Annotated in this window: 102 protein-coding genes and 2 pseudogenes (2 of these 104 cut by a window edge); 79 read left to right on the forward strand and 25 right to left on the reverse strand. The window is 70.2% G+C overall.

Annotation, left to right across the window (positions count from 1 at the left end; translation table 11 throughout):
* Positions 1-25, forward strand: partial view of a protein kinase gene (locus tag ACIP79_RS23650; protein WP_401226463.1) — the end only. Its footprint begins 1,799 nt before the window's first position; only the last 25 of its 1,824 coding nucleotides appear in the window; its start codon lies beyond the left edge, outside the window; it ends in the stop codon at positions 23-25.
* Here ACIP79_RS23650 and ACIP79_RS23655 read toward each other — a convergent pair.
* Together ACIP79_RS23655 and ACIP79_RS23660 are read right to left on the reverse strand one after the other, a co-directional pair.
* A complete protein-coding gene (locus tag ACIP79_RS23655; RefSeq protein WP_401226464.1) occupies positions 18-635 on the reverse strand; it encodes a hypothetical protein in 618 nt (205 codons plus the stop codon). The genes ACIP79_RS23650 and ACIP79_RS23655 overlap by 8 nt on opposite strands.
* 78 nt (positions 636-713) lie before the next feature.
* Positions 714-5,273, reverse strand: a complete 4,560-nt coding sequence (locus ACIP79_RS23660) for an FtsK/SpoIIIE domain-containing protein (protein ID WP_401226465.1) — start codon at positions 5,271-5,273, stop codon at positions 714-716.
* A 276-nt stretch (positions 5,274-5,549) separates the two neighbouring features.
* Between ACIP79_RS23660 and ACIP79_RS23665 the strand changes: the two genes are divergently transcribed.
* The 6 genes from ACIP79_RS23665 to ACIP79_RS23690 all read left to right on the forward strand — a co-directional run bounded on the left by ACIP79_RS23665 (position 5,550) and on the right by ACIP79_RS23690 (position 9,411).
* Positions 5,550-5,858, forward strand: a complete 309-nt coding sequence (locus ACIP79_RS23665) for a WXG100 family type VII secretion target (RefSeq protein WP_383678526.1) — start codon at positions 5,550-5,552, stop codon at positions 5,856-5,858.
* Between the two features lie 129 nt (positions 5,859-5,987).
* Entirely contained in the window at positions 5,988-6,299 is a 312-nt protein-coding gene (locus ACIP79_RS23670) for a hypothetical protein (protein ID WP_401226467.1), read from the forward strand.
* Between the two features lie 2 nt (positions 6,300-6,301).
* The gene (locus tag ACIP79_RS23675) at positions 6,302-7,585 is read left to right on the forward strand and encodes a WXG100 family type VII secretion target (protein WP_401226468.1); all 1,284 of its coding nucleotides are present in this window, start codon (positions 6,302-6,304) and stop codon (positions 7,583-7,585) included.
* Positions 7,586-7,598: 13 nt separating this feature from the next.
* Entirely contained in the window at positions 7,599-8,171 is a 573-nt protein-coding gene (locus tag ACIP79_RS23680) for a hypothetical protein (protein WP_401226469.1), read from the forward strand.
* Positions 8,168-8,866 carry a hypothetical protein gene (locus tag ACIP79_RS23685; RefSeq protein WP_401226470.1) on the forward strand — a complete coding sequence of 233 codons (699 nt, stop codon included), beginning with the start codon at positions 8,168-8,170 and terminating at the stop codon, positions 8,864-8,866. The genes ACIP79_RS23680 and ACIP79_RS23685 overlap by 4 nt, the downstream gene beginning before the upstream one ends.
* Positions 8,863-9,411, forward strand: a complete 549-nt coding sequence (locus tag ACIP79_RS23690; protein WP_401226472.1) for a hypothetical protein — start codon at positions 8,863-8,865, stop codon at positions 9,409-9,411. Before ACIP79_RS23685 ends, ACIP79_RS23690 begins: the two co-directional genes overlap by 4 nt.
* 205 nt (positions 9,412-9,616) lie before the next feature.
* On the opposite strand, the gene ACIP79_RS23695 is transcribed toward ACIP79_RS23690, so the two are convergent.
* From ACIP79_RS23695 to ACIP79_RS23705, 3 genes are all read right to left on the reverse strand, one after another.
* Positions 9,617-10,207 carry a hypothetical protein gene (locus tag ACIP79_RS23695; RefSeq protein WP_401226473.1) on the reverse strand — a complete coding sequence of 197 codons (591 nt, stop codon included), beginning with the start codon at positions 10,205-10,207 and terminating at the stop codon, positions 9,617-9,619.
* A 92-nt stretch (positions 10,208-10,299) separates the two neighbouring features.
* Positions 10,300-11,355: a hypothetical protein gene (locus ACIP79_RS23700; protein WP_401226474.1), complete on the reverse strand. Its 1,056-nt coding sequence runs from the start codon at positions 11,353-11,355 to the stop codon at positions 10,300-10,302.
* Positions 11,343-11,999, reverse strand: a complete 657-nt coding sequence (locus ACIP79_RS23705) for a hypothetical protein (protein WP_401226475.1) — start codon at positions 11,997-11,999, stop codon at positions 11,343-11,345. The genes ACIP79_RS23700 and ACIP79_RS23705 overlap by 13 nt, the downstream gene beginning before the upstream one ends.
* Before the next feature lie 273 nt (positions 12,000-12,272).
* Between ACIP79_RS23705 and ACIP79_RS23710 the strand changes: the two genes are divergently transcribed.
* Entirely contained in the window at positions 12,273-12,608 is a 336-nt protein-coding gene (locus ACIP79_RS23710) for a hypothetical protein (protein ID WP_401226476.1), read from the forward strand.
* A 175-nt stretch (positions 12,609-12,783) separates the two neighbouring features.
* Here ACIP79_RS23710 and ACIP79_RS23715 read toward each other — a convergent pair whose 3' ends face one another.
* From ACIP79_RS23715 to ACIP79_RS23745, 7 genes are all read right to left on the reverse strand, one after another.
* Entirely contained in the window at positions 12,784-13,836 is a 1,053-nt protein-coding gene (locus tag ACIP79_RS23715; protein WP_401226477.1) for a hypothetical protein, read from the reverse strand.
* The gene (locus ACIP79_RS23720; protein WP_401226479.1) at positions 13,827-14,483 is read right to left on the reverse strand and encodes a hypothetical protein; all 657 of its coding nucleotides are present in this window, start codon (positions 14,481-14,483) and stop codon (positions 13,827-13,829) included. The genes ACIP79_RS23715 and ACIP79_RS23720 overlap by 10 nt, the downstream gene beginning before the upstream one ends.
* A 312-nt stretch (positions 14,484-14,795) precedes the next feature.
* Positions 14,796-15,410, reverse strand: a complete 615-nt coding sequence (locus ACIP79_RS23725) for a hypothetical protein (protein ID WP_401226480.1) — start codon at positions 15,408-15,410, stop codon at positions 14,796-14,798.
* The gene (locus ACIP79_RS23730; RefSeq protein ID WP_401226482.1) at positions 15,407-16,075 is read right to left on the reverse strand and encodes a hypothetical protein; all 669 of its coding nucleotides are present in this window, start codon (positions 16,073-16,075) and stop codon (positions 15,407-15,409) included. The genes ACIP79_RS23725 and ACIP79_RS23730 overlap by 4 nt, the downstream gene beginning before the upstream one ends.
* On the reverse strand, positions 16,065-16,487 hold the full coding sequence (locus ACIP79_RS23735) for a hypothetical protein (protein WP_401226484.1): 423 nt from the start codon (positions 16,485-16,487) through the stop codon (positions 16,065-16,067). The genes ACIP79_RS23730 and ACIP79_RS23735 overlap by 11 nt, the downstream gene beginning before the upstream one ends.
* 13 nt (positions 16,488-16,500) lie before the next feature.
* Positions 16,501-17,769, reverse strand: a complete 1,269-nt coding sequence (locus tag ACIP79_RS23740; protein ID WP_401226485.1) for a hypothetical protein — start codon at positions 17,767-17,769, stop codon at positions 16,501-16,503.
* A gap of 134 nt (positions 17,770-17,903) precedes the next feature.
* Positions 17,904-18,194, reverse strand: coding sequence for a hypothetical protein (locus tag ACIP79_RS23745; protein WP_401226487.1), 291 nt, complete (start codon positions 18,192-18,194; stop codon positions 17,904-17,906).
* Positions 18,195-18,783: 589 nt separating this feature from the next.
* Between ACIP79_RS23745 and ACIP79_RS23750 the strand changes: the two genes are divergently transcribed.
* The 11 genes from ACIP79_RS23750 (at position 18,784) to ACIP79_RS23800 (ending at position 28,386) form a co-directional block, all read left to right on the forward strand.
* Positions 18,784-19,431, forward strand: coding sequence for a hypothetical protein (locus ACIP79_RS23750; RefSeq protein ID WP_401226489.1), 648 nt, complete (start codon positions 18,784-18,786; stop codon positions 19,429-19,431).
* 183 nt (positions 19,432-19,614) lie between these two features.
* On the forward strand, positions 19,615-21,381 hold the full coding sequence (locus tag ACIP79_RS23755) for a RecQ family ATP-dependent DNA helicase (protein ID WP_401226725.1): 1,767 nt from the start codon (positions 19,615-19,617) through the stop codon (positions 21,379-21,381).
* A 444-nt stretch (positions 21,382-21,825) separates the two neighbouring features.
* Positions 21,826-22,533, forward strand: coding sequence for a hypothetical protein (locus ACIP79_RS23760; RefSeq protein WP_383678550.1), 708 nt, complete (start codon positions 21,826-21,828; stop codon positions 22,531-22,533).
* 19 nt (positions 22,534-22,552) lie between these two features.
* A complete protein-coding gene (locus ACIP79_RS23765; protein WP_383678552.1) occupies positions 22,553-23,416 on the forward strand; it encodes a hypothetical protein in 864 nt (287 codons plus the stop codon).
* Positions 23,413-24,726 carry a CpaF family protein gene (locus ACIP79_RS23770; RefSeq protein ID WP_383678554.1) on the forward strand — a complete coding sequence of 438 codons (1,314 nt, stop codon included), beginning with the start codon at positions 23,413-23,415 and terminating at the stop codon, positions 24,724-24,726. The genes ACIP79_RS23765 and ACIP79_RS23770 overlap by 4 nt, the downstream gene beginning before the upstream one ends.
* Positions 24,723-25,706 carry a type II secretion system F family protein gene (locus ACIP79_RS23775; protein WP_401226490.1) on the forward strand — a complete coding sequence of 328 codons (984 nt, stop codon included), beginning with the start codon at positions 24,723-24,725 and terminating at the stop codon, positions 25,704-25,706. The genes ACIP79_RS23770 and ACIP79_RS23775 overlap by 4 nt, the downstream gene beginning before the upstream one ends.
* Positions 25,703-26,632, forward strand: a complete 930-nt coding sequence (locus tag ACIP79_RS23780) for a type II secretion system F family protein (RefSeq protein WP_401226492.1) — start codon at positions 25,703-25,705, stop codon at positions 26,630-26,632. Before ACIP79_RS23775 ends, ACIP79_RS23780 begins: the two co-directional genes overlap by 4 nt.
* 47 nt (positions 26,633-26,679) lie before the next feature.
* Positions 26,680-26,931, forward strand: a complete 252-nt coding sequence (locus tag ACIP79_RS23785; protein ID WP_401226494.1) for a hypothetical protein — start codon at positions 26,680-26,682, stop codon at positions 26,929-26,931.
* Between the two features lie 170 nt (positions 26,932-27,101).
* Positions 27,102-27,482: a TadE family protein gene (locus ACIP79_RS23790; RefSeq protein ID WP_383678631.1), complete on the forward strand. Its 381-nt coding sequence runs from the start codon at positions 27,102-27,104 to the stop codon at positions 27,480-27,482.
* A complete protein-coding gene (locus tag ACIP79_RS23795; RefSeq protein ID WP_383678562.1) occupies positions 27,482-27,895 on the forward strand; it encodes a TadE/TadG family type IV pilus assembly protein in 414 nt (137 codons plus the stop codon). The genes ACIP79_RS23790 and ACIP79_RS23795 overlap by 1 nt, the downstream gene beginning before the upstream one ends.
* On the forward strand, positions 27,892-28,386 hold the full coding sequence (locus ACIP79_RS23800; RefSeq protein WP_401226496.1) for a pilus assembly protein TadG-related protein: 495 nt from the start codon (positions 27,892-27,894) through the stop codon (positions 28,384-28,386). The genes ACIP79_RS23795 and ACIP79_RS23800 overlap by 4 nt, the downstream gene beginning before the upstream one ends.
* 30 nt (positions 28,387-28,416) lie before the next feature.
* Here ACIP79_RS23800 and ACIP79_RS23805 read toward each other — a convergent pair whose 3' ends face one another.
* Complete coding sequence (locus ACIP79_RS23805) at positions 28,417-28,731, reverse strand: hypothetical protein (protein WP_383678566.1); 315 nt, start codon at positions 28,729-28,731, stop codon at positions 28,417-28,419.
* 301 nt (positions 28,732-29,032) lie between these two features.
* Between ACIP79_RS23805 and ACIP79_RS23810 the strand changes: the two genes are divergently transcribed.
* The 6 genes from ACIP79_RS23810 (at position 29,033) to ACIP79_RS23835 (ending at position 37,362) form a co-directional block, all read left to right on the forward strand.
* Positions 29,033-30,793 carry an aminotransferase class I/II-fold pyridoxal phosphate-dependent enzyme gene (locus tag ACIP79_RS23810; protein WP_401226498.1) on the forward strand — a complete coding sequence of 587 codons (1,761 nt, stop codon included), beginning with the start codon at positions 29,033-29,035 and terminating at the stop codon, positions 30,791-30,793.
* On the forward strand, positions 30,790-31,593 hold the full coding sequence (locus ACIP79_RS23815; protein ID WP_401226499.1) for a phosphatidate cytidylyltransferase: 804 nt from the start codon (positions 30,790-30,792) through the stop codon (positions 31,591-31,593). The genes ACIP79_RS23810 and ACIP79_RS23815 overlap by 4 nt, the downstream gene beginning before the upstream one ends.
* A 247-nt stretch (positions 31,594-31,840) precedes the next feature.
* Positions 31,841-34,867, forward strand: coding sequence for a BTAD domain-containing putative transcriptional regulator (locus tag ACIP79_RS23820; RefSeq protein ID WP_401226501.1), 3,027 nt, complete (start codon positions 31,841-31,843; stop codon positions 34,865-34,867).
* The gene (locus ACIP79_RS23825) at positions 34,864-35,637 is read left to right on the forward strand and encodes a prepilin peptidase (protein ID WP_401226503.1); all 774 of its coding nucleotides are present in this window, start codon (positions 34,864-34,866) and stop codon (positions 35,635-35,637) included. The genes ACIP79_RS23820 and ACIP79_RS23825 overlap by 4 nt, the downstream gene beginning before the upstream one ends.
* Positions 35,638-35,708: 71 nt before the next feature.
* The gene (gene mqnC / locus ACIP79_RS23830; protein ID WP_401226504.1) at positions 35,709-36,908 is read left to right on the forward strand and encodes a cyclic dehypoxanthinyl futalosine synthase; all 1,200 of its coding nucleotides are present in this window, start codon (positions 35,709-35,711) and stop codon (positions 36,906-36,908) included.
* Positions 36,909-36,915: 7 nt separating this feature from the next.
* Entirely contained in the window at positions 36,916-37,362 is a 447-nt protein-coding gene (locus ACIP79_RS23835; protein ID WP_401226505.1) for an imidazolonepropionase-like domain-containing protein, read from the forward strand.
* Between the two features lie 21 nt (positions 37,363-37,383).
* Here the strand turns inward: ACIP79_RS23835 and ACIP79_RS23840 are convergent, their stop codons facing one another.
* Positions 37,384-38,412 (reverse strand): chitinase, encoded by a 1,029-nt coding sequence (locus ACIP79_RS23840; RefSeq protein WP_401226507.1) that lies wholly within the window; start codon positions 38,410-38,412, stop codon positions 37,384-37,386.
* Positions 38,413-38,719: 307 nt separating this feature from the next.
* Here ACIP79_RS23840 and ACIP79_RS23845 point away from each other — a divergent pair, with 307 nt between their 5' ends.
* The 4 genes and pseudogenes from ACIP79_RS23845 to ACIP79_RS23860 all read left to right on the forward strand — a co-directional run bounded on the left by ACIP79_RS23845 (position 38,720) and on the right by ACIP79_RS23860 (position 43,722).
* Positions 38,720-39,100: a hypothetical protein gene (locus ACIP79_RS23845; RefSeq protein WP_401226508.1), complete on the forward strand. Its 381-nt coding sequence runs from the start codon at positions 38,720-38,722 to the stop codon at positions 39,098-39,100.
* Positions 39,101-39,164: 64 nt separating this feature from the next.
* A complete protein-coding gene (locus tag ACIP79_RS23850; protein ID WP_401226726.1) occupies positions 39,165-41,555 on the forward strand; it encodes a bifunctional polysaccharide deacetylase/glycosyltransferase family 2 protein in 2,391 nt (796 codons plus the stop codon).
* Positions 41,556-42,902, forward strand: a pseudogene (locus tag ACIP79_RS23855) (acyltransferase). It abuts the gene before it with no gap.
* Positions 42,903-43,029: 127 nt separating this feature from the next.
* Positions 43,030-43,722, forward strand: a complete 693-nt coding sequence (locus ACIP79_RS23860; protein ID WP_401226509.1) for a demethylmenaquinone methyltransferase — start codon at positions 43,030-43,032, stop codon at positions 43,720-43,722.
* An 82-nt stretch (positions 43,723-43,804) separates the two neighbouring features.
* On the opposite strand, the gene ACIP79_RS23865 is transcribed toward ACIP79_RS23860, so the two are convergent.
* Positions 43,805-44,143, reverse strand: a complete 339-nt coding sequence (locus ACIP79_RS23865) for a PASTA domain-containing protein (RefSeq protein WP_383678589.1) — start codon at positions 44,141-44,143, stop codon at positions 43,805-43,807.
* A 170-nt stretch (positions 44,144-44,313) separates the two neighbouring features.
* Complete coding sequence (locus ACIP79_RS23870) at positions 44,314-44,820, reverse strand: GNAT family N-acetyltransferase (protein ID WP_401226511.1); 507 nt, start codon at positions 44,818-44,820, stop codon at positions 44,314-44,316.
* Positions 44,821-44,918: 98 nt separating this feature from the next.
* Between ACIP79_RS23870 and ACIP79_RS23875 the strand changes: the two genes are divergently transcribed.
* Positions 44,919-46,214, forward strand: coding sequence for a geranylgeranyl reductase family protein (locus ACIP79_RS23875; protein ID WP_383678593.1), 1,296 nt, complete (start codon positions 44,919-44,921; stop codon positions 46,212-46,214).
* 771 nt (positions 46,215-46,985) lie between these two features.
* On the opposite strand, the gene def is transcribed toward ACIP79_RS23875, so the two are convergent.
* Complete coding sequence (def, locus tag ACIP79_RS23880; RefSeq protein WP_401226513.1) at positions 46,986-47,612, reverse strand: peptide deformylase; 627 nt, start codon at positions 47,610-47,612, stop codon at positions 46,986-46,988.
* A 151-nt stretch (positions 47,613-47,763) separates the two neighbouring features.
* Positions 47,764-48,612: a C40 family peptidase gene (locus ACIP79_RS23885; RefSeq protein ID WP_401226515.1), complete on the reverse strand. Its 849-nt coding sequence runs from the start codon at positions 48,610-48,612 to the stop codon at positions 47,764-47,766.
* A 713-nt stretch (positions 48,613-49,325) separates the two neighbouring features.
* Here ACIP79_RS23885 and ACIP79_RS23890 point away from each other — a divergent pair.
* The 16 genes and pseudogenes from ACIP79_RS23890 to ACIP79_RS23965 all read left to right on the forward strand — a co-directional run bounded on the left by ACIP79_RS23890 (position 49,326) and on the right by ACIP79_RS23965 (position 68,613).
* Positions 49,326-49,685, forward strand: a complete 360-nt coding sequence (locus tag ACIP79_RS23890; protein WP_007383963.1) for an NADH-quinone oxidoreductase subunit A — start codon at positions 49,326-49,328, stop codon at positions 49,683-49,685.
* Between the two features lie 14 nt (positions 49,686-49,699).
* Positions 49,700-50,254: an NADH-quinone oxidoreductase subunit B family protein gene (locus ACIP79_RS23895; RefSeq protein ID WP_016640165.1), complete on the forward strand. Its 555-nt coding sequence runs from the start codon at positions 49,700-49,702 to the stop codon at positions 50,252-50,254.
* Complete coding sequence (locus ACIP79_RS23900) at positions 50,251-50,988, forward strand: NADH-quinone oxidoreductase subunit C (RefSeq protein ID WP_383678601.1); 738 nt, start codon at positions 50,251-50,253, stop codon at positions 50,986-50,988. The genes ACIP79_RS23895 and ACIP79_RS23900 overlap by 4 nt, the downstream gene beginning before the upstream one ends.
* Positions 50,985-52,328: an NADH-quinone oxidoreductase subunit D gene (locus ACIP79_RS23905; RefSeq protein WP_383678603.1), complete on the forward strand. Its 1,344-nt coding sequence runs from the start codon at positions 50,985-50,987 to the stop codon at positions 52,326-52,328. The genes ACIP79_RS23900 and ACIP79_RS23905 overlap by 4 nt, the downstream gene beginning before the upstream one ends.
* On the forward strand, positions 52,325-53,191 hold the full coding sequence (gene nuoE, locus ACIP79_RS23910; protein WP_401226517.1) for an NADH-quinone oxidoreductase subunit NuoE: 867 nt from the start codon (positions 52,325-52,327) through the stop codon (positions 53,189-53,191). The genes ACIP79_RS23905 and nuoE overlap by 4 nt, the downstream gene beginning before the upstream one ends.
* Positions 53,188-54,540 (forward strand): NADH-quinone oxidoreductase subunit NuoF, encoded by a 1,353-nt coding sequence (nuoF, locus tag ACIP79_RS23915; protein ID WP_383678606.1) that lies wholly within the window; start codon positions 53,188-53,190, stop codon positions 54,538-54,540. The genes nuoE and nuoF overlap by 4 nt, the downstream gene beginning before the upstream one ends.
* Positions 54,537-57,041, forward strand: a complete 2,505-nt coding sequence (locus ACIP79_RS23920) for an NADH-quinone oxidoreductase subunit G (RefSeq protein WP_401226519.1) — start codon at positions 54,537-54,539, stop codon at positions 57,039-57,041. The genes nuoF and ACIP79_RS23920 overlap by 4 nt, the downstream gene beginning before the upstream one ends.
* Positions 57,038-58,411: an NADH-quinone oxidoreductase subunit NuoH gene (gene nuoH / locus ACIP79_RS23925; RefSeq protein ID WP_401226520.1), complete on the forward strand. Its 1,374-nt coding sequence runs from the start codon at positions 57,038-57,040 to the stop codon at positions 58,409-58,411. Before ACIP79_RS23920 ends, nuoH begins: the two co-directional genes overlap by 4 nt.
* On the forward strand, positions 58,404-59,015 hold the full coding sequence (gene nuoI / locus ACIP79_RS23930) for an NADH-quinone oxidoreductase subunit NuoI (RefSeq protein ID WP_401226521.1): 612 nt from the start codon (positions 58,404-58,406) through the stop codon (positions 59,013-59,015). The genes nuoH and nuoI overlap by 8 nt, the downstream gene beginning before the upstream one ends.
* Positions 59,012-59,830, forward strand: coding sequence for an NADH-quinone oxidoreductase subunit J (locus ACIP79_RS23935; RefSeq protein WP_401226522.1), 819 nt, complete (start codon positions 59,012-59,014; stop codon positions 59,828-59,830). The genes nuoI and ACIP79_RS23935 overlap by 4 nt, the downstream gene beginning before the upstream one ends.
* Positions 59,827-60,126, forward strand: coding sequence for an NADH-quinone oxidoreductase subunit NuoK (gene nuoK, locus ACIP79_RS23940; protein ID WP_006133113.1), 300 nt, complete (start codon positions 59,827-59,829; stop codon positions 60,124-60,126). The genes ACIP79_RS23935 and nuoK overlap by 4 nt, the downstream gene beginning before the upstream one ends.
* Positions 60,127-60,140: 14 nt before the next feature.
* The gene (gene nuoL / locus ACIP79_RS23945; protein ID WP_401226523.1) at positions 60,141-62,114 is read left to right on the forward strand and encodes an NADH-quinone oxidoreductase subunit L; all 1,974 of its coding nucleotides are present in this window, start codon (positions 60,141-60,143) and stop codon (positions 62,112-62,114) included.
* 5 nt (positions 62,115-62,119) lie between these two features.
* Positions 62,120-63,691 (forward strand): NADH-quinone oxidoreductase subunit M, encoded by a 1,572-nt coding sequence (locus ACIP79_RS23950; protein WP_401226524.1) that lies wholly within the window; start codon positions 62,120-62,122, stop codon positions 63,689-63,691.
* Complete coding sequence (gene nuoN / locus ACIP79_RS23955; protein ID WP_383678619.1) at positions 63,688-65,337, forward strand: NADH-quinone oxidoreductase subunit NuoN; 1,650 nt, start codon at positions 63,688-63,690, stop codon at positions 65,335-65,337. The genes ACIP79_RS23950 and nuoN overlap by 4 nt, the downstream gene beginning before the upstream one ends.
* 194 nt (positions 65,338-65,531) lie before the next feature.
* Positions 65,532-67,520 carry a DNA helicase RecQ gene (recQ, locus tag ACIP79_RS23960; protein WP_401226526.1) on the forward strand — a complete coding sequence of 663 codons (1,989 nt, stop codon included), beginning with the start codon at positions 65,532-65,534 and terminating at the stop codon, positions 67,518-67,520.
* Between the two features lie 396 nt (positions 67,521-67,916).
* Positions 67,917-68,613: pseudogene (locus ACIP79_RS23965) on the forward strand (response regulator).
* Between the two features lie 64 nt (positions 68,614-68,677).
* Here ACIP79_RS23965 and ACIP79_RS23970 read toward each other — a convergent pair.
* The gene (locus ACIP79_RS23970; protein WP_387185349.1) at positions 68,678-69,688 is read right to left on the reverse strand and encodes a Gfo/Idh/MocA family oxidoreductase; all 1,011 of its coding nucleotides are present in this window, start codon (positions 69,686-69,688) and stop codon (positions 68,678-68,680) included.
* A 128-nt stretch (positions 69,689-69,816) separates the two neighbouring features.
* Here ACIP79_RS23970 and ACIP79_RS23975 point away from each other — a divergent pair, with 128 nt between their 5' ends.
* From ACIP79_RS23975 to ACIP79_RS24035, 13 genes are all read left to right on the forward strand, one after another.
* Positions 69,817-70,554, forward strand: a complete 738-nt coding sequence (locus ACIP79_RS23975; RefSeq protein ID WP_383688786.1) for a GntR family transcriptional regulator — start codon at positions 69,817-69,819, stop codon at positions 70,552-70,554.
* A 152-nt stretch (positions 70,555-70,706) separates the two neighbouring features.
* Complete coding sequence (locus ACIP79_RS23980; protein WP_401226527.1) at positions 70,707-71,696, forward strand: sugar ABC transporter substrate-binding protein; 990 nt, start codon at positions 70,707-70,709, stop codon at positions 71,694-71,696.
* Positions 71,697-71,836: 140 nt separating this feature from the next.
* Positions 71,837-72,841 carry a sugar ABC transporter substrate-binding protein gene (locus ACIP79_RS23985; protein ID WP_401226529.1) on the forward strand — a complete coding sequence of 335 codons (1,005 nt, stop codon included), beginning with the start codon at positions 71,837-71,839 and terminating at the stop codon, positions 72,839-72,841.
* Positions 72,838-73,899: an ABC transporter permease gene (locus ACIP79_RS23990; RefSeq protein ID WP_401226531.1), complete on the forward strand. Its 1,062-nt coding sequence runs from the start codon at positions 72,838-72,840 to the stop codon at positions 73,897-73,899. Before ACIP79_RS23985 ends, ACIP79_RS23990 begins: the two co-directional genes overlap by 4 nt.
* Positions 73,896-74,717 carry an ATP-binding cassette domain-containing protein gene (locus ACIP79_RS23995; RefSeq protein WP_401226532.1) on the forward strand — a complete coding sequence of 274 codons (822 nt, stop codon included), beginning with the start codon at positions 73,896-73,898 and terminating at the stop codon, positions 74,715-74,717. The genes ACIP79_RS23990 and ACIP79_RS23995 overlap by 4 nt, the downstream gene beginning before the upstream one ends.
* Positions 74,718-74,831: 114 nt before the next feature.
* Entirely contained in the window at positions 74,832-75,977 is a 1,146-nt protein-coding gene (locus tag ACIP79_RS24000; protein ID WP_401226533.1) for an ROK family glucokinase, read from the forward strand.
* Positions 75,974-76,555 carry a sugar kinase gene (locus tag ACIP79_RS24005; protein ID WP_387185358.1) on the forward strand — a complete coding sequence of 194 codons (582 nt, stop codon included), beginning with the start codon at positions 75,974-75,976 and terminating at the stop codon, positions 76,553-76,555. The genes ACIP79_RS24000 and ACIP79_RS24005 overlap by 4 nt, the downstream gene beginning before the upstream one ends.
* A 105-nt stretch (positions 76,556-76,660) precedes the next feature.
* Positions 76,661-79,525 (forward strand): DEAD/DEAH box helicase, encoded by a 2,865-nt coding sequence (locus tag ACIP79_RS24010; RefSeq protein WP_401226535.1) that lies wholly within the window; start codon positions 76,661-76,663, stop codon positions 79,523-79,525.
* Between the two features lie 845 nt (positions 79,526-80,370).
* On the forward strand, positions 80,371-82,233 hold the full coding sequence (locus ACIP79_RS24015) for an SWIM zinc finger family protein (RefSeq protein ID WP_401226537.1): 1,863 nt from the start codon (positions 80,371-80,373) through the stop codon (positions 82,231-82,233).
* A gap of 500 nt (positions 82,234-82,733) precedes the next feature.
* Entirely contained in the window at positions 82,734-84,032 is a 1,299-nt protein-coding gene (locus ACIP79_RS24020) for a sulfite oxidase (RefSeq protein ID WP_401226539.1), read from the forward strand.
* Positions 84,033-84,135: 103 nt separating this feature from the next.
* Positions 84,136-84,387 (forward strand): DUF5133 domain-containing protein, encoded by a 252-nt coding sequence (locus ACIP79_RS24025; RefSeq protein ID WP_401226540.1) that lies wholly within the window; start codon positions 84,136-84,138, stop codon positions 84,385-84,387.
* 184 nt (positions 84,388-84,571) lie between these two features.
* Complete coding sequence (locus tag ACIP79_RS24030) at positions 84,572-85,903, forward strand: acetyl-CoA carboxylase biotin carboxylase subunit family protein (RefSeq protein ID WP_401226541.1); 1,332 nt, start codon at positions 84,572-84,574, stop codon at positions 85,901-85,903.
* A gap of 133 nt (positions 85,904-86,036) precedes the next feature.
* Complete coding sequence (locus ACIP79_RS24035) at positions 86,037-88,064, forward strand: CocE/NonD family hydrolase (RefSeq protein WP_401226542.1); 2,028 nt, start codon at positions 86,037-86,039, stop codon at positions 88,062-88,064.
* Between the two features lie 28 nt (positions 88,065-88,092).
* Here the strand turns inward: ACIP79_RS24035 and ACIP79_RS24040 are convergent, their stop codons facing one another.
* Positions 88,093-89,607, reverse strand: a complete 1,515-nt coding sequence (locus ACIP79_RS24040; RefSeq protein ID WP_401226543.1) for a glycosyltransferase family 39 protein — start codon at positions 89,605-89,607, stop codon at positions 88,093-88,095.
* Between the two features lie 127 nt (positions 89,608-89,734).
* Between ACIP79_RS24040 and ACIP79_RS24045 the strand changes: the two genes are divergently transcribed.
* Genes ACIP79_RS24045 through uvrA form a run of 3 tightly spaced genes read left to right on the forward strand, consistent with a single transcriptional unit; the run spans position 89,735 to position 94,449 of the window.
* On the forward strand, positions 89,735-90,415 hold the full coding sequence (locus ACIP79_RS24045) for a response regulator transcription factor (protein WP_401226544.1): 681 nt from the start codon (positions 89,735-89,737) through the stop codon (positions 90,413-90,415).
* Positions 90,402-91,913 carry a sensor histidine kinase gene (locus tag ACIP79_RS24050; protein WP_401226545.1) on the forward strand — a complete coding sequence of 504 codons (1,512 nt, stop codon included), beginning with the start codon at positions 90,402-90,404 and terminating at the stop codon, positions 91,911-91,913. Before ACIP79_RS24045 ends, ACIP79_RS24050 begins: the two co-directional genes overlap by 14 nt.
* 46 nt (positions 91,914-91,959) lie before the next feature.
* Positions 91,960-94,449 (forward strand): excinuclease ABC subunit UvrA, encoded by a 2,490-nt coding sequence (gene uvrA, locus ACIP79_RS24055; RefSeq protein ID WP_401226546.1) that lies wholly within the window; start codon positions 91,960-91,962, stop codon positions 94,447-94,449.
* 43 nt (positions 94,450-94,492) lie between these two features.
* Here uvrA and ACIP79_RS24060 read toward each other — a convergent pair whose 3' ends face one another.
* Complete coding sequence (locus ACIP79_RS24060; protein WP_401226547.1) at positions 94,493-94,954, reverse strand: ATP-binding protein; 462 nt, start codon at positions 94,952-94,954, stop codon at positions 94,493-94,495.
* Between the two features lie 199 nt (positions 94,955-95,153).
* On the opposite strand from ACIP79_RS24060, the gene ACIP79_RS24065 reads away from it, so the two are divergent.
* Entirely contained in the window at positions 95,154-95,366 is a 213-nt protein-coding gene (locus tag ACIP79_RS24065) for a hypothetical protein (protein WP_401226548.1), read from the forward strand.
* 6 nt (positions 95,367-95,372) lie between these two features.
* Here ACIP79_RS24065 and ACIP79_RS24070 read toward each other — a convergent pair whose 3' ends face one another.
* Together ACIP79_RS24070 and ACIP79_RS24075 are read right to left on the reverse strand one after the other, a co-directional pair.
* Entirely contained in the window at positions 95,373-95,813 is a 441-nt protein-coding gene (locus tag ACIP79_RS24070) for a hypothetical protein (protein WP_401226550.1), read from the reverse strand.
* Between the two features lie 235 nt (positions 95,814-96,048).
* A complete protein-coding gene (locus tag ACIP79_RS24075; protein WP_401226551.1) occupies positions 96,049-96,366 on the reverse strand; it encodes a hypothetical protein in 318 nt (105 codons plus the stop codon).
* A gap of 94 nt (positions 96,367-96,460) precedes the next feature.
* Here ACIP79_RS24075 and ACIP79_RS24080 point away from each other — a divergent pair, with 94 nt between their 5' ends.
* The 9 genes from ACIP79_RS24080 (at position 96,461) to ACIP79_RS24120 (ending at position 104,380) form a co-directional block, all read left to right on the forward strand.
* Entirely contained in the window at positions 96,461-97,327 is an 867-nt protein-coding gene (locus ACIP79_RS24080; protein ID WP_401226553.1) for a LysR family transcriptional regulator, read from the forward strand.
* 233 nt (positions 97,328-97,560) lie between these two features.
* A complete protein-coding gene (gene pcaC / locus ACIP79_RS24085; RefSeq protein ID WP_401226555.1) occupies positions 97,561-98,841 on the forward strand; it encodes a 4-carboxymuconolactone decarboxylase in 1,281 nt (426 codons plus the stop codon).
* Positions 98,842-98,932: 91 nt separating this feature from the next.
* Positions 98,933-99,568: an MBL fold metallo-hydrolase gene (locus tag ACIP79_RS24090; RefSeq protein ID WP_401226728.1), complete on the forward strand. Its 636-nt coding sequence runs from the start codon at positions 98,933-98,935 to the stop codon at positions 99,566-99,568.
* Between the two features lie 67 nt (positions 99,569-99,635).
* Positions 99,636-100,415, forward strand: a complete 780-nt coding sequence (locus ACIP79_RS24095) for an exodeoxyribonuclease III (RefSeq protein WP_401226557.1) — start codon at positions 99,636-99,638, stop codon at positions 100,413-100,415.
* A 198-nt stretch (positions 100,416-100,613) separates the two neighbouring features.
* Entirely contained in the window at positions 100,614-101,054 is a 441-nt protein-coding gene (locus tag ACIP79_RS24100) for a DUF6278 family protein (protein ID WP_401226558.1), read from the forward strand.
* Between the two features lie 108 nt (positions 101,055-101,162).
* Entirely contained in the window at positions 101,163-101,906 is a 744-nt protein-coding gene (locus ACIP79_RS24105) for an amino acid ABC transporter ATP-binding protein (RefSeq protein WP_401226560.1), read from the forward strand.
* A 17-nt stretch (positions 101,907-101,923) separates the two neighbouring features.
* Entirely contained in the window at positions 101,924-102,841 is a 918-nt protein-coding gene (locus ACIP79_RS24110) for a glutamate ABC transporter substrate-binding protein (protein ID WP_401226562.1), read from the forward strand.
* A 7-nt stretch (positions 102,842-102,848) separates the two neighbouring features.
* Positions 102,849-103,493 carry an amino acid ABC transporter permease gene (locus ACIP79_RS24115; RefSeq protein WP_401226563.1) on the forward strand — a complete coding sequence of 215 codons (645 nt, stop codon included), beginning with the start codon at positions 102,849-102,851 and terminating at the stop codon, positions 103,491-103,493.
* Positions 103,490-104,380 carry an amino acid ABC transporter permease gene (locus tag ACIP79_RS24120; protein WP_401226565.1) on the forward strand — a complete coding sequence of 297 codons (891 nt, stop codon included), beginning with the start codon at positions 103,490-103,492 and terminating at the stop codon, positions 104,378-104,380. The genes ACIP79_RS24115 and ACIP79_RS24120 overlap by 4 nt, the downstream gene beginning before the upstream one ends.
* A 180-nt stretch (positions 104,381-104,560) precedes the next feature.
* Here the strand turns inward: ACIP79_RS24120 and ACIP79_RS24125 are convergent, their stop codons facing one another.
* Complete coding sequence (locus tag ACIP79_RS24125) at positions 104,561-105,313, reverse strand: hypothetical protein (RefSeq protein WP_383689091.1); 753 nt, start codon at positions 105,311-105,313, stop codon at positions 104,561-104,563.
* 104 nt (positions 105,314-105,417) lie between these two features.
* Between ACIP79_RS24125 and ggt the strand changes: the two genes are divergently transcribed.
* Entirely contained in the window at positions 105,418-107,220 is a 1,803-nt protein-coding gene (ggt, locus tag ACIP79_RS24130) for a gamma-glutamyltransferase (RefSeq protein WP_401226567.1), read from the forward strand.
* A 125-nt stretch (positions 107,221-107,345) separates the two neighbouring features.
* Here the strand turns inward: ggt and map are convergent, their stop codons facing one another.
* A complete protein-coding gene (gene map / locus ACIP79_RS24135; protein ID WP_401226569.1) occupies positions 107,346-108,113 on the reverse strand; it encodes a type I methionyl aminopeptidase in 768 nt (255 codons plus the stop codon).
* A 32-nt stretch (positions 108,114-108,145) separates the two neighbouring features.
* On the opposite strand from map, the gene ACIP79_RS24140 reads away from it, so the two are divergent.
* The 6 genes from ACIP79_RS24140 to ACIP79_RS24165 all read left to right on the forward strand — a co-directional run.
* Positions 108,146-108,397 (forward strand): helix-turn-helix domain-containing protein, encoded by a 252-nt coding sequence (locus tag ACIP79_RS24140; RefSeq protein WP_383684155.1) that lies wholly within the window; start codon positions 108,146-108,148, stop codon positions 108,395-108,397.
* 174 nt (positions 108,398-108,571) lie between these two features.
* Entirely contained in the window at positions 108,572-110,506 is a 1,935-nt protein-coding gene (locus tag ACIP79_RS24145; protein ID WP_401226570.1) for a hypothetical protein, read from the forward strand.
* A 163-nt stretch (positions 110,507-110,669) separates the two neighbouring features.
* Positions 110,670-111,512 carry a nitrilase-related carbon-nitrogen hydrolase gene (locus ACIP79_RS24150; protein ID WP_401226571.1) on the forward strand — a complete coding sequence of 281 codons (843 nt, stop codon included), beginning with the start codon at positions 110,670-110,672 and terminating at the stop codon, positions 111,510-111,512.
* A complete protein-coding gene (locus ACIP79_RS24155; protein ID WP_401226573.1) occupies positions 111,509-112,795 on the forward strand; it encodes an aspartate aminotransferase family protein in 1,287 nt (428 codons plus the stop codon). The genes ACIP79_RS24150 and ACIP79_RS24155 overlap by 4 nt, the downstream gene beginning before the upstream one ends.
* A gap of 22 nt (positions 112,796-112,817) precedes the next feature.
* Positions 112,818-114,374, forward strand: a complete 1,557-nt coding sequence (locus ACIP79_RS24160) for a PucR family transcriptional regulator (RefSeq protein WP_401226575.1) — start codon at positions 112,818-112,820, stop codon at positions 114,372-114,374.
* Between the two features lie 148 nt (positions 114,375-114,522).
* Positions 114,523-115,343, forward strand: partial view of a nitrilase-related carbon-nitrogen hydrolase gene (locus tag ACIP79_RS24165; protein WP_399208732.1) — the 5' portion only. Its footprint extends 22 nt past the window's final position; only the first 821 of its 843 coding nucleotides appear in the window; the start codon lies at positions 114,523-114,525; its stop codon lies beyond the right edge, outside the window.

Below are 115,343 nucleotides of genomic sequence, written 5' to 3' on the forward strand. Positions count from 1 at the left end.
GGCTCGGATGCACAAGGTCAAGTAGCGATGGGGGACTTGGAGCCGGCGCCGCAGCGCCGCTTGTCATGGGCGGCGTAGGCCGCGAAGAGCAGCGCCGAGCCGACGACAGTCGCGGCCAGGCCCACGAGTGAGACGTAGGGGTAACGGCCGCTGATCCAGCAGTGCTCGGTGAAGGAGGAGCAACTGCCCCCACCGCGGCTCCGCTTGGGTCTCCAGGTCTGCATGGCGATCGACACGACGAGGATCGCCGACGCCGCCCCCGGCAGTGCGAGGGCGATCCACGACAGGGAACGGACCTTGTCCCGCCGCCAGTTCACCCGGGACAGCGGAACCCCGAAGAGCGGCAGCGAGACGGGGAGCAGCAGCCCCGCGGTGACCGCGAACCCGTAGCCGCCGCCCGGCCAGCCGGGAGCCACCTCGTGCCACAGGTCGCCGGCCCAGACGAGAGGGCCCAGGGCCAGGGCCAGGACGCAGCCGACGGCGACGAGCAGGACGAGACAGGCGAAACCGGCGGCCCGGACCCGTCTTCCGGCACGCCCCGGTCGAGCGGGCCTTGGCCTGCCGCCCCCGGAACCGCCGTACCCGGCGGCCGGCGCCGCCGCCCGGCGCCGCTTCGGCTTCGTCGATCCGCCCATTTCTCCCGCTCCCAACGTCCTGCCGTCCCAGCGTCCTGCCGTCCCGCCGCCCCATGTCCCGCCGTACGGCGGTGAGCGTCACATCGGTGTGGTGACCGTGACGGGCTCTCCGCTGCCCAGGTGCAGCATGCCCTTCCCCGGGGCGATGGGGCCCCCGACCATGCTCCGTGTCGTACGGATGCCGATCAGATCGCCCGCGGAGGAGTCCTGCGGGGAGAGCAGGATTCCGCGGCGGGCCTTCTTCGCGTCGACCTGCCAGCCGGAGAACCCGTCGCAGATCTCCTCCTCGTCACCGGCGATGACGAGGGCGACACCGTCCTCGACGCCGCTCTGCAGGATCTTCTTGAAGATGTCCTCCGCGTCGCAGTCGTCCAGCACCTCGGCGTCGTCGACCAGGACGGCGATGGGCTGCTCCGGCGAAGCCGAGGCGATGGCCTCCTCAAGGTCGTCGTCCTCGATGTCGCGGCCGGTGAAGACCTTCAGGACGCCTTCCTGGCCCTCCAGTTCGCGCAGCGGCGACTGGCGCGGCGCGGCGAGCACCAGGCGCACGCCCTGTCCGAGATAGGAGCGGGCGAAGTTCAACAGCATCGTGCTGCGGCCGGACTTGGCGGGGCCGCCGATCACGAAGGCGGGAGTCCCCTCGGCGAGATCGGGTCCGAAGGCGGTGAGTTCGTCGCCGCCGACGCCCACCAGCGCCCACAGCGGGGAGGCGCTCGTCTCCGTGTCACGCATCGCCCACGCGTCGGCGAAGGAGATCCGGCTCGGCAGGACGTCGACCTTGAAGGGCCGCCGGGAACGCGGGACGGCCGCGTCACGGGCGGCGGCCTCCTCGCCGATGGAGACCAGCGCGGCGGCCTGGCCCTGCCCGGTCGTGTCCTCGGAGAGCAGCGCGAACTGCGTCTCCGTGGCCGTCTCGTTCCGGAAGGCCCGGCCCGGCGGGATCTCCTCGGGAATCTTGCGGGAGTTGATGTCCAGCATCGAGAAGTCGCCCCGGTCGGCGAGGCGCAGACCGTACTTGTCCTCGGTGAGCGAGCCGATCCGCCCGGACAGGATCTGCCGGTCGCCCGTGATCACCACGTGGATGCCGACGCTCGCGCCCTCCCGCATCATCGCCATCAGCTGGTCGGTCAGGTCACCGTGGTCGTACTCGCCGAGCGTGGGCAGCCAGCCCTCCCAGCGGTCGAGCAGCAGCATGATGTGCGGCAGCCGTTCGTCCTCGGCCGCGGCGGTCCGCTGCTCGCCGATGTCGGCGTACCCCTGGTCGGCGAACAGGTCCTGGCGGCGCGTGAGTTCACCCTTCAGGCGGGCGAAGAGCCGTACCACGCGCTCCAGTTGGTTGCGGCCCACGACCGCTCCGCAGTGCGGCAGCCGGGTCAGCGCGTTCAGGGCGCCGTTGCCGCAGTCGATCCCGTACAGGTGGACGTCGGCCACCGAGTGCGTACGGGCCAGCGAGCCGGCGATCGTCCGCAGCAGCTGCGAGCGGCCTGTCCGCGGCGCGCCGCCGACGAGCAGATGTCCGAAGGTGGCGAAGTCCACGGCCACCGGGCGGCGGTCCTGGGCGGCCGGCAGGTCCTCGACGCCGTACGGAGCGGCGGGCAGCGCGCCCGCGGCGCGGACGGGTCCGATCGCGTCCAGCAGGAGGGTCTCCTCCAGGGCGGGCAGCCAGGGGCTGTGCTGTGCCGGGATCCCCAGCGCCTGGTTGGCCTCCCGCACGGCGTCCACCAGGACCTTGAGGTCGGTGATCTCCTCCTCCTGGCGGGCCTCCGCCCTGGGCTTCACCAGCGCCGCCCGGCCCAGGTCCTCCCACTGGAGGGGGCCCGCCCACGGCGCGAGGGTCCGCGGATCGGCGGCTCCCGGGCGCCGTCCGCCGACGCGGCCGGACTGGAAGGGGATGAGGGAGGCGTGCCCCAGACGCACGTACGCGCGACCAGGCGTGCTCTTGGAGATGTGGCCGGCCTCGGGCGAGTCGATGACGTCGCTGGACTCGCTGCCGTCCGTCACGCGCAGCGCGATCCGCAGGTTGGTGTTGGCGCGGATCTCGGGCGAGACGACACCGCTGGGCCGCTGGGTGGCGAGCAGCAGGTGGATGCCGAGGGAGCGGCCCCGCTGGGCGATGTTGACCAGGCCGGTGACGAAGTCGGGCAGGTCGCGCACCATCGAGGCGAACTCGTCGATGACGATGAGGAGTCGGGGGACCGGCGGGTTCGAGGGGTCCCGGCGTACCAGGTCCTGGTAGTCCTCGATGTCCTTGGCGTCGGCGGCGGCGAGGATGTGCTCGCGCCGCTTCAGCTCCGCGCCGAGCGACTCGAGGGCCCGCTCGACGAGGTGGGCGTCGAGGTCGGTGACCATGCCCACCGTGTGCGGCAGCTTCACACAGTCCTTGAACGCCGAACCGCCCTTGTAGTCGACGAGGACGAAGGTCATGTTCTCAGGGGTGTTGGCGACGGCGAGCGCGGCCACGATGGTCTGGAGCAGCTCCGACTTTCCGGATCCGGTCGTACCGGCGATCAGGCCGTGCGGCCCGTCCCGCCGGATGTCGATGCCGAAGGGACCGTCGTACGACTCCCCGACGACGGCCATCGTCGACTGCCCGCCCATCCGCCAGCGGGCGGCGATCGCGTCCCGCGTCGGCGGCTCCAGCTGCAGGACGTCGAGCAGCCTGCTGGAGCCCGGCAGCGCGGAGTCCTCGGTCTCGCCGCTGATGTCACGCAGCGGGGAGAGCGAGCGGGCCAGCCGCACGCACCAGGCGGGGGAGACGAAGTCGGGCCGCACGCCGGTCATCCGGCGGTGACCGCTCTGCTCGACCCGCAACCGCAGTTCGAGCGTCTTCCCGGCGTCCTGCGCGGTCCGTTCGGCGGTCTGGTGCCAGGCGTGGAAGGACGGGAACCCGCCCGCGGCGGGCGGCGCCGGGGCCGTGAACCCGGCGGCCGCGGCGGAGGGTTCCTCGGCCCGCCGGGGCTCGGCGACGACCACGGCCTGGCATTCGCCGGGCAGGAAACGCTCCTCCTCGTCCAGGCAGATCGCGTACATGGCGACGGCCGGACCTTCCCGCAACAGCCGTACGACACCCGGCATCGACCGCAGCCGACGGGAGCCGTCCCATACGACGACGATGTCGGCGTCACTGAGGGAGGCGCCGGAACCGCCCGCCTCCTTGAGGGCCTTCTGGCGCGCGTCCAGCAACTGGGTGAGTTCGCCGACGCGGGCGCCGACGGTCTCGGAGTCCGTGCCGATCAGGACGTTGGCGTCCTGGCCGCCGGACGGGCGCGCGTGCGGCAGCCAGCGTGTCCAGTCCCAGCGGGTGTGCGCCTCGTTCTCCGTCAGCACGTAGAACTGCACGTCCAGCGGGCTGTGCAGGACCGCGGCCTGGGCGACGGCCCAACGCCCCAGCGCGTGGGCCGAGTCACCGGGTCCGGCGATGCCGATGACGCCGAGATCCCTGAGCGACAGGGACACCGGCGCGTCCTCGATGTCCCAGGTGACCTGGCGCTTGTGGTCGTCCTGTTCGGGGTCGTCGAGCACGACCACGGACGGGACCCGGCCGGTGCCGACCCGCATCACCAGGTGGTCGGCGTCGGTGCGGCGCCGCTCCCACAGCCGGGTGCGCGGGCCGGTGCCGAAGTTCAGCACGGAGGCGGGGTCGGGGATCGCCTGGCGCCGGTCGAGCCGCTCGGTGCGCAGCGCCTCCTGGGCGTCCTTCTCGATCCGCGCCTTGTGCTCCTTGTACTCCTTCAACTGCTTGGCGTGCGACTTGCGGCCGTGCTTCTTGTCCATGAAGTAGTTGCCGAAGAGCATGATCGGGCTCAGGCCGGCCATGATCAGGTAGTACCAGCGCTGGAAGATCATGGCCGCGACCACGGCGCCGACCAGCGGGAACAGCGCCATCAGCCAGGGCAGCGGGCGCGCTTCGAAGTCTCCGGGCGGTGAGGGCAGCCGGAAGTGGGTCTGCCGCTCGGCCGGGCGCAGCCGCGGGGGCCGGTTGTAGTCGAGACCGGCGCCGTCGTCGGACCACTTCAGGGCGGCGTTCGGCGGGGTGTAGCCGACGATCTCCAACAGGGTGTTGCCGAGGGCGAGTTGGGAGCCGAGCGGCCAGGAGTCGCCGTCGATCTTCTCGCCGTCGAGGCGGACGTCCTTCTTGTCCTCCTCGCTTCCGTGCAGGGCGATCCGGCAGGTTCCGTCGATTGCGATCGACAACGTGGCCGCCCGCGCGGGAAGTTCGGGATCATCGACGCGCAGGTGTGCGGCGGGGCCGCTGCCGATGTCGTACCGCCCGACCCCCAGCCGGTGCACGGCGCCGGCCGCGGGGCCGCCGGCCACCCGCAGCTCCACGACTCCGGTGGGCTCCCCGGTCGGACAGCCGGCCGGGTCGTGCAGGCTGACGACGGCTCCCTCGCGCAGCGGGGATCCGACGACGGTGGCGCCGGGGTCCAGGGCGTAGCCGTCGACGTAGGCCTGCGCCACCCCGCCGCCGGGGCCGCGTTGTGCCCCGATGGGAATGATCTGCGCACTGTCGCCCAGGCCGACGTGCCGGGCCAGCTCCTTGGTGATGTCACCGACCGTCGTCTCCGGATCGGCGTCGAGCACGACGTCGGCACTGGCGCCGCCGATGGGGTCCACGACGGTCAGACTCAAGCGCACGTTCGTCCTCCTCGCTGGGCAGAGGCCGCCCCCGGAACGCTGAACACAGTTGGAGCGACCTTAGCCGCCCCTTCCTTCCCCCCAGCAACGGGATATGCGCCCGCTCACCATCCTGTTACGGAAAGGCCATGTGTCCCCAACAGCCCCACCCGTAGGATCTTTGCTCATGCGGACGGCAGTCGGACGGCAGTCCGAGGGCGGTCCGACGGCGGGGCGATCCGCGCAACGCAGCCACGGGGGTGGACCCTGCGGCGATCTGAACGGGAGGGAGCCGTCATGGGCAAGAAGGACGCAGATCTCACTTACGCCGAGATGGAGAAGGAGGCCGGCAAGCTTCTGAAGGACATGGACCGTCTGCACACGGAACTCGACACCATCGACGACCGCATCAAGACGCTCGTGGACAACGGCGGCTACACGACCCAGAAGGGTTCGTCGGCCTTCGAGGAGTCCTTCAAGGACTTCACCAAGGGTGCGAAGAAGGCCATGGAGGGACTTGAGGGCATGTCCAAGTTCCTGACCGCGGCCAAGCAGGCCTACGAGGACCTGGACGACCAGCTCGCGAAGAGCGCCAAGGGCAGCTAGTCCGGACCGCGAGATCGCGGGCCGACCCGGGTGCGGCGGGGCGCGTTGGGCGTTCTGCCGCACCCGTGGTGTGGCCGCGCGTGTGAAGCAGCCGTACCCACCCGACCGTTGGACAGGAAGTCTGAACCCGTGGCGGACAGAACCCGGTACGACCTCGACATGATCAAGGACTGCTCGGACTCGCTGCACCGTATCCACCGGGAGTTCGAGGAGAACGGCAATCCCGCCGACGGCTACGGCGACGATCTCGGCAGCGACAAGCTGCGGGATGTCTTCGACGACTTCTCCGAGACGTGGCAGAAGAACCGCAAGAAGCTGATGAAGGACATCGAGAACCTCGCGAAGTACACGGGTAACGCGGCCAAGGCGTACGAGGACATCGACCACGAGCTCGCGCAGGCACTCCGGGACGCGAAGAAGAGCGACAAGAAGGGGAAGTAGCGGTGACACCCCGTCCAAAGGACTGGACGCCGATGTACGACTCCGATCCGGTGCCAGGTGATCCGGACGAGGTGGCACGGCTCGGCAAGAAGCTGCGCGGCATGGCCGACGAGATCGACAAACAGGCCCGCAACATCAAGGCGTTGGCGTCGGTGGACGGCTGGGACAGCGACGCGGGCCGCGCCTTCCACGAGATCGCGGGTGACACGGCGGGGCGTCTGAAGAAGGCGTACGACCGTTATGACGAGGCCGCGTCGGCGCTCGGGACGCGGGTCACGGAGGGCGAGTCGGAGGAGTACGCCGGTGAACTGCACCGGGCGCAGCGGCTTGCCGACAGGGGCCTGCAGGAATACCGCGACGCGGAGGTCGACCACAAGGCCGCGGGCAAGGTCCTGGACCCGCTCGCCGGGAAGGTCCTGACCGGCGACGACGCGGTGCGGCACAGCAAGCAGCAGAAGAAGTCCGACGATGCCGCGCAGCTGATGCTCGAAGCGCAGAAGAAGATCATGCGCGGCATCAGCATCCGCGACGAGGCGGCGAGGAAAGCCGCCAGGCGAATAAAGAACGTGATCCACCACGACGGGGTCAAGGATCCCGGCGGGATCATGGACTGGATCGCGGATCACGCGGACTGGTTCTCCACTGCTGCCACGATTCTGGCGGTTCTGGCTCTCGTGGCGGCTGTCGTCCTCACCGGCGGATGGGCCGCCGTGGCCCTGGTCGCCCTGGCCGCGGCGATGAGCGGAACAGCCCTGACGGGTCGCCTGTACGACGTCTTCGCCCGCGGTGGCAAGCTCGATCTGCTGAAAATCGGCCTCGACGTGCTGGGTATCATTCCCGGTCTCGGCGCGCTGAAGGGGCTCACCGCGGCGGCCAAGGGATCGCGTCTGCTCGTCGCTCAGAGAGGCATCTGGACAGGCTTCACCAACGGCCTCGCCGTGAAGAACTTCAACAAGGGCGTCGTCTGGGCCTCCAAGATCCTCACCAACAAGGGCGTCACCAAGGTGAAGCTCCCGGCGGGAGGCTTCGATCCGGAGCTGGTCACGCGGTACATCAAGGGCGCCGCACTGGGCAATGCGGTTGTGCACGGCGTCGTGAGACTGCGGCACTATGTCTCCGCGGACGACACACCGCATCAGGTGAGTCCCCCGCCCGGTGGCGTCAGGCCCACTCCCGCGCCGAACCCGAACCCCAGCCCTTCCGGTGGGCCGAAGTACCCGTCGCCGACACCGCAGCCCGCCCCGTCGCCGACGTCGTTCCACGCCGCTCTGGCACCCACCGGATAAGGAGAGCCCGTTCATGGGTGATTACCAAGCGCTCGAGTTCGGAAAGTTCGTCGACGACCAGGGCACAACGCATGAAATGGTCCCCTCGTCGGTGATCGCGGCTGTTCCCGCGGCCAGAGCGGCCGCCGAACAGTTCGGCAGGGAGGTGCGCTTCGACTTCCTGGACGACCGAGCCGTGCACTGGATGCTGTTCCAACGCCGCGAAGAGACCGGGAAGGCAGGTCTCCAGGGCTGCCTGTTCGCCATTCCGGTCTTCTTCCTCGGGGTCGGCGCCTGGCCCTTCTGGGATCTGGTCGCCTCTCAGAAGTCCCAGCAGTTCCAGATCGCCTTCTTCGTCGTGGACGGCCTGCTGCTCCTCGGCATTTCGGCACTGCTCTTCCGCTGGAGACTGCGCGATCTGCGCGACAAGTCCCTGCGCAACACACGCTGTCGGGCCCGGCTCTATCGCAAGATCGCCGGCATCGCCCGCCGAGGCGGTGCCGACATCCCGCGCCTCTACCCCTACTACGGGATGTACGCCACGTCCCGGAAGTTCTTCCCCGAGGCTCCTGACCGCCCCATTCCAGAGAAGGACCAGGCTCAGTGACGACCGAGGTCGAGCTGTCCGCGCTCATACCCACCCACCCCGCACCCGTCGCCCTGCACGCCGATGACGTCCATCTCCGCTGGGTGATGCCGGAGATCTTCCACGACCTCCCCATTCAGGAGTCGGACGACGACGAGGCCGTACGGCTGCTGGAGGAACTGGCGGAGAACGCGCTCCCCGGTGCGCCAGAGGAGGACAGGACGAGGTTCGCGGTCATGTGCGCCCTCGGTGTCGACGACCTTCTGGCCGTCGGAGCCGACTACGCGGCGATCTGCCTCACCGCCGTAGACGGCGCTCCCTGCTCCGCAACGCTGTTCGTCTCGCTTGTGGACAGTCCGGACATCGAGGGGGTGCCGGGTGTGGTCGCGGAGATCTCCTCCAGCCTGCGCCGAGTCGAGACCGGAGACGTCTCACGGATCGAACTGCCCTGCGGGCCGGCTGTGTCCTGCGTCGGCAGCCGGGAGTCGAAACTCACCGGTGAACTGACCGAGTCGGGCGAGACCCTCACGTTCCCGACCGGGTACATCCGTGTCTACGTCCCCCTCCCCAACGGCACCACCATGGTCATGGAGATGTCGACGCCCACGATGACCGGCTGGGACGTCTTCTCCACCATGTTCGGCAACACCGTGAGCAGCATCCGCCTCTTCAACGCCGACGGCACGCCGCTGATCACCTCCGGGACCGGAGCGTGACCACGACCGGGACGCCGCCCTCCGACTACCGCCTCCTCGTCCCCCGCGACTGGTTCCGCGTCGATCTCACGCACGACCGCTGGCGCCGTCAGCTGAAGACGTTCGTGGACAAGGAGGCCGCGGGAAGCGGGGTTCCCGCGGAGGTCGCGCGCGGTGTCTGGACGACCCTGCGCAACACCGCCGAAAGCGGTGTCGCCCAGGGCGCGTTGGAGTTCTTCCTCAAGACGGAGTCACCGGGCGAATCGGCCCTCCCCGCCTCCCTCCTGGTCGCACTGGCCCAGACCCCCCGCGGGCTGGCACCGGCACCGGGCGACCTGGCCGAGGCACTGGCTCAGCGCGGGGACGGGGACGCCGAGGTCGACGTAGTGGATCTACCGGCAGGCCAAACGGTCCGCGCCGTCACGGAGACGACCATGGACTTCCACGTGGAGATGCCCGGCGGAGTGGGCTACCTGCACCTGGCCTTCTCCACACCGCTGTACGGCACCGCGGGTCCGATGGGGGAGTTGTGCGGGGCGGTGGCGCGGTCGCTGCGGTGGGTCTGACCGCCCTCGACGGCCGTGGCAGGGCAGCCGCCCGGAAGTCGCGGCGCGTGCCTCATGCGGCCCGGCATCGGGCGGGGTGGCGCGGCGCGTGCCTCATGCGGCCCGGCATCGGGCGGGGTGGCGCGGGGCGTGCCTCATGCGGCCCGGCTCGGGGCGGGGTGGCGCGGGGCCGTCCCGGAGCCGAACAGCCGTGCCGCGGCGCGGCCTAGTCCCGGGCTGCGACGTCGGCCAGCCACAGACTCCTCGCGAAGGCGTCAGCCTCTTCGAGATGCGCGGCCAGCCAGCCGGGATCATCGGCCACGGTGCGCAGGGACAGATCGACCCCGAACTCCTCGGAGCGCCAGGCGAAGTTGAGCGACATCATCAGCGCGCCTTCGCGGGAGCCCCAGTACCGCAGGGATCGAAGCCCCTCTCCGAGCCGCTTCGTGGTGAACGGGTCCACCTCGACCGGACGCACTGGGCTCTCCTGGTCGGCCTGCACCGCCTCGCGGAGCTGAGCAGTCCGGTCGCCCTCGACAGGGACTGTGAGGGCGTAGAAGGCCAGCGGGACGCGGCGCGGATCGGGCGCGTACAGAAAGACCTGGTGGGCCGGGATCCGGCCGGGGATGCCCTCGGCCAGCATGTCCAGGAGCGTCGCCAGCGCGCGGATCTCGCGGCGTTTCGGGCGCTTCTCGCGCAGCCGCCAGAGCATGTCCGCACTCGTCCGCGCCCACTCCTGACGCTCGTCGACGCTGTCCCACCTCAGCGGCATGAGCAGCCACTCGGCGGGATCTGAATGCGTCTCCAGGAAGATCACTGTTAACTCGTCCCTCAGGAACGGGAAGCGCGTAGGAGGTCTGAATCGTTCGCCGTGGGTGTCATGTCCCTCGTGACGCGGGCCGTTCGGGCTCAGCGGTTGACGGACTGGATCTCCTGGACGACCACTTCCTGGTCGGCGCCGAAGGTGCCGTTCGGCAGTTGGGCCGGCTCCGGATTACCCGTGCCGGTCCAGGTGATCTCCCAGGTGACGGTGGCCCGGAGCGCGAACTTGCCCTTCCCTGACGACCGTAGGTATTTGATGCCGCACGACGGGGTCTCGTCGGCCTTCCCCCTGGCGTACGCCTCACCGATCGAGCCGTCGTCATTGATCCCGCACTCACCTGAGGCCGGGTAGGTCTCGGCGTCCTTCGTCCCAGGCTCCAGCTTGAGAGAGATGGGCCTGGCCGTCGTGGTGGCCTGGATGTTGAGGCCTCCCACGTTGATCTGCGCGGTGACATCGACGGCCTTGAACGTCGCTCCGTCCAGCCAGGCCCACGTGGGGAGATTCACCTTCGTGGTGTTCTCGGGCGCGAGAGTGACCTCTGTCTCCGGCAGTCGCAGCCTGTTGTAGGCCAGTTCGGCGAGCACGTTGGGGGTGACGGCATTGGGGACATCGGGGGTGTCACCGTTCACGACCCAGAACGGAGACTCGTTGCAGAGCTGCGCCGCAGGTTCCATCCAGCGGTCGGGGTCCTGCACGGCGACCCACCACGTTCCCTTGTCCGCCTCGTCGAGGTTGTAGTTCTTGTACTCGCCGTCCTTGTACGTCTCCCGGAACTGCCCGACAGCGGTCTTCGCGTAGCTGTGCTGGCCAGGAGTGTTGACGGTCTCGGTGTACATGTCCTCGACGTACTTCTGGAAGTCCGCGGCTGTGCGCGGCTCGTACCAGCAGGCGGGCGGATTCCAGTCGCCCACAGGGGTGACGTTCCCCTTGCCACCGCCGCTGCCGCCTGTGGAGCTGCCGCTGTAGCGGACCATCGACACGAGGTCGCTGCCGGACCGACCGCCACCGGTTTCAGCCGTGTCTCCGTTCGACTGGCCACCAGGACCCCATCCGGCCATTGCCGTGCCCGGTGTCAGCGCACACATCCCCGCCGCCGCGGCGACGACCAGCCACCTGTTCCGCCGCCTGGTCAGGGCGTGCATGTTTCGTTCCCCCGTTCCGATACGAGCTTGGTGGTCTGCCAGATGCCCTTCTCATCTCTGTCCAGGCGAGTGCTGTAGAGCACGTACGAGTTGTTGTCGGCGGCTGCCTTGTCGACCTTCTGCGTCTTTCGGTTCTTGTTGAACGCCTTGCTCTCGTCGGAGCAGTAGGTGAGCCCGGCCGACTTCCCGTCGAACACCTCAAGTTCGGGCGCGTAATAGCGCACCGCGCCGGTGAAGGTGGACCCGGAGTCGACGATCGTCTTCACCCAGTCCTGGCTGCCGGGCAGGGCCGTACCGGCCTGATAGAAGGAAAGCGCCTCGGACTTGGGGTCACCCTCGGTTACGGCGAAGGTGACCGCCGTCTGGGCGCGACCGGCGTCCGCGAGGATCGCGTCCTTCGTCGCGTCGCCGGTCTTCCAGCTCTCGAAGGTCTCCGTGATGTCGTCGGGCAGGGTCAGGTCGGGGCGGTCGGCGCTCACCGTCGCGCTCGCGCTGGGTGACGCCGAGGCGGTCGTGTCACCTGTGTCGGCACCCGCGATCTTGTCGTTGCCCTTCGTGTTGTCGTCCCCGCCGCCGCAGGCGGTCAGCAACAGGGCTGCCGTCGCGGCGAACGCGGCAGCAACGGGCAAAGAACGGCGCTTCACAGTGGGCTCCCCGTGAGACAGATGTGCAGTCGAGTCAATCCTGGACAGTGACGGTATCGGTGGGGCCGACGGTCTCGCCAGGTCGGACCGCCCTGAGGGGTAAGCCGATTGTGAATCTACCGGAGCAAATCGGTCGGACGATGTGTCCGGTTCGTGTTGCTCGGAGACGGGCTTGACTTCGCAGGAGCTATCGAACGCCGCGATTGGCGGATCCCACCTCGTAGGCTGACCCCCGAGTTGAACAGACGAGCATCCCTGTGCAGGGGAGGAGGAATGGACAAGGATTGCTCGGACTCGCTGCACCGTATCCACCGGGAGTTCGAGGAGAACGGCAATCCCGCCGACGGTTACGGCGACGATCTCGGCAGCGACAAGCTGCGGGATGTCTTCGACGACTTCTCCGAGACGTGGCAGAAGAACCGCAAGAAGCTGATGAAGGACATCGAGAACCTCGCGAAGTACACGGGTAACGCGGCCAAGGCGTACGAGGACATCGACCACCCGCATGACGACCGACCCGAGCTCTCCGCGTCGGTCCCGTCTCAGACCGTGCCGACGGTGCTCCGCCCCGACGACATCCACGTCCACTGGGTGATGCCCGAGGTCTGACAAGGCTCTTCCCGGCGCGGAGTCGCAGTAAGGGAAATCGCCTCGGGCCTGTGTCGGATCGAGTTGGGCGAGGTCTCCGAGATCGAGCCCCCCCTGCGGACTTGCCGTCTCGTGCCTCGGAACCCGTCGCGGGAAGGTTCCCGGTGAACTTACGGAGAGCGAGGAGAGGAAGGGCTCAGCGGTTGACGGACTGGATCTCCTGGACGGCCACTTCCTGGTCGGCGCCGAAGGTGCCGTTCGGAAGGTCTCCGCCCGCGCCGCCGGTTCCTGTCCAGGTGACTTCCCAGGTGACGGTTGCCTGGAGTTTGTACGTCCCGTCGCCCGAGGAGCGCAGGTACTTGATGCCGCACGGTGGTGTCCGGTCGGCCTTGCCCTTGGCGTAGGGCTCGCCGATCGAACCGTCCGTGTTGAACGCGCACTCGCCTGAGGCGGGGTAGGTCTCGGCGTCCACCGTGCCGGGCCTCAGTGTGAGTGAGACCGGCTTCGCGGTGGTGGTGGCCTGGATGTTCACACCGCCGGCATTCAGCGACGCGGTGACCGAGACCTCCTTGAACTTGTTCGCGTCGAGCCAGGCCCAGGTCGGGAGGTTCACCTTGGTGGTGTTCTCCGGGGCGAGCGTGACCTCGGTGTCGGGCACTCTGATGCGGTTGTAGGCGAGTTGAGCGAGAATCTCGGGGGTCACCGCGTTCTCCACTTCCGGCTTCTCGCCGTTCTCCACCCAGAAGGTGGCCGTGTCACAGGCGAAGGCGGCCGGATCCCCCGATTCCTCGCGCGCCTTGTCGCGGACCGCGCTCCACCACATTCCCTTGCCCGTCTCGGACTCGTTGAAGTCCTTGTACGGATTGCCGTTCTTGTAGTGGTCCTTGGCCAGGTTGTACGTCTCACCCACACCACTGGCGTGCGGGATGTCCCACTCGTTCTGGAACTCCTCCGCGAACTCCGCGGGCGTCCACTTCGGCTCGTACCAGCAGGCAGGAGGGGTCCAGTCGCTTGCGGGAGTGACGGTTCCCGTACTTTTCCCGGAGCCGTTCTTCGACTCGTCGAACTGGATGACGCTCGCGTAGATGCTCTGTCGGCCGGTGCCGCCGGAAGGGTCCGCGGGAACCTCTCCCGCGGTGCCTCCGTTGCCTCCGCCGCGTCCCCCTCCGGCGAACGCGGCCGGCACCGTGGCGGCCAACACCGCTGTTGACAGCGCCAATGCCGTGACGTGCCGACGCACTACTGGCACTGAGTCGCTCCCCGCTTCGAGATGAGGTCGGTCGTCTGCCAGATCCCCTTCGAGTTCTTCTGGAGGCGCGTGTTGTAGAAGACCACGTAGTCGTCAGGATCTGAGACGGCACCCGATGTCTCGCCGGTCTTGAGGTCCTTGTTGAACGACTTCGACTCGTCGGAGCAGTACGTCAGCGTCGCGGTATCGGCCTTCAGCGAAGTGATCTCGCGGTTGTAGTAGCGGACCTTGCCGGTCCAGGTGATTCCGTCGTCGAAGAAGCCCTGGACCCACACGGCCGCGTCCTTGGCGGCGTCGCCCGCCAGGTAGGTGCCGAACGACGGCTTCTGAAGGCTTCGGGTGTAGATGGCCTCGTCCATGGCGGAGACGGCCTGTGTGTTGTCGTACAGGATGGCGTCCTTGGTCGGGTCGCCGGTCTGCCCGCCTTCGAAGACGTTCGCCATGTCCTTGGCGAGTGTGATCTTCGGACGCCCCGCTGTCGCCGACGGGCTCACGCTCGGCGAAGCCGACGCCTCGGCACCGGCCTCGTCGGCACCGGCGATCTTGTCGCTGTCGCTGGATTTGTCGTTCCCGCTGCCGCATGAGGCCAGCAGCAGGGTCGCGGTCGCGGCGAACGCGACAGCAACGGGCAAAGAGCGGCGCTTCACAGTGGACTCCCCGTGAGACAAAGATGCAGTCAAGAGCGACCACGGTATCGGTGGGGCTGTTGGTCTCGCCATCCTGAACCTTCCCTCAGGTGCGAGTGATTGGTGACTTAGCGGGGTAAATCGGCCTTCCCCTGTGTCTTGATCGTGTCCACCCGTGCCGCGTCCGGTCGTGCGTGATCCGGAGCTCCCCGGAGCCGGATCCGGGCGTGGTTCTTCGCGGGAGTTATCGGAGCGGGTGGGCCTGGACCACCAGCGGGGCCACCGGTCCACGGGCCGCTGCCGTGACGGGTTCCCGGGGTTCCGGCACTTCCGTCAGGGGACCCAGATGGCGAGCGACCGCCCGAGTTCTTCCAAGTCGTCGCCGGCGGTCATGAGTCGGGCGACGTCGTCCGTGGCCGTCCACATGACCACGTCAGCGCCGTGCTCCTCGACCTGCCAGGCGTACCGGACGCAGGCCAGCAACCGCGGTGAGTCGTCCTGCTGGATGTATCGGAAGGTGGTCATGCCCTTGCCCAGTCGCTCGGACTTGAAGGGTTTGACGACCGGCGGTTCCACGGCTTCCGGATCGTCCGCCAGAGTGAGGGCGCGAAGGGTCTCCTCGCGTGGGCCCGCCGCGGGTCCGATCGACGCACAGACCGGGAGCGGCATGTCTGTGGGGTGATCGAGGTGCAGGAACAGCCAGTGCTCAGAGCCGAGCGGAGAAAGAGCCTCGGCACAGCTCGCCAGGGTGGTTCCGACGAAATCCACACCGTTCGGGCCCGGATCGAGCTCACGGTCCGCCCACAGGTCCTGAGCGCGATCGTGGCACCAGGTCTGGATGTCGTCCCATTCCTCGAAGGGCGCCGAAGGGCCGGCGCGTGGCGGGATGATGACCCATGGGTAGGCGTCGATGTACTCGATGTCGAGAATGGGCCAGAACTCACTCATCCACGCCTCCAGCCGAAGTTGGCCATAACGGCGTCGAACCATTCGACGAGCGCCTCCGCCAACTCATCGCGCGGGTGTCCTCCCCCGATCGTCGAGAAGGCGGCTACGAACCAGCGATCGGGGTCGTCCGGTACGGAGACGATGTACTCGACTCGGCGGGACGCAAGTTCGGTGCCTTCGCCCGGGTCGGCTTGGGCAACGTGTTCACGGCGCACGGCAAGAGCGCCGTCGATCTCCCCCGAGCTCAGGTCCGCTCCCTCCACCCCGTCGCGGGACAGCAACTGCACAGCCAGGTCGGTCGGCTCGGCCCCCTGGCCTCCTTCGGCTCGCGCGGGTAGCGGAGTCTCCGAGACGAGGATCGAGGCCCCCAGGCTGAAGTTGCCGCTCATGGGCTTCACCGGCAGATAGAGGTCCAGAGCCTTGGTCTGCTGTGCCTGGGCGACAGCGTTTCGGAAGCGCCGCTCCAGTTCTCGCTTGTAGGGGCCGATCTTGTCCGGTGGTGCGTCCTTGGGTATGCGGGTGTAGGCGTCGTTCAGGATGAGGCGGACGGCTTCCTCGGTGCCCTGGCGGAGGGGAATCTGGGCCCACTGGTCAGGGAGGAGCATGCGGTAGCCCGTGACCGGCGGAAGGGTTTCCTCGACCGGCCCGGTCGGTTCACCGAGCACGGCGATTGTCCTCCTTGCCGTCGAGGCGCCAGATCTGTCCGAAGCCGATCAGGCCCGCCGCGACAGCGATCCAAAGGATCCGCACGTCCTGGAACATGGCAAAAGCCAATGCGTAAAGGAGGTAGCAGCTCAACGCAATCCTCAGGAAAGTACGCTCGCCCGCCAACTCGGCCCAGTTCGCGGGACGTCGCGCCTGATGGATCAGGAGCGACGGAGTGAGCGCGCACAGAACCCACTCCCAGGTCGGCATGGGAAGTAGTTCCTCATCCAGGAGATCTCTGGACATCGGGCCTGCGAACAGGCGGAGGAGTGCCAGAACGAAGATCACCTTGGCGGCTGCGATGCCATACGCGAGACGCCGACTCCGCCGGGCGTCCTGGTCGACTTCCTCTGCTCGGGAGGTGTCGGTCATCAACGGGCTTCCTTCACCATTGCGATCCTACGGGCGCGGTCATGCCATCCTTCATCCTGCCGTATCCGCCGTCGGTGAGTGAGTCCGCACTCTTGTCGGCGGCGTCGAGTCCGGTTGCTACACCCCATGAACCCTGCATGGTGTTCTTGTGGCGCTCGGCCTGACGGGCGTTGTCCGCGAGCGCGGTGTTGTCGGGGTATTCATCGCGCAACTTCTTGATGTCCTTCATCTGGCGGCCGAGAGCCTTGTCACCGAGTGCGCCGACGCTCTCCTGCTTGGTGATCTGCGGCAACTCGGCATCGCGCACTTCGTCTGACGCCCTTTTGCCGAGTGTGCGGTTCTGAGCCTCCATGCGCAGGCGGCGGGCGCGGGCTGCTTCACGGTTCTTGCTCGATGTGCCGCCACGCCTCCGCTCGCTGCGGACCGCTGTTTTCCTCGCACCGGCATTGGCCTGCGCCGCTTGTGACTTGGCCTTGTCCTTCGCCAGACCGGCCGCGGTCTTGCGGGAACTTTCCTGGAGCGTCTTTATTGCCTTAGCGGCTTTTACGCCGTTGCGCGCCATTTTGAGTGCGCCGATGTCCATGATGACGTCGAACCAGGAGCCGTTCCCGGTGAGCGCCTGCCCGAGATGAATCAGAGCCACCGCGATCGTGAGCGCGAGGGCCAGAGGGCCGAGGAAGGGGAAGAACATCGCGGCGATGCCGACGATCGTCGCGGCCCAGCTCATCCAGTCGGCCATGCTGCTGAGCCAGTCGGCGTCGGCGACCCATCCCTTGACGTCGTTCCACCAGCTGTCCTTCATGTCGTCGTCGATGGAGGACCGGATCTTGCCCGCGAAGTGACCGGCTCGCTCGTCGTAGTCGCCGGTCGTCGTGTTGAGCCGCTTGCGTGCGTCCTCCAAGTCCTCCTTGGCGGACTTGAGCACGGGATCCTCGCTCGCAGAGCTGCCGTTCTGGCCTTCTTTGGCCTTCTTGTCGGCGGCCGTGTCGGCGGCCGGCTTGTCATTGGCCGTCGCTTCGTGAGAGTCGATCAGGCGTTGGGCGGTCTGGGCGTCCTGCAGCGCCTTGTCGGCCTTCTTCTGGAAGTCCTCGAGTTCGTTTGCCCAGCCGGACAGGTGCCCCTCGACCTCGCGGTACCGGTCCTCAGCCAAGTCCAGTTTGCGCCCCAGCCCGCGGGCGTTCTCAGCCAGTTCGTCGGCGTACTTGCCCTTGAGGTTGTCGGCGTCGGCCATCGCGGTGAGAGCCGCCGCCTGAGTTCGTAGGTACTCCGCGATCTTCTTCATGTGCTTCACTTCGTGGCGGATTCCATCGGGATCGCCCGGCACGGGATCGCTCTCGCGAAGTGGCTGCCAGTCCTTAGGCCTTACCATTTATCCCTCCCCTAAGCGCAGCCGTTCAGTCGACATGCGGGACGTCGCTACTTCTTGCTCCCAGCCTTCGCCAGATCGTCGTCGAGTTTCTTGAACGCATCCCGTGTGCCCTCCACCATCTTTCCAACGCTTTCCAGTGATTCCAGCAGGCGTTTACGGTTGTCGTCCCAGTTGTCGATGAAGTCGGCCATTGCCCTCTTGATATCGGCAGCTCCGACCACGGACTCGATGTCGTCTTTCCAGCCGTTTAGGTTCTTGAACTCTCGCTGAATCTCGGAGAGTTGCTTCGCCGACTTGTCGAGCAAGTCGAAGTCGACGATCAGGTCTGATTTGGACATGTCCCCTCGTTCTTGCTCGGGTCAGCGGTTGACGGTTGATCACGCATTGCCAGAGGCCGGGAAGGTCGTCGCGTCTTCGATGCCGGGCTCGAGCTTCAGGGCCAGAGCTGCGGTCGCGGAGAGCGCGGCAGCAACGGGCAAAGATGGGCGCTTCACAGTGGACTCCCCGTGAGGCGAAGATGCAGTCAAGAGGAATGACGCTATCGGTGAGGTTGCTGGTTTCGCCAGGCTGAACAGGCCTCAGAGTGTGCGTAATTGATGGTCTAGTGGGGCAAAATGGTCGCCTTTTATGCTCCGATCGTGTCTGCTCGTGAAGGACGGCACCCTGGATGCCGGGGCCACTGGCCGAGACGGAGCCGCGGACCTGTCTTCGCGGGAGCAATCAAGGCGACCTCGGTGCGGACTCCGGGGGTGTGCCTCTTGGCGGGTGGCCGTGCACCACCGCTTCCCTCCCACTGACTTCCGGCGCAGCCCGCCCCCGACACTCACCCCCACCTCGTACGCTGACCCGAGCGAATGGACGACCAGGCGAGCAGGCGTGCGGCGAGCAGGCGTACGTAGAGGTAGAGAAACGGACGGGGAACGCGTCATGGCCCGCTACATGGAGACGCTCAGCATCGAGCGTGGGGGTTTTCGGATCAAGGTGCCGGAGTCGTGGTGGGAGTTCGACGTGCGGCCCGAGTCGCGTGACGACTCCATCCGGCGGATGGTCGGGGAACGGATCCGGCAGCGGCCGGAACTGGCCGAGTACCGGGACACGTACACCGCGTTCCTCAGGAAGGCCGCGGCCGACGCCTGGAAGTCCGGTGCGCTGTACTGCGGTTGCATGGCGGAGGCCTTCGGAGGGGACACCCCGATCACCGGATCGGTCACCGTCTCGATCGTCGGGGGCCGCACCGCCGCCGGGGAACCGCTCTCCACCGACCCGCAGACCATGGCGAGCCAGCTCTCCGCGCGCGAGGCGAAGAAGGAGGGTGACGCCTGGCGCAAGGTGACGACCGTCGAAATATCCGGCGTGGGCCCCGCCGCCCGCACGTACGGCATCGAGGACATCACCGTCCCCGACGACGCGCTCAACCGCACCGTTCGCGCCGTGCTCATGCAAACCTTCGTGCCCGTGCCCGGCCAGGAGGGCAAGGTCGCCCTCGTCGCCGGAAGCAGTCAGGTGCTGGACCTGGCGGACTCCTTCTTCGACATCTTCGACGCGATCACCTCCACGTTCCGCTTCGCCGAGTAGGCGGTCAAGCGGGTGGGGGGTGGGTGGTGGGTGTTCGGTCGGGCGGTCGTGAGACGTCGCGCGGCGGAGGGGCCTGGCGGGCCGGTCTTCGGACTGCTTCACGCCGGGGTGGGCACTAGAGCCATCATCGCCCGCCGGGTTCCGTCCCGGCCGTGCGCAACCGCTCCGGGAGTTCCCTTGCCGATCAGCCTGTTCGTCGCCCGTCGTCTGCGCAGAGCCGCGCGGGAGATTTTCGGCTGGGACACGTTGCGTCCCGGTCAACTCACCGCGATGAAGGCGGTCATGAGCCGCCGGGACGCCATGGTGGTGATGCCGACCGGGTCGGGCAAGTCGGCGGTGTACCAGGTGCCGGGCATGCTGCTGCCCGGACCGACCATCGTCGTCTCGCCGCTGATCGCCCTCCAACGGGACCAGGTCGAGGGCCTGTTGAAGCGCAGCGGCGAGAGCGCCGTCGCGGTCAACTCCTCCATGTCCGGCTCGCAGACCGAGCAGGCATGGGAGAGCGTGAGCGACGGGCGGGCCCGGTTCCTGTTCCTGGCCCCGGAGCAACTGGCCAAGCAGGACGTGCTGGAGCGGCTGGCCGTGCTGCGGCCGTCCCTCTTCGTCGTGGACGAGGCGCACTGCGTGTCCTCGTGGGGCCACGAGTTCCGGCCCGACTACCTGCGGCTCCGGCAGGCCGCCGAAAGCATCGGACGCCCTCCGATCCTCGCCCTCACCGCCAGCGCCGCGGCCCCGGTGCGCGCCGACATCGTCGAGCAACTCGGCATGCGCAAGGTCCACGAGGTGGTCGCCGGTTTCGACCGGCCCAACATCCGCCTTGAGGTCACCCGTTTCCTGGACGACGGGGCAAAGCGGCGGACCGTGGTGGAGCGGGCCGCGGCCGAGCCCAAGCCGGGCATCGTGTACGTCGCCACACGCAAGGACGCCGAGACGTACGCCGCCGAACTGGCCGACCTCGGCCTGAGCGCCGCCCCGTACCACGCGGGCAGCCGCTCGGCCGACCGCAGCTCGGTCCACGACCGCTTCCTCAGCGGGGAGTTGGACGTCGTGGTGGCCACGTCGGCGTTCGGCATGGGCATCGACAAGCCCGACGTACGGTTCGTGCTGCACGCCTCGGTACCCGGGTCGCTCGACGCCTACTACCAAGAGATAGGCCGGGCGGGCCGGGACGGCGAGGCCTCCCGCGCCATCCTGCTCTACCGCACGGAGGACCTGGGTCTCCAGAAGTTCTTCTCCGCCGGCCGTCCGGACGCCGACACGATCGCGGACGTCGCCCGCCGGGTGCGCGACGGCGGAGGGGCGGTGACCACGACGGAACTCCAGCGGGACACCGGTCTGTCCGCCGGCCGGCTGACCGCCGTCCTCAACCTCCTGGAGAACGCCGGTGCCCTCACCACCGAGCGTGGCGAGGTGGTCCCGGTGCCCGGCGTCGACACCGAGGAAGTCAGCGCGCGCGCCGTGGAGTTGGGGATCGCGCACGAGAGCATGGAGCGCTCCCGGGTCGACATGATGCGCGGCCTCGCCGAGACCACCGGCTGCCGACGGCGTTTCCTGCTCGGCTACTTCGGGGAGCGGCTGCACGCCGCCTGCGGCAACTGCGACGGATGCGAGCAGCGGCCCGCGCACACCGAATCAGGGGCCGAATCCTGGGCCGTATCTGGAGCCGAATCCGGGTCAGGAACCGGGGCAGGAACCGGGTCAGGAACCGGGGCAGGATCCGGCGCCGGGCTCGGCGCCACTCCCCGCAAGGCCCGTCGCCGTAACGCCTCACCCGCACGTCCGGACCACCCGTTCCCGCCCGGCACCAAGGTCAACCACCCGCAGTGGGGCGACGGCGAGGTACTCAGCCACGAGGAGAGCCGGGTCACCGTCCTGTTCACCTCGGTGGGCTACCGCACCCTGTCGCTGCCGGTGATCCTGGAGAAGAAGCTGCTCACCACCGTTTCGTAGGAGTAGGAGCAGGAGTAGGGGTAGTAGGAGTAGGACGCGGGAGACCGGTCTCACCCCTGTGGCTGAAAGATCACCGCCGCCTGCCACCGGCCGGTGAGCACCTCGTGCAGGCCTCGTGCACACGCCGTGACGGGATCCCCGAGTTCACGCGACGAGGGATTCGCTCCTGCACAGCACCACCGCCGTCCGCATTCCCGTGCTCAACAAGGCGTCCCCGGCCCCTCATTGCAGCTGTATAACGTCGGGCTCGCTGAGGTCCGCGGGCTGCAATGCGCCTTGAGGGGCTTATGTGCGGCTGATACGGTGCCATGGCTTGAGACTCGCTTCCGCGCTGGCTGTTCGGCCAGGTCGGGCGGTACGTCCGGCAAGGGCGGGCCGGGGTGAAGTGCCCGGTTTGGCGGGGAAATTGGCATAAATCTTCTTGGGCGTACGGGGAGCGGTTGCGTGAAGATCCAAGAGCGTACGGGGGCGGGCAACAACCGCTCCGGCGCGCCGGTTCAGCCGACGATGGGCGAGCGTCTTCCGGCGCCGCCTCGCGAGCGCAAACCCGCGCTGGCCGCTCTCGCGGTGCTGCTGATCCTGGTTGGCGCGCTGGGCGCGACGATGCTCGTGCTGCGCGCCGGTGACCGTGTCGAGGTCGTCCAGGTGACCGGCGACATCCAGGCCGGGCAGTCGGTGGGCAACCGCGTGACGTCCGTCCTGGTGGCGGACGACGCCGGTGTCAACTACGTCCGGTGGAACCAGGTCGACACCCTCAAGAAGCTCAAGGCCAAGTCGACGATCTACAAGGGGACCCTCGTCATCGGCGACATGTTCACCGAGGGCCAGTCCATCCCCGCCGGAAAGGCCTCCGTGGGTCTCGCCCTCAAGGAGGGCCAGTACCCCATCGACATCAAGGCGGGCGACACCGTGGCCGTGTACCGCGTCGGCGACGACAGCGGCACCGGCAACAGCTCTTCGGGCACGACGGGCGCCGCCAACAGCCTGATCGTCGACCGGGCCGAGGTCAGCGATGTCCGGAGGTCGTCGGACAGCACGATCAGCAGCACCAGCCTGCCGGTCACCCTCACCGTGGACAGTGCCGACGCGGCTGCTGTCGCGGCGGCCTCCTCCGCCGGTGAAGCCGTCCTCGTCCTCATCCCCGGCAACTAGAGGCGAGTGAGTCACAGACATGGCGCTCATCGCCCTCGCCGCGGACAAGGGTTCGCCCGGCGTCACCACCGCCGCGGTCGCCCTGTCGGCCGTCTGGCCCCGCCGCGTCCTGCTCGCCGAGACGGACCCCGCCGGCGGCGACCTCGTCTACCGCAGCGCCGCCGCCCACGGTGGGCCGCTCAACCCCAACACCGGCATGCTGTCGATAGCGGCGACGGCCCGCCGCGGCCTCGTACCCGATCAACTCTGGGACCACGTACAGCCGTTGAGCGGTGGACTCGAAGTCCTCGTCGGGCTCGGTGTCGCCGAGCAGGCCGCCGGACTCTCCGGACTGTGGCCCACCCTGGGCCGCGCCTTCGCGCAGCTCGCCGACTCCCCGCACGCGCCCGCCGACGTCATCGCCGACTGCGGCCGGATCAGCGGGGACACCCCCGCCGTCGAACTCTTCCCGCACGCGGCCCTCGTGCTGCTGCTCTCGCGCACCGAGCCGGAGGCGATCGCGCGGGTCCGCGACCGGGCCGCCGCCCTCTCCGTCAAACTGCACGGCGGGCCACGTGGCGCGGCCACGCTCGCCAACCCCCTCATCGGCGTCATCCTGATCGCCGATCCGAGCGACTCCGCCAAGCTCGTCCACCAGGTCAACGACATGCTCGTAGCGGCGCAGACCGGTGCGCGAGTGGTCGGCACCCTCGCCGACGACGCGGCCGGAGCCGACCAGTTGGCCGGCCGCAGGCGCGGGCGGCTCGACAAGTCGCTGCTCATCCGCTCCGCGCGCAAGGTCACCGCCGACCTCTACCAGCAGTACGGCGCCGCCTGGGCCGTACCCGCCCACGGCCAGGTCGGCGGGCCGCACGGACAGCCCGCCGCCGGAGCCGGCCGGTGACCGCGGTCGACCACCAGCTGGTCAAGCGGTTCCGGCAGGACGCCGGTGACCGCATCTCCGAACAGCGCCGCGAGGACCAGGTGCGCGGCGTCACGCCGATGTCCAACGAGGACGAACGGCACTTCGCGCGCGCCGTGATCGCCCAGATCCTCGAGGACTACGCGCGCACCGAGATCAACCTCGGCCGCACGCCTCTGGACGCCGAGACCGAGGAGCAGTACGCGGCAGCCGTGCACGCCGCGCTCTTCGGCGTCGGCCGCCTCCAGCCGCTGCTGGACAACCCCGAGGTCGAGAACATCGACATCAACGGGTTCGACCAGGTCTTCATCGGTTACGCGGACGGCAGTGAGGTCAAGGGCGACTCCGTCGCCGAGAGCGACGAGGAACTGGTCGAGCTCATCCAGATCCTCGGCGCGTACTCCGGGCTCTCCTCCCGGCCCTTCGACTCCGCCAACCCGCAGCTCGACCTGCGACTTCCGGACGGTTCGCGACTGTCCGCCGTCATGGACGTGACGCGCAGGCCCGCCCTGTCCATCCGCCGTGCGCGGATGGGCAAGGTGTTCGTGTCCGACCTGGTGGGCAACGGGACGATCACGCCCGAGGTCGCGCACTTCCTCGCCTGCGCGGTCCGCGCCCGCAAGAACATCATGATCGCGGGCGCCACCAACTCCGGCAAGACGACCCTCCTGCGCGCCCTCGCCAACGAGATCCCGCCGCACGAACGTCTCATCACCGTCGAACGCGCCCTGGAACTCGGGCTCGACACCTTCGCCGAACTGCACCCCAACGTGGTGGCCTTCGAGGAGCGACTGCCCAACTCCGAGGGCCAGGGCACCATTTCCATGGCCGAGCTGGTACGCCGGTCGCTGCGTATGAACCCCTCACGCGTCATCGTCGGCGAGGTCCTCGGCGACGAGATCGTGACGATGCTCAACGCCATGTCGCAGGGCAACGACGGCTCGTTGTCCACGATCCACGCGAACAGCTCCAGCGAGGTCTTCAACCGCATCTCCACGTACGCGCTCCAAGCCAAGGAAGGGCTGCCCATCGAGGCCAGCCAGATGCTCATCGCGGGCGCGGTGAACTTCGTCGTCTTCATCCAGCGGCGCAACGACTACGAGACCGGCGGCCGGCTCCAGCGCATGGTCACCTCCGTCCGCGAGGTCAACGGCGTCGACGGGCGCGTCCTGTCCAGCGAGGTGTTCGCCGAGGCCCCCGACGGCCGGATCGTCCCGCACGCGCCCATAGCGTGCCTCGACGACCTGATCGCACAGGGCTATCGGCTCCCGGGCAGCGGGAGTTGGGGATGACCATGACCCAGGACACCACCTCGCTCGCGGCGCTCGGCTCGCTCGGTTCCATGGGCGGGCTGTTCTCCACGACCGTCCTGTACGCGCTCGCGTGCGGGATCGCCGTCGGCGGCGGACTCGCGCTGTTCGCCGTCGCGGTGCGCGGACTGCCCGTCAAGCCCGAGCACGAGAGACAGAAGGCGAGCGAGCGCGCCGGCGAACTGCTCCGGTTCGCCGGGCAGCGCGGTTCCATCGCCGCCATCGCCGGGCTCGTCGTCCTGCTGCTCACCCGCTGGGCCGTCGCCGGGATCGCCGCCGCGATCCTCGTCTTCTTCTGGGACAAGCTCTTCGGGGGCGCCTCGGAGGAGAAGTCGGCCATGCGCCGCGTGGAGGCCCTGGCCTCCTGGACGGAGTCCCTGCGCGACACGATCGCGGGCGCGGTCGGCCTGGAGCAGGCGATCCCGGCCTCGGCGCGCGCCGCGGCCCCCGTACTGCGGCCGCACCTCGACTCGCTGGTGGACCGGCTGCGGTCCCGCACGCCGCTGCCCGACGCTCTTCAGCAGCTCGCCGACGAGATCAACGACGCCTCCGCCGACATCATCGTCGCCGCGCTCATCCTCAACGCGCGGCTGCGCGGCCCGGGTCTGCGCCAAGTCCTGGGCGCACTGGCCAAGTCGGCGCGCGAGGAGGTCGACATGCGGCAGCGCGTGATGGCGCAGCGGGCCTCCACACGCCGCTCGGTCCAGATCGTCGTCGCGGTCTCCATCGCCTTCGTGCTCGGACTGTCCATCTTCAACCGTGACTTCGTCGAGCCGTACGGCACGGCGGTCGGACAGCTCGTACTCGCCTGTGTCTGCGGCCTGTTCGCGCTGGGCTTCTGGTGGCTGCGGAAGCTGTCGACGATCGAGACACCGGAGCGGTTCCTGGTGCGGGACGAGGCGTCGGTGCGGTTCGTCCGTCCTCGTACGCCGGTCTCCGGGGACGAGGCGGTACGCCGATGAACCTGACCATGCCGATCGTCATCGGCGCCGTGCTGGGCCTCGGCGTCTACGCCCTCGTACGCGCCCTCATGCCGTCCAGGCGCAGCGCGGTCGCTCAGGTCGCGCGGATCGACGCGATGCGGGCGAGGGGGGCGGCGTACGAGTCCGCGCACCACGGCGCCACCGGCAAGGACACCGGGCGGCTCGGCAGCGCACGGGCCCGAGTGGGCGCCAGGGTCGCCGAGTTCTACATGCAGCAGGGCTGGGAGCTGCGCTCGCTCCGCGCCGACCTCGCCGTCCTGGACCGGAGTTGGGAGAACTTCCTGGCGACGAAGGTCCTGCTGGCCGCGGGCGGTGTCTTCTTCGGCCCGTTCCTGTTCGCGGTCGTGCTGACCCTCGGTCTCGGCCGCAGCCCGATCATCCCGGTCTGGCTGGCGCTGCTGTTCGCGGTCGTCTTCTTCTTCCTCCCGGATCTGGAGGTACGGCGGGACGCGGCGGACAAACGGCGCGACCTGCGGCGGGTGATCGGCGCCTATCTGGACCTGGTGTCGATGAGCCTGGCCGGCGGCCGGGGACTCCCCGAGGCCCTGATGGCCGCCGCCGAGATCTCCGACGGCTGGGCGACCCAGCGCATCCGCAGCGCACTGGCCGACGCCCGGATCACCGGCATCAGCCAGTGGCAGGCACTCGGTTCGCTCGGCGAGGAGCTGGGCGTCGAGGAACTCAAGGACCTGTCGGCCTCGTTGGCGCTGGTCGCGGACGACGGCGCGAAGGTGCGGGAGTCGCTCGCCTCGCGCGCCGAGACGATGCGGCACCGTGAACTCTCCGAGATCGAGGGCAGCGCGGGCGAGAAGTCGCAGTCCATGCTCGTCGCCCAGTTGCTGCTGTGCGCCGGTTTCCTGGTCTTCCTGATCTTCCCGGCCGCGATGCGCGTGTTCCAGGTCTGACGTCCATCCCCATTCCCCGCCGACAGAAATCGAGAGGACAACTCACCATGAACGGACGGAACTTCAGCACCGGGATCCCGGGGGTGGACCTTCTGATCACCTTCCTCCAGGGCCGGGTGCAGCGCGCCCGCTCCGGCGAACTCGACCGGGGTGCGTCCGCGGTGGAGTGGGTCATCATCTCCGCGGTCGTCGTGGCGATCGTCGGCGTGGTCGCCGCGATCATCAACACCGCGCTGAGCGACGGCGCCAACAAGGTCGGGGACTGCATCAAGGGCGCCAACCAGAGCGGCACCTGCTGACCGGTATCCGCCAGACCCGTCGGACCTGTCCGACACCTCGGACCCGTCCGATCCGCCTGATCCGTCCGTCGTCTCCGGAAGAACGAGAATCGCTCGTGCGCGTATGCCGTTGGGTACGCCGCCGGGTGGAGGCCGCCAGAGCTGCCGCCTCCGCCCGCGGTGACTCCGGCATGACCGCGATCGAGTTCGTGCTCCTCACACCGGTGCTGTTCTTCATGATCTTCGCGACCGTGCAGTTCGCGCTGTACTTCTTCGCGGACCACGTGGCACAGGCGGCGGCCCAGGCGGGCGCCCGCAAGGCGCGTGCCACGGCCGATGAACAGCCCGGCGCGTGGCGCGGCGAGGCCCGTGACGTCGTCGACAGCTACATCCGCCAGCTCGGCCCGCAGCTCGTGCTGTCCCCCACCGTGACCATGCTCCAGCCGGAGCAGAACACCGTGGGGGTGGAGATCACGGCGAAGGTACCCACCGTGTTCCCCGGGTTCGACCTGACGGTGCACGCGCAGTCCTCGGGGCCGGTGGAGAGGTTCGTACCGGAGGAGGGGCCCTGATGAGATTCCCCACCCATGACGGGCGCGACCGGGGACTGTCCACCATCGAGGTCGTGATCCTCGCGCCGGTGATGATCCTCTTCATCCTCGTGCTCGTCGCCTTCGGCCAACTGGTCGACGGACGAGGGGCGTTGGACGGCGCGGCCCGCGACGCGGCACGCGCCGGGTCGATCCAGAAGGACCACGCCACGGCCATGGCCGAGGCGAGGAAGGCGGCGGAGGCCGATCTCACGGACGTCTGCTCGGGCCCGGTGACGGTGACCCAGACGAGCGCGGGATTCGCCCCCGACACCCTCTTCACCGTCGAGGTGAGCTGCGAGGTGCGCGGGCTGGCCATGCTGGGCCTCGACGTGCCGACCACGCTGACGGCCAGCTTCAGTTCGCCGCTCGACCCGTTCCGGAGGACCGCGTGAACCTCCCGCCCGTGCCTCCCCTGCTACGACCGTCTCCAGCGCCGCGGAACCGGCTCGCCGCCCGGCGCGCCCGGCTCGACGACCGCGGCTCGGGCGCGGGCGCGGTCATCATCTTCGCCCTCCTCTTCCTCTCCCTCTCGGCCTTCGTCATCGACGGCGGCATGTCCATCTCGAAGCGTGAACGCGCCGCCGACATAGCCGAACAGGCCGCGCGCTACGCCGCCCAGGACATCGACGTGGAGGACCTCTACCAGAACCAGAACGGCGCCGCGCCCATCAACTTCGCCAACTGCGGGGCGCGGGTGAAGGCGTTCGCCCGGGAGATGGGCATGTCCGGCGCGGACATCGCGGCGACCCACTGCATCGCCGCCGACGCCGACCAGGTCGAGGTCGAGGTCCAGCTCACCTACTCCCCGATCTTCACCGGGATGTTCTACGACGGAGACGTGGTCGTCCACGGGCAGGCGGTCGCGGAGAACGAGGTCGGCTGACCCGCGCCCGTGGGCGGTCCGGGCGCCGCCTCACGCCTCTTCCTGCTGCACACCCTCCGAGACGTCCTTGGCGAGTTTGTCGTCGAGCTTCTTGAACTCGCGGACCACCGCGTCGGACATGTCGGCCAGGGCGTCGAGGGCCTGCGTGATGTCCTCGCGGCCGTCCTCCCAGCCGGACTCGAAGTCGTCGAGGGCGTCGTAGACGGTGTTGTCGCCGAGGTCGTCACGGTAGGACTCGAACAGCTTCTTGGTGCGGTTCATCCGGGACTTGATGGAGCGCAGCCGGCCGCCGTACTCCTCCAACTCGCTCAGCGGGAGCGCGAGGTCACTCTTGCCCTTGCCCATGTCGCTTCCCCCCACGGTGGTCGGTGCCCGGCGGCGTTGTCCGGGTCAGCAGCCTACCCAGCATGTCCCGGGGGAGTCAGGGGACGGCCGCGACTGAGTACGCGTACTCACACCGACTGCGTCGCACGGCTCTGCCGCTACGGATGCGACGTCCCGAGGATGGGTTGCCTCACAGGCGTTGAAAGGGGTGCTCATGGGACGGGAACATGAGGGACGGGAACACGCGGGGCGGGAACACGTGGGACGGGAAGAAGCAGGCCGCGAACATGTGGGCCGCGAACAAGCGGGCCGCGGACTACAGGTGCGCGAGGCCACTCCGGAGGATCTGGACTGGATCCACGAATTACGGCACCGGGTGTACGCGAGGGAGTTGGGCCAGCACGCGCCGGATCCGGCGGGGCGGCTCCGCGACGGTCTTGACGGCGACAACGTCTACCTGGTCGCGGCGCGCGGAGCGGCCCGGATCGGCTTCGTCAGTCTGACCCCGCCGTGGCTCGGCCGGTACGGGCTGGACAAGTACCTGACCCGCGACGAACTGCCGCTGCTGACCGAGGAAGACCTGTTCGAGGTGCGCGTCCTCACCGTCGAGCCGCGCTGGCGGAGCACCGCGGCGGCGCCGCTCCTGATGTACGCGGCGCTGCGCTGGATCGCGGCCCGGGGCGGGCGCCGGGTCGTGGCGATGGGCCGCACCGACCTGCTCACCATGTACCTCGCCGCCGGTCTGCGCCCGGTCGGCCGGACCGTCCACAGCGGTGCGCTGACGTTCGAGGTGCTGACCGGGGGCGTGGCCGAACTGACCAGGCTCACCATGGACCGCTTCCGCACCACGCTGGCGCGGCTGGGCTCGGAGGTGGACTGGCGGCTGGACATGCCGTTCGCGCCCCGGCCGGACGGCTGCGAGCACGGCGGCGCCTCGTTCACCGCCATCGGCACGGACTTCCGCGGCCTGCACCGGCGCCACCAGATCGTCGCCGCGGACGTGCTGGACGCCTGGTTCCCGCCGGCCCCCGGTGTACGGGCGGCGCTGGCGGAGGACCCGGCCTGGTACGCCCGGACCTCGCCGCCGACCGGCGCCGAGGGCCTGGTGGCGGAGATCGCCGCGGTCCGGAGACTGCCCGTGGAGACGGTCACCGTCGGTGCCGGCTCGTCCGACCTGATCTTCCGGGCGTTCGGTCACTGGCTGACCCCGGAGAGCAGGGTGCTCCTGACGGACCCGGGCTACGGCGAGTACGCCCATGTCACCGAGCGGGTGATCGGCTGCCGGGTGGACCGGCTGCGGCTGCGCCGCGAGGAGGGCTGGCGGATCGATCCGGGCAGGCTGGCCGCGGCCGTCGGCTCCGGTCGCTACGACCTGGTGGTGGTGATCAACCCGAACAACCCGACCGGACGCCACGCGCCGGCCGCGGAACTGCGCGCGCTGATCGGCGCGGCGCCGGCCAGGACCCGCTGGTGGATCGACGAGGCGTACCTGGGCTATGTCGACCCGGCCGAGTCGCTCGCCGGCCTGGCCGCGACGGATCCGCGGGTGGTGGTCTGCACCTCGCTGTCCAAGATGTACGCGCTCTCCGGCATGCGGGCCGCGTACCTGGTCGCCGAGCCGGACACCGCGGCGGGACTGCGTCGGCGTACACCGCCCTGGCCGGTCAGCCTTCCGGCTCAACTGGCCGCGGTGGCAGCCCTGCGCGACCCGGTGTACTACGCCGACCGCTGGCTCCGCACCCACACCCTGCGCGGGCAGCTTGCCGCAGGGCTGGCCGGTCTCGACGAGGAGGTGGTGGTCGAGGAGTCGGTGGCGAACTTCCTCAGCGTGACCCTGCCCGCGGACGGGCCGAGCGCCGCCCGGCTGGTGAACGAGTGCCGGCGCCGTGACGTCCACCTGCGCGACCTGTCGCCGCTGTCGACGCAGTACCGGGGGCGCACGGTGCGTATCGCGGTCAGGGACACCGCCGAGAACGAGCGCGTCGTGGCCGCCTGCCAAGAGGCCCTTGAGGTCCTTCGGCGGGTTCCGGGCCAACTGGCCGCTGTTCCCTCGGGCGTTCGCGCTGCGGAGCCCGGTCGGTGATCACCGTGGCCTCGCTGGCGCCCTACCTCGGTGGGGCGCTGGCCGTCGGCGGTGTCGCGGTGGCCGCCTCCCGGCGCCGTGAGCTGCTGGTCCGGTGGTGCGCCTGGGCGGTCGGAGTGCCCCTGGTCACCGGGGCGTTCTGGCTGGGCCGCCCGGGTGCCGCGGCTGTCGCCGCGCTGGCCGGGGTGGTGGCCGTGCTGGAGTTCGGCGGGCTGATGAGGACGAGCCGGACGGACCGGGCGGTGCTGGCCACGTCGGTGACGGGGGTGGTGCTGACCGCCTGGCTGGCGCCGGGTCAGGAGCTCCGGGCGGTCGCGGTCGGCGCGCTCGCGGTGGCCGCGGTCCCGCTGCTGGCCGGTGACGCCGACCACGGCCTGCACCGGCTCTCCGCCGGTCTGCTCGGGCTGGCCTGGCTGAGTGTGCTGGCCGCGTTGGTGCCCCTCGGCGCGAGCGCGCTCGCCCTGTTCGTGGCGGTGTCGGTCGCCGACATCGTGGCGTCCTTCGCCGGGCGGGGGCTGGGCGGTCCGGCACTGTCGCCGCTGTCCCCGGCCAAGCGGTGGAGCGGGACCCTCGCCGGGGCCGCGGCCGGCGTCGGCGCGCTCGCCGTGCTGTCGGCGCTCAGCTGGCCGATGGCGGTCGCGGTGGCCGTCGGCGGACCGGCGGGCGACCTTCTCGAGTCCATGGTCAAGAGAGGGGTACGGACGAAGGACTCCGGAAGGTGGCTGGCCGGCTCCGGTGGCCTGCTGGACAGGATCGACTCGCTCCTGCTGGCCCTGGCCGTCCTGCTCGTCCTGCGCTGAGCGCCGCCAACGGGGTTCGGGCCGCCGGGGATTGTGCAGGAGCTGTGAGAAGAGTGCCGCGCGGGGTGTGGAGGCCGCGCTCGGCGAACCCGGCACCAACTGGCACTTAAAGGACGGACGGTGAGCAATCGGGCAGGGGGGCGCTCCCCGCCCCCTGGTTGGTTTTCGGCGTGAAACATAAGATCTCAGTAGGCTCAGCACACCCCCCTTTCCCACCCCCTCCCCACACGACTTCAGGACACCCGCCATGGCCCGACGCACCACTTCAAGCTCCACGGGGAGCCCGCCGGGTCCGAGGAATCGGACGCCGCAGCCCCTGCCCCGGCGCAGCCGGACGTTCGGGGACTTCCTGAAGGCCTTCGGGGCGTTCCTCGCTCTGGTCGTGCTGGTGGTCGGGGTGCCCGGCGCGTTGGCGACACAGATCGGGTGGCCGCTGCCGAGCGGCGCGCCCTCGCTGGACTGGCTGCAACAGGAGATCACCGTCAGCACGTTCATCAACGTGCTGACCGTCATCGTCTGGCTCGCCTGGGCCCAGTTCACCGCCTGCGTCCTCGTCGAGGTGAAGGCCGCGCTGTCGGGCGTGGGGATGCCGAACCGCGTACCGGGCGCGGGCCCCAGCCAGTTGCTGGCGCGGCAACTCGTCGCCGCGCTGCTGCTGGTGGGCGCCACCGCGGCCAGTTTCACGCCGGGGCTCTCGCAGCTCGGGCACAGCATGGAGGGCAACCAGCGCGGGACGGTCGCCGCCGCCCAGCAGACGCCGGGCGGGCTGTTCGGACAGCAGCAGGAGCAGGCCGCCACGAACGCGGCCGCCGCCATCGCCGAACAGGCCGCCAACGCCGCCTCGCACGCCGAGAGCGGGAGCGCCACGGCCACCGGGGGCGAGACCAAGTACTACCGGATCCAGCCGCCCGAGGGCCGTCACCACGACTCGATGTGGGAGGTCGCCGAGCGCCATCTCGGCGACGGCCGCCGGTACAAGGAGATCTACGAGCTCAACAAGGACCGTACGCAGCCCGACGGTTCCAGGCTGTCGGAGGCGAGCCTCATCCGGCCCGGCTGGATCCTGGAGATGCCCGCGGACGCCCGGGGCGGCGACCTCGTCGAGATGCCCGACGAGACGCCCGAGGTCTCCGAGCAGGTCCAGCGGCAGATCAACGAGTACGCCAGGACGGGGGACCAGCGGCAGGGCGGCGGCGGTCAGCAGGGCGGCGGTCAGCAGGGCGCGGGATCCACGGACCGCGACACCGCGCACATCCACGTGCCCCAGCAGCGGCCCGACAGCGACCGTGCAGGCGCCGACCGCAGCGGCGCGGACCGTACCGGCGGCGAGGAGCGCCAGACGCAGGCCCCGCAGGCCGCCCCCGACGACAGCGGCTTCTCCTTCGGGCTGCCCGAAGCCCTCGTCGGCGCGCCCCTGCTCGCCGCCGGCCTGCTCGGCGCGCTCGGCCGCCGACGCCGCCAGGCGCTCTGGCAGTCGGCCCTCGGCGCGGTCGGCGGACGGCGCGGCATGGAGCCGCCCACCCCGAGCGGCCCCGCCGCCGACGCGCAGGACGCGCTGCTCGTGGGGGCCGACCCCGAGGGCGTACGGCTGCTCGACCTGTCGCTGCGCGGGCTCGCCGCGGCGCTCGCCGCCGAGTCCCGGCCGCTGCCGACCGTCTACGCGGCCTGGCTCAGCGGCAACGGCGACCTGCACCTCCAGCTCGCCCAGCCGGCCGGCAAGCCGCCGACGCCGTGGCAGCTCGGGCAGGACCAGACGTTCTGGATGCTGGCCCGGACGGACGCGGAGCGGTACGAGGACGTCGACACGGCCGCTCCCTACCCGGGGCTCGTCAGCCTCGGGACCATGGACGACTCCCGGCTGCTGCTCAACCTGGAGGCCGTCCCCGGGATCGTCTCCCTCAGCGGAAGCGAGCAGGACCGCGCCGGTGTCTTCGCCTCCGTCGCCGCCGAGTTGGCCACCAACGGCTGGTCCGACCGCATGACGATCACGCTCGTCGGGTTCGGACAGGACCTCACACCGCTCGCGCCCAACCGGCTCCGTCATCTCGACGACATCGAGGCACTGGTGGAGACCATGTCGGCGGAGACCCGGCAGCGGCGCGGCGCGCTCGGCGCCGCGGGCCAGGACTCCGTCCTCACCGGACGCACCGGCCCCGCCCAGCACACCCGTTGGGCCCCGCACCTCGTCCTGCTCGCCACCGAACCGCAGGGCGAGGACGCGGTCCGTCTCGCCGAACTCGCCGCCGACGCCAGCAGGTTGGGCATCGGATACCTGGTCGGCACCGAGAGCGGCGATCTGCCCGGCGCCGCCTGGGAGATGGAGATCACCGGCGAGGGCAAGCTGCTCGCCCCGCTCCTCGGGCTCGAACTCGACGCGCAGACACTGCCGTCGGCCTTGCAGCAGGCGGTCGTGGACCTGTTCGTCGAGGCGGACCCCGACCGGGCCGACAGCGCCGACAGCAACGCCGCCGCGCCGCCGTTCCTCGTCGACATCAGCGAGCAGGGGCGGCCCGCCGTGTACGCGCGGCTCGTGGGCCCGTACGAGATCATCGGCCTGGAGACGCCCGACGGCGAGCGCAGTCCGCTGATGCACGAGGCGCTGGCGCTGCTCCTGCTGCACCGCGAAGGCGTGCACCCGCGGGTGCTGTCCGCCGCGCTGTGGCCGCGCGGGGTCACCGAGGACGTCCGCGACGCGCTCGTCGAGCGGCTGCGCGGCTGGCTGGGCGCCGACCCGGACGGCACGCCCCGGCTCGGCACCGACACCGGCGGGCGGCTCAAGCTCGCCAAGTCGGTCGTCTCCGACCTGGACGTGCTGCGCTCGCTCTACCACGAGGCGACCCAGGGGCAGGGCGTCAACAGTCGCGCGGTGCGCGGGCGGCTGCTCACGGACGCGCTCGTGCTCGTCCGCGGTCCGCTGCTCGCCGATCGACCTGAGGGCCGGTACGGCTGGCTCACCCACGAGATCATCGACGCCCAACTCCCGTTGCTCGTCGCGGACATCGGGCTCGCGCTCTCCGCGTTCCACCTGGAGAAGGGGCGTGCCGAGAAGGCCATCGAGGCGCTCGGCGCCGCCCTGAACTCGGCCCCCTCCGACGAACGCCTCTGGAACGAGCTGCTGCGCGCGACGCACGCGACGGGCGACACCGACCGGCTGAAGCGCCTCGCCGCCGATCTCGTCTCCCGCAGCGGCGCCCGCGGAGTGCCGCCGCGTACCGAGGCGCTCCTCGACGAACTGCTGCCCACCTGGCGCAGCAACGTGGCAGCGGTGGGATGAGCGAACCGCTGCTGACCGCCGTCGCCGCCCTGTGGGGCGCGGCGGCGGGCCTGCTCGTCCCCCGGGCCGCCTACCGCTTCGCGGTCGAACCGACCGAGACCTGGCGCGACACCTGCCCCGCAGGACACCCGCTCACAGGTCCCGCCCGAGGCTGGCTCGGCCCGGCGAGCTGCGGCGCCTGCCGTACGGCGGGAAAGGCGCCCGGGGTCGCCGGGCGGACTTCCTCCTACGGCCCCCGCACCCTCCTCGTCTCCCTCGTCACCGCCCTGCTCTGCGCCGGCCTCGCGCTGGCCACCGGTACCCGGCCCGAACTGGTCGTCTGGCTGCTGCTGGCGCCGGTCGGGGTGCTGCTCGCGGTGGTGGACTTCACGGTGCAGCGGCTGCCCGACGCCCTGACCCTGCCGCTCGCGGCGGCGGCCCTGGCCCTGCTGGGGCCGGCCGCGGCCGTTCCCGAGCACGCGGGCGACTGGCCGACCGCCCTCCTCGGCGCGCTCGCACTCGGCGGCGCGTACTTCCTCCTCTTCCTCATCAACCCGAACGGCATGGGATTCGGCGACGTCAAGCTCGCCCTCGGACTCGGGGCGGTCCTCGGCTGGTACGGGTGGAGCGTCGTGTTCCTGGGAACCTTCGCCGGGTTCCTGCTCGGCGCCCTGTACGGGGCCTGGCTGGTCGTGGTCCGGCGCGCGGGCCGGAAGTCGTCGATCCCCTTCGGCCCGTTCCTGATCGCGGGCGCGTACGCGGGACTGCTGATCGGGGCGTACGCGGCCTGACGTCCGGGCTGTCGGCGGCCTGGCGTAGGCTGGCCGGGTCCGTCCACACCCTGATGAAAGGGACTCTCCCGGTGACCGAGAAGGCCGACCTCCAGTCCGTCCTCGACCGTGCCGCCGAGGGTGGGCGGATCACCCCGGAAGAGGCGCTCGACCTCTACCGTGACGCCCCCCTGCACGCGCTCGGCGCCGCGGCCGACGCCGTACGCAAGCGGCGGTACGCCGGCACCGAGCACATCGCCACGTACATCATCGAGCGCAACATCAACTACACGAACGTCTGCGTCACGGCGTGCAAGTTCTGCGCGTTCTACGCGCCCCCCAAGGACACCGCCAAGGGCTGGACGCGTGACCTCGACGACATCCTGCGCCGCTGCGCGGAGACCGTCGAGCTGGGCGGCACGCAGATCATGTTCCAGGGCGGCCACCACCCGGACTACGGCGTCGAGTACTACGAGAAGCACTTCGCCGCGATCAAGGAAGCCTTCCCGCAGCTGGTCATCCACTCCCTCGGCGCGTCCGAGGTCGAGCACATGGCCCGTATCTCCAAGGTGTCGGTGGAGGAGGCCATCTCGCGGATCCACGCCGCGGGCCTGGACTCCTTCGCGGGCGCCGGCGCCGAGCTGCTGCCCGCCCGGCCGCGCAAGGCCATCGCCCCGCTGAAGGAGAGCGGCGAGCGCTGGCTGGAGATCATGGAGGCGGCGCACGGCCTGGGCGTCGAGTCGACGTCCACGATGCTGATGGGCACCGGCGAGACCAACGCCGAGCGCATCGAGCACCTGCGGATGATCCGCGACGTACAGGACCGCACGGGCGGCTTCCGCGCCTTCATCCCGTACACCTACCAGCCGGAGAACAACCACCTCAAGGGCCGCACGCAGGCCACGCTCTTCGAGTACCTGCGGATGATCGCGATCGCCCGGCTCTTCATGGACAACGTCGCCCACATCCAGGGCTCCTGGCTCACCACGGGCAAGGAGGTCGGCCAGCTCTCCCTGCACTACGGCGCCGACGACCTCGGCTCGATCATGCTGGAGGAGAACGTCGTCTCCTCCGCCGGTGCCAAGCACCGCTCCAACCGGATGGAGATCATCGACCTGATCCGCAAGGCCGGCCGCGTGCCCGCCCAGCGGACCACGACGTACGAGCACATCGTCGTGCACGACGACCCGGCGAACGACCCCGTCGACGAGCGCGTCGCCTCGCACATCTCGTCCACGGCCATCGAGGGCGGCACCGCTCACCCCGAGTTGAAGCTGCTCGCCTCCAACTGACGCCGCCGTGCTGACGATTCACGCCGCCGACGAGGTCAGGCGCGGCTGGGACAGCGCGCCGATGGCGGACGCCGGGGTCGCCGTCGAGGGCGACCGGGTCGCGGGCGTGGGACCGCTCGACGAACTGCGCGAGCGGTTTCCGGGCGCGCGCGTCCGGCGCTGGCCCGGCGTGCTCGGGCCGGCCGTCGTCCACGAGGGGCCGCTGCCCGAGGCCCCGTCGCCCCGCGAACGGGTGCACGCCGTACTGAAGTCGGGCGCCACCGCGGTCCTCGCGGTGTACGCCGATACGGCCGGCCTGCGCACCGCCGCCTCCCGCAACGACGTCGCCGTACTCGCCGGCACGAGGAGGACCGCGATCACCGACACGGAACGTGCCGACCTCGCGGTCTTCGACGCGGACGGCACGTGCGTCGCCACTGTCTGCGCGGGCCGCCTGGTCCACCGGCGGCGCTGAGAGCCCCCCGGCGGTCCGTTCTCAGCCGGAGAGGGCCTCGGCGAAAGCCCCCGAACTCTGCGTGACTCCGCTGCAGTCGGTGGCGGCGTCGTCGGACGCGGAGTCGTCGTCCTCGCACTGCTGGTCGCGGAAGGTCGACCACAGCGAGACCCAGGCGACCCCCTGCTCCTCGGCGAACGCCCGGACCTGCGCCGCGTCGGACAGCGTGAACGTCTCGTTGTCGACGTCGTTGACGCCGATCATCGAGGTCAGGGCGAGGCCCTGCCAGGCGCTCTCGGCGGACAGCCCGAAGACGTCCTCCAGCTGGGTGTGCGCGGCCCTGGCCGAGGTGATCGCGTAGTCGCCCATGTCACCGTCGTACGAACTGCCGTAGTTCATGGTCATGATGTTGACGGTGGAGACCGCCACGGAGTTGTCGTTGGCGGACTCCAGCAGCGCCAGGCTGTCGGCGTCGAGCCCGGAGGGCATCACGGGCAGGGTGAAGGACACCTTGAGGTCGGTGCGCTCCTTCTGGAGCAGCGCGATCGCCTCGGAGCGCAGCGCGACCGAGGCGGAGTCGGTCAGCGCGTCGCCCTCGACGTCGAAGTCCGCCTGTGTCGATCCGGCGGCGTCGAGCGCCTCGCCGTAGGCGGCGGCGAGTGCGGACGCGCTGTCGCAGGTCTCGGCGAGCTCCGAGCCGGACGCCCCGCCGAACGACACGCGCACGCTCGCCCCCGACTCCGTGAGCGCGGAGATCCGGGACTTCACGGCCGAGTCGCCGATCGCGTACGTGCCGTTCCACTTCGGCGTGCAGTCGCTGCCGTCCGAGATCACGAAGGCGAGGTTGTACGTCGTCGGGGACCCGGCGGAGTCCATGTCGGAAGCGGTCGTGGCGCTCACATAGGGGGCGTACGAAGTGGTCGACGAGGCCGCCGAGGCCGACGACGACTGGCTCGGCGAGGGGTCCGCGGTCGCCGCGTCGGAGCCGTCGTCACCGCCCGAGGAGCACCCCGCACAGGCCAGGATCACCAGGCAGACGAGCCCGGCGGCCGGCTTCAGGAAACTCCTCATTGCGCATGCACCCGCTCTCGTGATTTCTGTCTCAGGATGGAAACAAAGTCTGTTTCCGTAGTGGAAAGGTGTCACATCACGCCGTGAACCATGAATACAGGGAATTCACAGGAAACCCTTGGGGAATGGTTCGCGAACCGGATGATTCGGGCGTGAAAATGGTGCATAAGGTCTATATGTATCTGTCCTGAGCTGCGAAGACGCTCGGGCATTCTCTCAGGAGAAGGACAGGACAAGACGTTTCTCATTGGCGCCTCACATGGGAACCAGAGTTTTTGACACATAAACCCCTCCTAATATCTGGGGAATGCAATCCGAGTCCGCCATCGATAACCGTGCCACCACGCGTGGCCGCCGCAAGAAGCGCGGCGACGGGCCCGCAGACGGTCCCGTGTTCGTTGACAACTCCGGGCGCAGATCACGTCTGCTGCGCCGATTCGGCACCCTCGTCGGTGTCGTCTGCCTCGGGTACGCGGTCGTACTCGGCCTGGCCTTCATGGGCTGGGGCATCTCGGTGACCCCCTCCCAGCTGTTCCCCTTCGGGGGCGGCCAGGCGGGCGGCGCACCCGGCGGCGGTTACGAGCGGTTCCAGGGCGGCCTCGCTCCCACCGGTAACCCGCCCACCGGCGCTCCGCCCACCGGCGCGGCCCCGTCCCCCTCCGCGTCCGCCTCCACCGGCGCGAACTGACCGGAGCGCAGCGACACTTATGACTACGACGCCCTCGCGCGGCCGCCGGCGCGCCCCCTCCAAGATGGAGCGGGCCGCCAGCCGGGCCGCGGCACTGCAGAAGCCGCGCGTGATCCTCGCGCTGCTGCTCCTGCTGGCGCTCACCAGCGTGATGCTCCTCGACGGTTACCTGCGTTCCGAGATCGGCAACGACTCGCGGGTACGCGACGGCGCCGCCTACGACAAGGTGCCGGAGAAGATCCTCGACGGCGGCCCCATCCTGACGTTCGACAACGGCACCTCGACGACCCAGTCCGTGCCGGACAAGACCATCGTGCTCACCTTCGACGACGGCCCCAACCCGACCTGGACCCCGCAGATCCTCGACGTGCTGGAGGAGAACGACGTCCAGGCCACGTTCTTCGTGGTGGGCTCGATGGTCACCCGTGACCCGAGCGCCGTGAAGGACATGGTGGAGCAGGGCAACGAGGTCGGCATCCACACCTTCACGCACGTCGACCTCTCCTACCAGGGCACCGCACGGCTCAAGCGCGAGCTCGTGCAGACGCAGCTCGCGCTTGCGGGTGCGGCGGGGATCCAGACCACGCTGTTCCGCGCCCCCTACTCCTCCGAGATCGACGCGGTCGACAACTACAGCTGGCCGGTCTACAAGGAGATCGGCGCCCTCGGCTACACCAGCGTCTTCGTCGACACCGACAGCGACGACTGGAAGACACCGGGCGTCTCGAAGATCATCTCGTGGGCCACGCCCAAGAACGACAAGGGCGCCGTCGTCCTCATGCACGACGCGGGCGGCAACCGTGCGCAGACGGTCAAGGCGCTCGGCACGTACATCAAGAAGATGAAGAAGAAGGGCTACTCCTTCACCACGGTCAGCGGCGCCCAGGCCAAGCTGCGCAGCGAGGCGGCGGCCGAGGCGGAGGCCGCGGGGACCGGAACCGCGGGGACCGGAACCGCCGGGACCGGGACCGGGACCGCGGGCACCAGTACCGCGGGCACCAGTACCGCTGGCACCGGGACCGAGACCGCAGGCAGCGGGGCCGCTCAGCAGCCGGGTCAGAACGCCGAAGCGGGCACCGGAGGCACCGGCGCGACCGGTGGGCAGCCGCCCGGCGGCAGGTCGGGCACCCAGGGCGGGAACACCGAGCAGGCCGCACACACGGAGGCCACCGGCACCACCCTCTACGAGGGCAAGGCCCTCATCGCGGCGGTCACGGTCGCCGAGTGGGTCGTACCCGCGCTCGCCTGGTTCCTGGCCGTCGTCGGCGTCGCCGTCATGGGCAGGTTCGGGATGATGCTGATCCTCGCCCGCCGCCACTACAGACAGCGCAACAGGAAACGCGGCAGGGGCGGCAAGTTCAGCTGGGGGCCGACGGTCACCAGGCCGGTGACCGTGATCGTGCCGGCGTACAACGAGAAGGAGTGCATCGCCAACACCCTGAAGTCGCTGGCGAAGAGCACCCATCCGATCGAGATCATCGTCGTCGACGACGGTTCCACCGACGGCACGAAGGAGATCGCGGAGTCGCTCGGCATGCCGAACGTCCGGGTCATCCGGCAGGAGAACGCCGGCAAGCCCGCCGCGCTCAACAACGGTGTGCGCAACGCCAGTTACGACATCGTCGTGATGATGGACGGCGACACCGTCTTCGAGCCGGACGCCGTCCACCAGCTCGTACAGCCCTTCGCCGACCCGGAGATCGGCGCGGTCGCGGGCAACGCCAAGGTCGGCAACCGCAACACGATCATCGGCGCCTGGCAGCACATCGAGTACGTGATGGGCTTCAACCTCGACCGCCGCATGTACGACCTGCTGCGCTGCATGCCCACCATCCCGGGCGCGATCGGCGCGTTCCGCCGGGACGCGGTTCTCGAGGTCGGCGGCATGAGCGAGGACACGCTCGCCGAGGACACCGACATCACCATCGCCATGCACCGCGGCGGCTGGCGGGTCGTCTACCAGGAGCACGCCATCGCCTGGACCGAGGCGCCGGGCTCCCTCAAGCAGCTCTGGTCGCAGCGCTACCGCTGGTCGTACGGCACCATGCAAGCGCTCTGGAAGCACCGTAAGTCCCTTACGGACAAGGGTCCTTCGGGCCGCTTCGGGCGGGTCGGCATGCCCCTGGTGGTGATCTTCCAGATCGTCACGCCGATCTTCGCGCCGCTCATCGACGTGTTCACCATCTACTCGATGATCTTCGTGGACTTCCAGGCGGCACTGCTCGCCTGGCTGGCCGTCCTGGGTGTCCAGCTCTTCTGCGCGGCCTACGCGTTCCGCCTCGACAAGGAGCAGTACCGCTACCTCGCGATGATGCCGCTCCAGCAACTCGCCTACCGCCAGATGATGTACCTGGTCCTGATCCACTCCAGCGTCACCGCCCTCACCGGCGGCCGCCTGCGCTGGCAGAAGCTCAAGCGCACGGGCGAGGTCGGGACGCCGGCGGGGGTGAGCTAGGTGAGCTGGGGGGCGGACCAACAGGGGTACGGCTACGAGTACGGGCAGCAGCCCCAGCCGTACGCGCAGGGATATCCCCAGGAGTACGGGCAGCAGAACGGTCAGCAGTACGAGCAGGGGTACGGCCAGCAGTACGGCCAGGGGTACGAGCAGGGGTACGCGCCGCAGCCGTACGCGGGGCCCGCCCAGGAGCCGTACGTCCAGCCCGTGCCGTACGAAGAGCCCTGGAGCCACGTTCCGGAGGAGCCGGAGCCGGGGCCGGAGCCGGAGCCGGGGCCCGAGCCCGAGGCGGAGCCCGTGCCCAGGCCGAAGTCCGGTGGACGGGACCGTTACTTCGACGCCCTGCGTGCCGTGGCACTCGTCCGTGTCGTGGCGTACCACACCTTCGGCTAGGCCTGGGCGGGGATGGTCTTCCCTTCGATGGGCGTGATGTTCGCGCTCGCCGGCACGCTGATGGCCCGGTCCCTGGAGCGCCCCGCGCTGAAGGTGGTCAGGAGCCGGATGCGGCGGCTGCTGCCGCCCTTCTGGTTCTGGGGGTTCTTCGTCGTGGTGGCGATGCTGGTCCACGACTGGATGCCGGGCTGGCAGATCGTGTTCTGGATCGTGCCGGTCGGTGACCCGCCGGGCAACCAGTGGGGCGTCCAGGCCTGGGAGATCCTCTGGTACCTGCGGACGTACCTCTGGTTCGTCCTGCTGTCCCCACTGCTCCTGTGGATCTTCCGCAAGGCGCCGATCCCGGTCCTGCTCCTCTCCCTCGCCCCGATCGTGGTCTTCCAGTACGCGTGGACGCCGCCGTACAACCGCTTCGGCAGCGCCCTCACCGACCTGGCCACCTACCTGTTCTGCTGGCTCGTCGGCTTCGCGCACCGCGAGGGTGTCCTCCAGCGGCTCAGGCCGCCACTGGTGGTCGTCGTCTCGCTGGCCGCGCTGGCGTTCGGCGGCTGGTACGCGCTCGCCCACCAGGCGGAGTTCGGCACGTACGACCTGGACGAGATCCCGCTCGCCCAGGCCTTCTACTCGGCCGGCTTCGTGACGCTGCTGATGTACTTCAAGGCTTACTACGACGTCGACTTCGCTTGGCTGGCCCGCTTCGGACGGCTCGACAGGATCGTGACGATCTTCAACGGGCGGGCCGTGACGATCTATCTCTGGCACGAGATCGCGCTGATCCTGGCGGTGCCGCTGATCGACACGTTCTGGAACGTGCCCGCCTTCGAGAAGTGGCTGCCGCTGGAGAGCCAGTGGTTCATGTTCGGCATCGGCTGGGTGCTGATCTGGATCGCCATCCCGCTCTTCGGATGGGTCGAGGACGTCGCCGCGAAGAAGAGGCCGAAGCTGCTGCCGTAGGGCGCGCCGTCCCGGTCGGCCGGTCGTCGACCGTCCGGTCCGGGCCGGCGATCAGGACCGGCGATCAGGACCGGCGTACGGGCCGGGTGCTGGAGAGTCGCCCGGCCCGTACTGCCACAATGGGGACGTGACCCGCGCATCCCTGAACAAGCAGCCGCACGAAGTCGCCTCGATGTTCGACGACGTCGCGGAACGCTACGACCTGACGAACGACGTGCTCTCCCTCGGCCAGGACCGTGTGTGGCGCAAGGAGGTCGCGAGGGCGGTCGACGCGCGGCCCGCGCAGAAGATCCTGGACCTGGCGGCGGGCACGGCCACCTCGTCCCTTCCCTTCGCGCGCACCGGCGCGTACGTCGTCCCCTGCGACTTCTCCCTCGGGATGCTCCGCGTCGGCAAGAAGAACCACCCCTGGCTGCCGCTGACGGCGGGCGACGCGACCAGGCTCCCCTTCAAGGACGACACCTTCGACGCGGTGACGATCTCCTTCGGCCTGCGCAACGTGCAGGATACGGACGCCGCGCTGCGCGAGCTGTACCGGGTCACCAAGCCCGGCGGCCGTGTCGTGATCTGCGAGTTCTCCCACCCGACGTGGGCGCCCTTCCGCACCGTCTACACCGAGTACCTGATGCGCGCGCTGCCGCCGGTCGCCCGCGCGGTCTCGTCCAACCCCGACGCGTACGTCTATCTCGCCGAGTCCATCCGCGAGTGGCCCGACCAGCCCGCCCTGGCCGAGCGCCTGCGCAAGGCCGGCTGGTCCAAGGTCGCCTGGCGAAACCTGACCGGCGGCGTCGTGGCACTGCACCGGGGGTTCAAGGCCTGAGCTCGGGTGTCGGGCGGGTCGGGTCGGGTCGTGGTGGCGGGGGGCTTGTCGGCGGGGGCTGGTGCTCGCCCGTCGGGCGGAGTCACCTGAGGACCTCGAAGGGGTCGCCCGGCTCGTCGAGTTCGCGGTGCAGACCGCCGGGCGGCGGACCGGACCGGCGCGGTTCACGCACCCCCGAGCCCCCGTCGCCCTCGGACTCGCCGAAGTCGAACCACACCGTGATCACCGTGCCGCGCGGCACCTCCGAGTCGGGCGGCGGATACTGCCGTACGACGTAGTCGACGACCGTGAGATGGAACTCCGGCCGGTCGGGCGCGTCGAGCCGCACACCTCGTGCCTCGGCCGTCTCACGCGCGTCCACGGCCATCAGGCCCACGAACCGCGGTACGCGCACTTCGGGTGTCTTGGGTGTCATGCGCACAGTCGTCACCCCCAGCGGTACCGGCAGGGTAAGCCCCTGCCGGGCCCTTCCGGAAGCCGTCGGGCGACCGGCCGAGGACCGGCCGAGGACCGGCCGGGAACCGGCCCGGAACCAGCCGACGACCTGCCGAGGCTTGGTCGGACACCCGCCGACGACCGCTCCTGAAACCCTCAGAGGGACAGCTGGAACCTGTGTGCCCGCAGGGCCGAGGTCGGCGACGTGTGGGTCTCCGCGAACTCCATCCCGAGCCGTCTCGTCACGGCGATGGAGCGTTCGTTGCGGGTGTCGACCATGGCGACGACCTCGCGGACACCGGCCGCGCGGACCCGCTCCAAGGTGGTGTGCGCGGCGGCGGTCACATACCCCTTGCCCCAGTGGGCCCGGGCGAGCCGCCAGCCGATCTCTATCCGTCCCGTCGGCCCCCACGGGTGCGGCCACGGCTGCGCGCCGGTGAACCCCAGCACCTCGTCCCCGGGCCCGGTCATCGTCCACAGACAGAACCCGAGCTCGGCGTCATGGCGGCGCTGCCGCGCGGTCAGCTCCTCGTACACGGACAGTTCGGCCGCCCTGCCCCCGTGGAACTCCATGACCTCCGGGTCGGCGAAGATCCGGTACCAGGTGAAGGCGTCCTCGTCGGTGGGTACTCGAAGTGTCACGTCGGGCAGAGCTCGGTTCACGGGGCAGCCCTTCAGCCAGGTGATCAGTGCCGCTGCATAGACTGCCCATGTCCAGTGCCCGTCGGCACGTTGATTGCGAATCTTGGGGAGAACCCGCCGTGACCGAGCCCCAGCCCCTCTCCGAAAACACCGCCGATGTCATCGTCGTCGGGGCCGGGCCAGCCGGTTCGACCACGGCGTACTACCTGGCGAAGGCCGGACTCGACGTCCTGCTCCTGGAGAAGACCGCGTTCCCGCGGGAGAAGGTGTGCGGCGACGGACTGACCCCGCGCGCCACCAAGCAGCTCGTCTCGATGGGCATCGACATCTCGGAAGAGGCCGGCTGGCTCCGCAACAAGGGCCTGCGCATCATCGGCGGTGGCGTCCGCCTCCAGCTGGACTGGCCGGATCTCGCCTCCTTCCCCGACTACGGACTCGTCCGCAAGCGCGACGACTTCGACGAGCAGCTCGCCCACCAGGCGCAGAAGGCGGGCGCGCGCCTCTACGAGCGCTGCAACGTCGGCGCCCCGATCATCGACGACCGCACCGGCCGCATCACCGGCGTGCACGCCAAGCTCGGCGACTCCGGTGAGAAGCGCGACGTCACCTTCCACGCCCCGCTCGTCGTCGCGGCCGACGGCAACTCCACCCGGCTCTCCCTGGCGATGGGCCTGCACCGCCGCGAGGACCGCCCCATGGGCGTCGCGGTCCGTACGTACTTCACCTCACCGCGCCACGAGGACGACTACCTGGAGTCCTGGCTCGAACTCTGGGACCGCCGGGGCGCCGAGGACCGGCTCCTCCCGGGCTACGGCTGGATCTTCGGCATGGGCGACGGCACGTCCAACGTCGGCCTCGGTGTCCTGAACACCTCCGACTCCTTCAAGGAACTGGACTGGCGGGAAGTCCTCAAGGCGTGGTGCGCGTCGATGCCGGAGGACTGGGGCTACACCCCGGAGAACATGACGGGCCCGATCCGCGGCGCCGCCCTCCCCATGGCCTTCAACCGCCAACCGCACTACACGAAGGGCCTGTTGCTGGTCGGCGACGCCGGCGGCCTGGTCAACCCCTTCAACGGCGAGGGCATCGCCTACGCCATGGAATCCGGCCAGATCGCCGCCGACGTCATCGTCCAGGCACACGCGCGGGCCACTCCCGGCCAGCGTGAACTGGCCCTCCAGCGCTACCCGCGCGTCCTCAAGGACACCTACGGCGGCTACTACACCCTCGGCCGCGCCTTCGTGAAGCTCATCGGCAACCCGAAGGTCATGAAGATCGCGGCGGAGCGCGGCCTGACCCACCCGCTCCTGATGAAGTTCACCCTCAAGATGCTCGCCAACCTGACGGACCCGACAGGCGGCGACGCGATGGACCGCATCATCAACGGCCTCTCCAAGGTGGCCCCGAAGGCCTGACCCGACCGGGAGGGCGCCCGGCGCCGGACTCCGGGTGCCCCGATCGGGCTGGCCTGACGGGGCGTGGCCGTACGCACGGGGATCGCCACGGGCACCGGGGGTGGCCGTAGCGGCCGGACGGGCGTGGCGTACCGGCCGGGCGGCCGGGCGGGGTGGCCGTACTGGCTGGGCGGGGGCGGTGCACCGGCCGCTCGACGCCGACGCCGACGCCGACGCCGGTGTCGGTGTCGGTGTCGGTGTCGGTGTCGGTGTCGGTGTCGGCACGAGTATTGACGCGGGTGTCGGCGTCGATCCCGGTGTCGGCCTGGCCCCAGCGTTCGGCCACCGCGGGCCGGGGTGGGGGCCGAACGGTGGCCGCCATCGGAGGCCGGGGTGGGCGGGTGGACGGTGGCCGCCCACCGCAGCCCGGGGTGCGCGGCCGGACGGTCACCGCCCACCGGCTCTCACCGGACCCCCACCTACCCACCACCCCACCCTCACCGGCCCCCTGCTGTCCCCCCTCCCGGCCACCGGAGGGGCCACTGCCCGCCGGACGGGCCCCTGGGGTGCCCGTGGCGTCACCGCCGGGCCGGCACGGCTTCCCGTGGCCGCTGCGGCGGCTCACGGCCCGTGGAGCACAACTTCCCCGCCCGCTGGGCGGGTCAGGGGCCGGCCCACGCGGCATCCTCCGCCCGCCGGGGGCGGCTCACGGCCGGTCGGCGCGGCATCCCGCCCCGCCGGGGGCGGCTCACGGCCGTCCGCGCGGCACCCCCGCCCGCCGGGCGGAGGCCACTACGGCCGCAGCTCCGCTTCCTTGACCGCGCGACGGGCGAACACCCGCTCGCGCCGGTCCTCCATCTGCCGCAGCGCCTCCCGCCGATCCCGCTTGGAGAGCCGGTCCAGATAGACCTGCCCGTTCACGTGATCGGTCTCGTGCTGGAGGCAACGGGCGAAGTACCCCGTTCCCTCGATCGTGAGGGCGTTGCCGTCCTGGTCGAAGCCGCGCACGACGGCGCGATCGGGGCGCGGTACGTCCATGACGGCGCCCGGCACCGACAGGCACCCTTCGCCCTCGTCCAGGAGACGCCGTCCGGCCGGGTCGAGCTGGTCCAGGACCGGGTTGGCGATATGGCCGACATGGCGGACCCCGTCGTCGTCCGGGCAGTCGTACACGAACAGCCGGAGACCGACGCCCACCTGGTTGGCGGCGAGGCCCGCCCCGTCCGCGACCCGCATCGTCAGGAACATGTCCCCGACGAGCGCGGCGAGATCGGGACCGAACTCGGTCACGTCACGGCACGGCCGGTGCAGCACCTCTTCCCCGACCTCGGTGATCCGGCGCACCACTCCGCGCCGGGCCTCCGGCGAGAGCGCCGGGTACGAGTCGACGGGCCGGCCTTGAACGAACACACGAGGCATGACGGTGTCTCCCTGAGTCGTGAGGATCCTGCGAACTCCTCACGACAACAGAACGCACCGCCCGGCGCCAGGGCACACCGGAAACGGCGAAGGGGCCGCCGCTCTCCCCAGCGACGGCCCTCACGACCGCGACGATGTCCAGCGGCTCGGCTCAGAGAACCCGCACCGCACCGGAGGCCGGATAGCCCGAAAGGTCCTGAATCACCACACCCTTGGAGGGGTTGGCCGCGTCCAGGTACTGGCCGTCGCCGATGTACACACCCACGTGGTACGCCGAACCGGCCGAACCCCAGTACAGGATGTCCCCGACCGCGAGGTTCGACAGCGACACCGGGGTGCCGGCCACCGACTGGTCGCCCGAGACGCGCGGCAGATCCACACCGGCCTGCTTGAAGGCGGCCTGCACCAGACCGGAGCAGTCCCACGAGTTGGGTCCGGTGCCACCCATCACGTACGCGTCGCCGACCTGCGCCTTGAGGAAGGCGATGACGGTCGCGACACTGCCGCTGGCCGGGGCCGAGACGGTCGTGGAGGTCGACGTGGACGCGGAGGCGGACAGGGTGGTCCGCTCCGAGGAACGCGAGGCGGCCTCCTCGGCGGCGGCCTTCCGCGCGGCCTCGTCGGCGGCCTTCTTCTTGGCCGCCACCTTCGCCTTGGCGTCCGCGAGGTCCACCTTGGCCTGCTGCGCGGCCTGGGCGGCCGCGGCGTCACGCTCCGCCTGCAACTCGTAGTTGGCCGCGGCCTGCTGGGTGGCGTCCGCGGACTGCGCGACCTGAGCGGCCAGATCCGCCGTCAGGGCGGACAGGTCGAGCGTCTGCGTCGTGGTGGACTCGGCAGCGTTCGCCGCACCCGACGCCCCGGCCACTGCCAGGGTGCTGAGAACGCCACCGGCAACTCCGGCGCGCATCGCGAGCGTCGACGCGTTGCGGCGGGGTTTCCGGTGGCTGCGTATGTGAGCGGTGTGGGACATGAGAACAACCGGTACCAGGGACTCCCTCATACCTTCAAGAAACGTGTGCTGCGCCACAGTTGTTCAATCCCTGTGCCGAATTCACCTGGCGTCACTCTTTATTGACGCCGTAACGGGCATTGCGGACACGGCCCATCAAGCCCGTGATCATGGGCTTTCCGTATTAGGTCCGAATTGCCCGCCGCCTACCATCGGTTGGAGCCGATGGCCAAGCCCGGCTTATTCGACCCCTACGGCGATGTGGCGCAGGTCACGGAACGGTCACCGGAGTGACGGCGTCCCGCGCGGAAGCCCCGGCCGCCGCCGCTCGTGAACGCGTGCACGCGTCCACATCGGCCCGTCGGCTACCCCTGACGTGTGAACGCGTCCTCTATCAAGGCCCCGCGTCCAGCACCAATTTGCATGCAGCGGAACTCTCTTGATATGGAGACGCCGCGCCGGACCTGGGGTGACGAGCGCGAATATCACCTCCGGTGACCATCTGGACGCTTCACGTGCGAGCGCTGGCGCTCTTCCGACTTCATGATCGTTCGCCAGGTGGTGGAGATCACAAAGTCGTTGTCGTACCCCGTGTCGCAGATCACAGACCGGCGGGCATAAGATGCGGGGCAGTTGGGCTTGTGACCTGCTTCACATGTCCGCGATCTTCGTCGGGACGGACGGAGTTCGCAGGGCATGCGGGGCGGACCCGCTCGCCCGACGCAACCGCCAGCAGTCAACGCCGACTGAGAGGAGCGAGGAGCGTGAACGCGTATGCGCCGATCCTCGTACTGGGAGCCCTCGGGGCAGGCTTTGCGATCTTCTCCGTGGTCATGGCCACGCTTATCGGTCCAAAGCGTTACAACCGGGCCAAGCTCGAGGCCTACGAGTGCGGTATCGAGCCGACCCCCACGCCGGCAGGCGGCGGGCGATTCCCCATCAAGTACTACCTGACGGCGATGCTCTTCATCGTCTTCGACATCGAGATCGTCTTCCTCTACCCCTGGGCCGTCACCTTTGACGCCCTGGGTGTTTTCGGGCTCGTGGAGATGCTGCTCTTCGTGCTCACCGTCTTCGTGGCGTACGCGTACGTATGGCGGCGCGGCGGCCTGGAATGGGACTGAGGGGCCTTTAAGACATGGGACTCGAAGAAAAACTGCCGAGCGGATTCCTGCTGACCACCGTCGAGCAGGCCGCGGGCTGGGTGCGTAAGTCGTCCGTCTTCCCCGCCACGTTCGGACTCGCCTGCTGTGCCATCGAGATGATGACGACCGGCGCAGGGCGCTATGACCTGGCGCGCTTCGGGATGGAGGTCTTCCGCGGCTCGCCGCGGCAGGCGGACCTGATGATCGTGGCCGGCCGGGTCAGCCAGAAGATGGCGCCGGTGCTGCGGCAGGTCTACGACCAGATGCCCAACCCCAAGTGGGTGATCTCCATGGGGGTTTGTGCCTCATCGGGCGGAATGTTCAACAACTACGCGATTGTGCAGGGCGTCGACCACGTCGTTCCGGTCGACATCTATCTGCCCGGCTGCCCGCCGCGGCCCGAGATGCTGATGGACGCGATTCTCAAGCTCCACCAGAAGATCCAGACCTCCAAGCTCGGCGTGAACGCCGAGGAGGCGGCCCGCGAGGCGGAGGAAGCGGCGCTCAAGGCGCTCCCCACCATTGAGATGAAGGGGCTGCTGCGGTGAGCGACGCCAGCAACGGGGTCAACCCCGAGAAGGATCTCGGCGCCTCCAACCTCCCCGGCCAGCGGGGCGACGGCGGCGAGGAGATCCGCGTCCAGCGCGGCATGTTCGGCGCCAACAACGGCGGGGACACCTCCGGCTACGGCGGCCTGGTCCGCTCGATCCGGCTGCCGGGCCCGGCTGCCCGTCCGTACGGCGGCTGGTTCGACGAGGTCGCCGACGAACTGGAAGGCGCCCTGGAGGAACAGGGACTCGTCCCCGAGAACGTGATCGACAGGACGGTCGTCGACCGCGACGAGATCACCTTCCACATCGAACGCGAACACCTGGTCCGCGTCGCCCAGACCCTGCGCGACGACCCGGCCCTCCGCTTCGAACTGTGCACCGGCGTCTCAGGGGTCCACTACCTGCACGACAAGGGCCGCGAACTGCACGCCGTCTACCACCTGCGCTCGATCACCCACAACCGGCTGATCCGCCTGGAGGTCAGCGCCCCGGACGCCGACCCGCACGTCCCCTCGCTCGTCTCGGTGTATCCGACGAACGACTGGCACGAGCGCGAGACGTACGACTTCTTCGGGCTGGTCTTCGACGGTCACCCGGCGCTGACGCGGATCATGATGCCGGACGACTGGCAGGGCTTCCCGCAGCGCAAGGACTATCCCCTCGGCGGCATCCCCGTCGAGTACAAGGGCGCCCAGATCCCGGCTCCGGACCAGCGGAGGTCGTACTCATGAGCACGCAGACCCCTTCTTCCGGGGCGTCCGCCGCGGCGCCCCGCGAGACGACCGAGGGCACCGTCTACACGGTGACCGGAGGCGACTGGGACGAGGTCGTCCAGTCCGCCGCGAAGTCCGACGACGAGCGCATCATCGTCAACATGGGCCCGCAGCACCCGTCCACGCACGGCGTGCTCCGGCTCATCCTGGAGATCGACGGCGAGACGGTCACCGAGGCCCGCTGCGGCATCGGCTACCTGCACACCGGCATCGAGAAGAACCTCGAGTTCCGCACGTGGACGCAGGGCACCACGTTCGTGACGCGCATGGACTACCTGACGCCGTTCTTCAACGAGGCGGCCTACTGCCTCGCCGTCGAGAAGCTCCTCGGCATCGAGGACCAGATCCCCGACCGCGCCACGATCATCCGGGTGCTCCTGATGGAGCTGAACCGGCTCTCCTCCCACCTGGTGTGCATCGCCACCGGCGGCATGGAGCTGGGCGCCACCACGATCATGATCTACGGATTCCGGGATCGTGAACTCATTCTCGACATCTACGAGCTGATCACCGGTCTGCGGATGAACCACGCGTACATCCGCCCCGGCGGACTCGCCCAGGACCTGCCGCCGGGCGCGGTGGACCAGATCCGCGAGTTCGTGAAGAAGATGACGAAGAACCTTCCCGAGTACGACAAGCTCGCCACCGGGAACCCCATCTTCAAGGCCCGTATGCAGGACGTCGGCTATCTCGACCTGGCCGGCTGTATGGCCCTCGGCGCCACCGGCCCGGTCCTGCGCTCCGCGGGCCTGCCGCACGACCTCCGCAAGTCCCAGCCCTACTGCGGCTACGAGACGTACGACTTCGAGGTCCCGACCGCCGACACCTGCGACTCCTACGGGCGCTTCCTGATCCGTCTGGAGGAGATGCGCCAGTCCCTGCGCATCGTCGAGCAGTGTCTGGACCGGCTTCAGCCCGGCCCGGTCATGGTCGCCGACAAGAAGATCGCCTGGCCCGCCCAGCTCGCGCTCGGCCCCGACGGTCTCGGCAACTCCCTCGACCACATCAAGAAGATCATGGGCACCTCCATGGAGGCTCTGATCCACCACTTCAAGCTGGTGACCGAAGGCTTCCGCGTCCCGCCGGGACAGACGTACGCGGCGGTCGAGTCACCCAAGGGCGAACTCGGGGTGCACGCCGTTTCCGACGGAGGCACCCGCCCCTTCCGGGTCCACTTCAGGGACCCGTCCTTCACCAACCTTCAGGCCATGGCGGCGATGTGTGAGGGCGGCCAGGTCGCCGACGTCATCGTCGCTGTCGCGTCCATCGACCCCGTGATGGGAGGCGTAGACCGGTGACCACCACTCCCTCCCAGGGTGTAGGCCTGGGCATGCCCCAACTGCCCGCGCCCGCCTACCCGGACGACGTACGGGCCCGCCTCGAGGCCGACGGCCGCGAGATCATCGCCCGCTACCCGGACTCCCGGTCCGCGCTCCTTCCGTTGCTGCATCTCGTGCAGTCGGAGGAGGGCCATGTCACGCGCACGGGGCAGCGGTTCTGCGCGGAGATGCTGGACCTGACCACGGCCGAGGTCGCCGCGGTCGCGACCTTCTACTCCATGTACCGGCGCGGGCCCAGCGGTGACTACCAGGTGGGTGTGTGCACCAACACCCTGTGCGCGGTCATGGGCGGCGACGCCATCTTCGAGGCCCTCCAGGACCACCTGGGCGTCGGCAACGGCGGGACCACCGAAGACGGCAAGGTCACCCTGGAGCACATCGAGTGCAACGCGGCCTGCGACTTCGCGCCGGTCGTGATGGTCAACTGGGAGTTCTTCGACAACCAGACCGTGGCCTCCGCGAAGAGCCTCGTGGACGACCTGCGTGCGGGAACTCCGGTCGATCCGACCCGGGGCGCCCCTCTGTGCACCTTCAAGGACACCGCCCGGATCCTGGCCGGCTTCCCCGACGAGCGCGAGGGCGCCGTGGAGGCGAGCGGCAGCGCCGGCCCCGCCTCCCTGATCGGACTGCGCCTGGCCAAGGGCGAGACGCAGGCCCCGCGTGTGGTGCACCCGCGTGGTGAGGGCGGTGGGGAGGGCAGTGGTGAGAGCCGTCAGAGCCGGTCCTCCGCCGAGCACCTGAGCTCGCACGACGCACCGCAGGACACGTCGGCATCCGATCCGTCCAACCCGGCGGGTCCTGTCGCTGAGGAGGGGGAGTGATGACCTTGGCACCCGAGATCAACGAAACGAGCCCCGAGAAGCTGCTCGCACCCGTGCTGTCGGCCTTCTGGGACGAGGAGAAGTCCTGGAGCCTGGACGTCTACCGAAGGCACGAGGGATACGAGGGCCTGCGCAAGGCGCTCGCGATGTCGCCGGACGACCTGATCGCGTACGTCAAGGACTCCGGACTGCGCGGCCGCGGCGGCGCGGGATTCCCCACCGGAATGAAGTGGCAGTTCATTCCGCAGGGCGATGGCAAACCACACTATCTAGTTGTCAACGCCGACGAGTCGGAGCCGGGAACCTGCAAGGACATCCCGCTCCTCTTCGCGAACCCGCACAGCCTCATCGAGGGCATTGTGATCGCGTGTTATGCCATTCGGTCTTCGCATGCGTTCATCTATCTGCGTGGTGAAGTGGTCCCCGTATTGCGGCGGTTGCACGAGGCCGTACGTGAGGCCTACGCGGCCGGCTTCCTCGGCGAGAACATCCTGGGCAGTGGCCTGGACCTCCAGCTCACCGTGCACGCGGGCGCGGGCGCGTACATCTGCGGTGAGGAGACCGCACTGCTCGACTCGCTCGAAGGCCGCCGTGGTCAACCGCGGCTCCGTCCCCCTTTCCCTGCCGTCGCGGGCCTCTATGCGTGCCCAACTGTTGTAAATAACGTCGAATCGATCGCGTCAGTTCCCGCCATTCTCCAAAAGGGCAAGGAATGGTTCCGGTCGATGGGCAGCGAGAAGTCCCCGGGCTTCACGCTCTACTCGCTCAGCGGCCACGTCGCCAATCCCGGACAGTACGAGGCCCCGCTCGGCATCACGCTCCGCCAACTCCTCGGCATGAGCGGCGGGATCCGCCCCGGACACAAGCTGAAGTTCTGGACACCGGGCGGCTCCTCGACCCCGATGTTCACCGACGAGCACCTCGACGTCCCTCTTGACTACGAAGGAGTGGGCGCCGCGGGTTCCATGCTCGGCACCAAAGCACTCCAGTGCTTCGACGAGACGACCTGTGTCGTACGGGCGGTCACCCGCTGGACCGAGTTCTACGCCCACGAGTCCTGCGGCAAGTGCACACCGTGCCGCGAAGGCACGTACTGGCTCGTGCAGTTGCTGCGCGACATCGAGGCGGGCAAGGGCGCCATGTCCGACCTCGACAAGCTGAACGACATCGCCGACAACATCAACGGCAAGTCCTTCTGCGCCCTCGGCGACGGCGCCGCCTCACCGATCTTCTCCTCGCTCAAGTACTTCCGTGAGGAGTACGAGCAGCACATCACGGGCCGCGGCTGCCCCTTCGACCCCGCCAAGTCGACCGTCTGGGCGGACCACCACACGGAGGTGAACGCATGACAGTGACCACCAGCGCTCCCTCCGGAGGCGGGGAAGCGGCGGTTCCGCCGGAGGACCTCGTCGCGCTGACGATCGACGGCGTCGAGATCAGCGTGCCCAAGGGCACCCTGGTCATCCGGGCCGCCGAGCAACTCGGCATCGAGATCCCGCGGTTCTGCGACCACCCCCTCCTCGATCCGGCCGGCGCCTGCCGCCAGTGCATCGTCGAGGTCGAGGGCCAGCGCAAGCCCATGGCGTCCTGCACGATCACCTGCACGGACGGGATGGTCGTCAAGACGCACCTCACCTCGCCCGTCGCCGAGAAGGCCCAGCACGGTGTGATGGAGCTGCTGCTCATCAACCACCCGCTGGACTGCCCGGTCTGCGACAAGGGCGGCGAGTGCCCCCTGCAGAACCAGGCCATGTCGCACGGCCAGTCCGAGTCCCGCTTCGAGGGCCGGAAGCGGACCTACGAGAAGCCGGTCCCCATCTCCACGCAGGTGCTGCTCGACCGGGAGCGGTGCGTGCTGTGCGCACGGTGCACGCGGTTCAGCAACCAGATCGCCGGCGACCCGATGATCGAGATGGTCGAGCGGGGCGCGCTCCAGCAGATCGGTACCGGCGAGGGCGACCCCTTCGAGTCGTACTTCTCCGGGAACACCATCCAGATCTGTCCGGTGGGCGCCCTGACGTCGGCGGCGTACCGCTTCCGCTCGCGCCCCTTCGACCTGATCTCCTCGCCCTCCGTCTGCGAGCACTGCTCCGGAGGCTGCGCCACCCGCACCGACCACCGGCGCGGCAAGGTCATGCGGCGCCTCGCGGCCGTCGACCCCGAGGTCAACGAGGAGTGGGTCTGCGACAAGGGGCGGTTCGGATTCCGGTACGCGCAGCAGCGGGACCGGTTCGAGACGCCCCTGGTGCGTTCCGCGGAGGGTGTCCTTGAGCCGGCCTCCTGGCCCGAGGCGCTGGAAGCCGCCGCTCGGGGGCTGCTGGCGGCTCGCGGCAGGGCGGGCGTCCTGACCGGCGGCCGGCTCACCGTCGAGGACGCCTATGCGTACAGCAAGTTCGCGCGCGTGGCCCTCGACACGAACGACATCGACTTCCGCGCGCGTGTGCACAGCGGCGAGGAGGCCGACTTCCTGGCCGCCGAGGTCGCCGGGCGCGGACGGGATCTCGACGGTACGGGTGTCACGTACACCTCCCTGGAGAAGGCGCCGGCCGTTCTGCTCGTCGGCTTCGAGGCCGAGGAGGAGGCGCCCGGTGTCTTCCTGCGGCTGCGCAAGGCGTGGCGCGGGCACGGACAGCGGACCTTCTCCCTCGCCACGCACGCCACGCGCGGTCTGGCGAAGGCGGGCGGCACGCTGCTGCCGGCCGCGCCCGGTACCGAGACCGAATGGCTGGACGCGCTCGGGAGCGGGTTCGGTCTGGAGGGCGACGGGGCCAAGGCCTCCGAGGCACTGCGGGCCGAGGGTGCGGTGATCGCGGTGGGTGAGCGGCTCGCCGCCGTGGCCGGCGGTCTCACCGCCGCCGTACGGGCCGCGACCGCGACCGGGGCACACCTGGTGTGGATTCCGCGCCGGGCCGGCGAACGCGGCGCGATCGAGGCCGGTGCGCTGCCTTCGCTGCTGCCCGGCGGACGTCCGGCCACCGACCCGCGCGCGCGGGACGAGGTCGCGACGGCCTGGCGGGTCGCCGAACTCCCGCACCGCTACGGCCGCGACACCGGGCAGATCGTCGAGGCGGCCGCCGGTGGCGAGTTGCAGGCGCTGGTCGTCGCCGGTGTGGAGGTCGCCGACCTGCCCGATCCGGCACGCGCGCGTGAAGCACTTTCCGAAGTGGGCTTCCTGGTGTCGCTCGAACTGCGTCCCAGCGAGGTCACCGAGCACGCCGACGTCGTCCTGCCGGTGGCCGCGGTCGTCGAGAAGGCGGGCACCTTCCTCAACTGGGAAGGGCGCGCACGCCTGTTCGAGGCCGCGCTCAAGCCCGACCAGATGACACGCCGGCTGGCGCCCACCGACGCGCGCGTCCTGCAGATGCTGGCCGACGCCATGGACGTACACCTCGGGCTGCCGGATCTGCGCACCGTACGCGCGGAGCTGGACCGGCTGGGTGCCTGGGACGGGCCGCGGGCCACCGACCCGCTGGAGACCGCGGTGGGACTGCCGCGGCCCGCGGCGGGGGAGGCCGTGCTCGCCGGTCACCGTCTGCTGCTCGATCAGGGCCGCCTCCAGGAGGGCGACGACGCGCTCACCGGGACCCGGCACGCGGCACACGCGCGCGTGTCTGCCGCCACGGCCGCCGAGGCGGGCGTCAAGGACGGCGACGTCCTGGCCGTCACCGGTCTCTCCGGAGTCGTCGAACTCCCGCTGCGGATCACCGAGATGCCCGACCGGGTGGTCTGGCTCCCGCTGAACTCCACGGGCGGGGGAGTCGCCTCCGACACCGGGGCGCTGCCCGGCGCACTCGTCCGCATCGGCCCGGCGACCCTCGCCACCGAGGCCCCCAAGGAGGTGGAGGCATGACTCCGTACCTCGCCGCTGAAGACCTCTCGATGTTCGGCACCGACCCCTGGTGGCTGGTCGTCGTCAAGGCGGTCTTCTGCTTCGCCTTCCTGATGGTGACCGTGCTGTTCTCCATCGTGTGGGAGCGCAAGGTCGTCGCCTGGATGCAGCTGCGCATCGGTCCCAACCGGCACGGCCCCTGGGGCATGCTCCAGTCGCTCGCCGACGGCGTGAAGCTGATGCTCAAGGAAGACCTCATCGTCAAGCGCGCGGACAAGGTGGTCTACGTCCTCGCGCCGATCATCGCGGCCATCCCGGCCTTCATGGCGATCGCCGTGATCCCCTTCGGGCCCGCGGGCAACGAGGTCTCGATCTTCGGCCAGCGCACCACGATGCAGCTCACGGACCTGCCGATCGCGATGCTCTTCATCCTCGCGGTGGCCTCGGTGGGCATCTACGGGATCGTGCTCGCGGGCTGGAGCTCCGGGTCCACGTACCCGCTGCTCGGTGGTCTGCGGTCGTGCGCGCAGATGATCTCGTACGAGATCGCCATGGGCGCCGCGTTCGCCTCGGTGTTTCTCTACTCGGGGTCGATGTCGACCTCGACGATCGTCGAGGCGCAGCAGGACCGCTGGTACATCATCCTGCTGCCGGTCTCGTTCCTGATCTACATCGTGACGATGATCGGCGAGACCAACCGCGCCCCCTTCGACATGCCCGAGTCCGAGGGCGACCTGGTCGGCGGCTTCAACACCGAGTACTCGTCGATCAAGTTCGCGCTCTTCATGCTCGCCGAGTACGTGAACATGGTGACGGTCTCGGCCGTGGCGACGACGCTCTTCCTGGGCGGCTGGCGTGCCCCGTGGCCCATCAGCACCTTCTGGGAGGGCGCCAACCACGGCTGGTGGCCGATGCTCTGGTTCGTGGTGAAGGTGCAACTGCTGCTGTTCTTCTTCATCTGGCTGCGCGGCACCCTTCCGCGCGTCCGCTACGACCAGCTGATGAAGCTCGGCTGGAAGGTCCTCATCCCGGTCTCCGTGGTCTGGCTGATGCTCGTCGCGACCGTGCGGACGCTCAGGAACGAGAACTACGACTTCGCCGACATCGCGTTGTACGTCGGAGGGGGCGTCCTCGTCCTGCTGTTGCTGTCGTTCGCCGCGGACATCTTCCGGGACAGGAAGGGCGCCGAGGAGGCGCCCGTCGAGACGCCGGAGTTCGACCCGATGGCAGGCGGGTTCCCTGTGCCGCCGCAGCCTGGACAGGAGCTCCCACCGGTGCCGCGGCGCCGCCCGCGCCGTGAGCGGGAGCTGATTGTCAGTGGTGGGCCCGATACTGCGAGTGACGGATCAATTGGCGGATCTCGTGACGGAAAGGAGGGGTCCGATGGCTGAGGAGCCGAAGGAGACCGGGCAGTCGAAGCCGGGCTTCCAGAACCCCGTCGCCGGCTTCGGCGTGACCTTCAAGGCCATGTTCAAGAAGCGGCTGACCGAGCAGTACCCGGAAGAGCCCAAGACCACCGCACCGCGGTTCCACGGCCGCCACCAGCTGAACCGTCATCCCGACGGCCTGGAGAAGTGCGTCGGCTGCGAGCTCTGCGCCTGGGCCTGCCCCGCGGACGCCATCTACGTGGAGGGCGCGGACAACACCGACGAGGAGCGCTACTCCCCGGGCGAGCGGTACGGCGTCGTCTACCAGATCAACTACGCGCGCTGCATCCTGTGCGGTCTGTGCATCGAGGCGTGCCCCACGCGCGCGTTGACGATGACGAACGAGTTCGAGCTCGCCGACAGCAGCCGCGCCAACCTCATCTACACCAAGGAGCAGCTGCTCGCCGGACTCGAAGAGGGCATGGTCGACAGCCCGCACTCGATCTTCCCCGGCACCGACGAGCAGGACTACTACCGGGGGCTGGTCACGGAGGCCGCGCCCGGCACGGAGCGTCAGGTCGCCGTCTCCCGGGGCGAGAAGCCCCGCGAGGAGGGGGTGGAGGCATGAGCGCGCAGCTCGCCGCCTACTCCACCTCCACCGGAGAGGCCTTCCAGTTCTGGGTCCTGGGCACCGTCGCCGTGATCGGCGCACTGTGCACCGTCTTCATGAAGAAGGCCGTGCACAGCGCGCTCTGTCTCGCCGGAACCATGATCATCCTGGCGGTGTTCTACCTCGCCAACGGCGCGTACTTCCTGGGCGTCGTGCAGATCGTCGTCTACACCGGCGCGATCATGATGCTGTTCCTCTTCGTGGTCATGCTCGTCGGTGTCACCGCGGCGGACTCCCTGAAGGAGACCATCAAGGGGCAGCGCTGGCTGGCCCTGGTCTGCGGACTCGGCTTCGGCGTCCTGCTGGTCGCGGGCATCGGCAACGCGTCCATCTCGGAGTTCAACGGCCTGGCCGCGGCCAACTCGGGCGGGAACGTGGAGGGCCTCGCGGCCCTCATCTTCACGAAGTACGTCTTCGCCTTCGAGATCACCGGCGCCCTGCTCATCACGGCAGCCGTCGGCGCCATGGTGCTCACGCACCGCGAGCGCACCGAACGCGCCATGACCCAGCGCGAGATGTCCGAGAAGCGCGTACGGGACGGCAAGCACCTGCCGCCGCTGCCGGCGCCCGGTGTCTACGCCCGGCACAACGCGGTGGACATCGCGGGCCTCCTCCCGGACGGCACCCCGTCCGAGCTGACCGTCAGCAAGACGCTGCGGGACCGCGGCCAGATCCGTGACGTGTCGACCGAGGCACTGAGCGACCTGAAGGCCCTGGAGCAGCGTGCCGAGGAACGCCTGGAGCGCACGAAGACGGAGGAGGCGTCGAAGTGAACCCGGTCAACTATCTCTATCTCGCCGCCCTCTTGTTCACGATCGGCGCCACCGGTGTGCTGATCAGGCGGAACGCGATCGTGGTGTTCATGTGCGTCGAGCTCATGCTCAACGCCTGCAACCTCGCCTTCGTCGCCTTCTCCCGGCTGCACGGCAATCTCGACGGCCAGATCATCGCCTTCTTCACGATGGTCGTCGCCGCCGCGGAGGTCGTGGTCGGGCTCGCGATCATCGTGTCGCTGTTCCGTTCCCGCCACTCGGCCTCGGTCGACGACGCCAGCCTGATGAAGCTGTAAGGGGTCGCTGAACCGTGACTAACGCTGAGAACCTGATTGCGCTGCTCGTAGCGGCGCCTCTGCTCGGAGCGGCCGTACTGCTGTGCGGCGGACGGCGGCTGGACGCCGTCGGCCACTGGATCGGCACGGCCCTCGCCTCCGCCTCCTTCGTGATCGGCGCGATCCTCTTCGTCGACATGCTGGGCAAGGACGCCGAGCACCGGGCCATCGGCCAGCACCTGTTCAGCTGGATCCCGGTCGAGGGCTTCCAGGCCGACGTCGCCTTCCAGCTGGACCAGCTGTCGATGACGTTCGTGCTGCTGATCACCGGTGTCGGCTCCCTGATCCACCTGTACTCGATCGGGTACATGGAGCACGACGAGCGGCGCCGCCGCTTCTTCGGCTACCTGAACCTGTTCCTGGCGGCGATGCTGCTGCTCGTCCTCGCCGACAACTACCTGCTGCTGTACGTCGGCTGGGAGGGCGTCGGCCTCGCCTCGTACCTCCTGATCGGTTTCTGGCAGCACAAGCCCAGCGCCGCCACCGCCGCGAAGAAGGCCTTCCTGGTCAACCGCGTCGGCGACGTGGGCCTGTCGATCGCGATCATGCTGATGTTCACGACCTTCGGGACCTTCGCCTTCGGGCCGCTGCTCGGCACGCACGAGGAAGCCGGTCTGGCCGGCGACGCCACCGAGGGCAAGCTGACGGCCGTCGCCCTGATGCTGCTGCTAGCGGCCTGCGGCAAGTCCGCCCAGGTGCCGCTCCAGTCCTGGCTCGGGGACGCGATGGAGGGCCCGACCCCGGTCTCGGCCCTCATCCACGCCGCGACGATGGTGACCGCGGGCGTGTACCTGATCGTCCGCTCCGGTGCGATCTTCAACGCGGCGCCGGACGCGCAACTCGTCGTCACCGTGGTCGGAGCCGTCACGCTCCTGTTCGGTGCGATCGTCGGTTGCGCGAAGGACGACATCAAGAAGGCACTCGCCGGGTCGACGATGTCGCAGATCGGCTACATGGTGCTCGCCGCGGGACTCGGCCCCATCGGCTACGTCTTCGCGATCATGCACCTGGTGACCCACGGCTTCTTCAAGGCCGGGCTCTTCCTCGGCGCCGGTTCGGTCATGCACGGCATGAACGACGAGGTCGACATGAGGAAGTACGGCGGCCTGCGGAAGTACATGCCGGTCACCTTCGTCACCTTCGGTCTCGGCTACCTCGCCATCATCGGGTTCCCCGGCCTGTCCGGCTTCTTCTCCAAGGACAAGATCATCGAGGCGGCCTTCGCCAAGGGCGGCACCGAGGGCTGGATCCTCGGCGGCACGGCCCTGCTGGGCGCGGCGATCACGGCGTTCTACATGACGCGCGTGATGCTGATGACGTTCTTCGGCGAGGAGCGCTGGCGCAACGCGCCGACCGCGTCCCCGGCCGAGCCGGGCGTGGAGCCCGCGGCCGAGCACGGCGGCGAGCACTCCGAGCCGCACCCGCACGAGTCGCCAAGGTCGATGACGATCCCCATGATCGTGCTCGCCTTCGGATCGGTCTTCGCGGGCGGCCTGTTCAGCGTCGGCGACCGGTTCCTGCACTGGCTGGAGCCGATCACCGGTCACGACCACGGCGACGCGCCGATCAGCGCCACGACGGTCACCCTGGCCACCATGGTCGTGCTCGTCATCGGCGTCGCGATCGCGTACGCCCAGTACGGGCGCCGTCCCGTCCCGGCCGTCGCCCCGCGCGGTTCGCTGCTCACCCGCGCGGCCCGCCGTGACCTGCTCCAGGACGACTTCAACCACGTCGTGCTGGTGCGCGGCGGGGAGCATCTCACGCGCTCCCTGGTGTACGTCGACCACACCCTGGTCGACGGGGTCGTCAACGGCACGGCGGCCTCGATGGGCGGCCTCTCCGGCCGTCTCCGCAAGCTGCAGAACGGGTACGCGCGGTCGTACGCGGTCTCGATGTTCGGCGGTGCGGCGATCCTCATCGCCGCGACCCTGCTGATGAGGGCGGTCTGATACCGATGTCGTTTCCTCTGCTGACAGCGACGGCGGCGCTCCCGGCTCTCGGGGCGATCGCCACGGCCGCCGTGCCGGCCTCGCGACGAGTCGCCGCCAAGTGGCTGGCGCTGCTCGTCTCGCTTGCCACGTTCGTGCTGGCGGTCGTGGTCCTGCTCCGCTTCGACCCCGACGGCGACCGGTACCAGCTCACCGAGTCCCACGCCTGGATCGCGGACTTCGGAGTGCGCTACGAACTGGGCGTGGACGGCATCGGGGTGGCGCTGGTCGCGCTGACCGCGCTGCTGATCCCGTTCATCATCCTCGCGGGCTGGCACGACGCCGACCCGCACGAGACCGGGAACAAGAGGTGGAGGCCGACACAGGGCTTCTTCGCCCTGATCCTGGCCGTCGAGGCGATGGTGATCATCTCCTTCGAGGCCACCGACGTCTTCCTCTTCTACATCTTCTTCGAAGCCATGCTCATCCCGATGTACTTTCTCATCGGCGGCTTCGGGGACAAGGCCCACGAGCACGGCGACGAGGTCGCGGCGACGCAACGGTCGTACGCCGCCGTGAAGTTCCTCCTCTACAACCTGGTCGGCGGCCTGATCATGCTGGCCGCCGTCATCGGTCTCTACGTGGTGGCCGGGAACTTCTCGCTCCAGGAGATCGCCGAGGCGCGGGCCAACGGGTCGCTGGAGATGGCGACCAACACCGAGCGATGGCTTTTCCTGGGCTTCTTCTTCGCGTTCGCGGTCAAGGCGCCGCTGTGGCCGCTGCACACCTGGCTGCCCAACGCCATGGGCGAGTCGACGGCCCCGGTCGCGGTGCTGATCACGGCGGTCGTCGACAAGGTCGGCACCTTCGCGATGCTCCGGTACTGCCTCCAGCTCTTCCCCGAGGCCTCGAAGTGGGCGACGCCCGTCATCCTCGTACTGGCGCTCGTCAGCATCATCTACGGGGCGCTGCTCGCGGTCGGCCAGCGGGACATCAAGCGGCTGGTGGCCTACGCGTCGATCTCGCACTTCGGGTTCATCATCCTGGGCATCTTCGCGATGACGAGCCAGGGCCAGTCGGGCGCCACGCTCTACATGGTCAACCACGGAATCTCGACGGCCGCCCTGATGCTGGTGGCGGGCTTCCTGATCTCGCGGCGCGGTTCGCGGCTGATCGCCGACTACGGAGGGGTGCAGAAAGTGGCCCCGGTGCTCGCGGGCACCTTCCTGATCGGCGGCCTGGCGACCCTCTCGCTCCCCGGGCTCGCGCCCTTCGTGAGTGAGTTCCTCGTCCTGGTCGGCGTGTTCGCGCGCTACCCGGCCGTCGGCATCATCGCCACCTTCGGCATCGTGCTCGCCGCGCTCTACACCCTCGTCCTCTACCAGCGGACGATGACGGGCCCGGTGAAGCCGCAGGTCGCGGAGTTGCCCGACCTCAGGGTGCGCGAGCTTCTGGTCGTCACCCCGCTGATCGCCCTGCTGATCTTCCTGGGCGTCTACCCGAAGCCGCTCACCGACATCGTCAACCCGGCGGTCAAGCAGACCATGTCGGACGTACACAAGACGGACCCCCAGCCTGACGTGGAGGCGGCCAAGTGAGCGCAGTAGCCGTCCACAGTCTGTGGACAACCGCGGCCGACCCGATCAGCAAGATCGACGCGCCGAAGATCGAATACGGGCAGTTGTCGCCCACCTTGATCGTCATCGGGGCGGCGATCGTCGGAGTGCTGATCGAGGCGTTCGTTCCGCGCAAGTCCCGTTACGTCGTCCAGGTGTTCGTGTCGGCCTTCGCACTCGCCGCCGCGTTCGCCGCCGTCGTGGCACTCGCGGCGGGCGGATACGGCACCACGAAGGCACACATCGCGGCCATGGGCGCGATCGCCGTCGACGGGCCCGCACTGTTCCTCCAGGGCACGATCCTGCTGGCCGGACTGCTCGGCGTCTTCACCTTCGCCGAACGGCGGCTCGATCCGGAGGCGCACGGCAAGCGGGTCGACTCGTTCGCCGCGCAGGCCGCGTCCGTACCCGGCAGCGACAGCGAGAAGGCCGCCGTGAAGGCCGGGTTCACCACCACCGAGGTGTTCCCGCTGCTGCTCTTCGCGGTCGGCGGCATGCTGATCTTCCCGGCCGCCAACGACCTGCTGACGCTGTTCATCGCGCTGGAGGTCTTCTCCCTCCCGCTCTACCTCCTGTGCGCCGTGGCCCGCCGCAAGCGGCTCATGTCACAGGAAGCGGCCGTCAAGTACTTCCTGCTCGGCGCCTTCGCCTCCGCGTTCACGCTGTTCGGCATCGCCCTGCTGTACGGCTACGCCGGCTCGGTGTCGTACGCCACGATCGCGCAGGTCGTCGACGGCACCATCCAGAGCGTCGACCCCGCGCTCGCCGACACCATGGGCAACGACGCGCTGCTGCTCATCGGCGCCGCGATGGTCGTCATGGGACTGCTGTTCAAGGTCGGCGCGGTGCCGTTCCACATGTGGACCCCGGACGTCTACCAGGGCGCGCCGACACCGGTCACCGGCTTCATGGCGGCGGCGACGAAGGTGGCCGCCTTCGGCGCGCTGCTCAGGCTGCTCTACGTCGTCCTGCCCGGCCTGCGCTGGGACTGGCGGCCGGTCATGATGGCCGTCGCGGTCGTCACCATGCTGGGCGGAGCGATCGTCGCGATCACGCAGACCGACATCAAGCGGCTGCTGGCGTACTCGTCCATCGCGCACGCCGGTTTCATCCTCGCCGGTGTCATCGCGACCTCGCCGGACGGCGTCTCCTCGGTGCTCTTCTACCTGGGCGCCTACTCCTTCGTCACGATCGGCGCCTTCGCCGTGGTGACCCTGGTGAGGGACGCGGGCGGGGAGGCCACGCACCTGTCCAAGTGGGCGGGGCTCGGACGCAGGTCCCCGCTGGTGGCGGCCGTGTTCGCGGTCTTCCTGCTGGCCTTCGCGGGCATCCCGCTGACCTCCGGGTTCGCCGGGAAGTTCGCCGTGTTCAAGGCGGCGGCCGAGGGCGGTGCGGGCGCGCTGGTCGTGGTCGGTGTGATCTCGTCAGCGATCGCGGCCTTCTTCTACATCCGCGTGATCGTGCTCATGTTCTTCAGCGAGCCACGGGCGGACGGCCCGACCGTCGCGGTGCCGTCGCCGCTGACCATGACGGCGATCGCGGTGGGCGTGGCGGTCACCCTCGTACTGGGTGTGGCACCCCAGTACTTCCTGGACCTCGCAGGCCAGGCAGGGGTGTTCGTGCGCTGACCGCATCCACCTCATACGGGTAGGGACCCGCTCCTCGGGGAGCGGGTCCCTACGCGTTTTCACCGGTGTCCCGCCCAGCATGGGAGGGGAGCGCAGGGTGGTCCGAGGGGCAGCCTGTGGATAACTCCGAGGCTGTCGGTGCGGAGGCCTAAGGTGGCTGTCGTGGGCGAAGCACGACGGACGGGGGACGGGCGATGGGTGGGACGGGTGTGATGACCGAAGCGGGTACGACGAAGACGCTGGGTGAGAGCGAGGCGCTGGCCACGCTCCATCGGGTCTTCGGGTACGACGCCTTCCGCGGCGAGCAGGAAGCGATCATCGAGCATGTGGTGTCGGGCGGTGACTCCGTCGTCCTCATGCCGACCGGTGGCGGCAAGTCGCTCTGCTACCAGATTCCGGCCCTGGTCAGACCTGGCACGGGCGTCGTGGTCTCTCCCCTCATCGCGCTGATGCAGGACCAGGTGGACGCGCTCCGGGCGCTCGGCGTGCGTGCCGGGTTCATGAACTCGACGCAGGACTTCGACGAGCGCCGGACGGTGGAGGCGGAGTTCCTGGCGGGAGAGCTCGACCTGATCTACCTGGCACCCGAGCGGCTGCGCCTGGACACCACGCTTGACCTGCTCTCACGCGGGAAGATCTCGGTGTTCGCGATCGACGAGGCGCACTGCGTGGCCCAGTGGGGGCACGACTTCCGCCCCGACTACCTGGCGCTCTCCGTCCTGGGCGAGCGCTGGCCCGACGTCCCGCGGATCGCGCTGACGGCCACCGCCACCCGCGCCACGCACAAGGAGATCACCCAGCGCCTGGGCATGCCGGACGCCCGGCACTTCGAGGCGAGCTTCGACCGGCCCAACATCCAGTACCGGATAGTCCCGAAGGCCGACCCCAAGAAGCAGCTGCTGGCCTTCCTGCGCGAGGAGCACACCGGCGACGCGGGCATCGTGTACTGCCTCTCGCGCAAGTCGGTCGACGCGACCGCCGAGTTCCTCGCCCGCAACGGCATCGAGGCGGTGCCGTACCACGCGGGCCTGGACGCGGGCACCCGCGCGCGCCACCAGTCGAGGTTCCTGCGCGAAGAGGGCCTGGTCGTGGTCGCCACCATCGCCTTCGGCATGGGCATCGACAAGCCGGACGTACGGTTCGTCGCCCACCTCGACCTGCCGAAGTCCGTCGAGGGCTACTACCAGGAGACCGGCCGCGCGGGACGTGACGGACTGCCGTCCACGGCCTGGATGGCCTACGGGCTTCAGGACGTGGTCCAGCAGCGCAAGATGATCCAGGGCTCGGAGGGCGACGAGGCGTTCCGGCGGCGGGCGGCCGCCCACCTGGAATCGATGCTGGCCCTGTGCGAGACGGCCCAGTGCCGGCGCTCCCAGCTCCTGGCCTACTTCGGCCAGGACCCGCACACCCCCGCGTGCGGGAACTGCGACACGTGCCTGACGCCGCCCGAGACCTGGGACGGCACGGTCGCCTCGCAGAAGCTGCTGTCCACGGTGGTGCGGTTGCAGCGCGAGCGCGGGCAGAAGTTCGGCGCGGTCCAGATCGTCGACATCCTGCTCGGGCGCCGGACCGCCAAGGTGATCCAGTTCGACCACGACCAGCTGTCCGTCTTCGGTATCGGGGAAGACCTGTCCGAGTCCGAATGGCGGGGAGTTGCACGGCAGTTGCTGGCACAGGGGCTGCTCGCGGTCGAGGGCGAGTACGGGACGCTGGCGCTGACCGAGGCGAGCGGGACGGTGCTGCGGCGCGAGCGGGAGGTGCCGTTGCGCAAGGAGCCGCCCAAGCCGGTGGTCGCCCGCTCCTCCTCCCGGGGGGAGAAGAAGTCCAAGGCCGCCGTGGCCGAGCTGGCCCCGGAGCTTGTTCCCGCCTTCGAGGCGCTGCGGGCGTGGCGTGCCGAGCAGGCTCGGGAGCAGGGGGTTCCGGCGTACGTCATCTTCCATGACGCGACGCTGCGGGAGATCGCCACGTTGTGGCCGAAGTCGGTGGCTGAGCTGGGCACGATCAGTGGGGTGGGGGAGAAGAAGCTGGCGACTTACGGGGAGGGGGTGCTGGGGGTGCTTGGCTCGTTGGGTGGGGACTCGGCTCCGGTGGAGCGTGCGGTTCCGGTGGAGCGTCAGGTGTCGGCGCCTGCGGATCCTGAGTGGCCTGAGATGGAGGAACCTGAGCCGGAGGACTGGGGGTAGGTCTGGCAGCGGGGGCCTGGTGGTGAGGGCTGGTTGGGGCCGGGGGGATCGGTGGCGCTCGGGTGAGGAGTTGGGCCGGTCGGTGGGGGAGCTGGGCCGGTCGGTGAGGGGGCGGTCGGTGGGTGCCCGGTCGGTGGGTGGGCGCCCTGCGGTCGGTGGGGGGGGCGGGGGCGTGCCGGTACGTCCCGCCCGTCGCCGCCGGATCAGACGTCGGGCAGGAGCGGAGGGTCCGGTGACGCGAACGTACGCGACGGGCATCTGGACGTACCGGCACGCCCCCTTCCGCCGGTGGGAGGGTGCGGGCCGCGGGGGCTTCCGGTGTGGCGGCAGGCCTTCTTCTGGCGCGCGCTGTCAGCGAGTTGGGGGACTTGCCGGTCGTCTCACTACGGTTGGGGCATGACTGTGATCCGACTGGTTCTTGTCGATGACGATCCGCTGGTGAGGGCCGGGCTGTCGTTCATGATGGGGGGTGCCGAGGACATCGAGATCGTGGGCGAGGCCGCGGACGGGAGTGAGGTGGAGGAGGTCGTCGACCGTGGTCGGCCGGACGTCGTTCTGATGGACATCCGGATGCCGAAGGTGGACGGACTCGTCGCCACCGAGCGGTTGCGGGCACGCAAGGACGCTCCTCGTGCTCACCACCTTCCACGCCGACGAGCAGGTACTACGGGCGCTGCGCGCGGGGGCGGCCGGGTTCGTCCTGAAGGACACGCCGCCGGCGGAAATCCTCGCGGCGGTACGACGGGTCGCGGCCGGCGATCCCGTGCTGTCGCCCACCGTCACGCGCCAGTTGATGGCCCATGCCGCCGGATCCTCCCTCGACACCCGGCGGGCCGGGGCCCGTTCGCGGATCGCCACTCTGAACGACCGTGAGCGCGAGGTCGCCGTGGCGGTCGGGCAGGGCAGGGCCAACGCCGAGATCGCCACCGAGCTCTTCATGAGCGTCGCCACCGTCAAAACACACGTCTCGCGCATCCTGGCCAAGCTCGACCTCAACAACCGCGTGCAGATCGCCCTGTTGACGTACGACGCCGGGTTGCTCGACGAAGAGAAGGGCGGCCACTGGTCGGGCGGCCCGGACGGTCCGCGGTGACGGGCTGGGGCGCCCGGCCCGAAAGCCGCGCGCCCGCCCGTCGCGTACGCCCGAGGGGCTGGGGTCAGTCCCGTCCGCCGGGGATCTCCGCCAGCCGTACCGGGCGGCGCTCGGCCCGGGACAGCTCGCACGCCTCGGCGATGCGCAGGGCGTGCAGGGCCTCACGGCCGTCGCACGGGTTGGAGCGTTCGCCGCGGACGACCTCCACGAAGGCGGCGAGCTCGGCCTCGTAGGCGGGGCCGAAGCGCTCCAGGAAGCCCATCCACGGCTTGTCGGCGGCCGGCGGTCCGGCCGGTTCCGTGGAGGTGATCGGCGTACGGTCGTCCAGGCCGACGCCGATCTGGTCCAGCTCGCCCGCGAGTTCCATGCGGACGTCGTAGCCCGCGCCGTTCAGCCGGGTCGCCGTGGCCGTGGCGAGGGTGCCGTCGTCGAGGGTGAGGACGGCGGCGGCGGTGTCGATGTCCCGGGCCTCGCGGAACATCGCGGGGCCCGCGTCCGACCCGGTCGCGTACACCTCGACGACCTCCCGGCCGGTGACCCAGCGCAGTATGTCGAAGTCGTGGACGAGGCAGTCGCGGTAGAGCCCGCCGGAGAGCGGGAGATAGTCGGCGGGCGGCGGTGACTGGTCGGACGTCATCGCCCGCACGGTGTGCAGCCGTCCCAGCCTTCCGGACCGCACGGCCTCGCGCGCCGCCGCGTAGCCCGAGTCGAAGCGGCGCTGGAAGCCGAGCTGGAGTACGGTTCCGGCCGCGTCGACCTCGGCGAGCGCGGCCAGCGTGCCCGGCAGGTCCAGAGCGATGGGCTTCTCGCAGAAGACCGGGAGTCCGGAGCGGGCCGCCCGGCCGATCAGTTCGGCGTGTGCGGAGGTCGCCGCGGTGATGACCACGGCATCCACCCCCCAGGTGAAGATCTCGTCCACGGTGGGAGCCGCCGTGGCACCCAGCTGGTCCGCGAGCCCCTGAGCCCGTGCGGAGTCCGCGTCCGTGACGATGAGAGAGCCGACCTCACGGTGGCGGCTCAGGGCGGTCGCGTGGAATGTACCGATACGACCCGTTCCGATGAGTCCGATGCGCATGGCTACAAACTGAGGGTGGACCCGGCACCCTGTCAATGGTTTGTCCGGACAATCGAACTTCACAACTTCCCGTCAACATCTCACGGAGCTACGCTCGGGCCGTGCCGAAACCAGATGTGGATCCGACCGTGCCGCTGCAGCTCAGCGTCGACCGCAGCAGTCCCGTTCCGCTCTACTTCCAGCTGTCCCAGCAGCTGGAGGCGGCGATCGAGCGCGGAACGCTGACCCCCGGCAGCCTGCTGGGCAACGAGATCGAGCTCGCCGGCCGGCTCGGGCTGTCCCGGCCCACGGTCCGCCAGGCCATCCAGTCCCTCGTCGACAAGGGCCTGCTCGTACGGCGTCGAGGCGTCGGCACCCAGGTCGTGCACAGCCAGGTCAAGCGTCCCCTGGAGCTCAGCAGCCTGTACGACGACCTGGAGGCGGCCGGGCAGCGCCCCGCGACCCGGGTGCTCGTCAACACCGTGGAGCCGGCGTCCGCCGAGGTCGCGGCCGCTCTCGCGGTGGCCGAGGGCAGCGACGTACACCGCGTCGAGCGGCTGCGGCTCGCCCACGGGGAGCCGATGGCGTACCTCTGCAACCATCTGCCGCCGGGGCTGCTGAAGCTCGACTCCGCCCAGTTGGAGGCCACCGGTCTGTACCGGATGATGCGGGCCACGGGTATCACGCTGCACAGCGCCCGCCAGTCCATCGGCGCCCGCGCGGCCACCGACGTGGAGGGCGAGCGGCTCGGCGAGCCCGCCGGGGCGCCGTTGCTCACCATGCAGCGCACCACCTTCGACGACACCGGCCGCACGGTCGAGTTCGGGTCCCACACCTACCGGGCCTCGCGCTACTCGTTCGAGTTCCAGCTCCTCGTACGGCCGTGACCCGGGACCGCCAGGAGTTCCGGGACTCGCTTCGGGCAAGAGCCAATCTCAATCGTAAGAATGTTCTGACAATTTCATTGACTGGTGCGCGGACCCGGAGCTAGAACTCCCCACAGCCGCAAAGGGGCGGCGGGAGAGAGGGTGGTCCCACCATGCGTACAGCCCGAACAGCAGCAGCCTTGATAGCCGTGGTCGCGCTCGCGGCCGGGTGCAGCAGCTCCGGCGGCAAGGACTCCGAGGACTCGGCGAGCGGCAGCTCCGGCGGCAAGGCCGCGGACACACCCCGTCTGAAGATCGCCATGGTGACCCACTCCGGGGAGGGCGACACCTTCTGGGACATCGTCCAGAGCGGCGCCAAGCAGGCGGCGAGCAAGGACAACGTCGAGTTCCTGTACTCGAACGACAAGGAAGCCAACGGGCAGGCCCAGCTCGTCCAGGCCGCGATCGACAAGAAGGTCGACGGCATCGTCGTCACGCTGGCCAAGCCCGAGGCCATGAAGGACGTCCTCGCCAAGGCCGGGCAGGCGGGCATCCCGGTCGTCACGATCAACTCGGGCGCGGAGTACTCCAAGGAGTACGGGGCGCTCGTGCACTTCGGCCAGGACGAGTCGGTCGCCGGCGAGGCGGTGGGCGAGGAGCTGAACGGGCGCGGTCTGAAGAAGGCCGTCTGCGTCATCCACGAGCAGGGCAACGTCTCCCTGGAACAGCGCTGCGCGGGTGTGAAGAAGACCTTCAAGGGCTCCCTGGAGAACCTCAACGTCGACGGCACCAACGCCCCCGCCTCCCAGTCCTCCATCGAGGCCAAGCTCCAGGCCACCGCCGACATCGACGCCGTCGTCACGCTGGGCGCGCCTGTCGCCGCCATCGCGGTGAAGGCCAAGGAGGACTCCGGCAGCAAGGCGGAGATCGCCACCTTCGACCTCAACGCCGAGGTGGTCAAGCGGCTGAAGGCCAAGGAGGTCGGCTTCGCCGTCGACCAGCAGCCCTACCTCCAGGGCTACGAGGCCGTCGACGAGCTGTGGCTCTACAAGACCAACGGCAACGTGCTCGGCGGCGGCCAGACCGTCCTCACCGGACCCGCGATCGTCACCGAGAAGGACGTCCCCCAACTGGAGAAGTACACCGCGCGCGGGACCCGCTGATGGGGTGCATGATCCCCGTGGTCGATACTTGGCCGTTTGGGGCCGGTGAGACGCCGGACCCCGGGGCCTACGGAACGGCCCGCCGGGCCGCTTCGCGGGCCCCGGCGCACCAAGCGGCACAGCAAGAAGGGCACGGCCTCGTGGCACGGACTCGAACCTGGGTAGGCATCGCGCTCGCAGGGGCGCTGGGAGTGTCCCTCGCGGGATGCAGCGGCACCGGCGGCAAGCGGGCCGAGGACGCCCGCGAGGCGGCGGCGGCCCAGGGGAAGGCCGCGGTGAACACGCCCAACTGGACCTTCGCCATGATCACCCACTCGGGTGACGGCGACACCTTCTGGGACATCGTCCAGAGCGGCGCGAAGCAGGCCGCCGTCAAGGACAACATCAACTTCCTGTACTCGCACGACGACGAGGCGCAGCAGCAGGCGCAGCTCGTCGACGCCGCGGTCGACAAGAAGGTCGACGGCATCATCGTCACCCTCGCCAAGCCCGACGCCATGAAGGCGGCGATCGCGCGCGCCGAGAAGGCCGGCATCCCCGTGATCACGGTGAACTCGGGCTCCGAGGAGTCCAAGGAGTTCGGCGCGCTCACCCACATCGGCCAGGACGAGACGATCGCCGGTGAGGCCGTGGGTGACGAACTGAACGAGCGGGGCAGGAAGAAGGCCCTGTGCATCCTGCACGAGCAGGGCAACGTCGGCCACGAGCAGCGCTGCGCCGGCGTCAAGGAGACCTTCGACGGCACCGTCGAGAACCTCTACGTCACCGGCACGAGCATGCCCGACGTGCAGTCCTCGATCGGCGCCAAGCTCCAGGCCGACAAGTCCATCGACACCGTCGTGACGCTCGGCGCGCCGTACGCGGACACCGCCGTCAAGGCCAAGGAGGACGCGGGCAGCAAGGCCGAGATCGACACCTTCGACCTGAACGCGAAGGTGGCGACGGAGCTCAAGGACGGCACGCTCGGCTTCGCCGTCGACCAGCAGCCCTATCTCCAGGGCTACGAGGCCGTGGACCTGCTCTGGCTCTACAAGTACAACGCCAACGTCCTCGGCGGCGGCAAGCCGGTCCTCACCGGACCGCAGATCATCACCAAGGACATGGCCGCCGAGCTGGAGGAATACACCAAGCGGGGGACCCGATGACCGCTACAGCACCAGCGCCGACGCCCTCGCCCGGCGCGAAGACCGACGAACGCCTGCTCAAGACCTCGCCGTGGCGCAAACTCATGGGCCGCCCCGAGCTGGGCTCGGTGGTCGGCGCGATCGCGGTCTTCCTCTTCTTCGCGATCTTCGCGGACAGCTTCGTACGGGCCGCCAGCCTCAGCACGGTCCTGTACGCCTCCTCGACCATCGGCATCATGGCCGTACCGGTCGCGCTGCTGATGATCGGCGGCGAGTTCGACCTGTCCGCGGGCGTCATGGTGACGTCGTCCGCGCTGGTCTCCTCGATGTTCAGCTACCAGATGACCACCAACGTCTGGGTCGGCGTCCTCGTCTCGCTGGTCGTCACGCTGGCCATCGGCGTCTTCAACGGCGTCCTGCTGACCCGCACCGACCCGCCCAGCTTCATCATCACGCTCGGCACCTTCCTGATGCTGACCGGTATGAACCTCGGCTTCACCAAGCTGATCAGCGGCACGGTCTCCACCAAGTCGATCTCCGACATGGAGGGCTTCTCCTCCGCCAAGGACGTCTTCGCCTCGACGATCACCGTCGGCGGCGTCGACTTCAAGATCACGATCGTGTGGTGGCTGGTCCTGATCGTCGTCGCCACCTGGATCCTGCTGCGCACCCGCGTCGGCAACTGGATCTACGCGGTGGGCGGCGGCGAGGAAGCGGCCCGCGCGGTCGGCGTGCCGGTGAACAAGACGAAGATCGGCCTCTACATGGGCGTCGCCTTCGGCGCCTGGATCTCCGGCCAGCACCTGCTGTTCTCGTTCGACGTCGTGCAGTCCGGCGAGGGCGTCGGCAACGAGCTGACGTACATCATCGCGGCCGTCATCGGCGGCTGCCTGATCACCGGCGGCTACGGGTCCGCGGTCGGCGCGGCGGTCGGTGCCCTGATCTTCGGCATGGTCAGCAAGGGCATCGTGTTCGCCGAGTGGAACCCGGACTGGTTCAAGTTCTTCCTGGGAGTGATGCTGCTCCTGGCGACCCTGCTCAACCACTGGGTCCGCAAGCGCGCGGAGGCGACGAAATGACGACGGACGCGGAAAAGAACACGGACGCGGCCGGCACGGAACGTGCGGCGCTCGTCGAGCTCGACGACGTCAGTAAGTACTACGGCAACATCCGCGCCCTCGAAGGCGTCTCCCTGGAGGTACACGCGGGCGAGATCTCCTGTGTACTGGGCGACAACGGCGCGGGCAAGTCGACCCTCATCAAGATCATCGCGGGGCTGCACCAGCACGACGCCGGCATCCTGCGCATCGAGGGCGAGGAGACACGGCTGTCGTCCCCGCGCGACGCCCTGGACCGCGGTATCGCCACGGTCTACCAGGACCTCGCCGTCGTCCCGCTGATGCCGGTCTGGCGGAACTTCTTCCTCGGCTCCGAGCCCTCCAAGGGCTCCGGCCCCTTCAAGCGCATGGACGTCGACCTCATGCGCCGGACGACCCACGCGGAACTCCTGCGCATGGGCATCGACCTGCGCGACGTCGACCAGGCCATCGGCACCCTCTCCGGCGGCGAACGCCAGTGCGTGGCGATCGCCCGCGCCGTCTACTTCGGCGCCAAGGTCCTCGTCCTCGACGAGCCCACCGCGGCCCTCGGCGTCAAGCAGTCCGGTGTGGTCCTCAAATACGTGGCCGCCGCCCGGGACGCGGGACTCGGTGTCGTCCTGATCACCCACAACCCGCACCACGCGTACCTGGTGGGAGACCGCTTCGTACTCCTGAAGCGGGGCACGATGTCCGGCAGTCACCTGCGCGACGAGATCACGCTCGACGAGCTGACCCGCCAGATGGCGGGCGGGAGCGAGCTGGACGACCTGCGTCACGAGCTGGAACGCACCACCTGAGGGCTGGGGGGCCGCGGGAGCGGCCCCGGCGAGCCCGTGGCCCGCGGATCGGCCCGACGCCTCCACGGTCTCCCACCGTGCAGGCCAGCGCGCGAGTAGGGCAGAATCGGCGCGATGAGCACCTACCGCGACCTCGCACACCGCGGCTCCGCGCGGGCCACCGTCCTGCGGACCGTGGGTACGCGCGAGCGCCGTTCCCACCTCACGGCCCCCCGTGTTCCCACCGTCGGCATCGACATCGGCGGCACGAAGGTGATGGCCGGGGTCGTCGACGCCGACGGCAACATCCTGGAGAAGCTCCGCGCCGAGACGCCGGACAAGTCCAAGAGCCCCAAGGTCGTCGAGGACACCATCGTCGAACTGGTCCTGGACCTCTCCGACCGGCACGACGTGCACGCGGTGGGCATCGGCGCGGCCGGCTGGGTCGACGCCGACCGCAACCGCGTCCTGTTCGCCCCGCACCTGTCCTGGCGCAACGAGCCCCTCCGGGACCGCATCTCCAGCCGCCTCGCCGTCCCCGTGCTGGTCGACAACGACGCCAACGCCGCCGCCTGGGCCGAGTGGCGCTTCGGCGCAGGACGCGGCGAGGACCACCTCGTCATGATCACGCTGGGCACCGGCATCGGTGGCGCGATCCTGGAGGACGGCCAGGTCAAGCGCGGCAAGTTCGGCGTGGCGGGCGAGTTCGGCCACATGCAGGTCGTGCCGGGCGGACACCGCTGCCCGTGCGGCAACCGCGGCTGCTGGGAGCAGTACAGCTCCGGCAACGCGCTGGTCCGCGAGGCCCGCGAGCTCGCTGCCGCCGACTCCCCGGTGGCCTACGGACTCATCGAGCACGTCAAGGGCAGTATCGGCGACATCAGCGGCCCGATGATCACCGAGCTGGCCCGCGACGGCGACGCCATGTGCATCGAGCTGCTCCAGGACATCGGCCAGTGGCTCGGCGTCGGCATCGCCAACCTGGCCGCGGCCCTCGACCCCTCCTGCTTCGTCATCGGCGGCGGCGTCAGCGCGGCCGACGACCTGCTGATCGTCCCGGCGCGGGACGCGTTCCGCAGGCACCTCACCGGTCGCGGCTACCGCCCCGAGGCCCGCATCGCCCGCGCCCAGCTCGGCCCCGAGGCCGGCATGGTCGGGGCCGCCGACCTCGCCCGGCTCGTCGCCCGCCGCTTCCGGCGCGCCAACCGCCGCAGAGTGGAGCGCTACGAGCGGTACGAACGCTTCGTGGAATCCCGCCGCACCTCGCAGGAGACGCTGTGACGGCCTCGCTGCCGCGCCAGGCATCCCCGCCCGACGAGCCCGAACGGCCGCCGGAGGACCCGCGCCACAAGTTCCGCCGCCGCGCGCTCACCCTGTTGATCATCGGGCTCCTCATCGGCGTCCCGGCCGGCTATCTGGTGATCTCCGCCAACCAGAGCCGCGACGCGGGCAAGCAGAAGGAGAAGAAGTACTCGGCGACCGGCCTCACCGCGGGCTGGCCCTCGCGCGTCCAGCGCCGCCTGTACGAGATCCCCATCCCGAGCAAGTCCACCGACGTCGCCTACTACGAGACGAACAACTGGAAGACCAGCCGCCTGTACGTCCAGTTCGGCACCGACAGCGCGGGCCTGGACAGGTTCCTCGGCCATGCCGACGCCACCCGTGCCACGCTCCAGACGGACGAACTCACCATCAACGCCCGCGACCAGGCGGTCGTCGGCTGGAAGTTCACCGGCCCTGGCCCGTGGTCGAGCCTCGTCCACAAGCAGAAGGCCCCGGCACCCACCCTGGACATCGTCGTGAACCTCGCCGACCCCGAGCACCCCATGGTGTACGTGGTCTCGCGGACCACTCCCTGACGGGCGCCGCAGCTCACCCGCGCCGTCGCCGAGGCCGGTTGTCAGACCCCGCCCGTAGAGTCGAGGACAACTGATTCGACCGAAGGGCGGGAGGTGAGCGGGCACATGCGGAACGACATGGACACGGTGGACAGGACGACGGTGCCCGTGCGGCTCGCCGCCGTATTCCTGCCCGCGCCGCTGCCGCGCGCGGGGCGCGTCGCCTTCTGGGACCCGGAGGGCGAGCCGCCGCCCAGCGACGGAGGGGCGCCGTCGTCCGCCGGGAGCACGCAGTGGTGGCCGTCCGGCGAGCCGACCGAGCTCACGGTCGTACGGCCGCACGGTTCGGGTGCCCGCAGAGGCACCGTCCCCGCCCTGACCCTGCCGATCGCCGACGCGCTGCCGCTGCTGGCCGGCGCACGCCGCCACCCCGCCGCGCATCCCGCCACGGCCTGCTGGGGCGCCGCGGCGCTGCACGCGCTGCGGCTCGTCGCGCGCGGGCGGCTGCTGCCGGGGCTGACGGCCGAGGGCTTCGACGCCTGGCGCGCGGGCCCACTGGACCCGGACGACATCGCCCACCTGAGGGCGGTGGCAGCGGCCCTGCCCTACGAAGGGCATGCCGTACCCCTCCCCGGCAAGGGCCCGCTCCGGCTGCCGGAACCGGAAGCGCTGATGCGGTCCTTCCTGGACGCGGTCGCCGACACCCTGCCGCGCACGCCCGCCGCGCGCTACACCTCCGGCAAGCCCTTCGCGGCCGTCGAGCCGCAGCGGCTGCCCGGCGGTCACGACTGGGCCGCGGAGGTCGCCGCGGGCATGGACGCGGGCGTGCGGATCTCCCTGCGCCTGGACCTGTCGGCGTACCAGCTCTTCGACGACAGCGAGGGAGCGCGCCGCGCGGGTGCGGCCGTCGTGCAGGTCCACAGCCTCGCCGACCCCACCCTCGTCGTGGACGCCGCCGCGCTGTGTGCGGGCGAGGCGGACGCGGTGTTCGGTCCCCGCGCGCGCGTGGACGCCGCCCTCGCCGTCCGTCGCGCGGCGCGCGTCTGGCCTCCCCTGGACCGGCTGTCCGAGCAGGACGTGCCCGACGTGCTCGCACTCTCCGAGGAGGAGTTGTCCGACCTGCTCGGCGTGGCGGCGAACCGGCTCGGCGCGGCCGGAGTCGCCGTGCACTGGCCCAGGGACCTCGCCCACGACCTGAGTGCGGCGGCAGTGGTGCGCTCGGCGCCCGGGTCGGCCACGGACGGCACCGGGTTCTTCGAGAGCGAGGAACTGCTCCAGTTCCGCTGGCAGTTGGCCCTCGGCGGCGACCCGCTCACCGAGGCCGAGATGGACACACTGGCCGAGGCCCACCGTCCTGTCGTACGGCTGCGGGACCAGTGGGTGCTCGTCGACCCGGCCCTCGTCCGCAAGGCCCGCAAACGCGAACTGGGCCTGCTCGACCCGGTCGACGCGCTCTCCGTCGCACTCACCGGCACCGCCGAGGTCGACGGCGAGACGGTCGAGGCGGTGCCGGTGGGCGCCCTGGCCGCGTTGCGCGACCGGCTGACGGCCGGCGTGGTCCCCGTCGAGCCGCCCCCCGGCCTCGATGCCCGGCTCCGGGACTACCAACTCCGAGGCCTGGCATGGCTGGACCTCATGACCTCCCTCGGCCTCGGCGGCTGCCTCGCCGACGACATGGGGCTCGGCAAGACCGTCACGCTCATCGCGCTGCATCTGCGCCGGGACCGCGCCGAACCGACCCTGGTCGTCTGCCCGGCCTCGCTGCTGGGCAACTGGCAGCGGGAGATCAACCGTTTCGCGCCCGGCGTCCCGGTCCGCCGCTTCCACGGGCCCGACCGCACCCTGCAAGACCTCGAAGGCGGCTTCGTCCTCACCACCTACGGCACGATGCGGTCCGCCGCGGCGCACCTCGCCCAGCAGAGCTGGGGCATGGTCGTCGCGGACGAGGCCCAGCACGTCAAGAACCCCTACTCGGCCACGGCGAAGGCGCTGCGGACCATTCCGGCCCCCGCCCGCGTGGCGCTGACCGGCACCCCCGTGGAGAACAACCTCTCCGAACTATGGGCCCTGCTCGACTGGACGACCCCTGGACTGCTCGGCCCCCTCAAGTCCTTCCGCGCCCGGCACGCGCGCGCCGTGGAGAACGGCGAGGACGAGGAGGCGGTGACCCGGCTGGCGCGGCTGATCCGCCCCTTCCTGCTCCGCCGCAAGAAGTCGGACCCCGGGATCGTCCCCGAACTCCCGCCCAAGACGGAGACCGACCACCCGGTCCCGCTGACCCGCGAACAGGCCTCGCTCTACGAGGCGGTGGTCCGCGAGTCGCTGCTCGCCATCGAGACCGCCGACGGCATCGCGCGCCGGGGCCTCGTCCTGAAACTCCTCACCTCCCTCAAGCAGATCTGCGACCACCCGGCGCTGTATCTGAAGGAGGACGCCCGGACGGCCGCCCACGGGCCCTCCGCCCGCTCCGGCAAACTCACCCTGCTGGACGAGCTGTTGGACACGCTGCTCGCCGAGGACGGCTCGGCACTCGTCTTCACGCAGTACGTGGGCATGGCCCGGCTGATCACCGCCCACCTGGCCGCCCGCGCGGTCCCCGTGGAACTCCTCCACGGCGGAACGGCGATCCCCGAGCGCGAACACATGGTGGACCGTTTCCAGAGCGGTTCGACCCCGATCCTGGTGCTCTCGCTCAAGGCCGCGGGCACCGGCCTGAACCTCACCCGTGCCGGGCACGTCGTCCACTTCGACCGCTGGTGGAACCCCGCCGTCGAGGAGCAGGCCACCGACCGCGCCTACCGCATCGGCCAGACCCAGCCCGTCCAGGTCCACCGCCTCATCACCGAGGGCACGGTGGAGGACCGCATCGCCGAGATGCTCGAAGCGAAGCGGGCCCTCGCGGACGCGATCCTGGGCTCCGGCGAGGCGTCTCTCACCGAGCTGACCGACCACGAGCTGTCGGACCTGGTGTCCCTCCGGAGGTCCGAGTGAGTACCGACGAGGAGGAGACCCCGGGGGCCGAGGGCACCGACCGGTCGCCCGCTGAGCGCGAGGCCCGCCCCGCCGACGCGGCACGCCGGGCTCTGCGGGCCGCGCGGGAGCGTGAGGGCCGGGGGGACGGGGCGGCCGATGGTGAGCAGGGGCGGCCGCCTGTCGGGCCGGGTGAACGAGACCCGGCCGGTCCGCGTCCTCCGAGGGGGGTTTCTCCGGGAGGGCGACCCGGGGACGTGGCGCGGGAGGCTCTGCGGCGGGCGTCGGCGACGCCCGCGACGCCTGGGACGTCCGCCTCGGCCTCGGTGTCGGCGTCTGTGTCGGGAGAGCGCGTGGACGGGGATGTGGCTGAGGCTGAGGTGGCCGACGGAGCCACGGCGGACTCGGCCTCGCCTCGGCCTGCCGTCGACCGGCCTTCTGCCGAGCCCGGGGCCGGGGCTGCCCCCGGGGCCGGAGGCGCTGGAACCGGTGCCGGCGGCATCGGAACCGGGGCCGGGACTGTGGCCGGAACTGCGGCCGGGATCGGGGACGGGGGAGAGGGCGAGGCAGGGGCGGAGAGCACCCCGACGGCCGCACCTGTCGCGGAGGGGTCCCGCCCGGGAGACGTCGCGCGTGAGGCGTTGCGCGCCGCGCGGGGTGCTGCCGTGGCAAGGCGGAACCGGGCGGAAGCCGCACCGAAGAGGACAACGAGCGCTGGCGGCAGGGGAGTTGACAAGGGCCGCCGGTCCACCGACTCATCGCCCACCACCTCCAGGGCTCGGCAGAACGCCCGCGACCAGAACCGCCGAACCCAGGCCCAGGACCTACGCGACCTGCTCGCCGGAGCGTTCCAGTTGCCCTCCGACGTGACAGAGCCGGAGGAGACGCGCCTCGACACGACACCGGTGGAGGCGGCACCGCCCGACACGGCACCCCTCGACGCGACGCAACCCGCCGAGGCGTCCACCGAGGCGTCCACCGAGGCGTCCGTCCTTGATGCCGATGCCGATGCCGATGCCGACCAGACAGCGAGCCGCCCCGCAGCACCGCCGTACGGCCAGTCCGAGGCGAGCCCAAGTCCGGCCGCCGCAGAGCCCGATGACGGAGCAGCCGCACTCCTGGAGTCGCCGCCGACTTCCGCCGAGCGCGGAGCGGCGGACCGGCGTACGGCTCAACCGACTGACGCGCCCGCCCCGCACCGGCATCCCGCACGGTCAGAGGACGCGCCCGTCGCGCCCGCGGATCCGTCGGACCACGAGGCCCTTCCTGGCCGGCCGTCGGCCCGTTCCGGGGACGCGCCCGTCGCGCCCCCGAACTCATCGCCCCCGGCGCAGCCCGGCGCCCCAGGTGTCGGCGCCTCGGGCGGGCCGGCCTCGCCCGCGAGGGCGGCGACGCAGGGCCTGTACCTCGTGCCCGAGACGTCGGCGGAGCGGCCCCCGGGGGTTGCCGCGCGGCTCCCGCGTTCCATGGGATCTCCGGGGCGTGACGGCGAGTTGAGGCGGACGTTCGAGGCGTTCGCGGCGCGGGCGTCGGACGCCGACGGCTTCGCGGAGACGTGGTGGGGGAACGCGTGGGTGCGCGCGCTGGAAGAGGGGGCGCTCGATCCCGCGCGGCTCGCACGGGGAAGGACGTACGCGGGGCGCGGGCACGTGGACGCGATCACGGTGACACCGGGACTGGTGCTCGCGTACGTGCACGGCAGCAGGCCACGGCCCTACCGCGTACAGGTCGGGGTGGGGACGCTGTCCGACAGCGACTGGGACCGTTTCCTCGACGCGGTCGCCGAGCGGCCCGGGGACATCGCCGCGCTGCTCGACAAGGAGATGCCCAAGTCGCTGGCCGAGTGCGGCGTCGCCCTGCTCCCCGGCCCCGGCGAGCTCGAACCGCACTGCGGCTGCCCCGACTTCGGGCACCCCTGCAAGCACGCCGCCGCCCTCTGCTACCAGACCGCACGGCTGCTGGACGAAGACCCCTTCGTACTGTTCCTGCTGCGCGGCCGCGGCGAACGCGAACTGCTCGACGAACTGTCCCGCCGCAACGCGGCCCGGATCGCCCGCGCCGCGCAGGACCAGGAACCCGCCCCCCTCCCCGGCGTCCGCGCCCGCGACGCCCTCACCCGACGCGTACTGGCTCCCCTCCCGGCGCCGCTCCCACCGCCCGCGCACCCCGAGCAGCCGCCGACCTACCCCGGCGCGCCGGGCGGCCCGGACCCGTTCGCGCTGGACCAGTTGGCCACCGACGCGGCGGCTCGCGCGCACGCGATCCTCACCGCGGGCCGCGACCCCGTCGCCGAACTGACCCTCTGGCAGGACGCGGTGCGCCTCGCCGCCGCCAGACCCGGTTCCGGTCTCACCGTCACGACCCGCGCCCTCTACGCCTCACTCGCGACCGCCGCCGGACGGACCCGGGCCGACCTGACGCGGGCGGTGGCCGCCTGGCGGCAGGGCGGCTTCGAGGGGCTCACCGTCCTGGAGGAGCCCTGGGACCCGCCCGCGGGCCGTTTCGACCGGGCCCGCCCGCTGCTCCTCGCCGCCGACCTCCCCGCCTTCCGCCCCTGGCGCAACCACCTCACCCACCCCCGAGGCCACGCCCAGCTCCGCCTCGGCCACAGCGGCCTCTGGTACGCCTACGAGTCGGAGCCGGGCCAGGACGACTGGTGGCCCCGCGGCACCCCCGACCTCGACCCGGTCGGCGCGCTCACGGGCCTCGGCGCGTCCGGCGACCTCTGACACGGGCGCCGCGTCTCCTCCCGCCCAACTCGCCCAACTCGCCCAACCCGCCCAACCCGCACAAGCCGCCCATCCCGCCCCGGCGCCCCGCCGGTCGCGGCTTCACGGCACCGACTGCCCCGATTTCCCGGCGAGTTGGCGACCGGACTCGTAGCATGGCGTCATGTTCCTCAGCGACCCCCGCCCCGTCCCGCGGTCCCGCGCGCGTTCGTCGCGCGGCTGTTGTCGCTGACCCTCGCGTTGTCGCTGAGCCTCGCGTCGTCGACGCTCCTCGCCACGGACCGGTCCGTGGCACGGCCGTCCCGGTCCCACCGACGACGCAACAGCTTTGACGTCACAGCTCCAGCGCCATCGTTCTGACGCCACAGCTCCGACGCCATGGCTCCTCCGTGGTTCCGCCACCTCCAGGGTGCCGTCGGTGCCGTCCCCCGGTCGCGCGGCCCGCCGCACCCCGCCGTGCTCCCCGCGTTCGCCTCCCGCCCCGAAAGGCAGGCCCCTCCATGTCCCGGACGCCCCACCTTCCGAACGCCGAATCCGCCTACGACCGACGCAGACTCCGCCAGTGGCTGGCGGGAGACGCGCGGGCCGACGGCGTGGACCGCCGTGACCTGCTCAGGCTCCTCGCCGCCGCCGGACTCACCGCCACCGTGCCCACGGCGTTCGGCAAGCCCGCAGCGGCCGCCGCCGGGACGCCGGTGACTCCCGCCGCGACCGTTCCCGGCATCGTGAAACCCCTGCCGGACGACTGGTTCACGGCCCGCGGTACGAACGCCGAGACCAAGTTCGCGTCCCTAGCCGGTACCGGCTACCACACCCCCAACGACCACTTCTTCGTCCGCAACCACACGGCCACGCCCCTGCTGGACGCCGCGGCGTGGAGCCTCACGCTCTGGGGCGACGGGCTCGCGGGCGAGAAGCCGGTCGAGTTCACCCTCGACCACCTGAAGAGGCTCCCCGCCACCACCCGCACGGCGTTCGTGGAGTGCGCGGGCAACGGGCGCAGCTTCTTCACGACCCAGCAGGGCCAGGCGGTCAGCGGCACGGCGTGGACGCTCGGCGCGATCGGCACGGCCCGCTGGAAGGGCGTAAGGCTGGCCGAGGTGCTGCGCAGAGCCGGACTCACGGACCGTACCGTGGACGTCCTGCCGCGGGGCCTGGACGCCGAGTACGTCACCGTCGACGGCACCAACCTCGGTCGTGTCCGCCGCCCGCTGCCGCTCTCCAAAGCGCTGGACGACGTACTGCTCGCGTACGAGATGAACGGCGAACCCCTTCCTCCCGACCACGGCCACCCGGTACGCGTCCTCGTGCCCTCCTGGGTGGGCATCGCCTCGATCAAGTGGGTCGGCGACATCGAGGTGTCCGCGCAGCCGCTTTACTCGCCCTGGAACACCGACTTCTACCGGCTGTTCGGTAGCGCCTATCCCGAAGGCGGCAGCGCGCCCCTCACCCGGCAGACCCTCAAGAGCGCCTTCGAACTCACCTGGAACGCGAGCCTCGCGGCCGGTGCCCGGCACCGGCTCACCGGCCGTTCCTGGTCGGGCGGCCGTGGCGTCGCGCGCGTCGACGTGAGCACCGACGGCGGCGCGAACTGGCGGCGGGCCCGGCTGTACGACGCGCCGAGCCGTACCGGCTGGGTCCGCTGGTCCACCGACTGGCGTCCGACGACTCCGGGGACGTACACCCTGCTGGCCAGGGCGACCGACACCACGGGCCGCACCCAGCCGGAGACGACCGTCCCGAACACGCAGGGTTACCTCTTCGACGCGGTGGTCCGGCACCCCGTCCAGGTGTCCTGACCGCGGGCGGCCGTTGCGGCACGGGAGGCGAAAACAGGTACGAGTACGGACGCGTTGAGCGGGAATCCGTCGTTCAAAAGCCACGACGAGAGGCGCGCCTGCGATGCTCGAAGCTGATCCGATGGTCCTGCGGACTCTCCTCGCACGGTACGCGGAGGCCCGTTTCGCCTACGCGCTCAGCGTGAACGCGCGTACCGCCGAGGCCCTCGACGAGGTCGCCGACGCCCTGTGTGCGGCGACCGCGTCGGCCACGGTGGAAGAGGCCATCGCTGCCGCGGACATGGTGCTGGAATCGGCCCGGAACGTCGGCCCCGTCCTCGTGGGAAGCCCGCGGCCCGAACTCGCCGCCAGCTGACATCCGCAGGTCAGCAGCTCCTCGACGACTCTCCGACGACTCCTCGACGACTCCCCCGTCCTCTCCTCGACGGGTGCGTCGGCGTCATGCCCGAGTCGTCCCCGCCGCATGGTCCGGATCATGAGGGGTACCTGGGTCGGACCCCTGCAACCGGGTGCCCGACCAGGCACTTAACCGGTTCGCCATGCCCGAGGACAGAGGAGAGACAGTGGATCAGCAGAACGTGTTCGTCATAGGCCTGGACGACAGCAACATGCGCACCCTGGAAGCGGTCCCCGACGCGGAGCGCTACCGGTTCCTGCCGCTGCTGACCATGGACGAGCTCCAGGTCGGCGAGGTGTCGGTGCCCGCCCTGCTGGAGAAGGCCCAGTCCATACTGGACGGTTTCGACGGGACGGTCGACGCCATCGTCGGCTACTGGGACTTCCCGGTCAGCACCCTCGTGCCGCTGCTGTCCGAGCGCTACGGCACGCGGAGCACCAGCCTCGAATCCATCGTCAAGTGCGAGCACAAGTACTGGAGCCGGCTGGAACAGCAGAAGGTCGTGACCGAGCACCCCCGCTTCGGCAGGGTCGATCTGTCTACGTCCGATCCGCGTCCCCCGGAAGGGATGACGTTCCCGATGTGGGTCAAGCCCGCGCTGTCGTACTCCTCCGAGCTGGCCTTCGGGGTGAAGAACCAGGAGGAGTTCGCCGCGGCGGTCGCCGAGATACGCGACGGCATCAGCCGGGTCGGGCGGCCCTTCGACCACATCCTCGACCAGCTCGACCTGCCGCCCGAGATGGAGGGCGTCGGCGGGCAGGTCTGTCTCGCGGAGGAGGCGCTCACCGGCCTCCAGGTGGCGGTGGAGGGATACGTCCACGACGGCGAGGTCACCGTCTACGGTGTGCTGGACTCCATCAACTACCCGGGCAGCTCGTCGTTCCTGCGCCACCAGTACCCGTCCACGCTTCCCGCGCCGGTCCTGCAGCGACTGCGTGACGTGTCGAAGCGGGTGATCAAGCAGATCGGCATGGACTCCGCCACCTTCAGCATCGAGTACTTCTACGATCCCGGTGCCGACGAACTCAACCTGCTGGAGATCAACCCCCGGCACTCGCAGTCGCACGCGGAGCTCTTCGAGTACGTCGACGGTGTCCCCAACCACCACCACATGCTCAGCCTCGCCCTCGACAAGGACCCGGCCGTGGCCCGGGGTGCGGGACCCTACCGGTTGGCCGCCAAGTGGTACTACCGCTGGTTCGCCGACGGTGTCGTCCACGGCGTCCCGGACGAGGAGGCCGTACGCCGTATCGAGCGGGAGATCCCCGGAGTCCGCGTCGACATGATCCCCGACGAGGGCCAGCGGCTGTCGCGGATGCCCGAGCAGGACAGCTACAGCTTCGAGGTGGCCCACATCTTCACCGGCGGCGACAGCGAGGAGGAACTGCGCGAGAAGTTCGACCGCTGCGTCGCCGCACTGCACCTGGCCTTCGACGGAGTCGCTCCCGCGGACGACGACGGAACGACGGCCTGAGCCGCGCGACCGCGGACGGAGGAGTCCGCGAGCGGCCCGCCGTGCGGCACGGACGGAGATCCCGGCCGTGTGGCAGCCGAGCCGCTGGGCAGCAGACCAGCCGAGCCGCGAGCACCAGGAGGTGGACGCCCGTATGCGTTCTGTGAGCAATCTGCCCCACGAGACGACCGAGGAAGAACACGTCGTCATCCCCATGTCCGACGGCGTGAACCTCTCCGCGCGGATCTGGCGGCCGGTCTCGTCGGAGGCGCAGCCGGTGCCGGCGATTCTGGAGTACATCCCCTACCGCAAGCGGGACCTGAGCTCGGTGCGCGACTCGCAGCACCACCCCTACATCGCCGGGCACGGTTACGTCTGTGCCCGTGTCGACCTCCGCGGTACCGGTGACTCCGAGGGGGTGCTCACGGACGAGTACCTGGAGCGCGAGCAGGCCGACGCCGAGGAAGTGCTCGCCTGGCTGGCCGACCAGCCGTGGTGCGACGGCAGGACCGGCATGATGGGCCTCTCGTGGGGCGCCTTCGCCGCGCTCCAGGTGGCCGCCAGGCAGCCCCCGAGCCTGCGGGCGATCGTCATCTCGTCCTTCACCGACGACCGTTACGCCGACGACATGCACTACATGGGCGGCGCCATGCTCTCCGACAACCTCGCCGAGGCGGGCACCATGTTCGCCTACGCCACCTGCCCGCCGGATCCGGCCGTGGTGGGCGAGCGATGGCGCGAGATGTGGCATGAACGCATGGAGCACAGCAGCCCCTGGGTGCTGGAATGGCTGCGCCATCAGCGCCGCGACGCCTACTGGGAGCACGCCTCGGTCTGCGAGGACTACTCCCGCGTACGGTGCCCGGTGCTGGCCTCCAGCGGCTGGGCCGACGGCTACTCCAACGCGGTGACGCGGCTGCTGGGCAACCTGGAGGTACCGCGCAAGGGGCTGATCGGGCCGTGGTCGCACAAGTTCCCGCACCTGGGGGAGCCCGGCCCCGCCATCGGCTACCTCCAGGAGGTCGTCGCCTGGTGGGACCACTGGCTCAAGGACGTCGACAACGGCATCATGGACGGCCCGATGCTTCAGACCTGGATGCAGGAGAGCGTGCCCCCGTCCACGTCGTACGAGGAACGGCCCGGCCGCTGGGTGGGCGAGCCGGCCTGGCCCTCCCCGCACATCGAACCCACCGAACTCCCGCTGAGCCGGCACCGTATCGGCAGGCCCGGCGAGGTGCCGGGGACCACGGACACGCTCACCGTGCGATCGCCACTGTCCGTGGGGCAGTTCGGCGGCAAGTGGGCGTCGTACAACGCCCCGCCGGACCTCCCCTACGACCAGCGCGAGGAGGACGGCGGTTCCCTCGTCTTCGAGACGGACGTACTCACCGAGCAATTGGAGATCTTGGGGTCCCCGACCGTCCGACTCGACCTGTCCGCAAGCGAACCGGTGGCGATGGTCGCGGCCCGGCTCTCCGACGTCGCCCCCGACGGAAGCGCCACCAGGGTCACGTACGGGCTGCTGAACCTCACCCACTGCGAGACACCCGGCGACCCGCGCCCGCTCGAACCCGGTGAGCGGTACTCGGCGACCGTCCAACTCAACAGCGTGGCCCAGGCGTTCCCGCCCGGACACCGCGTCCGGCTCTCCCTGTCCACCTCCTACTGGCCGCTGGCGTGGCCGCCGCCCAAGCCGGTTCTGCTGAGCGTGCGCGAAGGGACCAGCAGCCTGACGCTGCCGGTGCGGCCGGTCGACGCGCCCGACCACCTGCCCCTGAAGCCCTTCGGCGAGCCCGAGGGCAGCCCGCCGCTGGCGACCACCCAGCTCGCCGCGCCGGAGCAGCGCTGGGAGGTGCGGCGCGACCTGATCGACTACCACTCCGCGCTGGAGATCGTGAAGGACCGCGGGCTGGTGCGGTACGAGGACATCGGCCTCGACGTCGGCCTGCGCGCCTTCGAACGCTACGCGTCCGTCGCCGACGACCTGACCTCGGTCAGCGGTGAGGCCGCCTGGACCATGCGTTTCCACCGCGCGGACTGGGACGTACGGGTGGAGACCCGCACGGTACTGCGGTGCACGGAGGGCGAGTTCCTCGTCGACGCCACCCTCGACGGCTACGAGAACGACCGCCGGGTCTTCTCCCGCACCTGGAACGAGACGCTGCCCCGCGATCTCCTCTGACGCCGCCCCGGCCGCACGGCGCACCCTGTCAGAGGACGCACCCGACCCGGGCCGCGGCTCCGGCAGGGGTGCCGAAGGCGTGGTGGCGGACATAGACGGTGATCCGCGCCCCGTTGACACGGGTTGTTCCGTACTCGCGGAAGTGGCGTCGCAGGGTGCCGGCTTTCGCTGCTTCCCGCGGGTCGGTCGCCGAGAACGTACCTGCCGCGCGGACCGCGACGATCCGGTCGAACTCCAGCATGCGTGCCGCGATGTCCGGGGCGGGAAGCTCGACACCTCCGAGTGTGTTCGACGCGGCGGGGTCCCGTGCCAGGGCGAGATCCGTCAGGAAGCGGGTGTCCTCGGGGTTGGCCGCGGTCAGGACCCGGTGCCGGCCGGAGAGATAGAGCAGCCCGTCGCCGGGACGGCCTTCCCTTCGTACGGTGGCGCCGATGGCGGTGGCGTCGTTGCTCCGGCTCTGGGGCGTCCTCAGCGACATGCTCGTCGGGACGAGCGCGGCCAGTGCGGCGACCGCCGCGATCCACGCGCTGCGGGAACACCGCCGCAGCCGGTGGAAGTAGTCCCACCAGGCGCCCAGCAGCAAGGCGATTCCGATGTTGCTGAAGAGCACGTACCGGTCGACGAAAAGCGGCTTGAGCGGTGAAACGATCAGCAGCAGAAGGCCCGGAAGCACCAGGATCGGCACAGCCAGCACGGAAAGCCGAACGGGCCCCCTCACCCCCAGGGGTGCCAGGGCACACACCATGCCCACCACCGCCGCCACCAGGAAATAACGAAGCCGCACCGGTCCGCCGATCCAGGACACCTGCTCCGACTGCCCCGCACTGCGGATCGCCAGCGGCAACAGCCCCGCCACCACGCCCGCGGCAGCCGCACTCCACGCCCTCAGCACCGGTCGTGGAACGCGGGAGAGGACCAGGGTGACGCCGTGTGCGAGCAGGGCGAGGACGGCGAACTCATGGAGCAGGCAGGCCAGCAGCATGGTGGAGCCATAGACCGCCCACCGCCGCCGCGCGCGATGCGGGACGGCGGCCACGAGCGCATAGGTGGCCCAGGTGACCAGGGCACACACCATGGCGTACGAGCGGCCTTCCTGCGCGTACTTCTGCACCTGCGGGAGGAGCGGAAACACCAGCCCGGCCAGCAGCCCGGCACGCGGTCCCGCCAGGCGCGACCCCAGAAGCCCGACTCCGGCCGCTGCCGAGGCCATCGCCAACACGGACGGCAGCCGCAACGTCAGCAGCCCGGCGCCGAAGAGACCGAAGATCTCATGCATCACGGCGTAGTAGAGGGCATGGACCAGATCCACCTGCTGGGCGGTGAGCCATATCTGCGAAAGATCGCGGCGAGCCACCTGATAGGTGACGGACTCGTCCCCCCACATCGTGTTCTTCCTGCGGATACCCCAGAGCCCCAGAGCGACGGCCAGCGCCAGGGGCGCGATGACGACAAGGGCTGTGGAGGGGCCCGGTGACTGCCGACGGGCGGGTTGGGGAGGGGAAACCGTCCTGGCCGCGGTGGGGGCACGTTCATCAAGGGACATCGGCGACAGAGCCTTTCAGCGGAGGCGAGGAAACTCCGCCAGCGTGCCGGGACCCCGTTGACCGGATGCTGACCCGACCTGACCGGCCGATCAGGAAGGCGGCCGGAGCTGTGCGAGGCTGCACCGCATGCGCATCCTGGTGGTCGAAGACGAGGTGGACCTCGCCCGTACCCTGCACACCGGTCTGACCGCCGAGGGCTACAGCGTCGACCTCGCCCATGACGGCCGACAGGGACTGTGGATGGCCCGCACCGGCGAATACGCCCTTGTCGTACTGGACTTGATGCTGCCCGGACTCAACGGCTACAAGGTCTGCGCCCAACTGCGCCGGGAGAACAACGCGACCCCCATCCTGGTACTCACCGCGAAGGACGGTGACTGGGACCAGGCGGAGGCCCTGGACACGGGGGCCGACGACTACCTGGCCAAACCCTTCTCCTACCTGGTGCTCGTCGCTCGGCTGCGGGCCCTGGTCAGACGAGCCGCCGCGGTCGCCCCGCCCGTCCTCGCCGTGGGCGACCTCTCCCTGGATGTCGCCGGCCGGGTCTGCCGCCGGGCCGGGACCCGGGTGGAACTCACGCCCAGGGAGTTCGCCGTGCTGGAACTGCTTGCCCGCCGGGCGGGCCAGGCGGTCTCCAAAGCGGACCTGCTCTATCACGCGTGGCCCGACGAAGCCCTGGATCCCAACCTGGTGGAGGCGCGCGTCAGCGCGCTGCGCAAGAAGGTGGACGCCGCGTTCGACCGGCAGTCCCTGCAGACCGTACGGGGAACCGGATACCGGCTGGTGGACGACCGTGAACGCGACTGAGCCGCGACGCCGCTGGTGGCCGCGTTCGGTACGAGCCCGAACGGCCCTGGCCGCGGCCTCGGCCGCCGCGGTCATCCTGGCCGGCATCGGCTGGTGGCTGCACCACGACGTCCACCGCCGCAGCATGCAGATCGCCGAGGACCAGGCCAAGAACCAACTCTGGGCGCTGGCCGGACAGTTGGATCAGGGTGTCATTCCCGACTCCACAAGCGTCGTACCGTACGAGGTCGTCGCGACCGGCCGACGCACCGCTGTCGCCTCAGGCGGGGCCATCAGCCACGCCTATCCCGACAGCCACCACGTGATGCCTGCCCCGCCGCCGGCCGGAGGGATCGCGGAAATGCCTCCCACCACCGTCCGCCTGCCTCCGAACCCCGACTACGACTCCAAGGACCCCCTCGACATGGCCGGCGGGATCCACCAGGTCGAAACCGCCGACATCTTTTCCGGGGACCTCAGCGCCGACGAAGCCGCCGCTCTGGGCGTCACCACCGGCGTCACGCTGCGCGTCTACGTGGTGGTGCTCCCGTACACAGCCGAGGCGATCACCGGGACCACCGACCGCCTGCTGATCCGGGCCGGGCTCTTCGGCCTCGTACTGATCGCCGCCGTCACCTACTTCTCCGTCCGCGTCGCGCTGCGACCGGTCGAGGCCATCCGTGTCCTCACCGCCTCGGTCACCGCGAGCGACCCCCGCGAACGCGTCACCGTCCCCACCACGGGACACGAGATCACCGCCCTGGCCACCACCATCAACAGCACCCTCCAACGTCTCGACAACGCCGCCGCCCAGCAACGCCGCTTCGTCGCGGACGCCGCCCACGAACTACGCAGCCCCCTCACCACACTGCTGGCCAGCCTGGAAGTCGCGCTCGCCTACCCGGAACGCACCGACTGGCCCGCCGCCGTCACCACCGCCGCACGACAGACCCGCCGTCTCCAGTCCCTCGCCGAGGACCTGCTGCTCCTCGCGCGCCTCGACACCCGCACCACCCCCAAGGCCGCCCCCGACACCGTCGACCTGACAGCCCTCGCCTCCCGGCTGACCGAGCAATACCCCCTGACGGAAAGGCCGTTGACCCTCACCTGCGACAGCACCGAGCCCGCCCACGCGCACGGAGACCCCGACGAATACGAACGGCTGCTGCGCAACCTCGTCGACAACGCCGCCCGCCACGCCGAACGCCGCATCCGGATCACCGTCCGGAACCATGACGCCTGGGTCGTCCTCACGGTGCACGACGACGGACCGGGCGTGCCAACCGAGGACGCCGAGCGCATCTTCGAACGCTTCGTCCGACTCGACGACGCCCGCTCCCGCGACCACGGCGGCACCGGCCTGGGCCTCGCCATCGCCCGCGACCTGGCCCACCGCCACCGAGGCACCCTCACCCTCGCCGCCCGGCCCCGCGGAGCATGCTTCCGGCTACGCCTTCCCCGGGTCCCCGCCCCGGCTCCTGGAAATGCTCGTACGGCATCTGCGGGCGGGGTCCGGTGACGGTGCCCGTCGCGCGGTTTCCGGCGCCGTCAGGTAGTCAGGAAGGGTGGACAAGGATGCGAGCGACCCCTTCGTGCATGTCCGGGGCGCCAGTGAGAACAACCTGCGGAACATCGATGTCGCCGTTCCGCGGGACGCGATGGTCGCCTTCACCGGGGTCTCCGGTTCGGGCAAGTCCTCGCTCGCGTTCGGCACGCTCTACGCGGAGGCCCAGCGGCGCTACTTCGAGTCGGTGGCACCGTACGCCCGAAGGCTGTTGCAACAGGTCGGCGCACCGCACGTGCGGGAGATCACCGGACTGCCACCCGCCGTGGCCCTGCAGCAGCGGCGCGGGTCCCCCAGCTCGCGCTCGACGGTCGGCACCATCACCACGCTGTCCAATCTGCTGCGAATGCTGTACTCCCGCGCCGGCACCTATCCGCCACGGGCCGCACGGCTGGAGGCCGAGTCGTTCTCACCCAACACCGCGGCCGGTGCCTGCCCGGAGTGCCACGGACTGGGCGTCGTGCACGACGTCGCCGAGGAGTTGCTCGTCCCGGACCCCTCGCTGAGCATCCGCGAAGGGGCGATCGCCGCCTGGCCGGGTGCCTGGCAGGGCGCCAACCTGCGCAGTGTGGTGAGCGGCCTGGGTATCGACATCGACCGGCCGTGGCGCAGGCTGAGGAAGAAGGACCGGGACTGGCTGCTGTACACGGACGAGCAGCCCTCCGTGTACGTCGAGCCGGAGGAGGACCGCGTCGACTACGGCTACCAGGGCAAGTTCTGGAGCGCCCGCAAGCACGTCATGCACGTCCTCGCCGACTCCAAGAGCGAGAAGATGCGCGAACGGGCGCTCCGGTTCGTCAGGAGTGTGCCCTGCCCCGAGTGTCACGGCAGCGGACTGCGGCCCGAGGCGCTCGCCGTGACCTTCGCCGGGCGTTCCATCGCCGAGATCAACGCGATGCCGCTCGCCGAGGCCGTGAGGCTGCTGCGGCCCGTCGCGAGGCGGTCCGGGGCCGGCGCCACCACGTCGACCGCCCGGTCGGGGGAGACGACCGAGGTCGCGGTCCGGATCTGCGGCGATCTGGTCGCGCGGATCGACGTACTGCTCGACCTGGGGCTCGGATATCTCAGCCTCGGGCGCCGCTCGACGACCCTGTCGCCCGGCGAGGCGCAGCGCCTGCGGATCGCCACCCAGCTGCGCTCGGGGCTGTTCGGCGTCGTCTACGTCCTCGACGAGCCCTCCGCGGGCCTGCACCCGGCGGACGCGGAACCCCTGCTGGACGTGCTGGACCGCCTCAAGGCCGCCGGCAACTCGCTGTTCGTCGTGGAGCACGACATGGACGTCGTACGCCGGGCGGACTGGGTGGTCGACATCGGTCCCGGTGCCGGGGAGGGCGGCGGACGGGTGTTGTACAGCGGCCCGGTCGCCGGTCTTGAGCGGGTGGGGGAGTCGGCCACGAGCCAGTACCTGTTCGGGCGCGCCCAGCCGGTCGACCACCGCACGCGCGCACCGCAGGGCTGGCTGCGCCTACGCGGTGTCTCCCGCCACAATCTGCGCGACGTGTCCGTCGACGTACCGCTGTGCGTACTGACGGCGGTGACGGGCGTGTCCGGTTCCGGAAAGTCGACGCTGGTGACGCAGGTGCTCGCCGAGGTCGTCCGCGGCCACCTCGGACTCGCACCCGAGGAGCCCGACGAGGCGGGTCCTGAGCCCGACGAGGCGCGTCTTGAGGTCGACGTCCAGGACGCGGCGGGGGTCGAGTCGTTCGACCGGCTGGTCCTGGTCGACCAACGGCCCATCGGCCGGACTCCCCGGTCCAACCTGGCGACGTACACGGGGATGTTCGACGCGGTGCGCAAGCTGTACGCGGCGACGGACGAGGCCAGGGCGCGCGGCTACTCGGCCGGGCGGTTCTCCTTCAACGTGCCCGAAGGGCGGTGCGAGACCTGCCAGGGCGAGGGGTTCGTCGCGGTGGAACTGCTGTTCCTGCCCGGCACCTACGCGCCGTGCCCGACCTGCCGGGGTGCCCGGTACAACGCCGAGACGCTGGAGGTCACCTACCGCGGCAAGAACATCGCGGAGGTGCTCGCGCTGTCCGTCGACGCCGCCGCCGGGTTCCTGTCCGAGGTCCCGGCGGCCTCCCGCAGTCTGGAGACGTTGCGCGAGGTGGGACTGGGGTACCTGCGGCTGGGCCAGCCCGCGACGGAACTCAGCGGTGGCGAGGCGCAACGCATCAAACTGGCCACCGAACTCCAGCGGGCCCGCCGCGGGCACGCGCTCTACCTGCTCGACGAGCCGACGGCGGGGCTGCACCCCGCGGACATCGCGCTGCTGCTGCGACAACTGCACCGGCTCGTCGACGCCGGCAACACGGTCGTCCTCGTCGAGCACGACCTGGACACGATCGCCACCGCCGACTGGGTCATCGACCTGGGGCCGGGTGGCGGCGACGCGGGCGGCAGGGTGGTCGCGGCGGGCACGCCGGCCAAAGTGGCGAGGGCCCGCCGCAGTGCCACCGCGCCCTATCTCGCGGCCCGGCTCGCGCGCTCCTGAGGACCGCACTCCGGGCGTGCCCGGAGGACGGCGCCCGGTCCGTCTAGCCGAGATGCGTCGTGCGGGTGACGTCGACAGTGGCAGTGAGGCGTTTGCCGTGCGGTGTCACTTCTGTGGTGAGGGACTGGGTGAGGGAGGTGACGATCTCCAGGCCGTGCTCACCGACGCGCCGGGGATCGGCGACCTTGGCCGCCGGGAGCACGGGGCTGCTGTCCCACAGGTCGATGTGCAGGACGGTGCCCAGCACGCGCAGACGCAGGCGGCCCGGACCCGGGGCGTATTTGCGGGCGTTGGTGACCAGTTCGCTGACGACCAGCTGGACGATCTCGACCGAGGCCCTGGCCACCGGAATGCCGTGCGACTCCCTCACCGCGGTGAGGAACTCCGCCGCGAGGCGCCTGGCCTCCGCGGCCCACGCACCGGCTCCGTCGAACGCGAGCGATGCTTCCAGCGGTGCGGCAGCCCCCGGCGATGCCCCGGAGGCACCGTCCCGCGCTGGATCCATGTCTGTCCGCCTCCACGTTCCCGCCCGACACCCTCACCGGCAGCGGCCAACCTCGCCCGCAACGTTACCCGCGGCACGGCCACCCGAATGCGACACCTACCATCTCCATCCCGCGCGGACTGCGCGAGGTCGCCTTTGGGGCATTCTGCGGGTACTTGCGAACACTGGGCGGTGGGCGGCCAATGAGAGGGGTCCAGGCATGCGGGTGTCGTCCGAGGACGTGACGGTCGTGGCTCTCCTGGCGGATCCGGACGCGCCGACGGAGATCGCCAGGCGCATGGCCCGGATCCTCCCTGCCCGGCTCGCCGACAAGGCGGGACAGGGGCGACGGTCCGACGTCGAGGTGGTCAGCGAGCTCGGTATGGAGAGGCCCGGCCACAAAGGGTGCGGCCGGGCCGGAGTTGGCGCCTGATCAGGCTCAGGACTCGGGGCAGAGCGTCCTGCGCAGCGCGAGGTTGATGTGCTTTCCGTCGTCGTCGGACAGTGTGACGCCGTCGTAGGAGAACCGCTGGGCAGCACTGTGGTCCGGGTTCGCCGTGCCGCCATCGAGGGCCGCGCACTGGTTGCGGGCCGCGTCGACGGCCTTGTCCTCGTCATGAACGAGGTTGCCGTTGACGTCCATGACGGCCGCGAGGAGGGCGTCGCGCTCGGCGCCGGTGGGCTCGGGCGGAATGCCGGCGTTCTTGGCGGCGCCGCTGGTGTCCGCGGAACTCGATGCCTCGGGCACGGCGTTCGACGCCTCAGGCGCGGCGCTCTTGGCGGTGTCGGCCTTGCCGTCGCCGCCATCGTCGCCGCTACAGCCAACGACAGCGACGGCAAGCACGGCGACGATGGCCGCGGTGGTGGTACGGACACGCATGATTCCCCCTGGCATGACACGAGTGGCAACATCGTGCGGCAGGTGGGGCGTTGGGCCTCCAGCGGTGATGGAGTTGTGACGTGATGCGGACGCGTTTGAAGCGGTTGGCGTCCTGTGGCCGTCGCTGCCTACGGGGCGGATCGCCGAGTTGGTGCACGCGAAGCTCCTGGCGGGCACGGGCCGGCTTGGCCGGGAACTCGTCTGCCAGGAGCTTCGTCGTCGCGCTGGGGCCGGGTCAGGCGAGGGGCTCGTGGTTGACCCAGATCGCCTTGTACGGGCGGCGGGCCTGCCAGTTGGTGATGAACTCGCCGATGGCCGGGAGGGCGAAGGAGGCGTTGAGGGCGTCGAGGTCGGCCATGCCGAACCGCACGACCGCGGAAGCGACTGCCACCGGGGCGTGGTCGTCGCTGGGGACGCGCAGATGGTGGCGGGCGGCGAAGGACTGGAAGGCGCCGCTGCCCATGGTCAGCTCCTCAAGCTCCTTGAGGTACTCGTCGAGCTCGTCCGCAGGAATCGGTTCGTCGAAGGCAACGATCATCGTGTGGTGAATCATGCCTCGATTGAACTGGCGCTTCTTCGTCAAGTCCAAGGCAGCCGGATTCTGAATCCATTCCTCCGAGGAATGACCGGATCGGTACTCTGTCGGCATGGCCGAGCTGGAGACCCGTGAACTGGAGTACTTCGCCGCACTCGCCGAGGAACTCCATTTCGGCCGGGCGGCGCGGCGGCTGGGGATCGCGCAGCCCGCCCTGTCCAAGGCGGTACGGCGGCTGGAGGACCGGCTCGGGGTGGTGCTGGTGGAGCGATCCAGCAGGCACGTCGCCCTCACCTCCGCGGGGGAGGCGCTGAAGTACCACGGCCGGCATGCGCTGCTCGCGGTCGAAGCGGCGGCCGAGAAGGCTCGGCGAGCGGGCCGACGGGAGTCCCGGCTGCGCCTGGTGATCAAGCCCGGAGGGGACGCGGATCTGCTGTCCGGCATCCTGGCCGCCTACGCCCACCGGCCCGACGCCCGTCAGGTGGACATCCTGTTCGGCGGGGCCACCGACCGCGCCGATCACGTGCGTGACGGCCGGGCGGACGTGGCGCTGCTGTACGTACCGTTCGACGACCTGACCGGCCTGGACCACGAAACCCTCCTGGTCGAGGGCAGGGTGGCGATCCTGCCCCCGGACCATCGGCTCGCCGACCGCAGCGAGGTGACCCTCGCCGACCTGGCCCACGAGACGCTGCCGCGCTGGAAGGGCGTCCGCGGCAACGGCGTGCCCGGCATCGAGCCCGCCGCCGCGTCCGGCCCCGAGGTCGCCGACGCCGCTGAGCTGACGCACATGGTCCTGCTGGGACGAACGATCGCGGTGCTGCCCCGCTCGCTGGCCCGGCCACTGCATCCGGGGCTCGTCCGTGTCCCGGTGGCCGACGCGCCGCGCAGTGCGCTGGTCCTCGCCTGGGGACAGGAGGACCGACGACGACAGGTCGCCCACTTCGTCGCCTCAGCGGTGGAGGCGGCGCAGGGCTGACCCCGTACGACCGCTGCTTTCCCGCCGTAGCTTTCCCGGTCCCGTCACGGGCGACCTCAGCGCCCGTGACCTCGAAGTGGTGGGGGTCCGTCCGGACAGGGCGCTACGCTGCCGGGGAGGCCCTCCGCCCGGTCGAACGAGGGCCTCCACCTGGTCGAACCGCGGCAGCCAGGACCCCGCTCATCGGGGCTGCCGTGAAAGATGAGAGGGTCAGGCGGGTGAGTGAGACGCCCATGAACACCTTGCAATACCGCTTTGACGGGCCTGAGGACGCCCCGGTCCTGATCCTCGGTCCCTCACTGGGGACCACCTGGCACATGTGGGATCGACAGGTCCCGGAGCTGGCGAAGCACTGGCGGATCTTCCGCTTCGACCTGCCGGGGCACGGCGGCGCCCCCGCCTACCCGGCCGGTTCGGTCGCCGAACTCGCCGAGAGACTGCTGGCCACGCTCGACGCGCTCGGCGTGCAGCGCTTCGGTTACGCGGGGTGCGCCTTCGGAGCCGCCATAGGGATCGAGCTGGCGCTGCGCCATCCTGAGCGGCTCGCCTCGCTCGGCGTGATCGCCGCCTCGCCGCGTTTCGGAACCGCGGACGAGTTCCGGCAGCGCGGTGTGATCGTACGTTCGAACGGGCTCGACCCGATCGCCCGGATGTCGCCCGAGCGCTGGTTCACGGAGGGGTTCGCCGCCACTCAGCCCGCGATCACCGAGTGGGCCGTGCAGATGGTGCGAACCACCGACCCCGGCTGCTACATCGCCGCCTGCGAGGCGCTCGCCGCCTTCGACGTACGGGCTGAGCTCGCCCGCATCGGTGTGCCGGCCCTCGTCCTCGTCGGCTCCGACGACCAGGTCACCGGGCCCGCCGAGGCCCGCACCCTGGTCGCCGGGATACCGGACGCCCGGCTCGCCGTCGTACCCGGTGCCTCGCACCTGGTCCCCGTCGAGCAGCAGGCCGCCGTCACCGACCTCCTCGTGCGGCACTTCTCCAGCGCCTGGCAGCCCGCCTACGACAACTCGACGGGCCAGATGGCGATCCCGGCGGCCCCGGTCAAGCAGGTCCTCTCGCCCCCTCCGTCGGCCTCGCCCGTGGCGGAGATCGCGCCGCCCGTCGCTCGGGCCGAGGGCCTGGGGCGGCCCGACCCGTACGACGCCGGGATCAAGGTGCGCCGCGAGGTGCTCGGCGACGCGCACGTGGACCGGGCGCTGGCCTCGGCGGACGAGTTCTCCGGGGACTTCCAGGAGTTCGTCACCCGGTACGCCTGGGGCGAGATCTGGGACCGGCCCGGACTCGACCGGCGCTCGCGCAGCTGCGTCACGCTCACGGCGCTCGTCGCGGGCGGCCATCTGGACGAGCTCGGCTTCCACGTCCGCGCGGCCCTCCGCAACGGACTCACCCCGGTGGAGATCAAAGAGGTGCTCCTCCAGGCGGCCGTCTACTGCGGCGTACCCGCCGCGAACAGCGCCTTCAAGGTGGCCCAGCAGGTCATCCGCGAGGAGACCACGCCCGAAGAGTGACCGTGCCCGTGATCTTCGTCCTGGCAGCGGGACCACCGGTCTGGGCGGGCCGCCGCCGCGCGGGCGGAGGCAGGATGGAGTCATGACCGACATGAAACTCACGAAGAAGACGCACGCCTGCGTCCGCCTCGAGAAGGACGGGCGCACGCTGGTCATCGACCCGGGCACCTTCAGCGAGGAGGACGCCTCGGTCGGCGCGGACGCGATCCTGATCACCCACGAGCACCCCGACCACTTCAACGAGGAGCGGCTGCGGGCCGGGCTCGACGCCAACCCGGCGGCCGAGATCTGGACGCTGAAGGCGGTCGCCGACAAGATCTCGGCGGCGTTCCCGGGCCGCGTGCACACCGTCGGGCACGGCGACACGTTCACCGCCGCGGGCTTCGACGTCCAGGTCCACGGCGAACTGCACGCCGTGATCCACCCGGACATCCCGCGCATCACCAACGTGGGCTACCTCGTCGACGCCGGGCGCGTCTTCCACCCGGGCGACGCCCTCACGGTCCCCGACCACCCGGTGGAGACCCTGATGCTCCCGGTCATGGCCCCCTGGAGCAAGATCTCCGAGGTCATCGAGTACGTCCGCGAGGTCAAGCCGCGGCGCGCGTACGACATCCACGACGCCCTGCTCACCGACCTCGCCCGGCCGATCTACGACAGCCAGATCGGCGCGCTGGGCGGCTCGGAGCACCTGCGGCTCACGCCGGGAGCCTCGGCGCAGGTCTGAGGCGGCCGGCGCTCGCCGGGCGGAACCTCCGGGCCCGTTGTCGTACCCGCCCGGTAGGTTGTGAGGTATGCGCATCGCCACCTGGAACGTCAACTCGATCACCGCCCGTCTGCCGAGGCTGCTGGCCTGGCTGGAGAGCAGCGGCACGGACGTGCTGTGCGTCCAGGAGACCAAGACCACCGCCGAGCAGTTCCCCACGGACGAGCTGCGCGAGCTGGGCTACGAGTCGGCGGTGAACGCCACGGGGCGGTGGAACGGCGTGGCGGTGGTCTCCCGGGTGGGCCTGGAGGACATCGTCAAGGGCCTGCCGGGCGACCCCGGCTTCGACGGCGTCCAGGAGCCCCGCGCGGTCTCCGCGACCTGCGGCCCGGTCCGGGTCTGGTCGGTGTACGTGCCGAACGGCCGCGAGGTGGACAACCCCCACTACGCGTACAAGATCCAGTGGTTCGAGGCGCTCAAGGCGGCCATCGCGGGCGACGCGGCGGGCGGCAGGCCGTTCGCGGTGCTGGGGGACTACAACGTCGCGCCGGCGGACGAGGACGTCTGGGACATCGCCCTTTTCGAGGCCGCCACCCACGTCACCCCGGCCGAGCGCGCCGCCCTGGCCGCCCTGCGCGAGACGGGCCTCACGGACGTGGTCCCGCGCCCCCTCAAGTACGACCACCCGTTCACGTACTGGGACTACCGCCAGCTGGGCTTCCCGAAGAACCGCGGCATGCGCATCGACCTAGTCTACGGGAACGAGCCGTTCTCCAAGGCCGTCACCGACGCCTATGTGGACCGCGAGGAGCGCAAGGGCAAGGGCGCGTCGGACCACGCGCCGGTCGTGGTGGACCTGGACGTGTAGGAGACGCCCGCCCGGCGCGGAGACGCCCGCCCCAGCGCGGGAACGCCCGCCCCGGCGCGGTATCCCGGGTCGTGGTGGCTGATCTCCCTTGGCCCGGCGCCGACTTGGGGCGCGGCCCGCACTGAGGGGAACACCTCTCGAACACGCGACCCCGCGCGCCTGTGGTGCGCACGGTGACGTGAATGACACGCTGGGCTGATGAACATCCCCTTCCTCGGCAACTGGCGCAAGAAGCGTGACCCCGCCTTCGGCGTCGCGGTGTTCTCCGACGGCGAGGCCGACTCCGGGGGTGTCACCGAACTGCTCTCCGAGTGTGATCTGCTGCGCTCCCAGGCGGAGTTGGCGGGGGTCGAACTCGACGACTCCGTCGCCTCGTTGGAGGCGCTCGACCAACTGCTGCCCCGCTGGCGGGACGACGAGGAGAGCCTGCCCTGGCTCGGCAACGACGCCGGTCTCTACGTCGGCACGGTGATCGTGCGCACCGTGCCCGGAGCCGTCTGGCAGATCTGGCCCAACGGCCATCCCGTGGTGCGGCTGCCGTCCGGCCGGGAGTTCGACGTGGTCGCCGCCGGACACACCTGGGCGTCCAGTGGCGAGCCCGAACTCTCCCAGCTGTACGCGGAGGTGTCGGAGGGCTAACCGCAAAATACGGCTAATGCCCGGAAGGTGCGTGTCGCGCGGTAAGTCCATTCTTGTCCGGATAGTTTTCGGCGACTGCGACACAGCTGAGAGTGGGTAGGGCCGGGCATGGCTGTCGATCCGTTGATCGAGCTGCATGACGTGAACAAGTACTTCGGGGAGTTGCATGTCCTTCAGGACATCAACCTCACCGTGGGCAAGGGGGAGGTGGTCGTCGTCATCGGCCCGTCGGGGTCGGGCAAGTCGACACTGTGCAGGGCGATCAACCGGCTGGAGACCATCGCGTCGGGGACGATCAAGCTCGACGGCAAGCCGCTCCCGGAGGAGGGCAAGGCCCTCGCCCAGCTCCGCGCCGAAGTGGGCATGGTCTTCCAGTCCTTCAACCTCTTCGCCCACAAGACGATCCTCCAGAACGTCTCCCTCGCCCAGGTCAAGGTCCGCGGCCGCAAGCGCGAGGAGGCCGACAGGCGCTCCCTGGAAATCCTGGACCGCGTGGGCCTCGCCTCACAGGCTCCGAAGTACCCGGCGCAGCTCTCCGGCGGACAGCAGCAGCGCGTGGCCATCGCCCGCGCCCTCGCCATGGACCCGAAGGCCCTGCTGTTCGACGAGCCGACCTCGGCACTGGACCCCGAGATGATCAATGAAGTCCTCGAAGTCATGCAGCAGTTGGCGCGTGAGGGGATGACGATGGTCGTCGTCACCCACGAGATGGGCTTCGCGCGCTCCGCCGCCAACCGTGTCGTCTTCATGTCCGACGGTCGCATCGTCGAGGACCGCGCCCCGGAGGAGTTCTTCACCACTCCGCGCAGCGAGCGCGCCAAGGATTTCCTCTCCAAGATCCTCAAACACTGAGCGGGGGAGCGCACCGCATGATCCCTACGACACGTGTGTGCCGTGCCCTCGTGGCGCTCACGGCACTGATCGCCACCGCCGCGGCCTGCGGCAAGGAGGGCAGCCCGCCCACCAAGGGGCCCGCCGCCGGCCAACTGCCCGACTACCAGGTCGTCCAGGGCTTCCAGCTCCCCTCCTCGCCCACCTGGGAGCGGGCCAGGAAGCGCGGCCACCTCACCGTCGGCGCCAAGGAGGACCAGCCCTACCTGGGCGAGAAGGACCCGGCGAGCGGCGCCTACTCCGGCTTCGACATCGAGATCGCCAGGATGATGTCGGCCTCCCTCGGCTTCGCCCCCAGGACGGTCCGCTTCAGGACGATCGCCTCGGCGAACCGCGAAACCGCCCTGCAGAACGGCCAGATCGACTACTACGTCGGTACCTACACCATCAACGACCTGCGCAAGAAGCTCGTCGGCTTCGCGGGCCCGTACTACATGGCGGGTCAGTCACTGCTGGTGCGCACGGACGAGGACGACATCCACGGCCCCCAGGATCTCGCCGGCAGGACCGTCTGCTCGGCGGCCGGATCGACCCCGTACCAGCGCATCAAGTCGGACTACCCGAAGGCGAAGCTCGTCTCGTACGACACGTACTCGGTCTGTGTCGACAACCTGCTCACCTACCAGGTCGACGCCGTCACCACCGACGACGCCATCCTGATCGGCTACGCGGCGAAGGTGCCCGACGAACTCAAGGTCGTCGGCAAGCCGTTCTCCGAGGAGCCGTACGGCATCGGCGTACCGCGCGGCGACGACGCGCTGCGGTTCGCGCTCGACGACGCGTTGGAGGCCCGCGAGAAGAACGGCGACTGGAAGAAGGCGTACGAGGCGACGCTCGGCCTGTCCGGCGTGCCCGCGCCCGCACCGCCCAAGATCGACCGCTACCAGGGGAGTTGAGGCCGGCGTGAACGTACTGACGGACAACTTCTCCACGTTCGGCGAGGGATTTCTCGGCACCGTCGAACTCACCTTCTACGCATCGCTGTTGGCCCTCGCGCTCGGTTTCGTGATGGCGTCGTTCCGGGTCGCGCCCGTCGGCTCCCTGCGGGCGCTGGGCACGGCATGGGTGACGGTGCTCCGCAACACCCCGCTCACCCTGCTGTTCTTCGCGGTACTGCTCGGCCTGCCGCGCTTCGGACTCGTGCTGCCCTTCCAGGTGTTCGCGATCCTGGCGCTCGGCTGCTACACCTCGGCGTTCATCTGCGAGGCCCTGCGGTCGGGCATCAACACCGTGCCCAAGGGGCAGGGCGAGGCCGCACGCAGCCTCGGTATGACGTTCGGGCAGACCCTGTCCCTGGTCGTCCTGCCGCAGGCCTTCCGCTCGGTGATCCCGTCGGTCGGCTCCACCCTCATCGCGCTCGCCAAGAACTCGGCGATCGCCGGGGCGTTCAGCGTCACCGAACTGCTAGGCACGTACAAGATCCTCAGCGAACTCGGCTACAACATCGTCTGGACCTTCATCTGGATCGCCGTCGGCTACCTGATCATCACCCTCGCCATCAGCGCGGTCTTCAATGTCCTCGAAAAGCGCTGGGGAGTCGCCCGATGACCGCCACCGCCACCGAATCCACCGCCCTCTACGACATCCCCGGCCCCAAGACCCGTCAACGGCACCGGACGTACGGGATCCTCTCCACCGCCGTGATCCTCGGGCTCGTCGGCTGGGTCCTGTATCTCCTGTTCGACACCGACCAGTTCACGTACACGAAGTGGATGCCCTTCGAGTACAAGGGCATTCAGGAGCTGCTGCTGAAGGGTCTCGGCAACACGCTCAAGGCCTTCGCTATCGCCGCCGTGCTGTCGCTGGCACTGGGCGCCGTCCTCGCGGCCGGCCGGCTGTCGGACCACCGGCCGGTGCGCTGGGTCTCCACACTGCTCGTCGAGTTCTTCCGCGCCATGCCCGTACTGGTGATGATCTTCTTCATCTTCGTGGCGCTCAAGGTGCAGCCGCTGCCGGCGCTGGTCGCCGGGCTGACGCTCTACAACGGCTCGGTGCTCGCCGAGGTCTTCCGCTCGGGCGTCAACGCGGTCGAGCGCGGCCAGCGGGAGGCGGCGTTCGCGCTCGGCATGCGCAAGACCCAGGTCATGTCGTACGTCCTCGTACCGCAGGCCGTCCGGTCCATGCTGCCCACCATCATCAGCCAGCTGGTGGTGGCACTCAAGGACACCTCGCTCGGCTATCTGATCACCTACGAGGAGTTTCTCCATGCCGGGAAGCTCATCGCCTCGAACCTCGACTACGATTTGCCGTTCATCCCCGTGGTGATGGTGATCTCACCGATCTACATCGGGATGTGCATGCTGCTCAGCTGGTTCGCCCAGTGGGTGTCCCGGCGGGAGCAGCGCAGTCCCAAGACCGAGGCCGTGGACGTGGCACCGGCCGAACCAGGGACGCTGCTGCCGGGTGGGGGTCCCCCCACAACCCCGAGGTCGTAGGGGGAGCAGCAGACAGGTCCTCAACCCGACCGGCGGCAGCCGGAGATCACTTCTAGCGCGGGGGCACCGACACATCACGTCGGGTCGTGCTCCGGCGAGGAGAAGGTCAGCTGCGCGCCGGACGGGTTGTGCGGGCCCAGGCCGTAGAGGTACGCGACTGCGGTTCCGCTCCCCTCGGGCCTACGAGGCGCGGTGGGAGTTCCGGGCCGCGGTCGCCTCCGGCGTCGGGGTCTGCGCCGCGCGGGTCACGTCTGCCACGAGTTCGACGACATCGGGTCCGTACGCCTGCGAGTTCACGATCTTCAGGAGGAGGACGAAGGAGTTGTTGCCGTGCTTGCGGGCGAGCCGTTCGTGGTTGCGGGCCAGGTAGCGGGAGGCCGCCTGGTTGGTGATCGCGCGCTGGCCGCAGAAGAGGAAGACGGGTCTCGCCGTGTTGCCGGCGGTGAGCCGGGCCAGGATCGCGTACTCGCCCTTGCCCGACTCCAGGCGGTAGCGCTCGGTGCCGACCTGGAACGCGCCCCGGTCCGGGCCCGGTTCGGCGTCGGTGTTGACGCGTATGCCCGGCAGCAGGGAGTGCAGGTGCGCGGCCATCCGCCGGTTCGACGCCGGTCCGCCCACGCAGAACTCGGTGCGTTCCCCGAAGCCCTGCTGTGCCGCGTCGTGCGCGATCACCTGCGCGTGGGCGCCGCAGTCCTTGATCAGGGCGGAGAGTTCGAGCAGCGCGAACACGTCGTGGCGCATCACGGTGAGCTCGGGGCCGCCGGCCTCGCGGTTGACCACCAGGAGCGACTCGGAGTTGGCGGGGAGTCCGAAGAAGGCCTGCTTGCGGCGGAGCTTGCGCTTCCACAGATACGTACGGGCGAGCCAGCCGAGCGCGGCACTGATGCCGGCGGCGAGCACGCCCAGGACGAGGTTGCGCACGTCGTCATTCATGGGCGCGCATGTTAGCGGGAATGCGGAACGGTGTTCGAGGGGGTCCTGGCGGCAGCACCGCGCTGAAGTTACGCTGCGCGGACGGCTGTTGACTGGAGGTACGGATGCGTCGCCCTGTTGCGCGGAATCTGGCGGTCTTGGCGGTTTCGGCCGCGGTGGTGTCGGTCGGCGCGGCGGCACCGCCGTCCGCGGCCGGCGGTGCCGCCGCGCGGAAGGTGCCGGTGGCCGTCGGCTACGGCGGTGCGGTGGCCAGTGTCGACACGGACGCGTCCGCCGCCGGGATCGAGGTCCTGCGGAAGGGCGGCAACGCGGTGGACGCGGCGGTCGCCACGGCGGCGGCTCTCGGAGTCACCGAGCCGTACTCGTCCGGCATCGGAGGGGGCGGCTACTTCGTCTACTACGACGCCAAGTCCCGCAAGGTGCACACCATCGACGGCCGTGAGACGGCGCCGCTGACCGCCGACCCGGGGCTCTTCCTGGAGAACGGACAGCCGATCCCCTTCGCGGACGCCGTCACCAGCGGGCTGGGTGTGGGTACACCGGGCACGCCCGCGACCTGGCGGACGGCGCTGGAGAGCTGGGGCAGCGAGCGGCTGAGCACGGTACTGAAGCCCGCCGAGCGCCTCGCGCGCGACGGGTTCACGGTGGACGCCACCTTCCGTTCGCAGACCGAGTCCAACGAGGCCCGCTTCCGGAACTTCCCCGACACCGCCGAGCTGTTCCTCCCCGGCGGCTCGCTGCCGGTGATCGGCTCGACCTTCAAGAACCCCGATCTGGCACGCACCTACCAGGAGTTGGGCAGGAAGGGCGTCGGCGCGATCTACCACGGACGCCTCGGCCAGGAGATCGTCGACACGGTGAACAAGCCCCCGGTGGACCCGGGTTCGGGCTACAACGCCCGCCCCGGCGAGTTGTCGCTCGACGACCTCGCGGCGTACGAGGCGAAGCGGCAGGCGCCGACCAGGACCTCGTACCGCGGTCTGGGCGTCTACTCGATCGCCCCGTCCTCCTCGGGCGGCACCACGGTCGGCGAGGCGCTCAACATCCTTGAGCGGACCGACCTCTCGAAGGCGAGCGAGGCGCGGTACCTGCACCGCTTCATCGAGGCGAGCCGGATCGCGTTCGCGGACCGGGGGCGCTGGGTGGGCGACCCCGCCTTCGAGGACGTACCGACGAAGGAACTGCTGTCGCAGCGGTACGCCGACTCGCGGGAGTGCCTGATCAGGGACGACGCGACCCTGACGAGCCCGCTGGCGCCGGGTGACCCGCGCGACCCGGCGGGCTGCTCGACGGCCGGTACGGCGGCCCCGACGACGTACGAGGGTGAGAACACCACGCATCTGACGGTGGCCGATAAGTGGGGCAACGTCGTCGCGTACACCCTGACCATCGAACAGACCGGCGGCAGCGGCATCACGGTCCCGGGCCGCGGCTTCATCCTCAACAACGAGCTGACGGACTTCTCCTTCACCCCGGCCAACCCGGCCGTGCCCGACCCGAACCTGCCGGGCCCCGGGAAGCGGCCGCGCTCCTCCATCTCGCCGACGATCGTGCTCGACGGGCACGACAGGCCGGTCGTGGCGCTCGGTTCGCCGGGTGGCGCGACCATCATCACGACCGTCCTGCAGACCCTGACGGGCGTCGTCGACCGTGACCTGCCGCTGGTGGACGCGATCGCCGCGCCGCGCGCGAGCCAGCGCAACCAGACCACCACCGAGCTCGAACCGGGCCTGTGGAACAGCCCGTTGAGGGCTCAGTTGGAGTCGGTCGGGCAGGCCTTCAGGCAGAACCCCGAGATCGGCGCGGCGACCGGCGTGCAGCGGCTGCCCAACGGCAAGTGGCTCGCGGCGGCCGAGACGGTACGGCGGGGCGGCGGATCGGCGATGGTAGTGCGGCCGGCGTCCTAGAAGAGCCGTAGGGGCAAGGCGACCGGTTTCCTGGCGGAGCCGTAGTGGTGGGGCGGCCGGCGTCCAGTGGAGCCGTAGCGGTGGGGCGGTCAGGCGCCGCCCCACCGGGTACGTCGGTGCGTCCCTCAGCGGGCCGTCAGGATGCGGGGGCCCGCGTCGGTGATGGCCACGGTGTGCTCGGCGTGGGCCGCGCGGGAGCGGTCGTTCGTGCGCAGCGTCCAGCCGTCTGGGGCCGCGTGGAAGCCGTCGGTGCCGCCGCCGATGAGCATGGGCTCGATGGCCAGGACCATCCCGTGGCGCAGCGGGAGGCCGCGGCCGGGGCGGCCCTCGTTCGGGACGGGCGGGTCCTCGTGCATGTGGCGACCGACGCCGTGGCCGCCGAAACCCTCCGGGATGCCGTACCCCGCGCTGCGGCAGACGGTGCCGACGGCGTGCGCGATGTCCCCGATGCGGTTGCCGACCACGGCCGCCTCGATGCCCGCCGCGAGGGCGCGCTCAGCGGTCTCGATGAGGCGTACGTCGGCGGGGCGCGGCGTCCCGACGGTGAAGCTGATCGCCGAGTCGCCCACCCAGCCGCCCAGTTCGGCGCCGAAGTCGATGGAGACCAGGTCGCCGTCGCGCAGCCGGTAGCCGGTCGGGATGCCGTGCACGATGGCGTCGTTCACGGAGGCGCAGATGACGGCGGGGAACGGGGTGGGCGCGAAGGAGGGGTGGTAGTTCAGGAATGGGGAGCCCGCGCCCGCGTCGCGCAGGACCTGGTGCGCGATCTCGTCCAGTTCCAGGAGCGAGACGCCCACGTCGGAGGCCTCCCGCACCGCTGTCAGGGCCCGGCCCACCACCTGGCCCGCTTCGTACATCTCGTCGATCGACGTGTCCGTCTTCAGTTCCACCATGCCAATTACTATACCGGCATTAGAATGGGGAGATGGTGCGTAACCCCCTGACCCCGGAAGAACGTGAGCGCGGCGAGCGGCTCGGGCTGCTGCTGCGCGAGGCACGCGGTGGGCGGAGCATGGCGCAGGTCGCGGCACACGCCGGGATCTCCGCCGAGACACTCCGCAAGATCGAGACCGGGCGGGCGCCCACTCCCGCCTTCTTCACCGTGGCGGCGCTCGCCCGAGCGCTCGGACTGTCCATGGACGATCTCGCGGTGGGGTGCGTGCCGGCCCCGGTGTGAGTGATCCGCCGTCGTCGTCGGGTGGCGGACGCCCGGACGGCCCGCGAGAACCCCTCAACTCCCGCTAAGGTCACAGGACTCTGCGTCCGGTCCGAAAACTCCTCGTAGCCCTTCCGTAACACGGAGGGTGTTTTCTACCGGATCAGAACACTCCAGTCTGGCGGGAGTTGTGTGATGGCTGTGGAACAACTCCCGTTGCAGGTGGGGGAGTTCGCGAGGTTCCTGAACACGCTGATGGAACGGCTCGACCAGGGCGGTGGCTGGTGCGGAGTCTTCTGGCAGCGTGATCCGGACGGCATGCGGGCCTGCCTGGGCGGGTGGGAGGTGCCGCCGTGGGATGTCGTGGAGGCGCTCCTCCAGGATGTCGCGGCCGAGTACGGGGACCGAGCCGCGGCCCAGGAGGCGGAACGCGCCCGTGCCCTGCACAGCGCCTCGCTCGCCGCGTACGACGCCAGGCCCGGCGGCCGTGACGCGCTCAGCGACCGGCTCGACGTCGTCCTGCGCGAACAGCGTTACGCCGCCGAGCGCCAGGCCGAGCTGAACCGGCTGCTCCGCTCGGCCGCCTCCCAGCGGGAGGTCGAGTCGATCCGCCTCGACCTGGCCTGGGCCCACGACGACCACGAACGCGCCACCGCACGCTGCGCGGAGATCCGCCGCCGCATGGAAGGCCTCGACCGGAGCGCCCAGGACTTTCCGACCGGCGGCGGCTCCGGGAACCGGGCGGACCTCGACGGTGCGGAGCGGCCCGCCGACGTGGCCGCCGCCCGGCAGCTGGACGAGGACCGGCCCTCCGAGCCGGGTCGCGGGATCCTGGGATCCGGGCGGGCGGCCCGGCGCCGCGCCAGAGTCCCGGAGCAGGCCGGACCGAGGTCGCCGTCCGCGACTCCCGCACCGCGGAACGACGGACCTGGCTCCCACCCCGACCCCTACGGCCCTGCCGCCGACGCCGCACCGGACGACCCCTCCGGCGCGGATCCGGACGAGTACGTGTCACAGGCCCAGGCTCAGGCCCACTATCAGTCCCAGTCCCAGTCCCCGGGCGGGGACGCCGACGGCACCGGTTCGGGCGGGCGTGAGGGCGCGTACGGTGCCGGTCCGGACCCGCGCGCCCGGCGCGACGCCGCGTACGCCCCGTACGCTGACGCTGGGCGCGAGGCCGCGTACGACACCGACCGTGCCGACCGCGACGCCGCGTACGCCCCCGCCGTCCGGCCCGACGACGGCCCGCGTTCCGAGGACGGAGCCCGCCGCGACGCCGCGCGCCGCGACGGCGCGCACATCTCCGACGTCGAACCCGGCACCTCCCGCGAACCCGCCGCGGAGTCCGACCGCGCCGAGCCCCCGGTCGAGGACCCCGCGCCCTCAGCCGGCAAGCAGCGCTCGAAGCGCCGTGGCCGGGGCAGCGCCCGTTTCGCCGGGATGCCGGAGCCGGAGGCGGAGACGGGCGCCGTGGGGGCCCAGGAGACGAGGGCGCCCGCCGAGCCCGCGCTGACCGCGAAAGGGCGCCGTACACCCCGTGGCGCCCGTTTCGCGGGAGCCGCCGCGCAGGCGGAGCCGCCGCGACGGGTGCCGCTGGACGACGACACCCGGCGGGACACCGTCGAGACCGTGGGAAGGCTGGTCCGGCTCCGGAACGAGGGCCGCAGCGGCGAGGCGCACGCCGTGCTCGTGGAGGCCGCGGGCTGGCCGGCCGCCCGGTTCCCGCTGCTCGCCGCCGAACTGCACCGCGCGGGCCTGGACGCCGACTGGGCCACCCTCCTGTGGGAGGCCGCGTCGCTGCCCGCCGACCGGCTGGTCGCCGCCGCCGACGCGCTCGTCGCGGCGGGCCGCACGGCCGACGGGCAGCAGATGCTGCGCCAGGGCGTCTCGCGGCCCGCCCCGGAGATCGGCGCCGCCGTGCTGCGGCTCACCGAGGAGGCCCGCCACCGGGAGATCCGCGCGCTCCTCGGCGCGTACGTCCGGATGCGCACCCCGGAGGAGTCGGCCCGCAGCGCGGAAGCAAACCCGCAGCGGCTGGTACCGCTCCTCCTGGAGGCCGCGAAGGGGGTGTCCGAGGAGCGGCACCGGGATGTCGTGCACGCCCTGCGGGTCGCCGGGTTCAGCGCCTGACCGGCCCGGCACGCTCACCCACAAGGGGTGCGAAACGTGATCGACTCAGCGGGTTAACGACGATGGTCTTGGCAAGGCTGTTCAGTGGGCTTACTTTCGAGCCTCTACCGCCTTTGTCTACGGGCGTAGAAGCTCTCTGACATCCCTGTCGAAGGAGCAGCTCATGGCCAACGTCGTACGCGCCGCTCTCGTCCAGGCCACCTGGACCGGCGACACCGCATCCATGGTCGCCAAGCATGAGGAGCACGCCCGCGAGGCGGCCCGGCAGGGCGCCAAGATCATCGGCTTCCAGGAGGTCTTCAACGCCCCCTACTTCTGCCAGGTCCAGGAACCGGAGCACTACAGCTGGGCGGAGCCGGTGCCCGACGGGCCCACCGTCACCCGGATGAAGGAGCTCGCGCGCGAGACCGGCATGGTCATCGTCGTGCCCGTCTTCGAGGTCGAGCAGTCCGGCTTCTACTTCAACACCGCGGCGGTCATCGACGCCGACGGCACCTACCTCGGCAAGTACCGCAAGCACCACATCCCCCAGGTCAAGGGCTTCTGGGAGAAGTACTACTTCAAACCGGGGAACGTGGGCTGGCCCGTCTTCGACACCGCGGTGGGCCGCGTCGGCGTCTACATCTGCTACGACCGCCACTTCCCCGAGGGCTGGCGGCAACTCGGCCTCAACGGCGCCCAGCTCGTCTACAACCCCTCGGCGACCTCCCGCGGCCTCTCCTCCCACCTCTGGCAGCTGGAGCAGCCCGCCGCGGCCGTCGCCAACGAGTACTTCATCGCCGCGATCAACCGGGTCGGGCAGGAGGAGTACGGGGACAACGACTTCTACGGCACCTCCTACTTCGTCGACCCGCGCGGCCAGTTCGTCGGCGAGACGGCGAGCGACAAGACCGAGGAACTCGTCGTCCGCGACCTCGACTTCGACCTGATCGAGGAAGTGCGCCGGCAGTGGGCGTTCTACCGCGACCGGCGACCCGACGCCTACGAGGGGCTGGTGCAGCCGTGACCGACCTCTACGCACGCCACCGGGCCGTCCTGCCCGACTGGCTGGCCCTCTACTACGAAGACCCGATCGAGATCACCCACGGCGAGGGCCGGCACGTCTGGGACGCCGAGGGCAACAAGTACCTCGACTTCTTCGGCGGCATCCTCACCACGATGACCGCGCACGCGCTGCCCGAGGTGACGAAGGCGGTGAGCGAGCAGGCGGGGCGGATCATCCACTCCTCCACGCTGTACCTCAACCGTCAGATGGTCGAACTCGCCGAGCGCGTCGCCCAGTTGTCCGGCATCCCGGACGCCCGGGTCTTCTTCACGACCTCCGGCACGGAGGCCAACGACACGGCCCTGCTGCTCGCCACCGCGTACCGCCGCAGCAACCAGATCCTGGCGATGCGCAACAGCTACCACGGCCGCTCCTTCACCACGGTCGGCATCACCGGCAACAAGGGCTGGTCGCCGACCTCGCTCTCCCCGCTCCAGACGCTGTACGTCCACGGCGGCGTCCGCACCCGCGGCCCGTACGCCGCTCTCAGCGACGCCGAGTTCATCGCGGCCTGCGTCGCCGACCTGAAGGACCTGCTCGGTCATGTGCGGCCGCCCGCCGCCCTGATCGCCGAGCCCATCCAGGGAGTCGGCGGTTTCACGGCGCCGCCCGACGGCCTGTTCGCCGCCTTCCGCGAGGTGCTCGAGGAGCGCGGCATCCTCTGGATCTCCGACGAGGTGCAGACCGGCTGGGGACGGACGGGCGATCACTTCTGGGGCTGGCAGGCGCACGCGGAGTCCGGCCCGCCGGACATGCTCACCTTCGCCAAGGGCATCGGCAACGGCATGTCCGTCGGCGGTGTCGTGGCCCGCGCCGAGATCATGAACTGCCTCGACTCCAACTCCATCTCGACCTTCGGCGGTTCGCCGGTCACGATGGCGGCGGGGCTCGCGAACCTGTCGTACCTCCTCGAACACGACCTCCAGGGCAACGCCCGGCGCGTCGGCGGCCTGCTCATCGAACGGCTGCGGGCGGTCAGCGCGCACCTGGACGGAGTACGGGAGGTCCGGGGCCGCGGGTTGATGATCGGCGTCGAGCTGGTCAAACCCGGCACCGACGAGGCGCATCCCGAAGGGGCGGCGGCCGTACTCGAAGCGGCCCGCGCCGAGGGCCTGTTGATCGGCAAGGGCGGCGGCCACGACACCAGCGTGCTGCGGATCGCGCCGCCGCTGACCCTCACCGTCGCGGAGGCGGAGGAGGGCGCGGCGATCCTGGAGCGCGCGCTGAGGTGTCTCACCCCGTAGGACCGAGTAAGGGATCGCCGCCATGACCACCGCCCTGGAACCCGCCCTCTCGGTACGCCAGGTCCTCACCATGGACCGGGTGCTCGCCGGAGAGCCCGAGGTGGTGGCCGGCGCGAGCCATCTCGACCGGCCCGTGCGCTGGGTGCATGTCGCCGAGGCCGCCGACGTCGGTGTGATGCTCACGGGAGGCGAGATGGTGCTCACCACCGGGGTGCTGCTCGCCGGCGACCCGGAGGCGCAGGCCGAGTACATCCGCTCGCTGCACCGCGCGGAGGCCGCGGCCGTCGTCCTCGGACTCGGCCGGGCCTTCCCCGCGCCGCCGGACGTGATGCGCAGGGCCGCCGAGCGGTGCGGGCTGCCGATGGTGGTGCTCCACCGGCCCTTCCCCTTCGCGGAGTTGACGGAGGAGGTGCAGTCCCGGCTGGTGCGGAGCAAGTTCGCGGCGGTGAGCCTGTCCGAGGCGGTACGGACGGCGCTGACCGGGCTCATCACCTCCGGCGCGCCACTGCAACGGATGCTGGACGAGATCGCCGGGCACGCGGCCTGTCCCGTCGTCGTCACCAACCTCGCACACCGGGTCCTCGCAACGGCGGGAGAGCGGTCGGCCGTGGACGACGTACTGCGCGACTGGGAGCGCATCTCCCGGCAGGCCGGTGGCAGCGAGGGCGACGGGTGGATCAGGGCCGAGCTGGGCGGGCGCGGCGAACGCTGGGGCCGGATCGTGCTGTGCGGTCACCGGGGTGACGCGACCACCGGCCGGCTGCTCGCCGACCGGGCCGCCGAGGCGCTGGTCCTGCACCGGATGCTCAACGGCTCCACGCACACCTGGGAGGAGCAGTCCGCGCGGAGCCTGCTGACCGACCTGGTCAACGGCGTCGTACCGGCCCGCCAACTGCTCCCGAGGGCACGGGCCGCCGGGCTGCCCGTCAACCGGCGCGCGTTCGTCCCGCTGGTGGTACGCGACGGCGAACCGGCTCAACTGGACCGCGTGCTGCGCCTGTTGGGGCTTCCCGGACTGGTCGGCGAGCTCGCGGACGGGGTCACCGCCGTGCTGCTCAGCCTCGCCCGGGACCAGGACGCGGAGGCGCTGGCCACGCATCTGGCCCTGCGGCTGCGGCACGAGACCGGAGCACCCGCGACCGTCGCCGCCGCGGCCCCCCGTACCGACTGGGACGACGTGTGCGCGGGTCTGCGCGAGGCCCTGCACGTCGCGGAGGCCGCCGCCGACGCGCCCGCCGGCCTGGACCAGCCGGTGCTCGTGCGGCTGCGTGACGTTCATCTGCGGGGGCTGGTCCGGCTGTTGCGCGACGACCCGCACGTGCAGGCCTTCGCCGAGCGGGAGTTGGACGGACTGCTGTGCGGCGCCGACGCGGAGTCGGAGCTGCTGCCCGTGCTGCGGACGTATCTCGCGACCGGCCGCAACAAGTCCCGCACCGCACAGCTCCACCATGTCAGCAGGCCCGCGCTGTACCGCCGGCTGGAGGCCATAGAGGCACGGCTCGGCGTCGACCTCGACGACTTCGAGCAGGCCGCCTCCGTCCACATCGCGCTGCTCGCGCACGACGCCCAACAGAGGTGAAACACCGTGGAAAACAGCGGGAAACGCGCGCCTGCGGGCCGGGGTGACACGGTGGAACGCCCGGCGTCCGCAGACGTGACACGGTGCCACTCAAACCCGGCCCCGGGACTTCCTAGGCTCCTCGCACACCGAGCGACCGGAGGTCCCGATGAGCAGAGTGATCCGAGCCGCCGTCTTCCAGACCGCGTGGACCGGCGACAAGGAGTCGATGATCCAGGTCCACGAACAGGCGGCCCGCGACGCGGCCGCGCAGGGCGCACAGGTCCTGTGCTTCCAGGAGCTGTTCTACGGCCCGTACTTCTGCCAGGTCCAGGACAAGGCGTTCTACGCGTACGCCGAGCAGATCCCCGAAGGCCCCATCGTGCGGCGGTTCCAGGCGCTGGCCAAGGAACTGGGCATCGTCCTCGTCCTGCCGATGTACGAGGAGGAGCAGCCCGGCGTCCTCTACAACACCGCCGCGGTGATCGACGCCGACGGCTCCTACCTGGGCAAGTACCGCAAGACCCACATTCCGCAAGTGCCGGGATTCTGGGAGAAGTTCTACTTCCGTCCGGGCAACTCCGGCTGGCCGGTCTTCGACACCGCCGTCGGCAGGATCGGTGTCTACATCTGCTACGACCGGCACTTCCCGGAGGGCTGGCGCGCGCTGGGGCTCGCGGGCGCCGAGATCGTCTTCAACCCCTCGGCCACCTCACGCGGCCTGTCCGGCTACCTGTGGCAGCTGGAGCAGCCGGCTGCGGCCGTCGCCAACGAGTACTTCGTGGGCGCGATCAACCGGGTGGGTGTCGAGGAGTACGGCGACAACGACTTCTACGGGACCTCCTACTTCGTGGACCCGGAGGCCCAGTTCGTCGGCGAGGTGGCCGGCGACAAGGAGACGGAGCTCGTCGTCCGGGACCTGGACCTGGCCAAGCTCCGCGAGGTGCGCGACCGGTGGCAGTTCTACCGGGACCGCGCGCCGGGGGCATA

The organism is Streptomyces sp. NPDC088747, assembly GCF_044751025.1.
In the GTDB taxonomy this organism is placed as follows: Bacteria; Actinomycetota; Actinomycetes; order Streptomycetales; family Streptomycetaceae; genus Streptomyces.

Excerpts from the sequence above, each read along its gene's own strand:
- ACIP79_RS23655 (WP_401226464.1), bottom strand. The coding sequence starts at position 635 with ATGGGCGGATCGACGAAGCCGAAGCGGCGCCGGGCGGCGGCGCCGGCC.
- ACIP79_RS23665 (WP_383678526.1), top strand. The coding sequence starts at position 5,550 with ATGGGCAAGAAGGACGCAGATCTCACTTACGCCGAGATGGAGAAGGAG.
- ACIP79_RS23680 (WP_401226469.1), top strand. The coding sequence starts at position 7,599 with ATGGGTGATTACCAAGCGCTCGAGTTCGGAAAGTTCGTCGACGACCAG.
- ACIP79_RS23700 (WP_401226474.1), bottom strand. The coding sequence starts at position 11,355 with ATGCACGCCCTGACCAGGCGGCGGAACAGGTGGCTGGTCGTCGCCGCG.
- ACIP79_RS23710 (WP_401226476.1), top strand. The coding sequence starts at position 12,273 with ATGGACAAGGATTGCTCGGACTCGCTGCACCGTATCCACCGGGAGTTC.
- ACIP79_RS23725 (WP_401226480.1), bottom strand. The coding sequence starts at position 15,410 with ATGAGTGAGTTCTGGCCCATTCTCGACATCGAGTACATCGACGCCTAC.
- ACIP79_RS23735 (WP_401226484.1), bottom strand. The coding sequence starts at position 16,487 with ATGACCGACACCTCCCGAGCAGAGGAAGTCGACCAGGACGCCCGGCGG.
- ACIP79_RS23740 (WP_401226485.1), bottom strand. The coding sequence starts at position 17,769 with ATGAAGAAGATCGCGGAGTACCTACGAACTCAGGCGGCGGCTCTCACC.
- ACIP79_RS23745 (WP_401226487.1), bottom strand. The coding sequence starts at position 18,194 with ATGTCCAAATCAGACCTGATCGTCGACTTCGACTTGCTCGACAAGTCG.
- ACIP79_RS23750 (WP_401226489.1), top strand. The coding sequence starts at position 18,784 with ATGGCCCGCTACATGGAGACGCTCAGCATCGAGCGTGGGGGTTTTCGG.
- ACIP79_RS23765 (WP_383678552.1), top strand. The coding sequence starts at position 22,553 with ATGGCGCTCATCGCCCTCGCCGCGGACAAGGGTTCGCCCGGCGTCACC.
- ACIP79_RS23775 (WP_401226490.1), top strand. The coding sequence starts at position 24,723 with ATGACCATGACCCAGGACACCACCTCGCTCGCGGCGCTCGGCTCGCTC.
- ACIP79_RS23780 (WP_401226492.1), top strand. The coding sequence starts at position 25,703 with ATGAACCTGACCATGCCGATCGTCATCGGCGCCGTGCTGGGCCTCGGC.
- ACIP79_RS23785 (WP_401226494.1), top strand. The coding sequence starts at position 26,680 with ATGAACGGACGGAACTTCAGCACCGGGATCCCGGGGGTGGACCTTCTG.
- ACIP79_RS23790 (WP_383678631.1), top strand. The coding sequence starts at position 27,102 with ATGACCGCGATCGAGTTCGTGCTCCTCACACCGGTGCTGTTCTTCATG.
- ACIP79_RS23795 (WP_383678562.1), top strand. The coding sequence starts at position 27,482 with ATGAGATTCCCCACCCATGACGGGCGCGACCGGGGACTGTCCACCATC.
- ACIP79_RS23805 (WP_383678566.1), bottom strand. The coding sequence starts at position 28,731 with ATGGGCAAGGGCAAGAGTGACCTCGCGCTCCCGCTGAGCGAGTTGGAG.
- ACIP79_RS23820 (WP_401226501.1), top strand. The coding sequence starts at position 31,841 with ATGGCCCGACGCACCACTTCAAGCTCCACGGGGAGCCCGCCGGGTCCG.
- ACIP79_RS23825 (WP_401226503.1), top strand. The coding sequence starts at position 34,864 with ATGAGCGAACCGCTGCTGACCGCCGTCGCCGCCCTGTGGGGCGCGGCG.
- ACIP79_RS23840 (WP_401226507.1), bottom strand. The coding sequence starts at position 38,412 with ATGAGGAGTTTCCTGAAGCCGGCCGCCGGGCTCGTCTGCCTGGTGATC.
- ACIP79_RS23845 (WP_401226508.1), top strand. The coding sequence starts at position 38,720 with ATGCAATCCGAGTCCGCCATCGATAACCGTGCCACCACGCGTGGCCGC.
- ACIP79_RS23850 (WP_401226726.1), top strand. The coding sequence starts at position 39,165 with ATGGAGCGGGCCGCCAGCCGGGCCGCGGCACTGCAGAAGCCGCGCGTG.
- def (WP_401226513.1), bottom strand. The coding sequence starts at position 47,612 with ATGCCTCGTGTGTTCGTTCAAGGCCGGCCCGTCGACTCGTACCCGGCG.
- ACIP79_RS23885 (WP_401226515.1), bottom strand. The coding sequence starts at position 48,612 with ATGAGGGAGTCCCTGGTACCGGTTGTTCTCATGTCCCACACCGCTCAC.
- ACIP79_RS23895 (WP_016640165.1), top strand. The coding sequence starts at position 49,700 with ATGGGACTCGAAGAAAAACTGCCGAGCGGATTCCTGCTGACCACCGTC.
- ACIP79_RS23905 (WP_383678603.1), top strand. The coding sequence starts at position 50,985 with ATGAGCACGCAGACCCCTTCTTCCGGGGCGTCCGCCGCGGCGCCCCGC.
- ACIP79_RS23920 (WP_401226519.1), top strand. The coding sequence starts at position 54,537 with ATGACAGTGACCACCAGCGCTCCCTCCGGAGGCGGGGAAGCGGCGGTT.
- nuoH (WP_401226520.1), top strand. The coding sequence starts at position 57,038 with ATGACTCCGTACCTCGCCGCTGAAGACCTCTCGATGTTCGGCACCGAC.
- nuoI (WP_401226521.1), top strand. The coding sequence starts at position 58,404 with ATGGCTGAGGAGCCGAAGGAGACCGGGCAGTCGAAGCCGGGCTTCCAG.
- ACIP79_RS23935 (WP_401226522.1), top strand. The coding sequence starts at position 59,012 with ATGAGCGCGCAGCTCGCCGCCTACTCCACCTCCACCGGAGAGGCCTTC.
- ACIP79_RS23950 (WP_401226524.1), top strand. The coding sequence starts at position 62,120 with ATGTCGTTTCCTCTGCTGACAGCGACGGCGGCGCTCCCGGCTCTCGGG.
- recQ (WP_401226526.1), top strand. The coding sequence starts at position 65,532 with ATGGGTGGGACGGGTGTGATGACCGAAGCGGGTACGACGAAGACGCTG.
- ACIP79_RS23970 (WP_387185349.1), bottom strand. The coding sequence starts at position 69,688 with ATGCGCATCGGACTCATCGGAACGGGTCGTATCGGTACATTCCACGCG.
- ACIP79_RS23980 (WP_401226527.1), top strand. The coding sequence starts at position 70,707 with ATGCGTACAGCCCGAACAGCAGCAGCCTTGATAGCCGTGGTCGCGCTC.
- ACIP79_RS23990 (WP_401226531.1), top strand. The coding sequence starts at position 72,838 with ATGACCGCTACAGCACCAGCGCCGACGCCCTCGCCCGGCGCGAAGACC.
- ACIP79_RS23995 (WP_401226532.1), top strand. The coding sequence starts at position 73,896 with ATGACGACGGACGCGGAAAAGAACACGGACGCGGCCGGCACGGAACGT.
- ACIP79_RS24000 (WP_401226533.1), top strand. The coding sequence starts at position 74,832 with ATGAGCACCTACCGCGACCTCGCACACCGCGGCTCCGCGCGGGCCACC.
- ACIP79_RS24010 (WP_401226535.1), top strand. The coding sequence starts at position 76,661 with ATGCGGAACGACATGGACACGGTGGACAGGACGACGGTGCCCGTGCGG.
- ACIP79_RS24020 (WP_401226539.1), top strand. The coding sequence starts at position 82,734 with ATGTCCCGGACGCCCCACCTTCCGAACGCCGAATCCGCCTACGACCGA.
- ACIP79_RS24025 (WP_401226540.1), top strand. The coding sequence starts at position 84,136 with ATGCTCGAAGCTGATCCGATGGTCCTGCGGACTCTCCTCGCACGGTAC.
- ACIP79_RS24030 (WP_401226541.1), top strand. The coding sequence starts at position 84,572 with ATGCCCGAGGACAGAGGAGAGACAGTGGATCAGCAGAACGTGTTCGTC.
- ACIP79_RS24035 (WP_401226542.1), top strand. The coding sequence starts at position 86,037 with ATGCGTTCTGTGAGCAATCTGCCCCACGAGACGACCGAGGAAGAACAC.
- ACIP79_RS24040 (WP_401226543.1), bottom strand. The coding sequence starts at position 89,607 with ATGTCCCTTGATGAACGTGCCCCCACCGCGGCCAGGACGGTTTCCCCT.
- ACIP79_RS24045 (WP_401226544.1), top strand. The coding sequence starts at position 89,735 with ATGCGCATCCTGGTGGTCGAAGACGAGGTGGACCTCGCCCGTACCCTG.
- ACIP79_RS24060 (WP_401226547.1), bottom strand. The coding sequence starts at position 94,954 with ATGGATCCAGCGCGGGACGGTGCCTCCGGGGCATCGCCGGGGGCTGCC.
- ACIP79_RS24065 (WP_401226548.1), top strand. The coding sequence starts at position 95,154 with ATGCGGGTGTCGTCCGAGGACGTGACGGTCGTGGCTCTCCTGGCGGAT.
- ACIP79_RS24070 (WP_401226550.1), bottom strand. The coding sequence starts at position 95,813 with ATGCGTGTCCGTACCACCACCGCGGCCATCGTCGCCGTGCTTGCCGTC.
- ACIP79_RS24075 (WP_401226551.1), bottom strand. The coding sequence starts at position 96,366 with ATGATTCACCACACGATGATCGTTGCCTTCGACGAACCGATTCCTGCG.
- ACIP79_RS24080 (WP_401226553.1), top strand. The coding sequence starts at position 96,461 with ATGGCCGAGCTGGAGACCCGTGAACTGGAGTACTTCGCCGCACTCGCC.
- pcaC (WP_401226555.1), top strand. The coding sequence starts at position 97,561 with ATGAACACCTTGCAATACCGCTTTGACGGGCCTGAGGACGCCCCGGTC.
- ACIP79_RS24090 (WP_401226728.1), top strand. The coding sequence starts at position 98,933 with ATGAAACTCACGAAGAAGACGCACGCCTGCGTCCGCCTCGAGAAGGAC.
- ACIP79_RS24095 (WP_401226557.1), top strand. The coding sequence starts at position 99,636 with ATGCGCATCGCCACCTGGAACGTCAACTCGATCACCGCCCGTCTGCCG.
- ACIP79_RS24100 (WP_401226558.1), top strand. The coding sequence starts at position 100,614 with ATGAACATCCCCTTCCTCGGCAACTGGCGCAAGAAGCGTGACCCCGCC.
- ACIP79_RS24105 (WP_401226560.1), top strand. The coding sequence starts at position 101,163 with ATGGCTGTCGATCCGTTGATCGAGCTGCATGACGTGAACAAGTACTTC.
- ACIP79_RS24110 (WP_401226562.1), top strand. The coding sequence starts at position 101,924 with ATGATCCCTACGACACGTGTGTGCCGTGCCCTCGTGGCGCTCACGGCA.
- ACIP79_RS24120 (WP_401226565.1), top strand. The coding sequence starts at position 103,490 with ATGACCGCCACCGCCACCGAATCCACCGCCCTCTACGACATCCCCGGC.
- ACIP79_RS24125 (WP_383689091.1), bottom strand. The coding sequence starts at position 105,313 with ATGAATGACGACGTGCGCAACCTCGTCCTGGGCGTGCTCGCCGCCGGC.
- ggt (WP_401226567.1), top strand. The coding sequence starts at position 105,418 with ATGCGTCGCCCTGTTGCGCGGAATCTGGCGGTCTTGGCGGTTTCGGCC.
- map (WP_401226569.1), bottom strand. The coding sequence starts at position 108,113 with ATGGTGGAACTGAAGACGGACACGTCGATCGACGAGATGTACGAAGCG.
- ACIP79_RS24140 (WP_383684155.1), top strand. The coding sequence starts at position 108,146 with ATGGTGCGTAACCCCCTGACCCCGGAAGAACGTGAGCGCGGCGAGCGG.
- ACIP79_RS24145 (WP_401226570.1), top strand. The coding sequence starts at position 108,572 with ATGGCTGTGGAACAACTCCCGTTGCAGGTGGGGGAGTTCGCGAGGTTC.
- ACIP79_RS24150 (WP_401226571.1), top strand. The coding sequence starts at position 110,670 with ATGGCCAACGTCGTACGCGCCGCTCTCGTCCAGGCCACCTGGACCGGC.
- ACIP79_RS24160 (WP_401226575.1), top strand. The coding sequence starts at position 112,818 with ATGACCACCGCCCTGGAACCCGCCCTCTCGGTACGCCAGGTCCTCACC.